The sequence below is a fragment of the Nitratireductor sp. L15S-10 genome, from assembly GCF_045011005.1.
GTDB lineage: Bacteria > Pseudomonadota > Alphaproteobacteria > Rhizobiales > Rhizobiaceae > Nitratireductor.
This window is the reverse complement of sequence record NZ_CP120674.1, coordinates 3320889-3436231: the sequence shown is the minus strand read 5'-3', so window position 1 is coordinate 3436231 and position 115343 is coordinate 3320889. Positions and strand designations below refer to the sequence as shown.

Below are 115343 nucleotides of genomic sequence, written 5' to 3'. Positions count from 1 at the left end.
CGACGATTTCGGCACCATCATCAACCCGATGATCGTGGAGGGGCAGGTTCATGGCGGCATCGCCCAGGGCGTCGGTCAGGCGATGCTTGAAAACGTGGTCTATGACGACGACGGCCAGCTCCTGTCGGCGAGTTACATGGACTACACCATGCCGCGCGCCGACAATGTGCCGAGTTTCGCCATTCACCACCATTCCACCAAGAGCCCGTCAAACCCGCTCGGCATGAAAGGCTGCGGCGAGGCGGGTGCCATTGGCACACCGCCGGCGGTCATCAACGCCATCACGGATGCGATCGGCAACAACGATCTCCAGATGCCGGCCACGCCGCCGCGCGTATGGGCCGCGTTGCAGGCCGCTTCGGCAAAGATCGCGGCAGAATAGGGAGGCCAGCCATGTATGATGTAACCTATCACCGTGCCGCAAGCGTCGACGATGCGGCGGCTAAATTCTCTGCCGCCTCCGACGGGCAGTTGCTTGCCGGCGGTCAGACCCTGCTTCCGACCATGAAGCACCGGCTTGCGGCGCCTTCGGATCTCATCGACCTGCGTGGCATTGCCGATCTTGTCGGGGTGAAGGTCTCGGGCCGCAAGGTCACCATCGGTGCCATGACCACCCATGCGGCGGTTGCCGAAAATGCCGAACTTGCAAAGGTCTGTCCGGCTATCGTCAAGCTGGCCGGCGGCATCGGCGATCCGGCGGTTCGCCATCAGGGAACCATTGGCGGCTCCATCGCCAACAACGATCCGGCGGCAGACTATCCGGCGGGTCTTCTGGCGCTCGCAGCCACGATCCACACAAACCGGCGCGAGATTGCCGCGGGTGATTTCTTCACCGGGCTTTTCTCCACCGCGCTGGATGAGGGCGAGATCATCACCGCTGTCAGCTTCGAGGCACCAGAGGCCTGCGGCTACGCAAAATTCCCCAACCCTGCCTCGCGCTACGCGATGACCGGGGTCTTCGTGGCCAAAGCTGGTGGCGCCGTGCGCGTTGCAGTCACGGGAGCCGGATCGGATGGCGTGTTCCGCCATGAGGGGCTGGAACAGGCGCTGTCGAAGGACTGGTCTGCCGCTGCGGTGGACGGGGTGAAAATCTCGGCTGAGGGACTCATGTCCGACATCCATTGCGATGCTGCCTACCGCGCCAATCTGATCCGGGCGATGGCCAAACGCGCGCTCGCCTGAACAGTGAGCGAGCACATCAAAGCCCGGGCGCAATCCGCCCGGGCTTTGTCCTGGGAAGCAGGGATTGTTGAGCTCGGTTCAGCGCTTCATCAGGTCGATGGCCGCTGCCGCGATGGTCTTCACCGCCGTTGGAATACACGCCTCGTCCAGGTCGAAATCGCTACGATGGAGCATCGTCTTTCGGTCCTTGAGACGCGAGCCGATCCTCAGATGCGCGCTCGGCACACGGGTCGAAAACTCCGCGTAATCCTCACTGCCCATGGAGCCCTGTGGCAGTTCGATCACCTTATCGTCGCCAATCATGCCGCGCGTGGTTTCAAGCACGGGGTGCAGGATGTCGGGATCGTTAACCACAGGTGGAACACCGATCAGGAAAGTCGGCTCGCAGGTCACGCGATGGGTTAGCGCAATGCCTGCACAGACCCGCTCGATGGCGGCTTTCACTGCCTCGCGCACGGCTGGGTTCTGACTGCGTGTCGTGCCTTCAAGCGTCACACTGTCGGGAATCTGGTTGCGCGCCGATCCGCCCTTGATCGAGCCGATGGTCACCACCGCCGCTTCCAGCGGGGCGATCTCCCGGGCAACAATCGTCTGAAGTGAAGAGACGAAATAGCCGGCGGCAACGATGGGGTCGACCGCCAGATGCGGGTGCGCACCATGGCCCGACTGGCCGGTAATGGTGATGTCGAACGGGTCCGTGGAAGCGAAGGCCGTCTTGGGATGATAGCCGATCGTGCCGCCGTCGATCAGCGGCCAGTTGTGGTAGCCGAGCATGATGTCGGGTTCGACCCACTCGAACAGGCCGTCCTCCAGCATGGCGCGCGCGCCGCCCAGCCCTTCCTCCGCCGGCTGAAACACCATCAGAGCCCGGCCCGGCAGAGCATCTGAAAGGCGTGCCAGAACTTCGCTCACACCAAGCGCAATGGCCGTGTGCGCGTCGTGCCCACAGGCGTGCATCTTGCCCGGGTTGCGCGATTTGTATTCAGGCGAAGCGGTTTCCTCAATCGGCAGCGCGTCCATGTCGCCACGAATTCCGATCGTCTTGCCGTTGCCCTGTCCGATGGTGGCTGCAACACCGGTCTTGCCGAAGCCGGAGCGATGATCGACCCCCAGACGCGTCAGTTCCCGCATCACCAGTGCCGAGGTTTCGTATTCCTCAAAGCCGAGCTCCGGGTTGGCATGGAGCTGCCGGCGGATTTCGATCAGGCGCGGTGTGATCTCGGCTGTGATCTCTTCAATGCGCGCGCGCAGGTTTTGCTCTTCACTCATGGCTGGGCAGCAGTCCTCGATAAGTAAAAAATGGCCGGCGCAGCCTGTCAGGGCCACGCCGGCAGTTGTCGTCAGGGGATCGGCTATTCCTTGCCGATTGCGACGATCTGCTTGTAGACGTCTTCGCCCCAGACACCCTTGCCCAGGTTGTCACGCACGGACTGCGTGGCTTCCATGAAAGGCGTCTTGTCGGGATGGGTGACCGTCACGCCGGCCGCTTCCATCTCGGCGATGTACTTCTTGGTCTGGTCCGGCATCAGCTCGTTGATTTTGGCGGTCGAGGCGTCATTGGCCTTCTGGAGAAGTGCCTGGTCTTCCTCCGAAAGTCCCTGCCAGAACTGATCGCTGATGACCACATAAGCGGGCTTGTTGATGTAATCGACCATCGCCACGCCCTTCTGCACCTCGAAGAACTTCTGTGCGTAGATCGTTTCGATCGGGTTTTCCTGCCCGTCCACGATGCCGGTCTGCAGGGCGGTATAAACTTCTGCGAAGGCCATCGGGGTGGGGTTCGCGCCAAGAGCCCGCAGCGATTCCACATAGTAGTCGCGTTCCGGCGCGCGCAGTTTCAGGCCGCTCAGATCGTCCATGGAGTTGATGACCACATTGGCGCTGATCTGGCGCGGGCTGCGGGGCATGAAGCCGAGCATCCGCACCTGACGTTCGGCAGTTAGACGCTCGTTCCATTCCTTGCCGAAATCCGTATCGAGCACTTTCTTGTAGTTGTCGATACCGTTCATCAGATAGGGCAGGGCGAGGTATTCGATTTCCTTGAGACCGGGGTCGCCGCTTGCCAGCATCTGCGTCGAGCCAAGCGCCATTTGTGCGTAAACCTCACGCGGAGTGCCGAGCTGGTCCCCGGGGAAGATCGTCACCGTGTGGTCGGAGTTTTCCTCCACCACACGCTTGAACTCCATGGCGCCTTCATACTGAGCTTCGCCCGGTTGGGCCCAGAGCGCATAGCGGATTTCGTCCGCCTCTGCGCTGGCTGTCGCCAGAAGAACGGCGCTGAGTGCGAGTGCTTTCATCTTCATGCTGCATACTCCCCTTTTGATTTCGCTTTTGTGGATGAAGAAACGGACCGCATGTGCTCGACAAAGTCCGAGCAAAACGTCACCAGGTGATCGACGAAACGGGCGCCCTTGTCAGCCGAAGAGCGAGAGGCGTCACCGCCGGCAATCCCGTTGGAGCAGTGATCGTCCACATTGACCGGCAGGCCGATCTCCGTGCCCTGAAAGCGCACCGCGGCAAGCCCGGCAGTGGGCAGGTCGATCATCTTTCCGAACTGGGCATCGATCTCCACGGCATCCATGCGGGTCAGATCCGGGAAAAGGTGCAGATAGACCGAGGTGATGGGGTCGCCGCCATGGGCAAACGCCTTCTTTCCGAACTCGCCATGCACCTCTTTCCAGAGGGAATCGGGAATCGAACGCCACAGATTGATGCAGGGAACCAGAACGTCATGCTCTCGGCGGACCGCGCGCGTTACCTGATCGATCAGCGGCGCATTACCACTGTGGCCGTTGACGATCACAAGCTTCGTGAGCCCATGGTCGAGAAAATTGTCGAGCATGTCGCGTAGCGTGGCACGGAATGCATCGGCTGAAAGCGCGATGCCGCCCGGTACCGAGCGGAAATACTCCGCATATCCAAAGGGCATGGTGGGTGCCGCAATGGCTCCGCTTTTTTCCGCCACGCGACTGGCGATTTCACGCGTCAGCATGAAGTCGCCCATCGGCACCATCGGCCCCTGGATTTCCTGCGAGCCGAGCGGGATGAGGATCACCGGATCCTCGCCCATACGCTCCTGGAATTCCAGAAAGGTCATGTCCTCCAGGAGGTGCTTGTTCGCGGTACTCATTGATGTATGGACTCCAAAGTCATTGAACGCTCAGTTTCCGAACACGAGGTTGGGAATGAAAAGGCTGATCTGCGGGAACAGGACCAGCAGCACGACCGCGGTGAAAAGCGGGATGTAGAAGGGCAACATCGCCTTCACCATCTGGCCGTGGGAGATCTTCGCGATGTCCTGTGCGATGAACATCAGCACACCCACGGGCGGCGTCGCGCCACCGATGATAAGGCTGAAGACCATCAGCACGCCGAAATGCACCGGATCGATGCCGAACTGCAGGATCACCGGAACGAGGATCGGCGTCAGCACGATCTCGGCGGAGGAGGCGACCATGAGAAGCCCGACGCCGAGAAGCATGGCAACGATCACGAAAAGCGCGATCACCGGGTTCTCCGAGATGGTGGAGATGCCGTCGGCGATGGCCAGCGGCACCTGCTCGCGCACCATGATCCACGAGAAGGCCGAAGCCACGGCGATGATGGAGAGAATGCGTGCCGTTCCAAGCGCCGTGTTCTGAATGGCGCCCCAGATGTCGGCGGCCTTCACATTGCGGTAGAAGAGGCTGAGAAGCAGGCCGTAAAGCACGGCAACTGCCGCCGCCTCGGTAGGCGAGAATATGCCGAACAGAATGCCCGCCACGATGATGACCGGGAAGAGTATGGCCGGTCCGCCGCCCTTGATGGCGGTTGCCAGCTCCGGCAACGTCGCCCGCTCATAACGGGGGAATTCCCGTTTGCGCGCATAAAAATATGTGAACAGCATCTGCGTTCCGATGATCACGAAACCCGGCAGGATTCCGGCGAGAAGCAATCGCCCGATCGAGACATTGGCGAGAGTGCCGTAGATCACGAGTGCGACGCTGGGCGGGATCATCGGCCCGACCATGGAGGAGGCAACGGTCACCGCGGCGGAGAACGGCGCGGGATAGCCTTCCTTCTTCATGGCCGGAATCAGCACGGAGCCGAGCGCTGTCGTGTCGGCGGTTGGAGACCCCGACATTCCCGAAAAGATCAGGCTGGCAAAGATGTTGACCTGGGCAAGGCCGCCATGGATGTGCCCGACCAGCGCCTTCGCCATGGCAATGATGCGGTCGGTCAGCTTGCAGGCATTCATCAGTTCCCCGGCGAGAAAGAAGAACGGGATCGCCAGAATGAGGAAGGAATTGATGGAGGCCGTCATGCGCTGGGTCAGAAGCGCCAGATTGATGTCGGCAAAGAAGAAATACACCATGGAGGATATGCCGATGGAAAACACCAGCGGCAGCCCCATGAACAGAAGGACCAGAAGAAGTCCGATAATCGAGATGGTCAGCATTGTGGGGTCCGCGGATCACATGGGGTCTTCATGGCCATAGGCCGGGTCGGTCTGGCGATGCATCGGCCGGACATAGACGATGCGCCCGATGATCGCCGCGATCATCAACACGGCGCCCACCGTTGCAGCCAGTCGCACCACGCCCGCAGGAAGCGGCAGGGCGGAGAGGTCCTGCATATTCTCAAGGATCACCAGCTTCACGCTGGTCCATCCCAGAATTGCAAGAAAGCCAATGGAGAGGATCGCGTTGATGTAGCGCACGATCGTGCGCAACCCTTTGGGCAACATCAGATAAAACACATCTACATTGAGATGCCGGCCATCCCAGCAAACGGCCGCCGCTCCGATGAACGCGATCCACACGATCAGCAGTTTCGCGAGTTCTTCGCTCCACACGAGTGGTGCGTTGAAGAAATACCGCAGGAAGATCTGAAGCAGCGTCACGCTCACGACGATGATGAGCAGAACGCCAACAGCGATCCTCAGCGGACGCACCAGGTCCATTGGTTTATGGTCTTTCACAGGGGTCCCCATTCTCTTTTTCAGTTACGGAAGCATGGGCAAATATTGGTTGTCCAATATATTTATCGACGCTATTTTTCTGTTTTGAATATTAATCGGGCATTGTGATGCAGTCACTCGGCGCAATCGAGTTTCGCCATCTACGCTATTTCATGCGGGTCGCGCAGGAACTGCATTTCGGCAGAGCAGCCGAAATGCTGGGCGTTTCGCAGGCACCTCTCAGCCAGCAGATTCGCCAACTGGAAGAGCGTCTTGGTGTCAGGCTGTTCGACCGCACCACCCGCAGCGTGACGCTCACACCGGCCGGCCGGGTTCTGTTTGAAAAGGCGCAACAGGTTTTGGTCTCGCTGGAAGAGGGGATCCGCGAAACGCAGGCAGCGGGCGGCCTTTCCTCCGGTCGCCTGCGCATCGCCGCCGTTTATGTAGGCCTCTACAATTTCATGTCGAAAGCGATGCGTGAGTTCAGCCGGCGCAATCCTTCTGTCCTTCTTGACATGCAGATCCACACCACGGAAGAGCAGCTCGCCCTTTTGAAGGACCGCAAAATCGACGTGGCTTTTGTGCGTCCTCCGCGCACGGCCTCCGGCATCGCCTATCGGGAGATTTACCGGGAGGGTTTCGTCGCCGTGCTTCCGGCGGAATCCCACCTTGCCTCCCGCGAGAACCTCGAAGTCGAGGATCTGCGCGACGAGAATTTCATTACCTATTCTTCGATTGTCGGCGTCAGTTATCAGGATGTGGTTCTGCAGCACTGCCGAAAGGCGGGATTCGTACCGAAAGTGGTGCAGGAGGTCAGCCACACCATGACGGTCGTTGCCATGGCGTCAGCCGGCATCGGTGTCGGGATCGTTCCGGCCTGGGTGGTTATGACGCCAATGGAGAATGTGGTTTACCGGGAGCTTCCGAAACTGCCCAGGGCCGTCTCACTCGTCATCGCATGGCGCGAAGACAGCATGAACCCCTTCGTGCGGGATTTCGTGCAATGCACACTTGCCGCCGTGGGTGAAATTGGCCACTGACGTCGCCCGTGCGCTCATATGCCCGGCGCAGGGCTGGATGGAACAGAGCCTGTGTTGTCGACGTATGAAGAAGCTTGCACAGGGTCGGACATGATCCGATTGCGGCCCGCCTGCTTGGCACCATAAAGATGACGATCCGCCCGCATGAGAAGCGTTGCAAGATCGTCGTCGGGATTCTTCAGGGCGATGCCGAAACTTGCCGAAAGCCGGACATCCTGCCGGTGGATCGAATGCACATCGGACGAAAGTGCGCTGCGCAATCGCTCGGCCAGATCTCGCGCGCCGGCGATGTCCGTATGCGGCAGAAGCAGCGCAAACTCCTCGCCGCCGATCCGGCCGACAATGTCGCTTGCGCGCGCGCATTTCCGCAGCATCCCTCCAAACGCCTTGAGGGCTGCATCCCCGACATGATGGCCGAGCGTGTCGTTGATCTGCTTGAAATGATCCAGGTCGCAGACGATGAGGGCAAGCGGCGCCCTGCGCCGTGACTTCACGTGGCAGTCTGCCTGCTCTTCAAAACCGCGGCGGTTCAACACGCCCGTCAGCCCGTCCAAATCCCGGTCCTGCCGCAATTCGTTCATCACGTCGGTCAGGATTGTGGCGAGGACCGTCAGGGCAAGCGCTGCCCCCATGACGGAAAGCGAAAGTTGCAGCGTCTGCCAGAACAGTGAGTCGCCCGGAGCCATGGCCAGCGTAGGCAGAGAGCGTTTTGCCGTCAGCAGCGTTCGCGGAAAGAAATGCAAAGCAAATGCGAGCAGCACCCAAAAGAGAATATGATCGGCTCTTCCGGTGTTGCGGGTTGGCAGGATGCGCAGCGCAACCACGAGGAGAACGGCACCGTAGCTGAAGTTTTGCACATAGATCCGCGCCAGCAGATTGGGCTGAACATAGGCGAAATACCACAACGAAATCATGATTGCGGCGGTCAGGGCGATTCCTGCCACGAACCCGAGCCGCTTGCTGGCGCGGCGTAACATGCCTTCGCTCGCCAGTACCACGGCCAGCGTGTAGAGAAACCCGGAGAAGAGCGCATTCGGCCCGATTCCCGACGGCCATTGCAGAACCTGGGAAAGCATGGCGACACCGAACAGAGCGCAGGCGGCGGCGAGAATGACTGAGTGCAGGTGACGTCTGTCCACCCACCACACCCATATGAAACCGATTGCAAATACGAGCATGATTGTCGGACCGATCAGTCCGCTCATGCTGATCGCGGGGCTATTTTCCATGGGGATATCCAGCATGCTGTGAAGCGCCTCGCCAAGGGCTCTGCGCTTAAAGTCCCTTCACGGTTTCCCTAATGTCAGATTCACAACAAAGGTTGAAGAGCTGTCGGTGACGCACCTCAGTGTTGTTGCCAAGGCGCGCAAACCACCTGCACCAACGGCTGATTTCCTGAGGCCATTGGCCTGTCAGCCCTGTTGGGTTAGTGCAGCTTTGCCAAATACGTCGGGGCAGGAAGTGGCATGGTAGATTATTTGATTCTTGCAGTTGCCGCGTTCTTCGCCGGTACGCTGAACACGGTGGCCGGCGGTGGAACGTTCCTCACTTTCCCGGCACTCGTCTATGCCGGTGTTCCGGTTGTGGCCGCGAATGCCACCAGCGCCGTAGCCGTGTTCCCGGGCTATCTGGGCGGCGCACTCGGGTTTCGATCCGAAATCGCTGCTTTTGAGCGTTCGCGCCTTTTGCGCATCGCAGGGCTAACGGCCCTCGGTGGGCTGGTCGGCTCGCTTCTGCTTCTTGTGTCCTCCAATGAGGCGTTCTCGCTTGTGGTGCCATTCCTGCTGGCAATCGCCACGCTCACCTTCGCCTTCGGCAATAATATTCAAAGCGTCGCCCGCCGTTTCGGCAGCGGAACGGGGGAGGGCCGGTTCAGCGCGATCCTCGTTGCGATCTATGGCGGCTATTTCAATGGCGGTCTGGGCATCGTTCTTCTGGCGCTGTTCTCGCTTTGGGGCATGCGCGATCTAAACACGATGAACGGACTGAAAAACGGTTTGTCCTTCATCCTCTCGGCCATTTCCGTGGCAACATTCGCGCTTGCCGGCATCGTCGCCTGGCCGCAGGCGCTGGTCATGATGGTTGGGGCCACGATCGGCGGCTATGCGGGCGCACCACTTGCCCGCGCGCTGCCGGCCTCCGTGGTCCGCGCGGTGGTCATCATCGTCGGAACGGTGATGAGCCTGATCTTCTTTGCAAGGTTGTTTTAGGGCTTGCAGCAGCGGCCGGTTTATTTATTCAACCAAGCCTTGCTTTTGACGCAATCTGCATCTATATCTTGCTCATCGAAATTGCTGTTGAACTTTGTTTTGCGCTGCCAAGCGCCCCTACGATCTTCCCTCAAATTCGAACTCTCTGGTGCACGGCCGCTGCCGGCATCAATTCCCTATGACGATTTGAAAGGAAAATCGTATGACTATTGGTACCGTAAAGTTCTTCAATGCCACCAAAGGTTTTGGTTTCATTGCTCCTGACAATGGCGACAATGATGTTTTCGTCCATATCTCTGCCGTCGAACGCGCCGGGATGCAGAACATCGTTGAAGGTCAGAAGCTGAGCTTCGACGTTGTGCAGGACCGCAAGTCCGGCAAGAGCGCTGCAGACAATCTGCAGGCAGCATAGTTTTCATCTCTGCGACGTGACCACGGATGTACTGGCACGGCGCATCGAGATGATCAGGAAGGTCGGGTTAGCGCCCGGCCTTTTTTATGTCGGATGCGCGAAAGACATCCATTCAGATCCGGCCCGCTGAGCCGGAGGTGTTTATTTCCTTGCGGTCACCCCAGACCATGTGCCCGCCGCCAATGTCGTACGGGGTATGCCGCGGCGGAACATAGTCCAGCCCATGCACGGGGCTCGGCAGATCCTCGGCCTTTTCCATAAAGGCGCGGCGGGGGCGTGACGGGTCGGCCACCGGCACCGCCGCCATCAGCTTCTTCGTGTAATCATGCTGCGGGTTCTCAAATATCTGCGACCGGCTGCCCATCTCCACAAAGCGCCCCATATACATCACCGCCACACGGTGGCTGATCTGTTCCACCACGGCCATATCGTGCGAGATGAAGAGATAGGACATTCCCGTCTCGTTCTGGATATCCTGCAAAAGATCGAGCACCTGCGCCTGGATCGAAACGTCCAGGGCGGCCACCGATTCATCCGCCACGATCAGTTTTGGCGAGAGGGATAGCGCCCGGGCGATGCAAATGCGCTGGCGCTGACCACCGGAGAATTCATGCGGATAGCGCCGCATCTGATCGGTCGAAAGCCCGACGCGCTTGAAGAGATAGGCAACCCGGTCTTCCAGCTCACTGCCGCTTGCCAGTCCGTGAATTTGCAGCGGTTCAGCCACCAGATCGCCGACGCGCATACGCGGATCGAGCGAGGCATAGGGATCCTGAAAGATCATCTGCACGTCACGCAGCACCGGTCGCATGGCGCGTGGTCCAAGCCCGTACGTCGGTCGGCCACCAACGCGGATATCGCCCTGCCAGGGGATCAGGTTCAAAAGAGCCTTCCCGGTGGTTGACTTGCCGCAGCCCGATTCCCCCACCAGAGAAAGCGTCTCGCCCGGCATGATGTCGAAGGAGACACCCTCCACCGCATGCACGCGCTGCACCGGGCGTTGCAGGATGCCGCCCTTGATATCGAAGCGTACGGTAAGGTCTTTCACGGAAACCAGCGGTTCGGCGACAAGCGGCTTTTCCGGCCCTGTCCCGGGGCGTGCCGCTACGCGCTTCGGCTCTGTGGTGCCGGTCATCTCGCCCAGCCGTGGCACGGCAGCAAGAAGCTCACTTGTATAAGCGTGCTCGGGCTTTGAGAAAATCACACTGGCGGGGCTGTGCTCCACCATGCGCCCATGCTGCATCACCAGCACGTCGTCGGCCATCTCCGCCACCACACCCATATCATGCGTGATCATGATCACTGAGATGCCGAGATCGGCCTGAAGCTTGCGGATCAGTGCCAGTATCTGCGCCTGCACGGTCACGTCCAGCGCCGTGGTTGGTTCGTCGGCAATCAGGATCTGCGGGCTTTGCGCCAGCGCCATGGCGATCACGACGCGCTGGCGCATGCCACCCGAAAGCTCGTGCGGATATTGCTTGAGCCGCCGCTCCGGCTCGGGAATCTGCACCTGGTCGAGCAATTCAAGCGCGCGGGACCGGATGGTACTGTCCGAAAGCCCGCCATGAGCGGAAATCGCTCCCGAAAGTTGCTTTCCGACGGAAAGCACCGGGTTGAGTGAGGTCATCGGCTCCTGAAAGATCATGCCGATATGACGACCGCGCACCTGCCGCATTTCGGCTTCGGAGAGGGCGAGGATGTCGCGCCCTGCCAGACTGGCCGTCCCTGCCGAGACGCGCGCCATGGGCTTTGGCAGAAGCTGCATCAGCGAGAGCGCGGTCATGGATTTGCCCGACCCGCTTTCACCTGCGATACAGAGTGTCTTACCGCTTTCCAGCGTGAAGGACAGGTCGTCGACGACCGTGCGCGCGCCGCTCGGTGTGGCCACCTGCACGGTGAGCCCGCTTACCTCCAGAAGTCCTGTGCCTGCTGTCATGTTCATGGCGCGCGCTTTGGTCATTCGGTCCTTCTCACGAAAAGACAACACGTGGGAAGTAGAACGAGACCACCCAGTTGGGCTGGTCGACGATCTCGCTGATGCGCAGGTCGCCGCAGACCGAACACAGCATGTAAGCGTCTTCGGGCGAGAGCCCGCGCGTGGCGCACAGAAGGTCGATCATGCCGGAAAGGGCGGCCCGCGCCCCCTCCATGAGGTCGGAGCCGATGCCGGTCGTGACCTCATAGCCTTCCGCATCCAGATGCCGCGTCACTGGCCCCGGCGTGGTGAAGCGCGGCATGGCAAGGTTTGCGCCCTTCACCACGTCCAGCTTCACCGCCACGTTCATCTGGCTTTCGATGGCCGTGCCGCACACTTCGCCATCGCCCTGTGCGGCGTGGGTATCGCCGATGGAGAACAGCGCCCCCTCCACCTCGACCGGCAGATAGAGCGTGGTGCCCGCTGCCAGATCGCGAATGTCGAGATTGCCTCCCATGCGCCGGGGCGGCACCACCGAGTGCAGACCCGGCTCCGCCGGTGCCAGCCCGATGGTTCCGGCAAAGGGTTTCAGCGGCACACGGCCATGCTTGCCAAAGGCCGCCGGCTCAAGGCTTGCCGCGTCATAGTTCCACAACGTTAGCGCCGGGTCCTTGAACTGGTCCGCCAGGAGCCCGAAACCCGGAATGTTCGCCGTCCAGCCGAAGCCGGACGGTTTGAACGAGAGGATTTCCACTTTTAGTGCATCGCCCGGCTTGGCCCCTTCCACATAGATGGGGCCGTTGACCGGGTTGACCTTGGAGAAATCCAGCGTGGCGATATCGTCCACGGTGCTGTCGGGCGAAAAGTGGCCGGAGCCGGAATCGAGACACTCGAATTCCAGCGTCGAGCCCGGCGTCACCCTTTCGGCGGGCGGGATCGAATGATCCCACCCAAAATGGTGATGGCGCCCGTGAATGGTGTAGTCGCAGTTACTGCACATCTTTGGCAAAAACCTCGTCATAGTGGACGGGAATGTGCACCGGATCGACGAACAGCTTGTCGTCGCCGCCGATGCGTTCAGAGCGGATAGTGAAGCGCTCTTCGTTGAAGATCGGCGCCCAGGGGGCGTCTTCCATCACCTTCAGATAGATGTCGCGCCACATGGCCTCGCGCTCGCCAGCCTTTTCCGGGTCGACCATGGCATCGGCATCCTTCGCCATGGCATCGAGATCCTCGTTGCAATACCAGGCCCAGTTCCAGCCGCCCGGCACCGCGCCGTCGCAGCCGAGGATTGGACCGTAGAAGTTGGACGGATCAGGGAAGTCGGCAATCCACGCCATGCCGCCCGACCAGATCATCGGGGCCTGGTCTTCTTCGCCGCCAGCGGCAATCACATTGGCCTGCGCCAGAGACTTGATCGAGGCATTGATGCCGATGGCCTTCAGATCCTGCTGGATCGCCTGCGCGATACGCGGCTGCGGGTCGGTGTTCATGACGTAGAGTTCGGTCTCGAACCCGTCGGCAAGCCCGGCCTCGGCCAGAAGCGCCTTTGCCGCTTCCGGATCATAGGCATAGCCCTCATAATCCTTGGCATAGCCCGGCATGGAGGGCGGCAGAGGCTGGTTGGCGGCAACGGCGCGGCCATTGATGATGCGCAGGATGCGGTCCTTGTTGATGGCCATGTTCACGGCCTTGCGCACTTCCGGCTTGTCGAAGGGCTCCATCTTCACATTCATGGTCACATAGCCGGTGTGAAGCTGGCCGCCCTGAATGATCAGATCCTTGAATTTGGGGTCGTTCTTCACCTCGATGAACTTTGCCGGCGGAATGCCGTCGCCCGGCACGTCCACTTCACCGTTCTGCAGGCGCAGGAGGGCCACAACCGGCTCCTGACCCACCTCAAAAATAATCTGGTCGAGCTTCGGCACGCCGGGGTTCCAGTAGTCTTCGAAGCGCTCGAAGACGAGGCGCTGGCCGAGCGTCCATTCCGCCAGCCTGAACGCGCCGGAGCCGACCGGATGCTTGCCGAAGTCCGCACCGTGTTTTTCGACTTCTTCCTTCGGCACCACATGGGCGAAGTTGAGCGCCAGCACATGCAGGAAGGTCGCATCAGGCCGCGAGAGCTCGAACTTGATGGTGTGATCGTCCACCACGGTGATGCCCGATAGCCCGTCCGCATCGCCGCTGGAGGCTTCTTCAAAGCCCTTGATGGAACCGAAGAAGCCGGCACCGGGGCTCTGGGTCTTAGGGTTCACCGTGCGCTCAATGGAGTATTTCACATCCTCGGCGGTCAGGTCGCGGCCATTGTGGAATTTCACGCCGTCACGCAGCTTGAAGGTGAAGACCGTTCCGTCGTCGGAAATCTCATAGGATTCGGCGATCTCCGGGCGCAGCTCGGTGGTGCCGGGCACATAATCCATCAGCCCGTCGAACAGCGATTTGATCATCGACCAGTTCTGCCAGTCATAGCCGATGGCCGGATCGAGCGTGGAGACGTCATCCTTGTAGGTCACGGTCATGGAGCCGCCCTGCTTGATATCCTGCGCAAAAGCAGGGGCCAGCATGGCGGAGGTGGAAAGGGCAGCGGCGGCAACGCCGGCCAGAAGCAGATTTCTCATCTCAAGTGTTCCTTTCTCTGGTGCTGCACATTTTGTTGGTCCTGCATCAGCGCAGCTTGATGCGCGGGTCGATCAACGGAGTGATCAGATCGGCAAGCAGATTGCCGAGCACGATGGCGCAGGCCGAAACCAGCGTGACGCCCATGATGATCGGTATGTCGACGCGCTGGATTGCCTGCCAGGCGAGCTGGCCGATGCCGGGCCAGCCGAACACGCTTTCCACCACCACAATGCCCGACATGAAGAGCCCGATGTCGATGCCGATCATGGCGATGATGGGCAGGATGGCGTTGGGCAGCGCATGGCCGAAAAGAACTCTTGCGCGGGTCAGACCGGTGGCGCGCGCAGTGCGAATATAGTCCTGGCGCAGAACGTCGATCAGCGACGAACGCATCATGCGCGAATACCAGCCGGCCCCCAGAAAGCCGAGCGTGATGGAGGGCAGGATGAGATGTGCGAAGGTGCCGTAGCCGCCGATGGGGAACCAGCCGAGTTTCACCGCAAACACGTAGAGCAGCAGAATGCCGATCACGAATTGCGGGGCCGAAACACCCACGAAAGAGGCGATCATCAGCGTGTCGTCGGTGCGCGAGCCGCGCTTCAGCGCTGCCACCACGCCCATGGTCAGGCCCAGAACGAGTTCGCAGAAGATCGCACCCACCATCAAAAGAAGGCTTGCGGGCAGGCGGGAAGCAATGAGTTCGGAAACTTCTGTCTTTTGCAGATAGGAGCGGCCGAGATCCCCGTTCAAAAGTCCGCCGAGATAGCGCAGATATTGCTCATAAAAGGGGAGGTTCAGCCCAAGCTGTTCGCGGATGTTCTCCACCGTCGCAGCGGTCGCGCTGCGGCCGGCGATCTGGCGCGCGGGGTCGGCTGGCACGAGATAGAGCAGCACGAAGGTCACGAAGCTGATGCCGAGCAGGATCAGCGCGGTCTGGATCAGGCGGCGGGCGACATAGGCAAGCATCAGTGGCGCCCCTGCTGTGTCGGGTCGAGAATGTCGCGCAGCGCGTCACCCACAAGGTTGAAGGCCAGTGCCAGCGCCAGAATGGCAACGCCCGGAATGAAGACGAGCCAGGGCGCGGAGGTGAAATAAGTCTGGTTCTCGAAGATGATGTTGCCCCAGGAGGGAATGGGCGGCTGAACGCCGATGCCGAGGAAGGAAAGCGTTGCCTCCAGAAGCACGGTGGTGGCGATCCCGAGCGTCGCCCACACGATGATCGTGGAGAGCAGGTGCGGCAGGATATGGCGGAACAGGATGCGGCCTGCGCCTGCACCCATAGCGCGTTCGGCCACCACGAAATCGCGTTCGGCGATGGAGCGTGTCTCGGTATAGGTCACGCGTGCGATCTGCACCCAGTTCACCATGGCGATCACCATTGCGACAATCCACAGGCTTGGGCTGAAAATCGCCGCCAGAACGATAGCCAGAAGCAGCGCCGGAAAAGCCATCATAAGGTCGGTGAAACGCATCAGCACCGTGTCGACCCAGCCGCGAAAATAGCCGGCCGATATGCCCACCGCGGAGCCGATCACCACGGCGATGCCATTGGCCACCACGCCGATGATCAGCGATGTCTGCGCGCCATAGATCAGGCGGCTGAAGAGATCGCGTCCCACGAGATCGGTGCCGAACCAGAACTGCGCATTGGGTGGCAGCGGTGCACCCTCGATGGTCAGCCCTTCGAAAAATTGCTCATAGGGATTGTAGGGTGCAAGCCACGGCGCAAAGACTGCGGCCAGAACCACCACCGCGATGATGATGAGCCCTGTCAGCGCCAGAGGCCGGCGCAGGAGACGCATCACTACCGAAGGCGTTTCGGCCCCGGTGTTCTTTTCAGCGAGTGTTTGTGACATTCGTCCGTCCGTCTGTGTCGAAGCCGGCCACCACGCCACCGGCGGCTTTCTCGATCGAACGTCGCTCTGCCATGGCGGTCCTGCGAAGATGGTTGTAGGCGGTTTCGGCATCGCAATTGTGCTTCAGCATCAGTATGGCCGTCGCCTCGGCCACAATCTGCCTTTGGGCGAGCTGCTCCTTCAGTCGGGCAATCTCTTCCGTCTGTGCGGTGCGCCGCAGAAACCCCTGGCTTGCCACCACAAGCGCGCTGTAAAGCCCGGCGCTGCCGATGGGCTTCAAGAGCTGAGCATCCGCGCCCTGGCCAATCGTCCATGCGATGCGGCCCGGGGCTTCGGAGCCGATCAGTGCAATGATCGGCATGGGCGCCAGCCCCGGTGCCCAGGGAAACTGCTCGTCATAACCCATATCGGCATCGATCAGGAGCACATTGAAATCGCGCATCGCCCCGCTCTCTTCCAGCGTCGGCCAGGCCTGTTCGGCCGCGATGCCGATACGGGCGCATTGGGCGGATAGCGCGTCCACATTCTGGTGCGGCCTGTGCAGGATCAGCGCCCGCCAGCCGACGAAATTGGGCGTATGTGCAAGGGCCGGGCTCATCGCACCACCCTTAGCTGCCGCGCATCGGCGGCGGTGCCCGCATAGAGCCGGTCAAGCGGCGTTGCGGTCAGGAACGGGTCGGGCGCAATGGCCTCTGGGCAATAGTGAACGATTTCGAAATCGCCGTCGGTGCGTGTGCGGCCTATATGGGCGAAAAGGCTCACATGATTGGTTGCGCGGTCGACGCGCAAAGACCCCAGCGGTGTTATGGTCTGGTGGTTTCTTGCTGCTTCCAGAACACCCTGTGCGTCGTCGCTGCCTGTCTTGCGGATCGCCTCGGCGATCGTTACCACGGCCGCATAGGCCTGCACGAAAAATGCGTCTGCCACCTGTGTCGGATTTTCGGCCTTCATGCGGGCGGCAAACCGATCATTTTCCTTGCTTGCCAGCGCCCGGAAATAGCTTGAAACCGTATAGTGCCCGGCGGCATCGACTCCCAGCCGCACTGTTTCGTTTTCACACAGATTGCAGCTCACCACGGGGCAGTTTTCCGGCAGGAAAGCCGGATCCTCCTGTCCGAGCGCCCGATAGGCGGCGAGGAAGGCATAGGAGGAATTGCCAATCAGATTGTTGAGAATGAAGTCCGGACGTTTCTCGCGGATTTCATCGATGAGATGTCCAATGTCATCATCGCCAATCGGCACGTAGCGCTCGCCCAATACGCTGCCGCCCGAACGGGTCAGAACGTCACGGGCAATGCGGTTGGTTTCCCATCCCCAGATATAATTCGCGCCTGTCAGGAAGCCGCGACCGCCGAAGCGTGGAACAATGTAATCGAGCAGTGGCACGAGCTGCTGGTTGGCGCAGGCTGCGATGTAGACAAGGTTTTCCGAGACCTCGAAACCCTCATAGACACAAGGGTACCAGAGCAGCGCGTCGAGCTTTTCGACGACGGGGATCACCTCCTTGCGGCTCCATGATGTGGTGCAGCCGACAATGTGCTGCGCGCCCGTCTGACGGATGAGATCGCGGCAAAGCTCCGCGTAGCGGTCAGCATTCCCCTTCGGGTCTGCGTGGTGGGCTTCGAGCTGGAAAGGGTAGGTGTCATCGGCGTTGATGTCGGCCACAGCCGCCAGAGCGCCAAAATAGCCCTGCTCGGCCGGGCGGCTGTAGCCACCGGAACGCGAAAACAGGACGCCGATCGGATAAGTTTTCACACTCGTTCCCCAAAACGCAAAGGGCCCCGACGGGAACAACAATATTCCCGGCGAGGCCCAGATGCCAAAATCTTATTATGGCTCAAGCCTAGCTGGCGAAACGAAACTGTCAAGCCATCCGGCATGATCATTTTATCTCCCGTCATGAACGCGCTCAGAGCGGGACTGCACGGCAGCAAGAACCTATTTCACGCTTCTCAATGATAATTTATTGACAAAATGTCTGGAAATGTTTTCTTTTACTGGCAGGGCCGCTCACGAAAGCGCGGAATTCATGCGACTGCCACCCATCTGGTCTAAAGACTAGGGCCAGGCGCAACCGGGTTCAATGGGTTTTTCGGCCTGTCCTTCAGATGGGAGTATCTATGCCGCAGCTCGGACAGGACACGTTACTGGATATTCGTTCGCTGGCCGTGGCCTTCGGCTCGAACCGCGTTGTCGATGATCTGAGCTTCAGGGTTGCTCCCGGTCGCACGCTTGCCATTGTGGGCGAATCCGGTTCCGGAAAATCGGTCACCTCGCTCTCCATCATGCGGCTGATCGACCACATGAACGGCACCATCGTCAACGGAAAGATCCTGTTCGACGGCGGCAACGGCCCGGTCGATCTTGCGAAGGCCTCGATCGACACCATGCGCCGGGTACGGGGCAAGGACATCGCCATGATTTTCCAGGAGCCGATGACCTCGCTCAACCCGGTTTTCACCATTGGCGATCAGATCGCCGAAGTGTTGATGCTGCACGAGGGCGTTTCGAGGAAAGAGGCGCTGCGGCAGGCGGGTGACCTTCTGGAAATGGTCCGCCTGCCCGATGCTCGCGCGCTTCTGTCGCGTTATCCGCACCAGCTTTCGGGCGGTATGCGCCAGCGCGTGATGATCGCCATGGCGCTCGCCTGCAAGCCCAAACTCCTGATCGCGGACGAGCCCACCACCGCACTCGATGTCACCATTCAGGCGCAGATCCTCTCGATCATCCGCGACCTTCAGGAAAAGCTCGGCATGGCCGTCATCTTCATCACGCACGACATGGGCGTGGTGGCCGAGGTCGCCGATGATGTGGTTGTCATGTGGCGCGGCAACAAGGTCGAGGAAGGCCCGGTCGAGCAGGTATTTGCCAGCCCGCAGCATGCCTATACGCAGACCCTTCTCTCCGCTGTTCCAACACTCGGTTCGATGAAGGGCGAGAAATATCCCAAGCGTCTGCCTGTTGCCGTCATGGATGGCGAAACGCCCCGCCTCGTGGGCGAGGAGCACCTGCAGGATACCGCCCGCTACGACCAGTCCCCGATCCTGAGTCTGAAGAACCTTGAAACCCGCTTCGATATAAAGAGGGGCTTCTTCGGCGGGGTCTCCCACCGCGTCCACGCGGTCGAAAAGGTCAGTCTCGATATCTGGCCCGGCGAGACCCTTTCGCTGGTAGGCGAATCCGGCTCCGGCAAATCCACCATCGGGCGCACCATCCAGCAGCTACAGGCGGCCACTGGCGGTGAAATCTATTTCGAGGGCAGGGCCATTTCCGCCATGTCGTCGGCCGAGCGCCATAGCCTGCGCCAGAAGGTGCAGTATGTCTTTCAGGACCCTTTCGCTTCGCTTGATCCGCGCCGCACTGCCGGCTTTTCAATTGCCGAGCCCATCCTCACGCATGGTTTGATCGACGGTGCCGCGGCGCGTCAGAAGCGCGTTGAGGAACTGCTTGAACGCGTCGGCCTCAGGCCCGAACACGCGCGCCGTTACCCGCATGAGTTCTCCGGCGGCCAGCGCCAGCGCATCTGTATCGCCCGCGCGCTCGCCTCGCGTCCGAAACTCATCATCGCCGATGAGGCGCTTTCGGCGCTCGATGTTTCGGTTCAGGCGCAGATCATCAACCTGATGATGGAGCTTCAGGCCGATGAGGGGCTCTCCTATCTCTTCATCAGCCATGACATGGCGGTGGTGGAAAAGGTCAGCCATCGCGTTGCCGTGCTCTATCTCGGCCAGATCGTCGAAGCGGGCTCGCGCGAGGCCGTTTTCGAGCGCGCCACGCACCCCTACACGAAGAAACTGCTCTCGGCCGTTCCCGTCGCCGACCCGACAAAGCGGCCCGACCGGCCCATGCTCGAAGGCGAAATTCCAAGCCCGGTTCGCCGGGTGGGCGACGAGCCGGAAATCAAACCTCTGGTGGAGATCGCGCCCGACCATCTGGTCGCACGTGACGCCACAGGCTGATCACTGGAACACAAACGCAAAAGAAACGGAGGACTTTTCATGACATTCGGCAAAACACGCGGCGCATTGCTGGCCGCCGTGCTGGCGGCGCTGCCGTTCGGCGCGATGCCGGCGCAGGCCGCAGGCACGCTCACCATTTCTTCCCCGCAGGATCCGGGAAGCTGGGACCCGATCGACACCTTCCTGGTGAACTGGTCGTCCGTCGCCACCAACATCTATGACGGTCTGGTCTATCGCGGTCCCGACACAAAGATCGTGCCTGCACTGGCCACCGAGTGGGACGTGCTCGACGAGGGCAAGCGCATCCGCTTCAAGCTGCGTGAAGGCGTCAAGTTCCACAATGGCGAGGATTTCAACGCCGAGGCCGTGAAATTCACCTTCGACCGCCTGCTTGGCGAAGAAGGCAAGAAGGGCCCGCAGCGCTCCAATTATGCCGTCATCGAAAAGGTCGAGATCGTTGACGATTTCACGGTGGATCTGGTTCTGACCCAGCCCGATCCGGTGCTGATCACCAAGCTCGCTGGCTATGGCGCGATGATCGTGCCGCCGAAATACGTCACCGAGAACGAGGAAGATTTCGTCAACGCCAACCCTGTCGGCACCGGCCCGTTCAAGATGACGTCCTACGAGCCGAAGGTCGGCGTGAAGCTTGAAGCCTTCGCTGATCACTGGGGCGGCGCACCGAAGCTCGACGCCGTCGAGTACCGCTTCATCTCGGAGCCGGCCACCGCCGTTGCCGAGCTGCAGGCCGGCCGTGTCGACATCGTCATCCCGCCGACCATCCCGATCTCCATGGTTCCCACCATCGAGGCTGACGACAAGCTCGAAATCGTTTCCGTCACCAGCCCGACGGTCTATGCCCTGCGCTTCAACACCGGTAACGGCATCACCGCCGATGAGCGCGTGCGCAAGGCGATGATCATGGCGGTCGACCGCAAGGCCATCATCGACGCCGTTCTCGGCGGTCAGGCCAAGCAGATCGCATCCTTCCAGTCGGAACTGTCCTTCGGCTATGACCCGGAAATGGAGCCGCTGCCGTTCGATCAGGCAAAGGCCAGGGAGCTTTTGAAGGAAGCAGGCGTTGCTGCCGGCGCACCGGTCCAGATCGACATTCGCGGCAATGACGCCACCTTCGGCGAAGTCACTCAGGCGGTTGCGAGCTACCTGCAGATGGTTGGTCTCAACGCCACTATCAAGCCGTATGAGACCAACGTCCTGCTCAACGACATCATCCCGCAGGGCAAGACCGGCGAGATGTTCCAGCAGAGCTGGGGCGGCTGGACGCTCGATTACGACAACACCGCTTACCTGATGTACCACACGGGCGAGCGCTGGAACCCGTATGACAGCGACAAGGAGCTCGATGCGCTTCTGGAATCGCAGCGCCCGATGATCGACGCTGAAAAGCGCGAGAAAGTGCTGCAGGAGATCGCCCGTTATGCGGCCGATCGCGCGCTCGAAATGCCGCTCTACAACCTCAATGCGATTTACGGCGTCAACAAGCGGGTGAAGAACTTCATCGCACCGCCGGACAGCCGCATGCGCCTCAACGAGGTTGAAGTCGAATAGTCCTCCCAGGACGTGAATGTCGGGGGCGGCCCGTGCCGCCCCCGAGCCCGTGAACTTTGCGCGAGCGCGCAGAACCTATCCCGGAGGCTCTGGTGGCCAGTTTTCTTCTCAAACGCATCCTGCAGGCGGTGTTCGTCGTTTTCGTCGTCACCCTCACGGTGTCGTTCGCCATCCGGCTGACCGGTGATCCGGCGCTCATGCTCTCCCAGGGTGCGGGCAGCGTCACGGAAGAAGATCTGGCGAATATCCGTCAGGCGCTCGGCCTCAACGAGCCGTTCATCGCTCAGTACTGGGATTTCATCAAAGGTCTGTTCGTCGGCGATTTCGGCCGCAGCTTCCTCGGAGGCACCTCGGTATCCCTGCTCATTTCCAAGGCTTTGCCGGCCACGCTGGCACTGGCCTTTTCCTCCTTGCTGGTGTCCATCGCGATTTCCATCCCGCTCGGCATCCACGCCGCGGTCAACAAGGGCAGGACCGCCGATCAGGTGATCCGCATCCTGTCTCTGGTCGGGCTTTCCTTTCCGAATTTCTGGCTCGCCATCATGCTCGTCCTGGTGTTCTCGATTATGCTGCAATGGCTGCCGCCATCAGGCATGAGCGGGTTTGCCAGCTTCATCATGCCGGCAGTCACCATGGGTGTCATTCTCACCGCCACCAATGTGCGCCTGGTGCGCACGGCCATGCTTGAGACGCTGCGTTCGCAGTATATCCAGGTCGCCCGTGCAAAAGGCCTGAGCGAGAGCAAGGTGCTCTACAAGCATGCGCTCAGAAACTGCGCCATTCCGCTGATCACCTATTTCGGCCTCCAGTTTGGCGGCCTTCTGGGCGGCATTGTCGTCATTGAGCGCGTGTTCAACTGGCCGGGCCTCGGCACGCTCGCCTTCGATGCGGTGGCCGGACGTGACTATCCGGTCCTGCAGGCGGTCATCACCGTGCTTTCGCTGCTCATCATCGGCGTCAACCTTTTGGTCGACATCGCCTATGGGCTGGTCGATCCGCGCATCCGCAACCGATAGGAAAGGACGCAATCATGGCACAGGCTGTTTCGCGTTTGCGTCACTTCAAGAACATCGAGTTTATTCTCGGCATCCTTCTTGCCGGAACGATGACGCTTTTGGTCCTGCTTTCACCGCTGCTCTTTCCGGATGGCGGCGAGCAGATCAACCTGACGGCACGTCTCACAAAACCCTTCACCGACTGGGCGCACATTCTGGGCACCGATCCGCTGGGCCGCGATGTGCTGGCGCGTGTCATAACTGGCGGAAAGATCTCGCTTCTGGTCGGCTTCACCTCCGTTGCCGGCGCCGTGGTGATCGGCGTCGTCATGGGGCTGATCTCGGGCTACTACCGCGGCTTCTGGGACATGCTTGTCATGCGCTTTGCCGATGTGCAGCTGGCGCTCCCCTTCATCCTTCTTGCCATCACCTTCATTGCCATTGTGGGCGGCGGCATCACCAACACGATCATCCTGCTCATCGTGTCGCAGTGGGTGCAGTATGCCCGCCTTGTGCGCGGCTCCGTCCTGTCGCTCAACGACCGTGAGTTCATCCATGCCGCCAAGGCCATCGGCGTGCCGGATTTCAAGATACTGTTCCAGCACCTTCTGCCGAACCTCGCCGGGCCCGTCATCGTTCTGATGACGCTCAACGTCGCCACCAACATTCTTCTGGAAAGCTCGCTAACCTTCCTTGGCCTCGGTGTCGATCCGACGATCCCCAGCTGGGGGGGCATGCTGGCCGATGGCCGCACCTATCTTCAGAACGCATGGTGGGTCAGCGTTTTTCCGGGGCTTGCAATCCTCTTCACCGTGCTCGGCCTGAACCTTCTTGGCGACTGGCTGCGCGATCTTCTCGATCCAACAGGACGCACAGAAACATGACCGCGATCTTCGAAAAGACCTTCGACCGCACGCTCGACCGTCTGCTCGCCGACTACGCCACAGAAGCATGGCGCGGCGCCGAGCTGGAGGCATGGCTTTTCGAGGATGAGGCCGCGCGCCGCGCCGCTGAAAAGCGTTTCGAGGCAGCGGGCGTCACCGCCCGGCTGCACAGCGCCTACAAGCCGCTGGTTCATTTCTTCACCGAGGATGCGGCAGCCGGTGCAGCGCGCATCGCCATCACCTATCCGGTCAGCTCTGCCGCGCCCGCGCAGCGTTTCCTTTTGGAAGCCTATCCGCTGGCCGGCATGGTGGACGAAGCGGAGATCGCTTTCACCCCGGCTCCGGTCGATGGCCCGCACGAATATGGCGTCGAGATCACGGCCGTGGATGGAACCGTTTCCCATCACAAGGTCTTCGCGCCGAACCGGTTTGCCGAAGATCACATTGGCGAAAAGCTTCTCTCGCCCTGTGGCTGGCTGCGCCTGCGCCATCCCGATGGTCGCGTCGTTGACGAGGCGCTCGCAACCGATTTCGAGCGCCTCTTTCACGAAACGATTGCCGCCATCGATGCGTATCCATGGGGTGAGGACGAGCCATTTTTCGACGCGCTTCACATCAGTGTTTCCATGCCGGGTGCGGACCGGCGGTTGCCGGTCGGCGAAGAGGCGATCAGCCTGCACGAAGCGCTGCACGAGGACTTCTATTTCTCGCTGCTTGAACTCTTCCAGATGAAGTCGGGCCGCAAGCTTGGTTCGCGCGGGCTTCAGCCCGGCCAGATCATCCCTGTGATTGCTACTGGCGAAGGCGCGATCACCGTCAAGGTCGAAACCCGGCCGCTCACCACCGAACCCGCCCTTTGGCCGGCGCAGCCGCTGCACCAGGCCGTGGGGCCGTTCTCCGTCTCGATGGTCGCCGAGACGCTTGAAAAGATTGGCGGCGAGGCGTTCGAGGTGGCTTCGCGGTCCGGCCGCGCTGTTCCGGCGCGCCATGTGCGCGGAACCGATCACCCGATCATGCTGAGCGGTGGGCAGCATCCCAACGAGATTTCCGGCGTTGCCGGCGCGCTGCGCGGCGCATCGCTGTTGGCCGAGCGCGAGGAAGCGCATTTCACGGTGTCGCCGCTGGAAAACCCCGACGGCTATGCGCTTCATTATGCGCTGTGTCAGAGCCAGCCGCACCACATGCACCACGCCGCCCGCTACACCGCGCTTGGCGACGATCTGGAGTATCGCGAAGCCGAACCCCTTTATGAGAAAGGCATTCGCCGCGAAGCTTTTTCACGCACGAAGGCGGCGCTCCACGTCAATCTGCACGGCTATCCCTCGCATGAGTGGACACGACCGCTGACGGGCTACATTCCGCGTGGTTTCGAGATGTGGACGGTGCCGAAGGGCTTTTTTCTGGTCGCCCGTCACAAGCCCGGGTGGGCCGAGCGCACGCGTCGACTGATTGAAAAGGTGACGGCTGAACTTGCAAAGGTTCCGGGCCTCGTCGCTTTCAATGAAGCGCAGATGCGGCTCTACGAGATCCACGCCGGTGCACTTCAGTTCGAGGTGTTGAACGGCTTCCCGATCACCATCACGGAGGTCGACCGCCACGACGCGCCGATGACGCTCATCACCGAATATCCGGACGAGACGGTCTATGGTGATGCGTTTCGGCTCGCCCATGAAGCGCAGACCCGGACGGTGCTTGCCGCCTATGACGCGCTTCAGGAAATGATGGCGGAGAGCCTGATGGTTTAGGCCTGATCGGCCTTCTTGGCCGCCGCCTCGCTGTGCCAGGCGTGGTCGATGGAGCCTTCCTCGGCCTTGTGGAAATATTGCGAGCAGACGAGCCAGCCCTTGAGCGGGCGCAAAAGCGCCATGCAGCTCAGGATCGTCAATGGCACGGTCGTGAAAACGTGGACCCAAAGCGGCAGTTCGAATGCCATCTGGAACCACACCCCGAATGCGAGCGCGGGAACGGCGGCTATGGTCATGGCGAAGAAGGCCGGACCGTCGGCCGGATCGGCGAAGGAGTAGTCGAGCCCGCAGACTTCGCAGCTTTTCGCCAGCTGGAGATAGCCTTTGAAGATGTGACCCTTTTGGCATTGCGGGCAGCGACCAAGGGCCCCGGTCAGCATCGGGTTGTCTGTGGGTGTGTACTGGGCGTTCTTCATCGTGGCCTCTCCAATTCGGGGCGCAGTCTCATTGAATGAAGAGCGCATGGCCATGTGACAATTCAGCTTGCGACAAAATTGCCGAAAAGTCCCGGAAATTCCGGAATTTGAGGTAGAACGCTGTCGTTTTCCGGAAAACGGCGCGTTTTTATGTCAAAAGATTCTGCCCGTGAAAATCATCCCTCGCGGCCTCCGCTTCGGTCTTGATGAAGTCCGTCAGCATCCGGATGCGCGGTGTGTGCGCGACGTCCTGATGGGCGATGCACCAGTAGTAGCGTTCGAGATGAATCTCTTTTGGTATGACCGGAACAAGATCGGGGTAGTGCCGCGCCATGAAGTTCGGCATCACGCACAATCCCAGACCCTCGCGCGTGGCGGCAAGCTGCGCGTGAATGCTGGAGCTTTGGTAAAAGGCACGAACGCCCGGCAATATCTCCCGATGGTAATCGAGGCCCGGCGTGAAAATCATGTCTTCGATGTAGCCGATGATGCGGTGGGAGGCCAGATCGGATTTGCGCCGCACCGGCGGGTGCTTTTCCAGATAGTCGCGGGTGCCATACAGAAACAGGCGGTACATGGTGATTTTTTCATAGTGATGTGAGCCCGCCCGATTGGTGGACAGGGTCACCGACATGTCCGCCTCGCGGCGTGACAGTGAGACGATCTGCTGGATGATGAGGAGCTCGATCGACAGGGAGGGCAGGGAGCGCGCCAGATCGGGCAGGCGGTCGGCAAGAAAGAAATTGCCGAACCCTTCCAGCGTGCTGATGCGCACGACACCGCTGACGGAGGTTGCGTCACCGGCAAGCTCGCTCTGCACATAAGACGCCTCGCGCTCGATCACCTCGGCCCGCTCGACCATCTTTTCGCCGGCCGCTGTCAGGAGGTAACCGCGGGGGTTGCGCTCGAAGAGCCGTGTCCCCAGCGCCTGCTCAAGCCTGTCGATGCGACGTGAAACCGTAGCGTGATTGGTTCTGAGCTTGCGCGCCGCCGCAGAAAGCTGGCCCGTCCGCGCGACAGCAAGGAAATATTGGAGGTCGTCCCAGGAAAATGGTCGCATCGATCTGTACGTTTTTGCACCGTGTTTGTGCAAAAATAGAGAGTTGTGTGCGGAAAGGTCAATGCTATGACTATAGGCATGGTCGTGCATGAGGGAAGGGAGGCCCGGTTCGCACCGGCTTCACCATCCAGATTGATCATGCCGATTTTCCTGCAGGGTGGCGTGCGGAGGAGCACGAACGCGCCTTGCGGATCTGGATAGCCGCTGCCACGCGTCTCGTGCTGGCCAGGGTTCACCGTTTTGGGAGGAAAGATCGATTATGAAAATTCTTGCGCTTGCATCCATGGCCCTCATGACGGCCACCGCCATTCCCGCCATGGCCCAGGTTTCCGATGAAAAGGTGAAGATCGGCATCCTGAACGACCAGTCGGGCGTCTATGCCGACTTTGGCGGAAAATGGTCCTACGAGGCCGCGTTGATGGCGGTTGAGGACTTCGGCGGCACCGTTCTCGACAAGCCCATTGAGGTGATCACCGCCGATCATCAGAACAAGCCCGATATCGCCTCCAACATCGCCCGTCAGTGGTATGACACTGAAGAGGTGGACGCGATCATGGAGCTGACCACCTCTTCGGTGGCGCTGGCCGTGCAGGGCATCTCGAAAGAGAAGAAGAAAATCAACATGGTCACCGGCGCGGCGACCACGGAACTGACCGGCGCGCAGTGCTCGCCCTACGGTTTCCACTGGGCCTATGACACGCATGCGCTGGCCGTCGGCACAGGCGGTGCGCTGGTGGAACAGGGTGGTGACACCTGGTTCTTCCTGACCGCGGACTATGCCTTCGGTTACTCTCTGGAAGAGCAGACCGGCAATTTCGCCAAATCCAAGGGCGGTGAAATCCTTGGAGCCGTGCGGCATCCGCTTGCCACCACCGACTTCTCCTCCTTCCTGCTTCAGGCGCAGGCCTCGGGCGCGAAGGTGATCGGTCTGGCCAATGCCGGTCTCGACACGGCAAATGCGATCAAGCAGGCCGCCGAATTCGGCATCGTGGCTGGCGGGCAGCGCCTTGCGGCTCTTCTGTTCACACTGGCTGAAGTTCATGGTCTTGGCCTTGAAGCCGCGCAGGGACTGACGCTGACGGAAGGCTTCTACTGGGATCGCGACGATGAATCGCGCGAGTTCGCCCGCCGTTACTACGAACGCACCGAGCGGATGCCCAACATGATCCAGGCCGGCACTTATTCCGCAGTGATGCAGTATCTTAAGGCCATCAAGGAAGCCGGTACGGACGAGACGGAAGCGGTCGCTGCAAAGCTGCATGAGATGAAGGTCAACGACCTCTTCGCCCGCGACGCGACGGTGGGTGCCAATGGGCGTCTGCTCAACGACATGTATCTGATGGAAGTCAAGGCGCCTGCCGACAGCAAGGAACCGTGGGACTATTACAACGTCCTTGCCACCATTCCTGGCGAGGAAGCCTATATCAAACCCTCTGAAAGCGGCTGCTCTCTGGTCAGCCAGTGACGGGGGCTGTCATGACGAAAGCGCCGGTTTCCGGCGCCGCCAATGATGCAGAGCCGCGGGTGGTGCTTACCGCCCGCGGTCTGCGGCGCGATTTTGCCGGGTTCGTTGCCGTCAAGAATGTCGATCTCGACGTGCACCATGCGAAAATTCATGCGCTGATCGGCCCGAATGGGGCCGGCAAGACGACGGTTTTCAATCTTCTGACCAAGTTTCTGGCACCCAGTGCGGGCCGCATCGAGCTCATGGGGCGCGACATAACCCACACTCCGCCGGCCAAGGTGGCGCGGATGGGGCTGGTGCGGTCGTTCCAGATCTCGGCGATCTTCCCGCATCTGAGTGTGCTCGACAATGTGCGTGTCGCGTTGCAGCGTCCGGGCGGGCTTGGCTATCAGTTCTGGCGCTCGCTGGGCAGCCTCGACCTCCTGACGCCCCGCGCGGAACAATTGCTGGAGACAGTCGGGCTTCAAAACGAACGCAACAGGATGGCGGGCGATCTCTCCTATGGCCGCAAGCGCGTTCTGGAAATCGCCACCACGCTGGCGCTCGACCCGAAAGTGCTTCTGCTCGACGAGCCAATGGCGGGCATGGGCCATGAGGATGTGGAGACGGTCGCCGACATCATTCGCGATGTTGCGAAGGATCGGGCGGTTCTCATGGTCGAGCATAATCTCAAGGTTGTCGCCGATCTATGCGACTGGATCACGGTTCTCCAGCGTGGCGAGATCATCGCTGCCGGCGATTATGCCACGGTGAGCCAGGATGAACAGGTGAAGGTGGCCTATATGGGGACTGCCCATGACGCGTGAGCATGGCAAAAAGCCGCTTCTTTCCGTCCGCGATCTGCATGCCTGGTATGGCGAGAGTCATGCGTTGCACGGCGTGAACCTCGACGTGGCGGAGGGCGAAACCGTTACATTGCTTGGCCGCAACGGCGTCGGCAAGACGACGACGCTGCGCGCGATCATGGGCATTATCCGCAAGCGCAAGGGCATGATCGACTTTGCCGGTCAGGACCTGATGAACACACCGCTTCACCGCACGGCTCATGCGGGGCTCGGCTTCGTGCCTGAGGAGCGCGGCATCTTTGCTACGCTTTCGGTGGACGAGAACCTGCTTCTGCCGCCTGTTGTCTCTGACGGGGGCATGAGCATTGACGAAATCTTCGAGCTCTTCCCCAATCTGAAGGAACGGCGCAACAGCCAGGGCACAAAGCTTTCCGGCGGCGAACAGCAGATGCTGGCCATTGCCCGCATGCTGCGCACCGGCGTGAAGCTGCTTCTGCTCGATGAACCGACCGAAGGCCTCGCACCGGTGATCGTGGAGCGCATCGGCGAGGTGTTGGCAACGCTCAAGGCGCGCGGCATGACGATCCTGCTGGTTGAACAGAATTTCCGTTTTGCCAGCCGCGTTGCCGACCGTTTCTACCTGATGGAACACGGCCAGATAACGGCCGATTTCCCGGCATCCGAGCTGGAACAGCGCATGGAGGAATTGCACGAGGTGATTGGAGTTTGATGACATGACCATGATCTTCGGAATCCCGATCCAGGCCTTTCTCGGCCAATTGCTGGTCGGTCTCATCAACGGCTCGTTCTATGCGATGCTGAGCCTCGGGCTCGCAATTATCTTCGGCCTTTTGCGGGTGATCAATTTTGCCCATGGCGCGCAGTACATGCTGGGTGCCTTTGTCGGCTATCTGCTTCTGGCGCATCTGGGCATCGGCTATTGGCCGGCGCTCATCCTCGTGCCTCTGCTCGTGGGGCTGAGCGGCATGGCAATCGAGAAGGTTGCGCTGTCGCGGCTCTACAATGTGGATCCGCTTTACGGTCTACTCTTCACCTTCGGGCTGGCGCTGGTTCTGGAAGGCGCGTTCCGCTATTTCTATGGCGTTTCGGGGCAATCCTACACACCGCCGCCGCAGCTTTCCGGCGGCACCAATCTTGGCTTCATGTTCCTGCCCAATTATCGCGGCTGGGTGGTGGTGGCGTCGCTCATTATCTGTATCGGCACCTGGCTCCTGATCGAAAAGACCAAGCTTGGCGCCTATCTGCGCGCGGCGACAGAAAACCCGACCCTTGTTCAGGCCTTCGGCGTCAACGTTCCGCTGCTTCTGACGCTGACCTATGGCATTGGCTCGGCACTCGCGGGCCTCGCCGGCATCATGGCCGCGCCGGTCTATCAGGTGAGCCCGCTGATGGGATCAAACCTCATTATCGTGGTGTTTGCCGTTGTGGTGGTGGGCGGCATGGGCTCGATTCTGGGCGCCATCGTGACCGGCTACATGCTCGGGCTCGCCGAAGGGCTCACAAAGGTGTTTTATCCGGAAGCCTCAAACATCGTGATCTTCGTGATCATGGCGATCGTGCTTCTGGTGCGGCCTGCCGGACTGTTCGGGAAGGATGCGTGACATGGCGGACATGACAACCACCGGCATTGATCGGCAGACCCGCGCCCGCACCGAATGGCTTCTTGTGGGGCTGGGGATTGCCGCGCTGATCGCAGCACCCTTCTTCCTCTATCCTGTCTTTCTGATGAAGATGCTGTGCTTTGCGCTCTTTGCGGCAGCCTTCAACCTGCTGCTTGGCTATACGGGCCTGCTTTCCTTTGGCCATGCGGCCTTCTTCGGCGGGGCGGCCTATTTTACTGCCCATGCCGTGAAGGAGTGGGGCTGGACGCCGGAATTCGGCGTGTTGCTCGGCGTGTTTGGCGCGGCGGTACTGGGGCTGATCATCGGCTTTTTCGCCATCCGGCGGCAGGGCATCTATTTTGCCATGATCACGCTGGCGCTGGCGCAGATGTTCTATTTCTTCTGCGTTCAGGCCCCCTTCACCAAGGGCGAAGACGGCATTCAGGGCGTTCCGCGCGGCCATCTCTTCGGCTTCATCGATCTCAGCGTGCCGCTCAACATGTATTTCTTCGTGCTGGGCGGGTTCCTGATCGGCGTGTTTGCCGTCTGGCGCATCGTGCATTCGCCCTTCGGCATGATCCTGAAATCGATCCGCGAGAACGAAAACCGCGCGACCTCGCTCGGCTACAGTGTGGCCCGCTACAAGCTGGCGGCGTTCGTGATGTCGGCAACGCTGGCGGGGCTGGCCGGCGCGATGAAGGCGCTGGTGTTCCAGTTTGCAACGCTGACGGATGTAACCTGGCAGATGTCTGGCGAGGTGATCCTGATGACGCTTCTGGGCGGCATCGGCACTATGCTCGGGCCGATTGTCGGTGCGGGGCTGGTGGTGACGCTTCAGAACTATCTCGCCACGTCGGAGTTTCCGGTGACGGTGATAACCGGCGCGATCTTCATGATCTGCGTGCTTCTGTTCCGTCGCGGCATTGTCGGTGAAATCCTCGCGCGGTTTTCGCGCGGGGAGGACGATGCCCGCTGACCGCCATGACGGAGACATATGACTATATTGTCGTCGGCGCTGGCACGGCGGGGTGCCTTCTGGCCAACCGCCTGTCCGCCGATCCCACGATCTCGGTGCTGCTTCTGGAGGCAGGGGGCAAGGACAATTACGCCTGGGTGCATATTCCGGTCGGCTATCTTTATTGCATTTCCAACCCGCGCACGGACTGGTGTTTCACGACAGAGAACGAACCGGGACTGGGCGGGCGCTCCCTCGCCTATCCGCGCGGAAAGCTGCTGGGCGGCTGCTCCTCCATCAATGGCATGATCTACATGCGGGGGCAGGCGCGTGATTATGACCGCTGGCGGCAAATGGGCTGCACCGGCTGGGCCTGGGACGACGTACTGCCCTTCTTCAAGAAGCCCGAAGACTACTACCGGGGCGCCGACGACATGCATGGCGCCGGCGGCGAGTGGCGTGTGGAAGAGGCGCGCGTGCGCTGGGACATTCTGGATGCGTTTCAGGATGCGGCCGAAGCGCTCGGCATTCCAAAGGTTGACGATTTCAACCGCGGTGACAATGAGGGGTCGTCCTATTTTCGTGTGAACCAGCGCAGCGGCATACGCTGGAATGCCTCGAAAGCCTTTCTCAAGCCAGTGCGGCACCGGCAGAACCTGCGGGTTGAAACAGGTGCACATGTGCGTCGGCTCATCGTTGAGGAGGGGCGTGCCACGGGCGTCGCCTATGAGCAGAACGGCGCGGCGCGCGAGGCGCATTGCCGGGCCGAGGTCGTTCTGTCGGCGGGCGCAATCGGCTCGCCGCACATTCTCGAACTGTCGGGCATCGGGCGCGGGGACGTCTTGCAGGCAGCCGGCATCCCGGTTGTTTTCGAGCAGAGTTCGGTGGGCGAAAACCTGCAGGACCATCTGCAATTGCGGTGCGCCTACAGGGTTTCGGGCATTCGTACGCTCAACGAACAGGCAAGCAGGCTGACCGGCAAGGCAGTGATTGCGCTGGAATATCTGCTGAAACGGTCGGGGCCCATGTCCATGGCGCCAAGTCAGCTTGGCCTTTTCACACGCTCCGACGAGACACGCGAAACGGCCAATCTGCAATATCACGTGCAGCCGCTCTCGCTCGACAAGTTTGGCGATCCGGTTCACCCCTTTCCGGCGTTCACGGCAAGCGTGTGCAACCTGCGGCCCGACAGCCGGGGCTCGGTGCATCTGACCTCGAAGGATTTCCGGAAACAGCCGGCCATCCGGCCCAATTATCTAGCGACCGAGAGCGACAGGCAGGTGGCTGTCGATGCGATCCGTTTGACGCGGCGTATTGTTGCGCAGCCGGCCCTGCAGCGCTATCGGCCCGAAGAGTTCAAGCCGGGTCCAAACTACCAGAGCGAGGAAGAACTCGTGGAGGCGGCGGGCCAGATCGGCACCACGATCTTCCATCCCGTCGGCACCTGCCGGATGGGGGCGGATGAGGAGGCGGTGGTCGATCCACGGCTTCGAATGCGTGGCCTGAGAGGCTTACGGATCGCCGATGCGTCTGTGATGCCTGCCATCGTTTCTGGCAACACGAATTCGCCGACGCTCATGATTGCGGAGAAGGCGGCGTCGATGATCCTTGAGGATGCGGGTAGGCGAAGGTTGTGATCTGGCCAGGACGATTGCCTGTTGACTCGGTGAAAGCTGACGATTATTGAAAATCGTCAGGATTAAAATGATGAAACAGACCGTCCGTACCCGCACCGATCCGGAAGAGACCCGCAGCCGCATTCTGGAAGTGGCCGAGAATTTCTTCCGCAGCATCGGTTATCAGAAGACTTCCGTTGCCGATATCGCGGCGGAAGTGGGCATGAGTCCGGCCAATGTCTACCGGTTCTTTCCCTCAAAAGGTGCGATCAATGAATGCATATGCGGGCGGATCGTCGAGGAAGTGGCGGAAATCGCCTTTTCCATCGCGCGGACCAGTGCACCCGCGCCGGAGAAGCTGTCGCGGCTTCTGACGGCGATCCACGAGCATCACAAGGTGACGCTGATCAAGGAAAAGCGGACGCATGAGATGGTCGCGGTGGCGATGCAGGAAAATTGGGCGATCATCAAGGCGCATATCGAGCGCGTCACCACGATTATCGAGGGAATCATCCGCGAGGGAGTCGAGGTCGGAGAGTTCGAAGTTGAAGACCCGGCAGAGGCGGCGCGCTGTGTGAAGACAGCGTTTGTGCCGTTCTTCCATCCTCTGTTGATCGAACATTGCATACAGCACGGCGAAGACACCGAGCTGGGGCTGCGCGAGCAGTTGCGTTTTATCCTGAAGGCACTGGGCAAGCGTACTTAGGCTGACGTTGCATGGCGAACCACGCTTGCTGCGCGCAAATTGTGATGAATATTGAGAATCATCAGTTAACAATATTTACAAGGTAGGGCGCCATGCCGCTTACGACGATGAATAGGGTTGTTCTTCTGGGCGCGGTGGCGCTCTCGCTCGCAGCCTGTCAGGATCAGGAAGTGGCCGAGCGTCCCGACCCGGTCGTGCGGGTGGCGACGGTGCACCTTTCTCCGCTTGCCGAAACACGCACCTACACGGGCACGATCGTGCCGCGCACAGAAGTGGCCGAGGCCTTTCGTGTCGGCGGCAAGGTGGCGGACCGGCGTGTGGATGTGGGAGACGTGGTGAAGGCCGGCGAGGTTCTGGCGCGGCTCGATCCGCTGGACCTCAACCTGCAACTGGAACAACAACGCGCCGCGCTGACGGCAGCGCGCGCGAGCCTCACAAAGGCCGAGACCGATCTCGAACGGGCGCGCAAACTTTTCAAGCGCGGGCATGTGACCCAGGCGGCGCTCGATGCACAGGCGCTGGCGGTCGACGAAACGCGATCGCGCTTTGAGCAGGCCCAGCGCGCTGTCGCCCTTGCTGAAAACCAGATGGGCTATGCCGAGCTCACCGCATCCGCCGACGGTGTGGTGAGCGCCGTGGGCGTGGAGGCAGGCCAGGTGATCTCACCGGGGCAGATGGTGGTGAGCGTGGCACAGCTCGACGAGAAGGAGGTCGAGGTATCGATCCCCGAAAGCCGGCTTTCCGATCTGGAAGGTTCCACCGCTGAAGTGTCGCTGTGGGCCGGCGGCGGGGTTTATGCCGCAAAGGTGCGCGAGATCGCGCCGGAGGCCAACGGCACGAGCCGGACCTATCCGGTGCGTTTTTCCGTGCCGGAGGCGGACGAGACTGTCCGGCTCGGGATGACCGCCACCGTTTCACTCACCAAAGGAGATCCGTCACCGGTCGCTCGCATACCGATGACGGCGGTTCTCGACGATGGCCGGGGTCCGGTCGTGTTCGTAGTCGATCCCCCCTCGAACGAACTCAAACGCCGCCCGGTCGTCGTCGGGGCCTATCAGTCGCGCAACGCGATCATTGCCGAGGGCCTCGAGGATGGCGAGAAGATCGTCACGCTCGGTGTTCAGAAACTGCAGGAAGGCGAGCGCGTGAGGCTCGCCGAAATCCAGTCTGCCAGCGCCGACTGACCGGGGGCCATCATGCAGCGTTTCAACCTTTCGCAGTGGGCCGTCACCCACCAGACGCTCGTCCTGTTTCTGATAATCGTTCTCTCTCTGGGTGGGGCCTATTCCTATGCGCGGCTTGGTCGCGCGGAGGATCCGAGCTTTACGATCAAGGTCATGGTGGTGAATGCCATCTGGCCGGGCGCAACAGCCGAGGAGGTCCAGCGGCAGGTCGCCGACCCGATCGAGAAGACGCTTCAGGAAGTGCCCTATTTTGACAAGGTGCGCACCTATTCCAAACCCGGCTCCACCTTCATGCAGGTGCAGCTTGAGGATACGACGCCGCCGGGCGAGGTGGAAGAGCTCTGGTACCAGATCCGCAAGCGCGTCGGCGATATTCGAGCCTCCCTGCCGCAGGGCGTGATCGGCCCGTTCTTCAATGACGAGTTCGGTGATGTGGACAGCGCGCTCTACATGCTGACCGGCGATGGCGCGACGATGCGCGATCTGAAGGACGCGGCCGAAGACATCCGCCAGCGGCTTCTACGCGTGCCGGATGTGGAGAAGGTTCGCTTCTACGGCGATCAGGATGAGCGCATCTTTGTCGAATTTTCCCATTCCAAGCTTGCTACGCTGGGCATCGACCCGCAGGTGATCTTTAATTCCATCGCGGCACAGAATGCGGTGACGCCCTCGGGCGAGATCGAGACGGCGTCCGACCGGGTCTTCCTGCGTGTGGAAGGCGCGCTCAAGGGTGTGGAGGCCGTGGCCTCGGTGCCTGTTGCCGTAAACGGCACCGTCTTCCGTCTTGGCGATATCGCCGATGTGCGGCGCGGCTATGAAGACCCGCCGAGCTTTACCGCGCGCCACGAAGGGCAGCAGGCACTCGCCATCGGTGTGGTTATGGCCGAGGGCGCAAACATCCTCACGCTGGGTGAAAATCTCGATCAGGCCATGAGCGGGATCAGGGCCGATCTTCCGGTCGGTCTGGAACTCGACATGATCGCCAACCAGCCGGAGGTGGTTCAGGATTCGGTCGGTGAGTTCATCAAGGTGTTTCTGGAAGCGCTTGCCGTGGTTCTGGCAGTGAGTTTTCTCTCGCTCGGTTGGCGCACCGGTATCGTTGTGGCGTTGGCGGTGCCGCTGGTGCTGGCCATCGTCATGATTGTGCTCGACATTCTGGGCATGAGCCTGGAGCGCATCACACTTGGCGCGCTCATCATCGCGCTCGGTCTCATGGTGGATGACGCGATCATAGCCGTCGAGATGATGGTGGTGAAGATGGAGCAGGGCTATGACCGGCTGAAAGCGGCGACCTTCGCCTGGACCTCCACGGCCTTTCCCATGCTGACAGGAACGCTGGTGACGGCGGCGGGCTTTCTGCCTGTCGGCTTTGCGCAGTCGACAGCGGGCGAATATGCCGGCGGCATCTTCTGGGTTGTCGGCATTGCGCTGGTGGCGTCGTGGTTCGTGGCGGTGATCTTCACGCCCTATATCGGCGTCAAGCTGCTGCCCGACTTCCACAAGCACGGTACTGCGGTGGCCGAGGGTGGGCAACACCATGATATCTATGACACACGCCTCTACAATGGGCTTCGCCGGATCGTGGAATGGTGTGTGTCCTGGCGCTGGGTGGTCATTGCAGCGGTGGTCGGGCTCTTTGCGGTCTCGATCTGGTCTTTCGGATTTGTCCAGCAACAGTTCTTCCCGACCTCGCCACGCCCCGAACTGATGGTGGAAATCCGCCTGCCGGAAGGCGCGCCGATCAAGGCCACCGAAGCCTCTGCCCGCGTGATGGAAGAGGTGATTGCGGCGGACGAGGAAGTGCTGACCTACTCCACCTATACGGGCGCCGGCGCGCCGCGCTGGTTCCTTGCCTCGAACCCGGAGCTGCCAAAGCCGAACTATGCAATCATCGTGATGTACACGGAAGACGCGGCGGCGCGCGACCGGGTCAAGGAACGGCTTCAGATCTATATCGACGAAGGCGGCCTGCCCGAAGCGCGGGTGCGCGTCACGGAACTCGTGTTCGGTCCGCCCGTGGGCTTCCCCGTTCAGTTCCGTGTCATCGGCCCGGACCCACTGGAAGTGCGTCGCATCGCCTACGAGGTGCGCGACGTGATGGCGCAGAACCCCAATGCGCTTGATCCCAATCTGGACTGGAACGAGCAGGCGAAATCCATCCGGCTCGAGGTCGATCAGGATCGTGCGCGGGCTCTTGGCCTGACGCCGCAGGATATCGGCCGCACGCTTCAGACACTGCTTTCAGGCCTGACGGTGACATCGGTTCGCGATGGCATCGAACAGGTGGATGTGGTGGCGCGCGCAGTGGAGAGCGAAAGGCTCGATATCGAGCATCTGGGCGACCTGACGATTGCCACGCGCGGCGGAGCGCCGGTGCCTCTGTCGCAGGTGGCCAGGGTGGTTTATGGGCATGAGGAGCCGATCCTCTGGCGGCAGAACCGTGACATGATGATCACGGTGCGTGCGGATGTGCCTGCCGGGGTGCAGCCGCCGGATGTTTCCTCGCAGATCTGGCCGACCTTGAAGCCGCTGATGGAAAACCTGCCGGTGGGCTACCGCATCGAAATGGGGGGCGCCATCGAGGAGAGCGCCAAGGCCAATGCAGCTCTGTTCGAGGTGTTTCCGGTCATGGTGCTGGCCATGCTTACGATCCTGATGATCCAGTTGCAGAGCTTTTCACGGCTCGCCCTCGTCTTTGCCACGGCACCGCTCGGTCTCATCGGTGCGGCGTTCGGGCTGTTGATTTTTAATCAGCCCTTCGGCTTCGTTGCCCTGCTTGGGCTGATCGCGCTCGCCGGGATGATCATGCGCAATACGGTCATTCTGGTCGACCAGATCAAGGCGGATCTTGAAGACGGGTCGCCAGAATGGACGGCAATCATCGAAGCGACGGTGCGCCGCACCCGCCCGGTGGTTCTGACGGCGTTGGCCGCCATCCTCGCCATGGTGCCGCTTTCGAGCAATGTGTTCTGGGGGCCGATGGCATTTGCCATCATGGGCGGCCTCACGGCTGCAACGGTCCTGACCATCCTGTTCGTGCCGGCGCTTTACGCCGCATTCTACCGGGTGAGGCGACCGGAGGAGGAACAGGATTCCGATATCGGTGCGTCACTTCAGGACACAGAACGACTCGCGCTGCCTCAGGCCGCCGAGTAACGAAAGGCGGCGGAATCCACTGCTCGCGTTCCGCCGCCTTTCGAATTTTCGCTCAGTCTTCGTCCGGCTTCTCACGCCTGCCAGGAGATTTCCGGTTTTTCGCGCCATGCGAAGCGCGTCAGATGATCGTCGATCACGTTCTGGGCGCGGGCCAGCTCTTCGTCCGTTTTGGCGTTGCACTCGATGGTGAGTGCTGCTTCATCTGCACGCATGATGCAGTCACCGAACGGGAAATCCACCTTGCCCCGCGATGTATCAAAGTCGACGCTCACCTTGTGAGCGAAATGCTTGCAAAGCTGCTGCAGATATTTTGACGCATTTTCCGTCGTCACGACGGCTTTGGATTGAAGCATGAGAAATGTCTCCGGAAAAATGTTGCCGAAACTGTCTGGTCGATTGCCCATACAGATAAGTTGATTACGATAATCATATTTGCTAACCGACATGCTGACAAGGGTGTTGTCGACCGGCCAGACGATGGGCGTCAGGCACCTCCTTGCATTTTCTGGGACATTTGGAGCGTGTCGATGATTTCAAACTTACCGTCACTTGCCGGGCGTTTCCTGGCTTCGGCCATCGCGGTTGCGGCCTTCCTGCCGGGTTATGCCAATTCAGGAGAGGTTACTGTTCAACATGCTCAAGGTGAAACCGTTTTGCAGGACACGCCCAGGAAGGTCCTGACATTCGATCTCGCCGCACTGGATACGCTCGATGCGCTGGGCGTAGAGGTGGCGGGCGTTCCAAGCGCGCTGATCCCCGCCTATCTGTCCAGATATGAGGGTGAAGATTACGCAAAGATCGGTTCCCTCTTCGAACCTGACTTCGAGGCGGTGAATGCGGCGAGCCCGGATCTCATCATTGTGGCAGGCCGGTCCGCCCCGCAATACGAGGCGCTGTCGAAGATCGCTCCGACCATCGACCTGACCATCAAGCCCGACAACTTTCTGAAAGGGGCTCAGGAGAATGCACGTAAACTGGGCACGATTTTCGAGAAGGAAGAAGCGGCGGAGGCGCTGATCGGCAAGCTCGACACATCGGTCGCTGCGTTGCAGCAGACCGCAAAAGATGTCGGAAAAGGCCTGATCATTCTTACCAATGGAGGCAAGGTTTCGGCCTATGGCCCCGGCTCGCGTTTCGGCTGGCTGCATGACGATCTCGGTATTGCGCCCGCCGTTGAGGATGTGGAGGCGGCCACGCACGGCGAAGCTGTTTCGTTTGAATTCATCCTCAAGACAAATCCGGACTGGCTTTTCGTGGTCGACCGCGATTCGGCGGTCGGAAATGACGGCCAGTCGGCGAAACAAACGCTCGACAACGAACTCGTTGCCGCAACCACCGCCGCAAAGGAAGGCAATATCTATTACGCCGACGCGGTTCGCTGGTATCTCGTTGGCGGCGGCATGACTGCCCTCCAGGCAGAAGTCGACGCGATCACCAGGGCACTGAGCGCAGCCGACTGACCGGACCATGCAAGCCGCCGCCAGCATGACCGTTCGAGTTCGCCCCGCCGCCGGCCTGATGCTGGCGGTGGGATGCGTTCTTGTTCTGGCAGCCATCAGCCTGTTCGTCGGGGTGGCCGACATGCCGCTCGGTGACCTCATTTCCGGTGATGGCAGCGCGCAGGCCATCCAGCTGCTTCTCGTAAGCCGCATACCCCGCACGGTGGCGCTGGTGCTTTCAGGCATGTCGATGGGCGTCGCCGCACTCATCATGCAGATGCTGTTTCGCAATCGCTTCGTGGAGCCCACGACCACCGGCACGGTTGAAGCTGCAAGTCTTGGCCTTCTGGTGGTGGCGCTGCTCGCGCCGGGCCTGCCAGTATTCTACAAGATGGTTGTGGCTTCGGGCTTTGCGCTGGGCACGACTTTCCTGTTTCTGCGCCTTGTCTCGAAAATCCCGGCTGGTTCCAGTTTGGTCGTGCCGCTTCTGGGATTGATGTTCGGCGGTGTCATCAATGCAGTCACGACCTTTTTTGCCTACCGCTACGACCTGCTTCAATCACTCGCGACATGGACAAATGGCGATTTCTCCGGTGTGCTGCGCGGACGTTATGAACTGCTTTTCATCGCCGGGGGGCTCGCAGTCCTGTCCTATCTGGCGGCAGACCGGTTCACCGTGGCAGGGCTGGGCGAGAGCTTTACCCGCAATCTCGGCCTGAATTACGGGCGCATAGTTGCGTCAGGCCTGGCGATCGTTTCGATGGTATCGGCCGCCGCGGTTGTGACGGCGGGAACCGTACCGTTTCTGGGGCTCATCGTAGCCAATCTCGTCAGCATGGCGGTGGGCGATAATCTGCGCCGCGCCCTGCCATGGGTTGCCGTCTCAGGGGCGGGGTTTCTTCTCGCATGTGACATCATCGGGCGCGTGGTGCGTTTTCCCTATGAAATCCCGGTCGGTACGGTCGCGAGCGTTCTCGGCTCCGGCATTTTCCTGTTCCTCCTCCTTCGCCGGCGGGCGCGCTTTGGCTAAAACTCCCCCATGGCAAAGGCCTCGTCTGGCGCTCGCTCTCCTCGGTTTCACCGCTGCTGCAGCGATGGCAGCCTTCATGACCGTCGGCGCAAAAGGCAACTGGGACTTCGTGCTGCCGTTTCGCGGCGGAAAGCTGCTTGGCCTCGTTCTGGTCGCCTACGCGGTGGCGACGGCGACCGTACTGTTTCAGACCATCACACAGAACCGGATACTGACACCGGCGGTGATGGGGTTCGATTCGCTCTATGTGGCGCTCCAGACAGCACTCGTTTTTTTTCTCGGTACACGGGATCTGGCGATCATAGACATGCGCCTCCGTTTCGTTCTGGAGACGATGCTCATGGTGGCCATGTCGATGGCGCTGTTTCACTGGCTTTTTCTTTCCCGTCGGCGCAGCCTGCATCTTGTGGTGCTGGCGGGTCTGGTGTTCGGCGTGTTCTTCCGCAGCCTCTCACACATGATGCAGCGCATTCTCGATCCCAATGAGTTCATAGCCCTGCAGGACATGTTGTTCGCCAGCTTCAACACGATCGATACGCAGTTGCTGGCGGTCTCTTCGGTGATCGTGCTGGTGACAGCCTGGGTGAGCCGCCGGCTGCTGGCGAAGCTCGATGTTTTGATGCTGGGACGTGATACGGCGGTCAACCTGGGCATCGATTACCAGCGCGTGGTGATGATGCTGTTCGCGGTGATCGCCGTTCTGGTTTCCGTTTCCACTGCGCTGGTCGGGCCGGTTACTTTCTTCGGGCTTCTGGTGGCAAGCCTTGCCTATCAGGCGGTGGGCACGGACCGGCATGAATACACGCTGCCAGCGGCAACGCTGATCGCCATCATCGCGCTGGTGGGCGGGCAAACCGTGATGGAGCGCGTGTTCGGTTTCGACACTGCGCTGAGCGTCATTATCGAGTTTACCGGCGGCATTGCCTTCATGCTGTTGCTCTACCGGAATCTGAACCGATGATCGAAATCCACAATCTCACCAAGTGCTATGATGAAGCGACGGTTGTCGACGATGTCAGCCTGAAGCTGCCGGAGAGCGGCATCACCGCGATTGTCGGCCCGAACGGAGCCGGAAAATCGACGCTTCTGTCCATGATGGCGCGGCTGATCGCGCCCACGGCGGGGCGGGTTCTTGTCGATGGGCTCGACGTGCAGGAAACACCAGGCGCGGTGCTTGCCAAGCGGCTGGCAATCCTCAAGCAGAACAATCAGGTCAACATGCGTCTGACGGTGAGCGAGCTTGTCGCCTTCGGGCGGTTTCCGCATTCAGGTGGCCGCCCGACGGTGGAGGACAAGCGACATATCGACGAGGCGATCGCCTATCTGGGGCTCAATGAGTTGCGAGACCGGTTTCTGGACGAGTTATCGGGGGGGCAGCGCCAGCGCGCCTTCGTGGCCATGGTGCTGGCGCAGGACACGAAATATGTGCTGCTCGACGAACCGCTAAACAGCCTCGACATGAAGCACGCGGCCGCGATGATGAAGCTGCTGCGGCGGACCGCCGACGAGCTCGCGAAATCGATCACCGTGGTGATCCACGACATCAATTTTGCCTCCATCTATGCCGACCATGTGGTGGCGATGCGCGACGGGCGCGTGATGCTTGAGGGCGGGGCGGTCGATCTCATGCAGGAACTGGTTCTCAATGACATTTACGACACGGTCGTGAAGGTGCGAGAGGTCGACGGGCACCGGTTGGGGCTGCACTATCTCTGAGGGAAGCCGCTATCTGGCATTGCTGCCGCGAACGGATTTGCGCCAGGACATGGGCGCTGCCAAACGGATGACGCGCGTTTCGCCATCTCCTTCGTCTTCGGCCAGCCAGTCCACGGCGGAAGAGGCAATTTCCCCTATCGGTTGCCGGAAGGTGGTGAGCTGATAGCTGTCCCAGCTGGACTGCGGAATATCGTCAAAGCCGATCACGGAGAGATCGTCCGGTATCGAAAGAGAAAAGCGGTGACGGGCAGCGTCCATCACTCCGCAGGCGATCAGGTCTGTTGTGCAGAAAATGGCGTCCGGCCTGTCCGGCAGCACGAGCAGGCGTTCGCCCAGTGTCAGACCGCTCTCATATCCGGTCGGGCCGAAACGCTCGCAGGTCACAGACAGTCCGCGTCGGTGTGCTTCAGCGAGAAACCCTTCCTCCCGTGCGACGAGACTGGGTGTGCCGGCATTGGATGTCGCCACCGCCAGCGTTCGGCAGCCGGCTCTGAGAAACGAGGTGAGCGCCAGGCGGGCTGCGTCGGCGTCGTTGAGGCGTATCTGGATAGATCGCGAATGTGCGTCGTCACGGTTGATGAGGACGAGGCGAAGCCCGTTACGATGGCACAGGTCGCTGATGGATTTGTCGGGCATGCCTGACAGAACGATCGCTGCCTCCGCGCGATAGCGGATCGCCTGTTGCAGGGCCATGTCCACGCTTCTGTCCGAGCGATCCGTGTTGATGAGGATGGCGACCCGGCCAACGGCCTGAAGGCGCTCGGTCAGGGCGCGGAGAAGCTCGGAGCGGTAGGGTGTGGCCAGATCCGCCCCCACCACGGCGACGATCCCTGTCTTCTGGCTTATGAGGCCTCTGGCAAGGTGATTGACCTGATACCCGAGCGCCTCGGCGGCAGCGATGACCTTGCTGCGCGTCTCCTCTGAAACGCTCGCACCAGGTGTGAAGGTGCGTGAAACGGCAGCGCGGGAAACCCCGGCCCGGGCCGCAACATCCTTGGCACTGACGGAAGCCTTTCGAACCGGCACGTTTGCTCCTGACGGTGTGTTTGTTGCTCGGATCATAAACGGATTGCACAGCTGTTCAATCAGAACGTTAGTATCAAATTACCTTGCCTTATGAAATTTTTATATCACGACCATTGACAGCTCCTTCAAGTCGGAAGAACATTGCACACGTGTGCAAAATAAATCCGATAAGCACCAAGGGAGGGTTTCATGAAGAAAAACTATCTGGCGACGGTGGCGCTGGCGGCAGGTTCCGTTCTGGCGTCGCAGGCCGTGGCGAATGCGGACGAGTTGAATCTGATCTGCTCGGCTGATGTGGTCATCTGTGAACTGCTCGTCGAAAAGTTCGAGGCCGAGCACGATATCGACGTTTCCATGGTGCGGCTGTCTTCCGGCGAGGCCTATGCGAAAGTGCGCGCGGAAGCGCGCAATCCGAAGACGGATATCTGGTGGGGAGGAACCGGCGATCCGCATCTTCAGGCAGCGGCCGATGGGCTGACCATGGCCTACAAGTCGCCAATGCTGGATGAGCTTCTGCCGTGGGCGGTCAAGCAGGCCGAGAGTGCCGACTACAAGACCGTTGGCGTTTATTCTGGCGCGCTTGGCTGGGGCTACAACAAGGAATTTCTGGCCGACAAGGGCATCGAGCCGCCCAAATGCTGGGCGGATCTGCTGAACCCGGCGCTGAAGGGTGAAATCCAGGTGGCGAACCCGAACTCCTCGGGCACGGCCTACACTGCGCTTGCCACGCTCGTCCAGCTCATGGGCGAAGACGAGGCATTCGAGTTCCTCAAGAAGATGAACGATAATGTGTCGCAATACACCAAGTCGGGCTCTGCGCCGGTGAAGGCGGCTGCTCGCGGCGAAACCGGGATCGGCATCGTCTTCATGCATGATGCGGTCGCCCAGGCGGTCGAGGGCTTTCCCATCGGTGTGGTCGCGCCCTGCGAGGGAACGGGTTACGAGATCGGCTCCATGTCGATCGTCAACCGTGCACGCAACGAAGAGGCTGCCAAGACATGGTATGACTGGGTGCTGAAGGCGGATGTGCAGTCGCTCCTGAAGGATGCCAAGTCGTTCCAGATCCCGTCAAATGCCTCTGCGGAGGTTCCGGAGGAATCGCCGAGCCTCGATGAGGTCAAGCTGATCGACTACGACTTCGTGACCTATGGCAGCTCGGACAAGCGAAAAGCGCTGCTTGAGCGTTGGGATCGCGAGATTGGTGCCATTGCCAACTGATCCGGCGCTCGCAAGCCTCGGGTTTCATCGGGGGTGAAGCCCGAGGCGCCCCTCACGGACAGGACTGCACATGATGACGCGCGAAAACCGTCGGCTCGACGTGACGTTCGGGCTTGGCCTTGCCGCTATTTGTCTTCTGCCATGGTATCGGGTTGAGGGCGGGTTTTTCTCACTGCGGTGGGTGGGGGAGATGGCAGGCGAGCCGGACCTCTATCCCGGCCTGTTGCAACTCTTTATGGGCCGTTCCTGGCTCCTGATCGCTTTCATCCTGTTCGCGGCAGCAATTGCAACACGGATTGCCATGCCCGCCGGAAAGCTGCGCGGCGGGCGACTGGCGCTGATCGGTGCAGTCGGTACCGGATTCATGATCCTGCAGGGGCTTGCCATCACGCTGTGGGGGTGGGCCTGGGGCGTGAGCGAAACGCTGTTCGGGCCCCTTGATCCGGGGCAACCGGCCTTTGGCGCGGGCGCGGTCATTCTCTCGCTGGGCTTTCTGGCCCTCATCGCCTACGGACTGGCCGAACGCGGCGCGATGAAGGGAGACGCCTTCACGGTCGGCTCCATCATCCTGCTGATCGCACTGGTGGGCGTTTTCGTCTTCTATCCGATCATCTCCATGCTTGTCGGCTCCTTCCAGGATTTCGACGGCTCCTTCAACCCGAACGGCTTCATCCGAAACATGCAGGATCCGGCTATCTGGAGCCTTGACTGCGTGGTCGGCGGGGCGCGGTGCGGCGTGGCCTGGCGAACGCTCTTTCTGGCGGTGATGACGGCAACCGCCTCAACAGCGCTTGGCCTTGCCTTCGCGCTGGTGGCAACCCGCACGGGCTTTCCCGCAAAGAAGGGCCTCAGGCTTCTCACGGTTTTGCCCATCATCACGCCGCCCTTCGTCATCGGTCTTGCTCTGACCATGATGCTCGGCCGTTCGGGGCTCGTGACCGGATGGATCGAGGCGTTTACGGGCATCGAGCTGGGTCGCTGGCTTTATGGCCTGACCGGCATCTGGATCGCGCAGGTGCTTTCCTTCACGCCCATTTCCTTCCTCGTTCTCATCGGTGTGGTGGAAGGCGTGAGCCCCTCCATGGAGGAGGCCTCGCAGACATTGCGGGCAGGGCGCTGGCGCACCTTCCGCAAGGTCTCTCTGCCGCTGATGGCGCCGGGGCTCGCCAACGCCTTCCTGATCGGCTTCATCGAGAGCATGGCGGATTTCGGCAATCCGCTGGTGCTGGGCGGAAGCCACGGGGTTCTCTCGACCGAGATATTCTTCGCCGTGGTCGGCGCGCAGACAGATCCGTCGCGCGCGGCGGTGCTCGCGATCATTCTTCTGACCTTCACGCTTTCCGCCTTCCTCTTGCAGAGGGTCTGGCTCGCCGGGCGCAATTTCGCAACGGTGACGGGCAAGGGAGATTCAGGCAAACACGCCGCCTTGCCCGGTCCACTCGTCGCCCTGCTTTATGCAATCGTGGTGCCGTGGATTATCTTCACGCTTGCGGTCTATGGCATGATCATTTTCGGCGGCTTCGTTACCACCTGGGGCCTCGATCACACGCTGACGCTGGAGCATTATGCGCGCGGCTTCTCGGTTGAGTGGCGCGAAGGGGCGCTGGCCTGGACCGGCGTTGCCTGGGACAGTTTCTGGACAACGATGGAAATCGCACTGATCGCCGCGCCTTTGACGGCAGCCGTCGGGCTGCTGACGGCCTATCTCATCGTGCGGCAGAACTTCTTTGGCAGAAACGCCTTCGAGTTCGCGCTGATGATGAGTTTCGCCATTCCCGGAACCGTCATCGGCATCAGCTACATCATGGCGTTTAACCTGCCGCCCATCGAAATGACGGGTACGGCGCTGATCCTGATTGCCTGCTTTGTGTTCCGCAACATGCCCGTGGGCGTGCGCGGCGGCGTGGCGGCGATGAGCCAGCTCGACAAAAGCCTCGATGAGGCCTCGATCACGCTGGGAGCAGGGAGCCCGCGCACGATCCGCCGGGTGATCCTGCCACTGCTCCGCCCGGCGATCATGGCGGCACTGGTTTACTCCTTTGTGCGCGCCATCACCTCGATCAGCGCCGTCATTTTCCTGGTCAGCGCGAAGTACAACATGGCAACGGCCTATATCGTGGGGCTGGTGGAGAATGGTGAATACGGCATCGCCATCGCTTATTCCTCGGTTCTCATCCTTGTCATGATCACCGTGATAGGCGGGTTCCAGCTTCTGGTCGGCGAGCGCCGGCTGAGACGGGAAAACGCTGTCAGTCGCCCGGCCGCGAAGAAGCGCGCCCAATCCAGTCTGGAGGCAAAGGCATGAGCAATTCGCAACGTGGTTCCGTCCGTTTTCGCAATGTGCGCAAAGATTTCGGTTCGTTCACGGCGATTCACGATCTCGATCTGGAGATCGAGCCAGGCACACTGGTAACGCTCCTGGGCCCCTCGGGCTGCGGCAAGACCACCACATTGCGCATGCTGGCCGGGCTGGAAACGCCAAGTGCGGGCACGATCGAGATCGGCGGGCATGATGTCACGCGCCTGCCGGCCAATGAGCGCGATGTGGCCATGGTGTTTCAGTCCTATGCGCTGTTCCCGCATATGAGCGTGCTCGACAATGTGGCCTACGGGCTGGAGGCGGGCGGCCAGTCGAAGGCCGAGGCGCGGGAGAACGCGCATGCGGGGCTGGCGCTGGTCGGCCTCGAAGGATATGGCGCGCGGCTGCCGGCGGAGCTTTCCGGCGGGCAGCAGCAGCGCGTCGCCGTTGCGCGCGCGCTGGTGCTGGAGCCGCAGGTGCTTCTGCTCGACGAGCCCTTGTCCAACCTCGACGCCAGGCTTCGCCGCCGTGTGCGCACCGAAATCCGCGAGCTGCAGCAGCGGCTCGGCTTCACCGCCGTCTATGTGACGCATGATCAGGAAGAGGCGCTGGCCGTTTCCGACCGGATTGTGGTTATGGAGGGCGGGCGCATCGCGCAGGAAGGGCCGCCGCGCGAACTTTATGAGGAGCCGGCCTCCGAGTTCATTGCCGACTTCATGGGCGAGGCCAATGTGCTCGCCTGCGAGGTGCTGGACATTGCAGAGGGGCGCGCAACCGTACAGGTGGGCGGCCTGCGACACACGCTACCGACGCGAAAAACGGCACGCCCCGGCCCGGCAAAACTGGCCGTCAGGGCAAACGCCATCCGCCTTGAGGCGGGCGGGGATGCCAGCCTGCCCGGCCGGATTCAGAGCTCGGCCTATCTCGGCGACCATGTCGAATATGAGGTGGAACTCGCATCCGGAACAATCTTCGTCGTCGACAATGCGACCACCGACCCCTTGCCGCCTGCGACCGAGGTTTCCATCGGCTTTCGCGATCGCGGCATAGCCTTGATAACAGCATGACAACGTCCATTCAGGAGAACCGCGTGTCCCTTTCCGATACCGACCTTGCCGAACGGCTTGGCTTTGCCGAAACCATGGCAAAGGCCGCGGGGGCAGCCGCCCTCGACTACTTCACACGGCGCGATGAGCTGGTCATCGAGACCAAGCGCAACCCGCAGGATCTGGTTTCCGAGGCAGACAAGAAGGTCGAAGAGCTGATCCGCGCCGAGATTGCGAAGCACTTTTCCAGTGATGGCGTGCTTGGCGAGGAGTACGGGCTGACCGAAGGCACAAGCGGCCTGACCTGGGTGATCGATCCGATCGACGGCACGAGCGCCTTCCTGAACGGCATGCCGAACTGGTGTGTTTCGGTCGGTGCCGCGATTGATGGCGAACCGGTGCTCGGCGTCATTGTCGCGCCCTGCTTCGACGAGTGCTACAGCGCCCGCCGTGGCGGTGGGGCGACGCTCAACGGAAAGCCGATCCGTGTTGCGGACCAGCTCAATCTTCGCAACGGCGTGGTGGGGCTTGGCTCCAATGATCGCGTCGAGCCGGCTGCTGCCGCGCGCATTGTGGAAAACCTTTTCGAGATCGGCGGAACGTTCATCCGCAACGGTTCGGGTGCGTTGATGCTTGCCTATGTGGCCGCGGGGCGGCTGGTCGGCTATGCGGAGCCGAGCATGAATGCCTGGGACTGCATGGCAGGTTACTGCCTTGTCAGCGAGGCCGGCGGCACGGTTCTGCCATTTCCGCGCGATGGCTTCCACGCACCGGCGCGCGTGCTCGCGGCCACCGGCGGCAGCTATGCCGAACTGGAGCAGATCTCGGCTATCGCCCAGAGCTGACGCACTTACCAGCCGGCAAAGCGTTCCAGCAATTGCGGGTCCACCTTGCCGGCTTCCACATCGCTCAGAGCCTGATCCAGAATGGCGATCCCGCGCAGGGCTTCATCCTCGCTCAGGTTTAGGGGCGGGGTGAATTCCAGAACGTTGGAATTGAGGCCCACATAGTAGATGACGAGGCCGAGCTGGAAGACGCGGTAGACGGTGAGCGCCGTCTGCTCGATGGCGGGCGTGCGGGCCTTGCGGTCGCTGACAAGCTCGACGCCGATGGCAAGCCCATGGCCGCGCACATTGCCAATGAGGGGGTGTTTTTCCTGCAAAGCGCGCAGGGCGGAAAGCATCGTGTTGCCGACCTTTGCGGCGTTCTTGACCAGATTTTCGCGCTCAATGGTTTCAAGCACGGCAAGGCCCGCTGACGCGCAGACCGGATTGCCATGAAGGGTCTGGAAGGAAAAGGTCGAGGCGTGGTTCATGATGGCTTCGGGGCCGACGACCGCCGAGATGGGCAACCCGCCACCAAGCCCCTTGCCGAACACGACGATGTCGGGCTCGATGCCGCTGTGTTCGAACGCGTGAAGGCGTCCGGTGCGGGCGAGACCCACCTTCACCTCGTCGCAGACGAGCAGAATGCCATGCTTGCGGCAGAGCCTCTCGATTTCCCTGAAATAGCCCGGCGGTGGCACCAGCATTCCGCCATCCGACTGGATAGGCTCGATGAAGAAGGCTGCCACGTCCTGCGGTGAGACGGAGGTGGCGAAGAGCTCTTCGATATGGGCGAGCGCCGCTTTCGATGCGGCTTCGGGGCTGCCCGAAGCATATGAGTCGGGATAGGGGACGAGGCTGAGGCCGGCGGCCTTTTCAATTCCACCCTGTGCGGGGTGGCCGGAAATCGCAACCGAGCCCACCGTTCCGCCGTGATACGCGCCCTTGAAGGAGATGATGCGCGGTCGACCGGTTGCCGCGACAACCGCGCGGGCGACGGTTTCGTTCGCGTCTGAGCCCGAATGGCCGAACCAGACACGGCCTGCGGCGCGCTTCGGCACCAGAGAAAGAAGTTTCTCGGCGAGAAGAACGCTGGGCTCGTTGGCGGTGGAGAGATAGCTGGCTCCGGCCTGGTCGGACAGCGCGCGGTTGACGGCCTCGGCGAGTGCGGGGTGGCCGTGGCCGAGGCTGGCCGCCCCCCAGGAGGCGGCGAAATCGAGAAGGTTGCGTCCATCATCGCCGCGCAGCATCGAGCCCTTGCCGCCCGTCACCGCCTGCGGGAAAAAGCGCAGATGAGCGAGCGTGGAAACGCTGCGGCTTTCGCGTTCGTAGAGACCGGTCATGCGGCTTTCCCCCTGACGCTTGATCAGTAGACGGCTTCGTAGCGGGCGCAGCGTTCCGCCTCGCTGAGGTCGGCGGTTTGTGCGAGCTCTCCGCGCTTGTGCTTCAGATAGACATCAAGCGCCTCCCTGCCGATCCACTCGGCCACGCGCGGGTTTTGTTCGAGGCGATCCAGCGCTTCGCCGAGCGACTGCGGCAGGCGCACGAGACCGCGCTCGGCGAGCTTTGCTGCCGGCAATTCGGAGAGGTCTTCTTCCGTGACCTGCGGTGCGGCAAGGCCTTCTTCGATGCCCTGCGCGCCGGCGTGGGCAAGCGCTGCGAGAACTAGGTAAGGAGAGGCGGTGGCATCGGCTGCGCGATACTCGAAATTATACTGTTTTGCGGCACTTTCCGCGCTGGCGCTCGTCACCGGGCAGATACGCACGGCGGCCTCGCGGTCGTGATAGCCCAGATTGTTGAAGGCCGCACTCCAGCGATGCGGCGTGAGCCGTGTGTAGGAGATGGCGGACGGTGCTGTCAGCGCGACAATGCTGTCCATATATTTCAGGATGCCGGCGATGAAGGAGCCGGTTTTTTGAGCCATGCCCCACGGTGCGTCGGGGTCGTAGGTGGCGGGTTTGCCGTTTTCATCCACGAAGCTCATATGCACATGGACGCCATTGCCGACGCCGGCGGGATCGCGGATGGGCACGAAGGTGACGGGCTCGCCCATGCGCTCGCCGACAAGCCGCGTGACCGCACGCACCTTGACAGCGGTATCCGCGGCGGTGACGCCGAGATCGGGCCCGTTGGTGACCTCGAACTGGTCGGCGCCATATTCTTTCAGGAAGGTGTCCGGCTTTACACCGGCCACTTCAAGGGCAGCCATGACCGTTTCGCCGAAGGCCCGGTGCTTGCCGAAGCTGGCAAGGCCGAAGGCTTCGCCCGGCCCTTGCGCAGGATTGCGGGACTGGAACTCGTGCTCGAAGGCGGCGACAAGACGCAGTCCGGAGACATCTTCGAGCCGCTTCAGCGCGGTTTTCAGAATGGAGCGGGTGCAGCAGCTCCACGGATCGCCGTCGAGATGGAGGATGTCGCCAAGAACGAAACGCTCGACCGGGCCACCGTCTTCGAGATCGAGCGTGACAGCCGTGTCGGCATCCGGCACGAGGATCAGATCGCCAAAGGAGCCGAACGGGCTCTCGGCAATCGTGTCGAAGCAGGTGATCTGCACATTGGTGGGTGTCCAGCCCACGCCCTGACGAAAGCGCTTTTCCATTTCCTTCAAGGGAAAGGCCTTGCCGCGCGTGATGCCGGAAAAATCCGAAGTGGCGGCAAACATCAAGGGATTACTGATCATCGTCGCGTGCTCCATGATCGAAGCGGAGCGAGTCCCAGGCTTCGATGCGTTTGCGGGTTTTGTCCCAGTTGGTTTCGGCAATGCGGGTCAGCATCGCCTCCATCAGCACCATGGCGCCGGAATAGCTGTCCCAGACGGTGCCGCTTTCGATGGGGGTGGCGAAGACCTCATTGGCGTGATTGGCGGCGGGCGACATCCATTTGTCGGTCAGGACAACGATCTGGACGCCGCTCTGCGCCTTGGCGCGGCGGGCAAGCTCGGCCAGATTGCGCTGGTAACGGCGGTAGTCCACCATGAACAGCACGTCTTTTGAACGCATGCGCAGCATGTATTCCGGCCAGATTTCCGGATCCGCCGGCAGGTGGAATACGCCGCTTCTCACCTGGCGCAGATGACGCGAGACATAAAGCGCGATGGCATCGCTGATGCGCCCGCCGATCAGATAGACGTTGCGTTTTTCGTCGCCCAGAAGGTCGCAGACGCGCTCGAACTGAGCGCTTGTGATGGCGGATGCCGAGGCGGAAATGAGATTGAGGGCGCGAGAGACGAAATCTTCCAGATAGTCGCCCTGAATGGGGCGATCGCCCACATGCAGGTCGAGCGGCGAGCGGTTCGACTGGCGTATTTCATCGATCAGATGACGCTGGAAATCCTGATAGCCCTGAAAGCCGAGCTTGGTGACGAAACGCGAGATCGAGGGCGGCGAGGTGCCGGTCTTGTTCGCGAGATCCTGGATCGTGTCCAGGCCCGCATAGGGATAGTCAAGCAACAGCGCGGTGCACAGCTTCCTTTCGGTCGCCGTGAGCTCGCTCGACAGGTTCTCCAGCCTTTGTCTGACTTGCATCGAATTCCCCTCCCGGCAAAACAGACGATTTTGAAAATCATAAGTCAATATGAAAATTTTTGGTTGACTATGAAAAAATAATATCAAAGCTAGATGAGGGGAGCAAAAGGGGAATTCATGTTCACGTCATCGCGCCAGCATTTCATTGCCGCCGCTCTTGCCATTATCGTTCTGGCTGTGGTGGGCGTTGTCGTCGCCGGTTTTTTCGGTGCTGCTGCCGAGCGCGTGCTGACTGTTTTCTTCATCTCGCTCATCGCGGTGACGGGCATTGGTGTCTATAGCGGCAACAGCGGTATCCTGAGCTTCGGCCATGTGGCCTTCATGGGCATCGGTGCTTATGTGTCGGGCCTTTTGACGCTGCCGGCGGGATTGAAGATGGCGACGCTGCGCGGGCTGCCGGACTGGCTTGCTGCAACCGAGCTCTCGCTCATCCCTGCCATCATCGTCGCGGTTCTGGTCACGGCGGTGATTGCGCTTCTGATCGGCATTGCCATCGGCAGGCTGGAAGGGTCGGCGGCGTCCATCGCCACGCTCGGCCTTCTGGTGATTGTGCATGGCGTGATCATCGGCTGGCGCGATGTGACGCGCGGCGCGCAGTCCTTTTTCGGCGTTCCGCGTGACACGACGCTGATCATCGCCGCGGTGGCCTGCGTGATCGCGCTGATCGCGGCGCGCTGGTATCGCGATTCCCTTTCGGGTCTACGCTTGAGGGCGGGCCGTGAGAACGCCATTGCGGCCAAGGCCGTTGGCATCAATGTGCAGCGCGAACGCCTCGTCTCATGGGTTCTGAGTGCCGCCATCATGGCGCTCTCGGGCGCGCTGATCGCCCATTTTCTGGGCGCTTTCAGTCCCAAAAAGTTCTATTTCCACGACACGTTCCTGCTTCTGGCGATGCTGATCGTCGGCGGCATGACCACGGTGACGGGCGCCATCTCCGGCACGATCCTGATCACGGTGATCACCGAAATCCTGCGCCGCTTCGAAAGCGGCATGAGCATTGGCGGGTTGGAGCTGCCGGCTGTGTTTGGTACGACGCAGATCGGCATTGGCCTGCTCATCCTGTTCGCCATGTTCCGCATGTCGGAAGGCGTGATGGGGCTGAAGGAATGGGAAGAGCGCGCTTTCCCGTTCAGGCCGAAGCGAGGTCGGGCCGAAGCGCTCGGCAAACGCACGAGCGACGACCTTCTGAAGGTCGAGCATGTGTCGATGCAGTTTGGCGGTCTGCGAGCGGTGGACGATGTGAGCATCTCCGTCAATCCGGGCGAAATTCTGGGCCTCATCGGCCCCAACGGTTCGGGAAAAACAACGCTTCTGAACATCATCTCCGGCGTGCTGAAGCCGACCGAAGGCGATGTGGTGCTGGGTTCGAAATCGCTCACCGGCGTGGCATCGGAGAAGATTGCCGACGCAGGCATCGCCCGCACATTCCAGAACATTCGCCTGTTCCCGACGCTGACCGTCTATCAGAATGTTCTGGCAGCGGCCCTTTCCACCCATGGCGGAAAGAATGCGGAGGAGCGGGCCGGTGCCGCACTCGCGCGCCTCGGCATCGAGGAACGCGCCGGCGAGGATGCTGGAACACTCTCCTATGGTGAGCAGCGCCGGGTGGAGATTGCGCGCGCACTCGCCTGCGAACCGACGCTGCTTCTGCTCGATGAACCGGCTGCCGGCATGAACCGCGAAGAGACCGACGATCTGATCGAACGGCTGAAGGTGCTATCGGCCGATCTGGGACTGGGCGTCGTGCTTGTCGACCACGATCTGAAGCTGATCAACGAACTGTGCGACCGCATTGTCGTGCTCAACGAAGGAAAGCTCATTGCGGATGGCGCCCCGGCTGCCATTCGGGAGAACCCGGCGGTCATCGAGGCATATCTCGGGCCGGGCAAGGCCGCCTGACAAACGAACAAACAAGAAAGAGGGAACTGACATGAACAAACTGCTCATATCCACACTTCTCGCCAGTGCGATGGCGTTTCCGGCTGCGGCAGAAACGCTGCGCGTCGGTGTCGCAACCGCACAGACCGGCGCACTCGCACCCTTTGATACGCCCGTGATCGACGGCATCCACATCGCCGTCGACGAGATCAACGAAGCCGGCGGCATCGACGGCAAGATCAAGATCGAGCTTCTGGAAAAGGATGTGCGTTCCGACGCGGCGCAGACCTCCATTGCCACTCAGGAACTGGTGGATGAGGGCGTTTCCGTGATCGTGCTGCCTTGCGATGCCGATCCGGCGCTTGCCGCCATCGGCGTTGTGACCGAAGCGCAGATCCCGGCCATTTCCACCTGCGCCTCCTCACCCACCCTGCCGCAGATCGGCGGCGACTACATGTTCGCCAACTTCCCGGGCGACAACGTGCAGGCCACCGTTTCGGCCAAATGGGCCTATGACGAGGGCCACCGCAGCGCCTACATCATCTATTCGCCCGACACGCAGTACACGACGATGCCGCTCTACTTCGCGGAAGTGTTCGAGAAGCTTGGCGGCAAGATGCTGGGCGAGGACACGCACACGATCGGCCAGCAGGATTTCTCGGCCATCGCGACCCGCATCGCTGCGCTCGACCCGCAGCCCGATGTGATCATGACCTCGACCTATGAGCCGGATTTCCCCTCCATGTTGAAGGCGCTGCGTGCGGCGGGCGTGGAAAGCCAGATCATCGGTTCCGACGGCATCGACAGCCCGACCACTTTCTCGCTTGGCGCGGTGGCCGAAGGACTTGTCTTCACCACCGCAGGTCACCCGACCGAGGGCAGCCCGCTCGAAGCTTTCAACAAGAAGTTCGAAGAGGTGAACGGCAAGGCACCAGAAACCGTGTTCAACGCGGTTGGCTACGACCTCATCAAGGTCATCGAGGCGGCGGTGATCGCGGCGGACGGCTCCACCGATGCGCAGACGCTGCGCGATGCGATCGCCAATCTGGAGAACGTCCAGGGCGCGACGAGCACCATCACCTACAAGGGCACGGATGGCATGCCCCTGCGCGAGGTGAGCCTGATCCGCGTGAAGGATGGCGGGCGCGAATTGATCGGCCAGCCGACGCCTGACGCCGCGCTCATCCCCGAACCCCGCGTTCAGTGAGGCAGGACGTGTCTGCGCTACTGACAGTCCAGTCGCTCCAGGTGCAATACGGTGCCGTGCAGGCGGTGCGCGGTATCGATCTGGACGTGCGTGAAGGCGAAATCATCGCGCTTCTGGGCGCCAATGGCGCTGGCAAGTCCTCGACGCTCAATGCGCTGGTCGGTCTGGCGCCGGCCAGCGCAGGCAGGATCACCTTCAGGGGGCAGGATGTGACCGGCAGCGCGCCGGAGCGTTTTGCTTCCCTCGGCATGACGCTGTCGCCCGAAGGCCGGCGCGTCTTCGGCACGCTCAGCGTGCAGGAAAACCTGCTCATGGGCGCCTATTCCATGCGGGACAAGGCCGAGGTGAAAACGGCTTTTGAACGGGTCTTTGACCTGTTTCCGATTCTGCGGGAACGCCGTGAGCAGTTTGCTGGAACGCTTTCGGGCGGCCAGCAGCAGATGCTGGCCGTTGGCCGCGCGTTGATGAGCAATCCGCGTCTTCTACTGCTTGACGAACCGTCGCTGGGGCTCGCGCCGAAGATCGTCGAGCAGGTTTTCGAGCTGATCACCGTGTTGCGCAAGCAGGGGGTGACCATGGTGGTCGTCGAGCAGAATGTCTCGATGGCGCTCGAGGTCGCGGATCGCGGATACGTGATGGCCAGCGGCCGCATCGCAGCTTCCGGCACGGCCGCCGAACTGCGCAATTCCGACACGCTGCAAGCTGCCTATCTGGGGGCCGATTAATGGATCTGTTTCTACAGCAAACCGTCAATGCCTTCGCATTGGGCGGCACCTATGCGCTGCTTGCGCTGGGCCTTGCCATGGTCTTTTCCACCATGGGGCTGATCAACTTCGCCCACGGTGAGCTGATGACCATCGCCGGCTACATTCTGATGGCCTGCGGCCTTGCGGGCGTTCCCTTCGCCTTCTCCATTCTGCTTGCCATTGCGGCTGCTGTGCTTGCCGCCGTGGCCATGGAGCGCATTGCCTTCAGGCCGGTGAGAAACGCTTCCGGCGCGACCATGCTGGTGACGAGTTTTGCAGTGTCGATGATCCTGCAGGTTCTGTTCCAGAACTTCATTTCCGCCCGCTCGCAGGCCGTTCTTGTGCCGGAAATCCTGTCGGAAAGCGTGCGCTTCGGCGGACTGGTGATCGGCGTCAACAAGATCGCGGCCATCGTCACCACCATCGTGATGCTGATCTTCCTCGACCGTTTCATGAAGCATCACCGCATCGGCATCGCCATGCGGGCGGCGGCGGAAGACTTCTCCGTCGCGCGCCTCATGGGCATCCGCGCCAACACGGTGATTGCCGGTGCGTTTGCGCTGTCGGGTTTTCTGGCCGGCGTTGCGGCGGTGCTCTGGGTAAGCCAGCGTGCCTCGGTCGATCCGCTGATGGGCTTCACGCCGGTCCTCAAAGCCTTCATCGCGGCCATCCTTGGCGGTCTCGGCTCGCTGCGTGGCGCCGTGGCTGGCGGCTTCCTGCTCGGTTTCATTGAAATCTATCTGGCCGCCTACCTGCCGGCCAGCATGCAGGAATTCCGCGATCCCATCGCCCTTTGCCTGGTCGTTCTCGTGCTGATCTTCCGCCCGAACGGCCTTATCCCGTCGCCAGCCCTCAAGGCGGAGAAAGTATGAGCCTTCACACATCTGTCGGAGAGAGTGAGCGTCTCCTGTCGCCGCTCGATCCGGATCCGGTCACCATTATCAATCAGGAAAGCAGCTTTCCGGTGCTGCTGGTCTGCGAGCATGCGGGCAAGACGGTGCCGGCAGCCCTGAACGGTCTCGGTCTTCCGGACGATGCGCGCGAGGCGCATATCGGCTGGGACATCGGGGCCGCCGCCGTCACGCGGCTGATGGCCGAACAGCTGGGTGCGCCGGCGGTGTTTCAGAGCTACAGCCGGCTGGTGATCGACTGCAACCGCCCGCCGGAAGCACCCGACGCGATGCCGGAGGTAAGCGATGGCGTGATCGTGCCGGGCAACCGCTCCCTGAGCGACGATGCGCGCGCCCACCGCACGCAGGAGATATTCGAGCCGTTCAATGCGGCGGTGACGATGATGCGCGAAGCGTCGCACTGCCGGGCGATCCTGTCGATCCACAGTTTCAACCCGCAGCTACAGGACGGTGTTCCGCGCCCCTGGGAAATCAGCTTCCTTTATCGCAAGGACACAGCGACCTCCGAGCGGTTGCGACACCTGGTGCTGGAGAATGCGCCAACCCTGACCGTGGGCATGAACGAGCCCTACCAGATCGACGATGAGTCGGACTGGTTCGTGCCGCGTCACGGGGAAGAAAGCGGTTTGCCGCACAGTCTCATTGAAATTCGCAACGATCTCATCTCAGATGCCGCCGGGCAGGCAGAATGGGCAAAGCTCATGACCGCCGTCGTGCATCGCTTTGCAATGGAGTTATAGACATGGAACTCACGCGCAATGTTCCCATCGAGCCGGGCCAGGCGGCGATCCTCTATGTGGATGTGCAGAATTTCAGCGCCAAGAAGAATGGCGCGGAGTTTGCTGATCTCGACGAAAAGACGCTGAACGAGAAATATGGCTGGTATTTCGACCGGCTTGAGGGCGAGGTGATCCCGCGCATGCAGAAGCTGCAGGCGGCCTGCCGCAAGGCGGGCGTGGAGGTGATGTACACCACAATCGAAAGCCTGACGCTTGACGGACGCGACCGCAGCCTCGACTACAAGATCACCGGCTTCAATGTGCCGAAGGGCTCGTGGGACGGCAAGGTGATCGACGAGATCGCGCCGGGCGAAGACGAGATCGTGCTGCCGAAGTCTTCCTCCTCCGTCTTCGTGTCGACCCATATCGACTACATTCTGCGCAATCTGGGTGTGAAGCAGCTCATCATCTGCGGGCTGATCACGGATCAATGCGTGGAAAGCGCCATTCGCGATGCCTGCGACCTTGGTTATCTGGTGACACAGGTGACGGACGCCTGCCTGACCTACAGCCAGGAACGCCACGACAATTCGCTGCGCACCATCAAGGGCTATTGCCGGCAGGTGACGACGGAAGAGCTGATCGCGGAACTTTCCTAGATCGGTTGTTCTCATCGACCCTGAAAGTGGTCTAGATCGCTGCATGAATGAGACCGCCGGAAACGGCACGCGGGAGGGTTCAGCATGACCGCAATTCTCGACACGGTTCCGCGCTTTTCTGAGGAAGAGGCGGCAGGGCTTCTCAAAGATGTCTATGGCATCGAGGGCGCGCTTTCGGCTCTGGCGAGCGAACGGGACCAGAATTTCAGGGTGAAAACGCCGGAAGGCACGTTCATCTTCAAGATTGTCAATGCGGCTGAGCCGGTCGAGGAGAGCGATTTTCAGACCGCACTTCTGCAGCATATCCAGTCTGCTGCGCCTGACCTGCCGGTGCCGCAGCTTCTGCCAACGCTCAAGGGCGAGGCGCTGGGTTCTGTTGAAGGCGCAAACGGTGCGACGCACAGGCTGCGGCTCGTAAGCTGGATCGAGGGCACGCCGCTTGCCGAAGTGCCCCGCAGCGAGGCGGCCATGGAGAGCCTCGGCGAACTGCTTGGCCGGTTCAATCATGCGCTCAACGGGTTCATGCATCCGGGTGCCGTGCGACCGCTCGACTGGGATCTGCGCCTTGCCGGCAACAACCGCGCGCGGCTTGACCATATCCGCGATGCGGACGATCGCGCGCTTGCGAAGCGCTTCATCGACCGTTTCGAGGCGAATGTGATACCACGGCTTTCGCGCCTGCGCGGTGGGGTGATCCACAATGACGCGAACGACTGGAACGTGCTGGTCGATCCGGCGGATCACACGAAGATCTGCGGTCTGATCGATTTCGGCGATGCGCTTTACAGCGCGCTGATCTGCGAGGTGGCGATTGCCGGCGCCTATGGCGCGCTCGACTGCGATGACCCGCTGGGAGCGATCGGTGCGCTGGCGGCCGGGTTCCACGCGCAGTATCCGCTGCTGGAAGAAGAAATCGACCTGCTGTTCGATCTCGTCGCCATGCGGCTTGTCACCTCGGTGACGATCTCGGCCAGCCGCCAGTCGGAAGTGGCAGACAATCCTTATCTTGCTGTGAGCGAGAAGCCGGCCTGGGATCTTCTGCGGCGGCTGGGAGCGATGGACTCGCGCTTTGCCACGGCCATCCTGCGCAACGCCTGCGGCTTCGAGGCGATGCAGGGTGTGCGCGCGGTGAAAAGCTGGCTTGCGAAGAACCGCAGCCGTTTCGCGCCGGTGCTGGCGCGACCGGCTGCGAGCTATCCGACTGCCCATGTGCCGCTTGGCGACCGGGACGATGCAATCGCGATTGCCTCTGCGGAGGAGCGGCCAGACGAGGCACAGGCGCTCTGGGAAGAGGCGGTGGGCGATGCAAGACGTATCCTCGGTATCGGGCCGTGGGGCGAGGATCGCGGCGTCTATACGAGCGAGATTTTCGAATCCCGTCTGATCGCGGGTGAGCGCCGCACGCGGCATCTGGGGCTTGACCTTTTTCTGCCGGCCGGGGCTGCGCTGTATGCGCCGCTGGAGGGAACCGTGCGCGAGGTGAGCATCGAGCCCGCACGGCTTGGCTATGGCGCGGTGATGGTGCTGGAACACAATCCGGAAGGCGGCCCCGCATTCATGTCGCTGTGGGGGCATCTCGCCCATGAGGTGGCGGACCGGCTAAAGGTAGGTGACCGGGTCGAGGCCGGCGCGTTTCTGGCCCATATGGGCGGGCCGAAGGAAAATGGCGGCTGGATGCCGCATCTGCATCTGCAGATCGCCTGCGACACCACAATGAGTGCCGATGACATTCTGGGCGTTGGCGAAACGCGCTATCTGGAAACATGGGGCGAGCTCTTCCCCGATGCGAGCGATTTTGCCGGGCTCGTGGCGGTGGATGCGGGGCGGCTTTCCAAGGCCGAGATCGTGGAAAAACGGCAGTCTCTGCTCCTGCCAAACCTGTCGATTTCCTATGAGGAGCCGATCAAGTTCGTGAAAGGCGAGGGCGTCTGGCTCATCGACGACCGGGGTCGCGCCTATCTCGACTGCTTCAACAATGTCTGCCATCTCGGCCACTGTCACCCGGCGGTTGTGGAGGCGCTGGCTCGGCAGGCGGCGACGCTCAACACCAACACGCGTTATCTGCACGACAACATCGTCGCCTATGCGGAGCGGCTGACGGCGACCATGCCGGAAGAACTTTCCATAGCGGCCTTCGTGAATTCGGGTTCGGAGGCAAACAGCCTGGCGCTGCGCATGATGCGGGCACATACGGGCCGGGAGAACGCCATCGTTCTCGACTGGTCCTATCACGGCACCACGCAGGAACTGGTGGATCTCAGTCCCTACAAGTTTCGCCGCAAGGGCGGGCAGGGACCGAAGCCGCATGTGCATGTGGCCGAACTGCCGGATGCCTACCGCGCACCGTCCGACTGGCCACAGGAGGAACTGGCGAAGCGCTTCGCGGCAAGCGTTGCCGGCCAGATCGACGCCATGGCGGCGAAGGGTGAGGCGCCGGGCTTCTTCATCGCTGAATCCATCCCCAGCGTTGCCGGGCAGGTATTCATGCCCGAAGGCTATCTGGAGGAAGTCTACCGCATGGTGCGGGCGGCAGGCGGCATCTGCATCGCTGATGAGGTGCAGGTGGGCTTTGGCCGCGTCGGCAGCCACTGGTGGGCGTTTGAAACACAGGGCGTGGTGCCCGACATCGTCACGGTGGGCAAGCCCATCGGAAACGGCCATCCCATGGGTGCGCTGGTGGTGCGGCGCGAGATCGCCGAAAGCTTCCACAATGGCATGGAGTATTTCAACACGTTCGGCGGCAATCCTGTCTCCTGCGCGGTGGGTCTTGCAGTGATCGACACGATCGAGCGCGACGGCCTCAGGCAGAATGCGGCGGAAATCGGTGCCTATCTCAAGGCAGGCTTCATTGAGCTTCAGCATCGCTATCCCGTGATCGGCGATGTGCGCGGCATGGGTCTGTTCCTCGGCATCGAGCTTGTCGAGGACCGTGAGACGAAGATGCCGGCCACGGCATCAGCGCGCGCGATCTGCAACGAGGCGCGGGCGCGCGGCGTGTTGATGGGCACGGAAGGCCCCTATGACAACGTGCTGAAGATGCGCCCATCGATGATCTTCTCAAGAGCCAATGCGGACCACCTTCTGGGAGTTCTGGAAGAGAGTTTCGAGGCGGTGGCGAGGGCAGGCTGAGTCCCTCGGACGCCGGGTGAAACGCTGCGTGAACGCAAGGCTGATCCGTGATATGGTCAGGGTGTGCATGTTGACATAAAGATATCTTTATGTGATGCACCCTGTAATTCTATCAAGGATGAAAAGCGTCGCCCATGTCGTCTATCGATGAACTGTTTGGTCCCGTTGGCGAAAAGCCGGATGGATCGGAAATCTTCGCCGCGCTGCACAAGGCTGCGGGCGAGCGCATCCTCATCCTTGACGGTGCGATGGGCACGCAGATCCAGGGGCTGGGCTTCGACGAGGACCACTTCCGCGGTGACCGCTTCATCGGCTGCGCCTGCCACCAGCAGGGCAACAACGACCTGCTCAACCTGACGCAGCCAAAGGCGATCGAGGAAGAACACTTCCGCTATGCGATGGCGGGCGCGGACATTCTTGAAACCAACACATTCTCCTCAACGACCATTGCCCAGGCCGATTACGGCATGGAGGAGATGGTCTATGAGCTCAACCGCGACGGTGCGCGCCTTGCCCGCCGTGCAGCCAGGCGCGCCGAAGAGAAGGACGGTGTGCGCCGCTTCGTGGCAGGCGCACTCGGACCAACCAACCGCACCGCTTCCATCTCGCCGGATGTGAACAATCCCGGCTACCGCGCCGTCACCTTCGATGATCTGCGCACCGCCTATGGCGAACAGCTTCGCGGGTTACTCGATGGCGGCGCGGACATCGTGCTGATCGAGACCATCTTCGACACGCTCAATGCAAAGGCGGCGATCTTTGCCTGTGAGGAAATCTTTGCCGAGCGCGGTGTGCGCCTTCCGGTGATGATCTCCGGCACGATCACCGATCTTTCGGGCCGTACGCTTTCCGGCCAGACGCCGACGGCCTTCTGGCATTCGGTGCGCCACGCCAAGCCGATTACCATTGGTCTGAACTGTGCGCTGGGGGCCGCTGCCATGCGCCCGCATCTGGCAGAGCTTTCGGGCGTGGCCGACACGCTGATCTGCGCATATCCGAATGCTGGCCTCCCAAACGCCTTCGGCCAGTATGACGAAAGCCCGGAGATGATGGCCGAGCAGGTCGCGGAATTCGCGCGCGAAGGGCTGATCAATGTGGTTGGCGGCTGCTGCGGCTCGACGCCCGAGCACATTGCCGCGATCCGCGACGCGGTGGCGAACCATCCGCCGCGCGAAATTCCCGAGCGTGCACCCTTGATGCGCCTTTCGGGGCTGGAGCCCTTCACGCTCACCGACGACATTCCCTTCGTCAATGTGGGTGAGCGCACCAATGTCACGGGTTCGGCGAAATTCCGAAAGCTCATCACTGCCGGTGATTACGCGACCGCGCTCGACGTGGCGCGCAACCAGGTGGAAGGCGGCGCGCAGATTATCGACGTCAACATGGACGAGGGGCTGATCGACTCCACGAAGGCCATGGTCGAGTTCCTGAACCTCGTGGCGGCGGAGCCGGATATTGCGCGTGTTCCGGTGATGATCGACTCCTCCAAATGGGAGGTGATCGAGGCTGGTCTGAAATGCGTGCAGGGCAAGGCCGTGGTCAACTCCATCTCGCTCAAGGAAGGTGAGGAGGCGTTCCTGCATCAGGCCAATCTGTGCCGCATGTATGGTGCGGCGATGGTCGTGATGGCTTTTGATGAAACCGGCCAGGCCGACACCAGGGCCCGCAAGGTGGAGATCTGCACCCGCGCCTACAAGCTCCTGACTGAGAAGGCCGGTGTTGCCCCCGAAGACATCATCTTCGATCCGAACGTGTTCGCGGTCGCCACCGGCATCGAGGAGCACGACAATTACGGCGTCGACTTCATCGAGGCAACGCGGGAGATCACTCAGACCCTGCCGCATGTCCATATCTCGGGCGGCGTGTCGAACCTCTCCTTCTCGTTCCGCGGCAATGAGCCCGTACGCGAGGCGATGCACGCCGTTTTCCTCTATCACGCCATTCAGGCGGGCATGGACATGGGCATCGTCAATGCCGGCCAGCTTGCCGTCTATGACACCATTGATCCAGAGCTGCGCGAGGCCTGTGAGGACGTGGTGCTCAACCGCGAGCCGAAGGCGGGCGGCACGGCGACGGAGCGGATGCTCGATATCGCTGAACGCTATCGTGGCACTGGAGGCCGCGAGGCGAAGGAAAAGGATCTTTCCTGGCGCGAGCTGCCGGTTGATAAGCGGCTGGAACATGCACTGGTAAACGGCATCACCGAGTATATCGACGCGGACACAGAAGAAGCGCGGCAGAAAGCAGAGCGCCCGCTCCATGTGATCGAAGGTCCGCTGATGGCGGGCATGAACGTGGTCGGCGACCTGTTCGGCGCAGGCAAGATGTTCCTGCCGCAGGTTGTGAAGTCCGCGCGGGTGATGAAACAGGCCGTCGCTCTTCTGCTTCCCTATATGGAAGAGGAGAAACGGGCCAATGGCGGGGGCGAGCGCGAGAGCGCCGGCAGGATCCTGATGGCGACGGTGAAGGGCGATGTGCACGACATCGGCAAGAACATCGTCGGCGTCGTTTTGGCCTGCAACAACTACGAGATTATCGATCTGGGCGTGATGGTGCCGGCTGCAAAGATCCTGGAGACCGCACGCGAAGAGAAGGTCGACATCATCGGTCTGTCTGGTCTCATCACCCCGTCGCTCGACGAGATGGTGCATGTGGCGGCCGAAATGGAGCGCCAGGGATTCGATATCCCGCTTCTGATCGGTGGCGCGACGACCAGTCGGGTGCACACGGCGGTGAAGATCCACCCGAGCTATGAGCGCGGGCAGGCGGTTCATGTAAACGATGCGAGCCGTGCGGTGGGCGTCGTCTCAAACCTGCTTTCGGCGGAGACGCGCGACGGTTTTGTTGCAAATCTGCGCGAGGAATATCGCAAGGTGACGGAAGCGCATGAACGCTCCGAGCGTGACAAGCAGCGCCTGCCGATCGACAAGGCCCGCGCCAATCCGCACAGGATCGACTGGGCGGCGTACACGCCGCCGAAGCCGAGCTTCACCGGCACGAAGGTTTTCGAAAACTGGGATCTGGAAGAGCTTGCGCGCTATATCGACTGGACACCCTTCTTCCAGACCTGGGAGATGAAGGGACGGTACCCGAAAATTCTCGAAGACGAGAAGCAGGGTGAGGCCGCGCGGCAGCTCTTTGCCGACGCGCAGGCCATGCTGAAGAAGATCATCGACGAAAAGTGGTTCGTGCCGCGCGCCGTGATCGGGTTCTGGCCGGCCAATGCCGTGGGCGATGATGTGCGCCTCTTCACCGATGAAACGCGGGAAGAGGAGCTTGCTTCTTTCTTCACCTTGCGCCAGCAGCTCACCAAGCGTGGCAACAAGCCGAATGTTGCCTTGTCGGATTTCGTCGCTCCGGTAGACAGCGGGAAGCCTGACTGGATCGGCGGTTTTGTGGTGACGGCGGGCATCGAGGAAGTGGCGATTGCCGAGCGTTTCGAGCGGGCGAATGACGACTACAACTCGATCCTCGTAAAGGCGCTGGCCGACCGGTTCGCGGAAGCCTTTGCCGAACGCATGCATGAGAAAGTGCGCAAGGAGTTCTGGGCTTATGCGGGTGATGAAACCTTCACGCCCGAGGACCTGATCGCCGAACCCTATGCGGGTATTCGCCCGGCACCGGGCTATCCGGCGCAGCCGGATCACACGGAGAAGGTGACGCTCTTCAAGCTTCTCGATGCGGAGAAGAATGCGGGCGTGAAGCTGACCGAAAGCATGGCCATGTGGCCGGGTTCATCTGTTTCGGGGCTCTATTTCTCGCATCCGGAAAGCTATTATTTCGGGGTTGCCAAGGTCGAGCGCGATCAGGTGGAAGACTATGCGGCCCGCAAGGGCATGGAGGTCGCGGAGGTGGAGCGCTGGCTTGGGCCGGTGCTGAATTATCTCCCATCTTCTTATTCGGAAGCTGCCGAATAAACCCGCACTACCGGCATGGGTGCGCAAAAGGGACCACAGAGAGGCACACACACGCTTGTGCGTGGCTGCATTCATTCACGCGGGTGAGTGAGACGGCGCGTTCCCGGCCGGGCATGATTTCCTGCGATCTGCTCTGCTTCTGAAACAAAAGGAGCAGGCGGGGGCTTTTAGCTGGCGGCTGAGCCTCCCGCCTGCCGGGGCAGCCCCTTCCAAAAATATGAGAAGAGGCAAGGTGTAGCGTCTGGCTCGAGAAAATCGCTCAGACGCGTTCAAAGTGATCTGAGGTCGTACGGCCCAACTCTGGAAGCCGTTGCGATCTCAGACCGCATTCTTATGCATTTTGCGGGGATGGTAGATTGATACCACGCTGCGGGGCAGTGGGGGTGTGGCTTCTGTGGCTACGACCTGTCTCAAATCTGAAACAGGTCGGGTCTGAAATTGTCAGTTGCCACGACCTATTCCCAGCCGTGCCATTTTGCGATGCATGGTTGCACGGGATATTCCGAGCTGACGTGCTGCTTCCGAAACATTGCCTCCGGTGCTGAGAAGCGTTCGCTGCAACGCACTCCGCTCCGCGTCCGCCAGGGCAGGAACAGCAGGCCGCTCCGGGGCGTCGTAGAGGTCGCGTGCGAAAATTGGTCTCGAGATGGGGCCGGGCGGCAGGTCGAGCATGGCCCGGGCGGTCCGCGTCGCACCGATAACCAGATCGTGGCGATCAACCGCGATAAGCGCTGTCGTGTCTGCTACGGGCAAAAGCATGATCCGTGCCTGCGGATAGGCCAGCCGAAAGGCTTCTGCCTCGATGCGGCGTGCCGCGTCTCCAACGGCCGTCGCGATCAGATGAAGAACTCCTTCCGTCAAGTCAGCGCGGCACGAAGAGACATCAAGCGCACCCGCAAGTTGTCCTTCATGATCGTAGACAGGCGCCGTGGTGCAGGAGAGGAGCGTATTGCGCGAATGGAAATGCTGGTCGAGGTGTATTGTCAGCGCCCGGCTTTCCGCCAGGCATGTGCCGATGCCGTTGGTTCCCTCGACCTGCTCGCTCCAGACATTGCCTGTCCACAGCCCCCATCGCTGAAACGTGGCATCATCGCCTGCCGCGCTGCGCCGCTCGACGGGAATGCCTTTCTGGTTGGCGAGTAGCACACAATAGCCGGAACTGCCCACGGCGAGAAAGAGCTGATCCAATGAGGCCTGCGCGGACCGGATCAACGGTTCGCATCGAGCGCGGGCCGCAGCAAGTTCGAAATCCGAAATCCGTTCTGGCCCGCGCCTTTGAGCCGGATCTAGCCGGTGTAGGCGAAACGAGCGCTGCCACGAGGCGACCAGAGCAGATTTTGCTGCATGGTCCGAATCCACCGCGGCCAGCACCCGGTCTGCATGAAAAATCACGCCCCGTCCATTCATGGTATTCCTCCCCATGACCCGTCGGCGCCCTCCACGCCATTTCAGTTGCCGGGCCCGCTGCTGATCATGGTTGAAGTTTCGTTGCTGGAGCCGATCTGTCAATACGACCTCTAGAGAATGAGTAAGCGACTTTGTGGAGGCAGCGGATTTAGGGCCGTGCAGCGCGCTCGCCGGTGTTCTCGCCCGCACGCCCGAATGTTTTTTCTTCCGTGCATTTGGTGTGTTGGATGCTTGCGCTGGAGCGACTATTCTGCCTGAGGCATTCCAGTTCCCTGCCCCTCTCAGACAAACGGATCTCCTATGCATGATATCGGACTGAAAATCGCGCTGATCGGCGTGATGGGCATGGGCGCGCAGTGGCTCGCCTGGCGACTACGTCTGCCCGCTATCGTGCTTTTGCTGCTTGCCGGTGTTCTCGCTGGTCCAGCCACCGGATTTGTGAATCCGGCGGAGGATTTCGGCACGATTTACCGCCCGCTCGTCTCGCTCGCCGTCGCAATCATTCTATTCGAGGGCGGGCTCACGCTGAATTTCAAGGAGATCAGCGAAACCTCCACGGCGGTGCGGCGCATCATCATTTTCGGCGGTCCGCTCGTCTGGGTGATGACCGCGCTTTCCGCTCACTATATTGGTGGCCTCTCATGGCCGACGGCTGTGGTGCTCGGTGCCATCCTGGTGGTGACGGGGCCGACCGTTATCACACCGCTCCTGCGCCAGGCGCAGCTTGCTGCGCGACCGGCATCGCTGCTCAAGTGGGAGGCTATCGTCAACGACCCGATCGGAGCTCTTTTCGCGGTTGTTGCTTTTGAGGTCATTCTGGTTCTGATCGGGCAGCATCAGGGCGGTAGCCTCGCCTATGTGGTGGTGGCTGCATTTGCTGTTGCGGTTGTCGGCGGCTATGTGGCGGCGCGGGCCATTCACTGGGCGTTCGTGCGCGGCGTTGTGCCGGAATTCCTGAAAGCGCCCATCCTGCTCGCCACAGTGCTGTTGGCCTATGCGCTGACCAATCTGGTTCTTGAGGAGGCGGGCCTCCTGACGGTGACGGTCATGGGCATCGTGCTCGCGAACACGCGCATTGCCAGCCTTGCCGAAATGCGGCGGTTCAAGGAGACCATCACTGTCTTCCTCGTCTCGGGCATATTTATCCTTCTGACCGCCTCGCTCACGATCGATGACTTCAAAAGTCTCGACTGGCGGGCAGCGATGTTTGTGGCGTCGCTCCTCTTTGTCGTGCGCCCACTGGCAATCATGACCGCTACGACTGGGTCCGGCGCGACACTTGCGGAGCGCACGCTTTCAAGCTGGATTGCGCCGCGCGGTGTGGTGGCTGTCGCCGTGTCTGGCCTGTTCGGCGGGGCACTCGCAGATGCGGGCATTGCCGATGCGAACCGCATGGTGGCATTCACCTTCGCCGTGGTTGTCACCACAATTGTGCTGCATGGTTTCACGCTCGGCCCGTTGGCCTCGCTGCTGAAACTGAAAAGCGCCGAAAAGCCCGGTCTGCTCATCGCCGGCGGACCGAGATGGGCCATTGATCTGGCGCGAAAGCTGCGCGAGATGGACGTGCCGGTCATGATTGCTGATCCCAACTGGAACCATATTGCTGAGGCGCGCCTATCCGAGGTCCCCGTATTCTACGGGGATATCCTGTCGGAAGAAGCGCATCACAGTATTGATCCGAAACGATTTTCCACCCTGATCGCGGTGACCGACAACGATGCTTACAATTCACTCGTCTGCACTGATTTCGCACCGGAACTTGGCCGGTCGCATGTCTATCAGCTCGGGCGCGGGGCAGATCAGTCGAAACGGATGTCGCTCAATTTCACCCTTGGCGGCCGCCCGCTCACAGACGAGGGCGTGGATTTCCGCACCCTGCGTGAGCGGCATTGGCAGGGCTGGACGTTCCAGGCCACGAAGCTGACCGACGAGTTTGATTATGATGCCTATCTGAAAAGCCGAGCGGATGACACGATCGTGCTTCTGTGGGTGAAACCGTCGGGTAAACTCGTTTTTGCCGCCGGTACCACTGGGGCGCCATCGACCGACGATCGTGTGGTCAGTTTCACGCCGGCAAAGGACCGCCGGGCAGGCGGTAACGGCGGAGTGTCCCCTGAGGAAAAAGGGTGAGCACAATGTGGGCGGCACCGCAGTAAAATCGCGTGCCGCATCAGAAAACGGATCAGGCTTCGGGTCTTGAAGCGATCCAGACTGCCACTGCCCCAATAGCCGCTGCAATTGCCAGCGCGAGCAGCGGGCTGGGGCTGTAGAGAAGGACGAACAGTCCAAGACCGATGGCCATGCCGGCTGCAGCGAGGATTTTCGCGCGTCGCGGGATAACGCCCCGGTCGCGCCAGTCGCGCAGAACAGCTCCGAACCTGGGGTGTTCAAGCAATCTGCGTTCGAGTGACGGTGAAGAGCGAGCAAAAAACCATGCGGCAAGAATGAGGAAGATCGTGGTCGGCATGATCGGTACGAACGCGCCGACGAAAGCAAGGCCCAGCATCATGAACCCCAACGCCATCAGGATGATCCGCTTTGCACTCCGGAATGCCGGCGCGATCTTCAAGATTTGAGCTCCATCCAACATCATGATGCGGTTAGTGGTGTTTGTGCCTGCACGGACCGTATTCATTGAAACACGCGCACGGAAACACGCGCACGACAAGAGCCCGCCGCTCTGAAATCTCGTCGTCTCGGGAATGCAGTATGGAATAGAATGCGGCGGTCAACGGATTGATTTGTGAAGAAGTGGTGCCCAGGGGCGGAATCGAACCACCGACACGCGGATTTTCAGTCCGCTGCTCTACCAACTGAGCTACCTGGGCAAACCCTGCTTCACGATGCTGGGGCAGAGATTTCTGCGAGCAGTGGCGGGGTTGGTTCTCCGCCGGAAGCGCGTGGGTTATAGCACGAGATTTTCCGCTGACAAGCGCCCTTCGGTCGATTTGCAGGGACTTTTTTCAAAACCCGCGCGAACCCTCATGTTCGCCAAGAAAGAAGGCGCTTTTCAAGCTTGCCGATCAGCCACGCAATGATAAGGCCGATGACGGAGAGAAGTGCCACGCCGGCAATGAGCTGATCGAGCGCAAAAAGCGCTCCGGCCATCAGGATATAGGCCCCGACGCCGAATTCAGCGCCAATCATCTCTGCCGCCACAAGCAGAACAATGGCGATGGAAGCCGAGATGCGAAAGCCCGACAGGATGGCGGGCATCGCGCCCGGCACGATGATCTTGCGCACGATGGACAGCCACGACATGCCGAAGGACTGGCCCATTCGGATGAGAGTCCGGTCCACATTGTCGACCCCACCATAGGTGGCGATCACGGTGGGGAAGAAGGTGCCGAACAGGATGGTCGCGACCTTGGAACCTTCGCCAATGCCGAACCAGATGATGAAGAGCGGCAGAAGCGCAATCTTTGGAATCGGGAAAAGCGCGGAGACCAGCGGCAGAAGCCCGGCGCGGGCAAGCGAAAAGAGGCCGATGAAAAGGCCGACGGCAATGCCAAGCAGGCTGCCCAGCGTCCAGCCGACGATCAGTCGGTAAAGGCTCGCGCCCAGATGTTTCCACAGCATGCCCGTCTGGAAGAGATCGATCAGCGCACCGAACGCTTCGGATGGAGCCGGCAGCGCAATCGGGCTGATGAAGCCTGAACGCGAGCCGAGTTCCCAGACCGCCAGAATGACGAGGAAAACAATTGGCGCGACGGGGCCGAGCGAGCGATGAACGAAACCGCCGCCCCGGAATGGAACCGGACGCTGACCACCTGTTTCAGGCGCTGCGGCATGGCTGGCAGGCACGTCGCGCGTTGCATCATGCGACATCGGAAATCTCCCGGTCGGCTTCGCGTGCTTCCTCGCGCATGATCTCCCAGACGCGGCGCTGGAGGGTTTCGAGCTCTGCCAGCCGGTCGGCACGTTCAGCGAGCGGCATGTCGATTTCGACCACGTCGCGGATACGCCCCGGCCGACGAGACAGAACGATGATGCGGCGGCCCAGACGCACGGCCTCGTTGAGATTGTGCGTCACATAGCAGGCGGAAAACCGCTCGCGGGTCCACAACGCCACGAGATCGTCCATCAGGAGTTCGCGTGTCTGGCTGTCGAGCGCGGAAAGCGGCTCGTCCATCAGCATGATGGCCGGCTTGACGGCGAGCGCCCGGGCAATGGCCACCCGCTGCTTCATGCCGCCGGAAAGCTGGCGCGGCAGCGCCTTTGCGAAGTCGGAAAGACTGGTGCGCGCGAGCACATCGGCGATTATGGCCTGCCGCTCGGCTGCGGCGATGCCATGATCTTCCAGTACGAGGCTGACATTGCCTTCCACGCTGCGCCAGGGAAGAAGGGCGAAATCCTGAAAGATGTAGGTCAGCGGATTGAGCGAGCCTTCCGGCTCCGGGCCGGAAAGAAGCGCTTCGCCCGCATCCGGCTTTTCCAGCCCACCGGCGATGCGCAGAAGCGTGGACTTGCCGCAGCCCGAGGGACCGACGATGCAGACGATCTCTCCATCATCCACCGTAAGCGAGATGTCGTCGAGGACGGTCCTGCCGCCATAGTGATGGGTAATGTTCCTGAGAAGAAGCTGCATCGGCTCAAAGAATGCCGCCCCGGGCGGGCCGGGGCGGTTTCGCTGTTAGCGGGTTTCCACGAAGCTGGTGTCAACCAGCTTTTCCACCGTCACGCCTTCGGGCACGAGGCCTTCGGACTTGAACCACTCAAGCTGATCCTCGACGCTGGCGACGCTGAGGGCTGCCCCTTCATTGATGCGCATCGCGCCCGCACGAATGCGCGGATCGGCCTTTTCGAGCGGCTGGTCGGAATAGACGTATTTGTGGATCATCGCGACGATGGCAGCCGTGTCTTCCTCGCTCATGGTCTTGTCGACGAGGGCGGCGTTATAGTCGCTGATCCCCTCGGAAAGGCCGGCGAGGAAGCGCTCGACCAGATCCTTCTTTTCGGTCGCATTTTTTGTCGAGGTGAAGACCGTGGTGACCTGATAATTGTCGATGTAATCAGACACTTTGCCGATCTCCACCACTTCCGGCCCCTTGGTGAGTGCGCCGGCGATGTTGGGAACGATGGACCATGCATCGATCTGGCCGCTCTTGAGTGACGCGATGATGGCCGGCACTTTCTGCAGCGGCTTCACTTGGATTTCCGCACGGTCAAAGCCTTCCTTGTCGGCGATCTTGTGCGCCATGTAGTGGAAGGAGGAGCCGGTGGTGGTGATGCCGTAGGTGCGGCCCTTCAGATCGGCGGGCGTCTTCACGCCGGCGTCATATGCGGCCCTGGAAGCGAGGATCTTCTGGCCTTCGACATCCGGCGTTTCCTGCAAGGCACCGCCGATGACCTTGATTACGCCCTTGTCGGCAAGGCTGATCAGGCCACCGGAAATGGCTGTCATGCCGAAATCGACATCGCCTGAAGCGATGGCAACAGCCATGGGCTGCGCGGCCTGGAAGGACACGAACTCGACATCGAGATCCTGCGCTTCGAAATAGCCTTTCGCCTCGGCAATGATGCTGGGGGAATGGGATGTGAGCGAAAGAATGCCGACATTGATCTTGTCTGCCGCCTGCGACGGCAGCGCAAATCCGGCAATTGCGGTGGAAAGGGCAAGTGCGCCGAGCGCACGGCGGGTGATGGCAGTCATGGGGACCTCTCGGAATGTCTTCGACCAATGCTATTTGCACAGGCGGCGGACCGGAGCAAGCAAATGGGACGACAAGAAGGTCAAAAGATTTTGTGAAATTGTTTTATATCAGAGCCTTACGAGGGGTTGGCGCAGAGTGAGGGGCCGGACGCAAAGCGCGTTTCACGAGCGTTTGCACCGCACTCCCTCTGGTTGACATGCAAGGTGCCCGTCCTCTCCCTCGTGATCCTATGGCTTGACCATAGGATCCATGCCGTGGCTGTGGCGGCGGCAAAGGCGTGGAAAATGAAGCGCTTCTTTTTGAGAGGCTGCGATTTAACCTTGGCGTTTTGGCATGGATCCTCGGGTCGGGCCCGAGGACAACGAAGGAGCGGGGAGGGAGGGGGGATTATCGGGCTGTGCCTAAAGACGCGCATCCATCTCTGCGCGGATGCGCTTTGCGGCTTCCTCTTTCACCGGGCCGTAGCCGCGGATCTGCATCGGCAATGCGAGGGTCTCGGCGAGTTCTGCCGCATTGCCGGCGTCGAGTTTTGAAAGCGCATTTTCCACATGCGCCTCGTACCAGTCGATCAGCTCGCGCTCCATGCGTCGCTCGGCGGTGTAGCCGAACGGATCGAAGGCTGTGCCGCGCAGGCGTTTCATGCGGGCGAGGATGCGGAAAGGCAGACGCACCCAGGGGCCGAATTCGCGCTTGAGCGGCCGTCCGCGCGCGTCATTGCCGGAAGCAAGAAAAGGCGGGGCGAGATGGTGAACGATGCGATAGTCGCCTTCGAACTCGTCTGCGATGCGGGCAGAAAACCCCGTTTCCGTGTGCAGGCGCGCGACCTCGTATTCATCCTTGTAGGCCATCAGCTTGAAGAGAGAGCGGGCGACGGCCCGGCTGACGGCATCGCTGCCCAGCGGAGCCTCGACATTGCGCACGCGATCCACGAAACGGCGGTAGCGCGTGGCATAGGCGACATCCTGATAGTCAGTCAGGAAGGCCTCGCGGCGGGTGATGATCTCATCGAGCGTTCCGTCAGTCTGCGGCTTGGGGTCGAGTAGCTCCTTCAGCGCGTCCGGCCTGTCGGCGGCGAGCCGACCGATGAAGAAGGCGCGGTGGTTTTTCTCGATGGCGACGCCGTTGAGCACGATGGCCTGGGTGAGCGCATTGAGCGAGACCGGCACGAGGCCCTTCTGCCAGGCGAAGCCAAGCATCATCACATTGGCGAACACCGTGTCGCCCATGAGCTTTTCTGACAGGCGGTTGGCGTCCATGGCAGCGAGCGCACCCTTGCCTGTCACGCCTTCGATGGCGGCGAGCCGCTGGTCGACGCGAAGGCTTGCATCGCGCTTGCGCACGATGTCGCCGGTGGGCATTTCGGCAAGGTTCACCACCGCGCGCATGCCGGGACGGTAGCTGGCCGATGCCTTGGGGGAGGACGACACGACAATGTCGCAGCCGATCAGGGCGTCGGCAGCGCCACGGTCGATGCGCACCTGATGAATGGCGTCGGGTGATGACGCCAGCCGGACATAGGAGAGCACCGGCCCGAATTTTTGCGCAAAGCCGGTGAAATCAAGCACGCTGGAACCGCGTCCTTCCAGATGCGCAGCCATGGTGATGAGCGCGCCGACGGTGACGACACCGGTGCCGCCAACACCGGTGATCATCAGGTCGAAGGGAGTGTCGAGTGCCGGAAGTTCCGGATCGGGGAGGTCGGCGGCAAGCCGTGTCAGGTCGATCTCCATGCCGGAGCGCTTTTTGCGGGTAGCACCCTCGACGGTGACGAAGCTCGGGCAGAAGCCGTTCACGCAGGAGAAGTCCTTGTTGCAGGACGACTGGTTGATCTTGCGCTTGGTGCCGAACTCGGTTTCGAGCGGTTCGACGGAGAGGCAGTTGGATTCCACCGAACAGTCGCCGCAACCCTCGCAGACGAGGTCGTTGATGACGACGAATTTTTTCGGGTCTTCCATCTGGCCGCGCTTGCGGCGGCGGCGCTTTTCGGTTGCGCAGGTCTGCTCATAGATGAGGACCGAGACGCCCTTCACCTGGCGCAGCTCACGCTGGACGGCGTCCATCTCGCGGCGGTGATGGATGGTGGTGCCGGCGGGCAACTCGCCGGGCTGGAACTTTTCCGGCGTGTCGGAGACGAGCGCGATGCGCTCCACACCTTCGGCGCGTGAGGAATGCGCGATGGCCTGCACGCTGACGGGACCGTCGACCGGCTGACCGCCGGTCATGGCAACGGCGTCGTTGTAGAGGATCTTGAAGGTAATGTTGGCCTTTGCTGCAATCGCCTGCCTGACGGCCATCGAACCCGAATGATACCACGTGCCTTCGCCGAGATTCTGGAAGACGTGGTTCTTGCCGGTAAAGAGCGAGGAAGCCGCCCAGTTCACGCCCTCGCCACCCATCTGGATCAGCGAGGTGGTTTCGCGGTCCATCCAGCTTGCCATGAAATGACAGCCGATGCCGGCCAGCGCCTGTGAACCCTCTGGCACCTTGGTCGAGGTGTTGTGCGGGCAGCCGGAGCAGAAATAGGGGGTGCGGGTCGCACCTTCCACCTGAAGCGAGATGGCCGGTGTGGCGAGGATCTTTTCGGCGCGGGCGATGAAGCCGCTGCCGGGGAAGATGCCTTCGAGCCGCCTTGCGACGATAGGCAGAAGCAGGCGCGGCGAGAGCTCGCCGGTCCATGGCACGAGCCGTTCGCCATTCTCATCGCGCTTGCCCACCATGGCGTGCGGCTTGTGGCCGGGCCAGTCGTAGAAATATTCCTTGAACTGGCTTTCGACGATGCCGCGCTTTTCCTCGATGACGAGGACTTCCTGCTTGTCTTTCACGAAGTCGAGTGCTGCGCGGCGGGCGAGCGGCCACACCATGCCGACCTTGTAAATGTCGATGCCGAGCTGCCGGCATTCGCCCTCGCCGATGCCCAGAAGGCGTAGCGCCTCCATCAGGTCGAGATGCGCCTTGCCGGTGGTGACGATGCCGAAGCGGGCATCCTTTACGTCGTATATGTGGCGGTCGATGGGATTGGCTTCGGCAAACGCCAGAACGGCGTGCTTCTTCGCCTCCATGCGCTCCTCGATCTGCGGCCCGGGAAGGTCCGGCCAGCGATAGTGGAGCCCGCCGGGCGGCGGGGTAAAATCGGGTGTGGCAAATACGCGAGGGGTGGGAATGTCGACGGAGGCTGCCGATTCCACGGTTTCCGAAATGGCCTTGAAACCGACCCACATGCCCGAGAAGCGCGACAGCGCGTAGCCATATTCGGCAAAGGCCAGATATTCCGAAACGTTCGCCGGATTGAGCGTGGGCATGAACCATGCCATGAAAGCCACGTCTGACTGGTGCGGCATGGAGGAGGAAACGCAGCCATGATCGTCGCCGGCAACCACCAGCACGCCGCCATGGGGCGAGGAGCCATAGGCGTTGCCGTGCTTCAGCGCATCGCCCGAGCGGTCGACGCCCGGGCCTTTGCCATACCAGAGACCGAAAACGCCTTCGACCTCGCGCTTCGGATTGGTCTCCACCTGCTGGCTGCCGAGCACGGCGGTGGCGGCGAGATCCTCGTTGACGGCGGGGAGGAATTCGATGCGGGCGGCGTCGAGCCGGTCCTTCGCCTTCCATAACTCAAGGTCGAGCGCGCCCAGCGGCGAGCCGCGATAGCCGGAGATGAAACCTGCCGTGTTGAGGCCGCTCGCGCGGTCGCGGCGTGCCTGATCGAGCACGGCGCGCACGAGCGCCTGCGTGCCGGTCATGAAGACGCGGCCCTTTTCCTGGGTATAGCGGTCCTCGAGCTGATAGCGCGCGAGTTCGCCGGCCTTGGGTTGGACGGTCATGCAATTCCTCCGGTGCAGACTGGAAGAATTCTAAACCGGGGGCGCTGGAAAATTGTGCCAGATTTGGCGTTTGAAATATGGTTTCTGGTGGAATTATCCGATAACGTCGGATTCAACGAATAATTATTCGGGATTTCAGATAATGGCTGAAAAGCTGACCGAGCAGGACAAGCGGCTTCTGGACGCCCTGCAGGAGAACTGCCGGCTCTCCAACCAGGAGCTCGCGGAACGGGCGGGCATGTCGGCTTCTGCCTGCTGGCGGCGGGTGAAGGCGCTGGAGGAGGCGGGGCTGGTCTCGCAATATGCAGCTCTGCTCGACATCGAGAAGGCGGGGCTCGGGTTTCAGGCCATCGTGCATGTCTCGCTGACGCGGCATGACCACCGGCATGTGGATACGTTCATCGCCGAAACGCGGCGGCGGCCCGAGGTGCTTGACTGTTATTCCACCACGGGTGAGGCGGATTATCATCTGCGCGTCGTGTGCCGCGACCTGGCTGCCTACAATCGCTTCCTGGAGGATTTTCTGTTTCGCCTGCCGGGCATCGCCAATGTACGGACCAATCTGATCCTGAAGGACATCAAGAAGAACAGTCCTGTTCCGGTGCAGCTTAAGGCCAATTGACAATCGACGTTCGGTCACCTCCTTTTCGGTCGCCAAACGAGGAGGACATCGGATGACGAATGTGGCGCTTACCGGGCTTGCGCGCGATCTGGAACAGCGGGCGGAGGACGGTCGGCCAGTGCGTATCGGCCTGATCGGCTGCGGCGAGATGGGCACCGACATCGTCACGCAGGTGGCGCGCATGAAGGGCATCGAGGTGGCGGCAATCGCCGACACGCGGCCTGAACGCGCGGCAAGGGCCATCGAGATTGCCGGACGTGCTGCCGAAAGCGCTGTCGAGGCGACGACGTCTGGCGCGATCGCCGACGCGATCCGGGCGGGAAAGACGGCGCTTTGCGGCGATTCGCTGATGGTGGCGCAGAACGATCTGGTGGACGTGGTGATCGACGCCACCGGCAAGCCGGCGGTGGGCGCGGAGATCGGGCTTTCGGCGATGGAGGCCGGCAAGCATCTCGTCATGATGAATGTCGAGGCCGACGTGACCATCGGCGCCTATCTTAAGCGTGAGGCGGCGCGGCTGGGCGTGACCTATTCGCTGGGCGCGGGCGACGAGCCGTCTTCCTGCATGGAGCTGATCGAGTTCGTCTCGGCCATGGGGCACGACATCGTTGCCGCCGGCAAGGGCAAGAACAACCCGCTCAATGTGGATGCCGTGCCGGAAGACTATGCCGAGGAAGCGGAACGGCGCAACATGAATGTGCGCATGCTGGTCGAGTTCGTCGACGGTTCCAAGACGATGGTGGAGATGGCGGCCATCGCCAACGCCACGGGTCTTGTGCCGGACAGGCCGGGCATGCATGGCCCGGCGGCAAGCCGCGAGGAGCTTTCAAGCGTTCTCTGCCCGATTGCCGATGGCGGCGTGCTCTCGAAAAAGGGCTGTGTCGACTTCACGGTTGGCAAGGGTGTCGCGCCGGGCGTGTTCGTGGTGGCGGAGATGGATCATCCGCGCCTGCGCGAGCGCATGAACGATCTGAAGCTGGGCGCAGGGCCGTATTACACCTTTTTCCGGCCCTATCATCTGACCTCGCTGGAAGTGCCGCTCACCTGCGCCCGCGCCGTGCTCTACAACAAGGCGGACATGGTGCCGCTCGACAGGCCGGTTGCGGAAGTCTGTGCCGTGGCGAAGAAGGATCTCGCCCCGGGCGACCGGCTCGACGCGATCGGCGAATACAGCTACCGGGCGTGGATCATGAGGACCGATGAAGCGCGCGCGGCAAAGGCGGTGCCCTGTGGGCTGCTTGAGGGCGGCACGGTGACCGCCCCGGTGAAGAAGGGCGCGCTTTTGTCCTACGCGAATGTCGCGCCCGACGCGGCTTCGCGGCTGGTGGCGCTCAGGGCGCGGCAGGATGCGATGGTGTTCGGCGAAGGGTGATGCGTGGCGAGCGCCAGAGCCTGCGTCGATCCTCTACTTCCCCAGTTCGATTGAGCGCTTTTTCGCAGCGTCGACGGCGTTGCTCACAAGATCAAGCAGCCGGTTTTCATCCATGAAAACGGAGAGCGCGGCGGCGGTGGTGCCGTTGGGGCTCGTCACCTGCTCGCGCAATTTGCCGGGCTCATCGTCGCTTTCCTTCGCAAGCGAGGCCGCACCATAGACGGTCTGCATGGCGAGAAGCTTCGCGGTCTCCTTCGGCAGGCCGGCCTTCTCACCGGCGGCAGTCAGGCATTCGATGAAGTGGAAGATGTAAGCCGGGCCGGAGCCGGAAACGGCGGTGACGGCGTCCATCAGCTCTTCATTGTCGATGGTGGTGACCGCGCCGCTGGTTGCAAGCAGTTCCTCGGCGAAGGTTTTCGCCTCGGCGGTCACATTGCGGTTGGAGAAGAGCACCATCATGCCCTTGCCGATGGCGGCGGGCGTGTTGGGCATGCAGCGCATGATTGCGGCGTGGCGGCCGAGAATTTCCTCGAACGTGGCTGTTCCCGTGCCGGCAAGAACGCTGACGAATGTGGCCTTGTCGGCAAAGCGGGCATAGGCCGGAGCGACATCGCGGATGACCTGCGGCTTGACGGCAAAGACGATCATGTCGGCACCTGCGTCAAGCTCTTCCACGCTTTCTGCGACCGTGACACCCAGCGCCGCGGCGCGGGCGCGCAGTCCCTCGTTCGGCTCTATGACGGTGGCGTCTTTCGAGGCCAGCTTGCCCGCAGCGATCCAGCCCTTCAGCATGGCATAACCCATATTGCCGCAGCCGACGAGGATGACCGATTTGCCCATGAAACTTCTCCCTTGATGACGGCAAAGGAATGCCGCGTGAAGGCAGGGAATGCAATGGGGAAGCGTGCCTAGGTGCCGAACCTGCGGCCTGCGTCCAGCGCGAGACCGCGTCCGACGGAGCCGAACATGTCGCCTTCGACAACGGACGCAGCGGGCAGCATGCGCAGGACATTCTCGCGCAGGAGCGGGATGGCCGAGGAACCGCCGGTGAGGAAGAGGGCGGTGATCTGTTCGGACGCGATGCCGGCATGGACAAGGGTTTCCGAAACCGCTTTCTGAACCCGGTCGACGGTGGTGGAGATGGCGTCGTTCAACTGGTCGCGGGTGACCGGCAGGTCGAGTGTCTCGTCGGTCAGTTGCAGGTTGATGGCGCTTTCGGTTTCGTCCGTGAGCGCAATCTTTGCCCGTTCCACCGCGCCGACCGCTGCATGGCCCTGCCGGTTGGCGACCACGTCGATCATCCGCTCGACCAGATCGGGCCGCGCCGCCTCATAGCGGATCTGCTTCAGATCGGTCATGGACCTGTTGGTGTAGAGCATGTGAATGCGTTGCCAGGTGGCGAGATCGTTGAAATAGCCCGCGGGCAGAAAGCGTTTGCCGTCTTTTGTCTGCGTGCGATAGCCGAATTCCGGCATCAGGCGGGCGAGGCTTAAAAGCCGGTCGAAATCCGTACCGCCGATATGAACGCCATGGTTTGCGAGAATATCATCCTTGCGGTCGGCCCGTTTCGCACGGTCGGAGGAGACGCGAACGATGGAAAAGTCGGACGTGCCACCGCCGATATCGACGATCAGCGCCAGTTCCTCGCCCGTAACCTGCTGCTCATAGTCGAGGGCAGCGGCAATAGGCTCGAACTGAAACTCGATATGGGCGAAGCCGCGGCGCTGCGCGGCCTTTTCCAGTTCGTCCTGCGCGCGGCGGTCGGCTTCCGGATTGTCATCGACAAACTGAACCGGGCGCCCGAGCACGATGTTGTCCACCGGTCCGCCGAGATGGTTTTCCAGATTGTCTTTCAGGAAATGCAGAAACGAGCCGATAATGTCGGAAAAGGCGATGGAATGGGCCTTTATGCGCGTTTTCTCGTGAATGAGGGATGAGCCCAGAACGCTCTTGAGCGCGCGCAGGAGGCGGCCTTCCACGTTCTCCGTATAGCGGCTGACGGCGCCGCGCCCGAAATAGGTGCGGTCGTCCTCGAAACTGAAGAATACCGCGCTCGGCATAGTGACCTCGCCCGCTTCGAGCGCGACGAGGCGGGGTTCGCCGTTCTCCATGAAACCGACTGTGGAATTCGACGTGCCGAAGTCGATGCCGCCGCTGAGCGCTCGCATGGGACTATCCTTGCCGGAATGTGGATCGATTGGGGGAGGGGAGCGATACACAATCGGCGGCGGGAAGTCGACCGTCTGATGCGTTAATTCTTCTCCGGTTCGCGATACTGCTCATTGGCATAGCCGAATTCGGCCATCACGCGGCCGAGCCCCACATAGACGGGGTACATGGCGGTCGAGACGGAGCCTGTTGCAGCAAGGCGAAGCGCGCCGCGAAATGGTGCGGCGGCAAGCAGCGCGAGGCTCTTTGCAAAGACGCGCAGCTTTCCGAACACCTGGTCCCTCCGCTTCTTTTTCTCTACCAGGGTGGAGATGACGCCGTTTCTCAGGGCCCGGGCGCGGATCCAGTCCCGCTCAACGCGGCGTTCGGGCACGATCTCCTGTGTCTCGGCCTCGGCAGACCAGGCAAGGCGGAAGCCTTTCTGGCGCGCTCGGCTGAGAAAATCCGAATCCCCGCCACCCATGAAATTGAACCGAAGATCGAGAAAGGGCCGCGGCATCGCCTCCAGAACCCGTCGCGACACGAGCAGATTGCCGGATGAGAAAAGCGCCGGAACGGGGCCAGTCTCATCATAGGGTGGGGCGAAGACCGGGTGAGTCGCCCAGCGTTCATGCGCGGGCTTTGCGAAGACGGGCACCTGAGGGCCGCCGACGACGTCCGCCTCGAAGCGCTCGGCGGTAGAACAGAGATTTTCCAGCCAGTGCGGAGAGGCCAGTTCGTCATCGTCGATGACGGCGAGATGACGGAAATTCGGGAACTCGGTCAGAGCCGTTTCCCAGCCGGCATTGTAGGCACAGCAATTGCCACGTTCATGTGCGATGATCACGAGGCCATTGAAGGTTCCATCGGCAAAAAACGGTGTCGCGGCCTCGGCGCCGGCTCGTTCCTCTGCCTCATTCTCCATGACAATCACGGCAAACGGGCGCTCCGTTGCCTGCGAGGCCAGCGAGTGGAGCGTGTTCAGAAGCTGGTCCGGCCGCTTGAAGGTGGGAACTGTGACGACGCACGCTATGGATTGCGCGTCAAGCGAGGGCGTACGCGCCACGATTGAAACCGCTCTGCCTGTTTTTTCCTGCGCCACAATCCCGCCACGCGCTGCTGATTCGTGCTCTATAAGCGGTGGAGGCAATTAAGGCGGCGTTAAATACGGCGGGTTTTTGCGGTGGGGAACTGTTGATTTGCCAGCGAAAATCGACTGGCGATGCCATTCCTTAATCAAGAGTTCATTGCTCTTTGAAAAAAACGTCCCAAACAGGAATAGTGCATGCATCTGGTCTTTGCGACATCCATCGTTCCCGACGGGACACCGAAAAGTGGATATGAGATTGCCAACGCGGCCATTCTCGATGCACTCGCGCGCGCAGGTTGCCGGATGTCGGTGATGGGATTTGCCTGGAAGGGACGTGCGGGGCAGACCACGACCGAAGAGACATCGGTGCTTGGAGAACTGGACCCGCGCACGGAAGCGGCCAGTGGAATGACCAAGCTCGGCTGGCTCATCAAAGCGATGATGAAAGGCATGACATTTTCATCCGCCAAGATGCTGCTCGTCTCACCCGGAGAGGTCCGCGCAGCATTGGACAAGCTTGGGCCGGTCGATGGCGTGATCTTCAACTCCGTACAGTTTGCCGGAGCGTTTCGCCAGGTCTTTGGCGATTTGCCGTCCATTTATGTGGCGCACAATGTGGAGCATCTCTCCGCACAGCAAAGTGCGGCCGCCGCGCGGGGCTTCGTTGGAGGCTTCATGTTTCGCCGTGAGGCACGCCTTCTCAAAACGCTGGAAGCGGAATTGTGCGCACAGGCGCGTTTCGTCTATACGCTGTCGGAAGAGGACCGCCAGCTTCTGGGAGTGGCCGACGAGAATCGCTCGGCAGTGCTGCCGCTGGTGGCCCATGAGCCGGCGGCTTTTTCCGCGGGTCCACGCCAGACGAGCTATGATGCTGCCTTGATCGGCACCTGGAGCTGGGCGCCGAACCGGATCGGTCTCGACTGGTTCCTGGAAGAGGTGGTGCCGCATCTTCCCGAGAGCTTTCGCATCGCCGTCGCGGGCGATGCACCGGCAGAGCTCGCGCAGAGACACCAGCGGGTGACGTTTGTCGGGCGTGTCCCCGACGCGGTGGAATTCGTACGCAGCGGCAAGGTGGTGCCTTTGATCAGCCGCGCCGGCACGGGGGTCCAGCTCAAGACCATCGAGACGTTCGAGCTCGGCCTGCCAAGCGTGGCGACGCAGAGTGCGCTGCGGGGTATCTCCCATAAACCTCAGAACTGCATTGTGGCCGATGATCCCCGCACCTTCGCGGAAGCGCTGGTGCGCGCGGTAGGCGACCCGGTCGATCTTGACGGGGGAAGATTTCATGACGCACAGCGCAAGGCACTGGACACGGCCATTCTTCGTGGGCTTGATGAAGCTGGCTTCAACCGGCGGGATGCAGCCGCATGAATGTGGCGACGACGAAAACCGTGCACGCAACCCATTCGCGGCGCGATATACTGGGTACGGAAGTGGCAGTCATCGGCCGTGAAGGCGCGATGGCTTTGCTGTCGGAAAAGATCGCGACCCGTCAATTTATGCCCGTCACCTTTCTCAACGCACACAATGCGAATGTGACCATCGCGGATGCGGGCTTTCGTGCGATCCTGCCGAGGTTTCTCGTGCTGGCGGATGGCATCGGTGTCGATCTGGCCTCGAGAATTCTTTTCGGTGAGCCGTTCCCCGACAATCTTAACGGCACCGATTTCGTTCCTGCGTTTTTCCGCAGTCACAAGGACAGGCTCAAGATCGCCCTGCTCGGTGCGCGACGTGAAAACGCGCTCGCGGCTGTCGGGAAACTGGCTGAACAGGCGCCACAGCACGATTTCGTCTTCCTGCATGATGGCTACTTCAACGCCCAGCAGGAAGAGGCCATTCTTGCCCAACTCGAAGAGATGCGCCCGGACGTGCTGCTTGTGGCCATGGGCGTGCCGCGCCAGGAGTTGTGGATCGCCGGTCATATCCGGCCAGAACACTGCACGGTGCCGATTGCCGTCGGTGCATTGTTCGATTTTCTGAGCGGAGCCGTGCCGCGCGCGCCGCTCTGGATGCGGCGACTGAGGCTGGAATGGCTCTTTCGTCTCGGGCTGGAGCCGCGCCGTCTGTGGCGCCGCTACGTGGTGGGCAACCCCATCTTTCTTCTAAGGGTCTTCCGACAGAAGTTCCGGAGCAAGCGGGGCGGAGCATAACCATGGCCGGTGGGCGCAGCGCGGCGATCGTGACGCCAAGTTATGCAGGCGACTTCGATCGTTGTCGGCTTCTCTGCGAATCGATGGATCGGTTTGTTACCGGATATGACCGCCACTATCTGCTTGTGGCGGGACACGATGTCAGGCGTTTTCGAGCGTTGGAATCGGAACGGCGGGTGGTGGTGGACGAGCGCGATCTCCTGCCTCCCTGGCTTCACGCGGTGCGCGACCCCACGGTGCTCTTCAAGCGTCATATATGGCTGAGCACACGGCTGGCGCCCCTTCGTGGCTGGCACGTGCAGCAATTGCGGCGGATCGCCTTTGCCGAAAAAGCGGAACAAGAGGTGCTGGTTTACTGCGATTCCGATGTCGTGTTCCTCAAACCTTTCGATTGCAGCACGTTCTGGCAGGGTGAACAGGTGCGGCTTTACCGTCGCGACGGCGGGATGAACGCGCTGGTCGATCTTGGCCATCGCCAATGGTCGGCAAATGCGGGGCAGGCGCTCGGTTTGCCTGCGGGTCAAAAGACAGAGCACGACTACATCACAACGCTGATCTCGTGGCGACGTGACAGTGTTGTGAGCATGCTGCGCCATATCGAAACCCTGCATGGCAAGCCCTGGATCCGTGCGGTGGCTGCGGATCGGCGCTTCTCCGAATGCATTCTCTACGGTCGCTATGTAGACGAGGTGCTTGCAGGCAGCGGGCATTTTCACGACGACCGCGCGCTGTGTCATGTGCTCTGGTTCGGGCGTGAACTCGACACTGGTGGCCTGGAGGATCTTGTCGCCGAGATGAAGTCCTATCAGGTAGCGATCGGCATTCAGTCTTTCATCGAGACCGATCTCGAGCCACTGCGCCGGATGATCGGCTGAAGCCAATCAGACACGCTTGGCCGGCCTTGCCAGTGCGCGATAGGTCAGCACCATCGACAACAGATAGAGAACGGCAAAAACCGCGTTCAGCGACAGGATGATGTCGCCGGTTTCGGAGAACGACTTCAGCACCATCGAGAGCAGGGCGGCCTTGGCAGCTGCCAACACGCCGAGATTGACCGCGCGAAGGAAAGTCTGTCCGCGGGCGAAAAGAAGATCGGCCTGATATTCGGTCAGGTTTCGCAGGCCCGGAACCGCGAGCGCCAGGATGACAAGAGGCGCGGCCTCAGCCACATTGTTGCCGAGCAGGGTCGGGTAGAATGCGAGGATCGTCGCCATCGTCGCGAGGGCAAGGACCGATACCGCGAAGACGCCACCCTCTATGCCCAGACGCAACCTCCAGCTCCTCAGCATCTCCGGGGACCGCATCATGCGCTGCACGAGCAGCATGGAGAAGGAGCGGACCGGGATTGCAGTGAGATCGACCAGTCGCATGATGATCGCATAAATGCCCGCAAGCGTTGGGTTGCCCAGCGCCAGAACGAGGAGCTTGTCGAGTTCCATCTGAAGATAGAAAAGCACCTCCGCTCCGGCGACATAAAGCGCGTCGGGAAGTCGGCGCAGATAGAGCGCGGTTTGCAGCCGCAGACGTTGCCGGGGGCAGTAGAACAGCAAGGCAAAGACGAGTGCGGCGCCGTTGGCGGCCAGATAGAACACGGTCCAGCTCAACAGGTCGTGGCTTGCATGAAATGTGAACAGAAAGGCGGCAAGCGCGCGAATGGCGATGCTGACAATGAGGATCGTTGCGGCGCGGCCGAAGCGGTTGAGACCATTGTTGACGACGATCACGGTCTCCGTCAGTCGCCAGGCGACGGCCTCGGAGACGATGACCAGTGCGAAGGGAAGTACCCGCAGGTCGCCGGCGAAGAACACCAGATACAGTGCCGTGCTGGCGAGCCCGATGAGCGGCAGCGATGCAAGCGCCAGCACAAGGAAACCTGCGGCGTAGGTTCCCAGAAGCCGAGGCTTCACGGTGGCGATGCGATAAAGCGTGGCGGTGAAGCCCAGTGCAAGGATCCGCCCCACCATCACACCGGCAGCGGATGCCGTGGCGAAGAGGCCGAAATCGGCAATCGTCAGACTGTTTGCCAGAATGACAAAATAGGCGAGAGAAAAGACCAACCGCCCCGCCGACCCGCTGATCGCCGCAAGATAGTCGCGCAGAACCTGTCGCTGGCTGGATATGATGTTACGGAATGAAATGAGAGGACCCCGGATCGCCTGGTTTCGACATGCGGTTTTCGGCGACACTATCCAACAAAACTTAATGCGCTATTCCGTGGTTTCCCACGCCGGCAAAAAACCTGTTTCGAAATGCTTACCGTTAACTCTTTGTTACCCGTGCCTCTTTAGCTTGGGTTAACATAATCGCGGGCTTATGCGCCCGCTCCCCGTTCATGAGCGAGAGCTGCGCGTACAATGTTCGACGCCGACAATCCAAGCAAGAAAAGGCCTCGGAGCGGTGGGCAGGTGCGTTCGCTGCTGTCGATACAGGCTCCGGAGGATGAGCCGGTGGAACCGAAGCGGCAGAAGCAGATTTCGGCGCGCAGGGATCGCGGCGGCGGATCGCTCCTCTCTCGCTCACAGGAGCCGCATGATGCTCAGGAGACACGGCGGGAAAGAGCAGCTTCAGCGGACGCGTATCTGCGCCGGGCTGAAGCACACAGACACGCCACGGACCCTGAGGCGCGCGCGGAAGTAAAACGGCAGCCTGAGGCGCGTACTGAAGCAGCGCAGCCGCGAAAGCCATCCCTGCGCAAGCGGCTGCTCGACCGGTTTTTCCCACTGCCTGAGGTGGAGCCTTCTCCGCCAGAGCGCCCACGGGCCGAGAGCAGGCGCCATCCGCTGTCAGGACCGGCGACACGAAGCTTCACGCCCGGGAATGAGGAGCCTCTCCGCGCGCAGGAGCACCGCCGGCGGGCACCCCGAGCGCATCGCCGTCCATCAGATGAACAGGTGTGGCGGCCATTGATCGATCCCGTGCAGGTGATCGGCGGGATCCTGCGCGCCAAATGGCTGATCCTCCTGACCACGATCATCGGCGCGGTGATTGGTGTGATGATCGCCCTTTCAACGCCGAAAATGTACTATGCGGCCACGCAGCTTCTGCTCGACCCGCGCGATCTGCAGATCGTTGAGCGCGAACTCACGCGCGGAGGTCTACCCTCCGATGCAACACTGGCGCTCATCGAAAACCAGGTCGCAGTCATTACCTCCGGCAATGTTCTTTCCAGGGTGGTGGATGAGCTCGACCTGGCTGATGATCCGGAATTCAACGGCGCGGGCAGTGGCAGTGTTCTGAGCCTGTTGTTGAGCCCGCGCGCGCTGATCTCGGCACTGATCAACGGCAACGATGATGATGGAGGGTCGGCGCGGCATACGATTGCAGTCGAAAATCTCTTCGAGGCTCTTGATGTTGGCCGCAACGCAAAAACATTCATCATCACCATCGGCGCGACCACAAAGGACGCCGAAAAATCTGCGTTGATCGCATCGACCACGCGGGATGTTTTCCTCTCCACCTATGGCGAATTGCAGTCGGCTACGGCAGGCCGCGCCAACCGCGATATTACCGATCAGCTCCAGTCATTGCGCAGGGAAGTCGAACAAGCCGAGCGCGAAGTCGCAGAATTCAAGGCCAAGAACGACATAGTTGATGCGCAGGGGCGTCTGATCACCGATGAAGAGATCCTGCGTCTCAACGAGCAACTCTCGGCCGCGCGGGCGCGTACATCCGAGTTGAATGCGCGTGCCGCGGCTGCCCGGTCGCTGGATGTGGAGACGGTGCTCGGCGGCGCTCTGCCGGAGCAGGTGGCCTCGCCGGTGATGACGGAACTGCTTGCCCAGTACGCGAGCCTGAAGCAACAGGCGGGTCGGCTGGCGGTGCGGTTCGGTCCCCGCCATCCCGACCGGCAGGCCGTCGACGCGGAACTGGCCGGCGCACGCGATGAGATCGCACGCGAGCTGCGCCGTGTGGTGGCCTCCAATCAGGTGGAATTGCAGCGTGCGGTCCAGCTCGAACAGGATCTCTCCGGTCAGTTGGCGCGGCTCAAGGTGCAGAAGGGAAACCTGGAATCAGAGCGGGTGACGCTTCGCGAACTCGAACGCGAGGCGAATGCCAAGCGATCAGTTTACGAAGCCCTGCTGTTGAGAGCGCGTGAGACCGGCCAGCAGGAGCGCCTGAACACGGCGAATGTGAGCGTGATTTCGCAGGCCGTTCCGCCGCTCGACCCGACCGGTCCCTCCCGTTCCTCGATCGCGATGGCAGGCATGATCCTGGGTTTCATGTTCGGCGTCGGGCTTGGCGCGATGGGAGGCGCAATTCGCAGCCTGCGTGAGAACATGGCTGAGAGGCAGGCATATGATCATGGCGGCTGGAGCGGCAACCAGGATGTCGACGAAGGCGATCCTGAGCCTGACCCCAATCCGCCGGGAGGTGGCACACGCCGGCGCGATATTGAGGAACGCAGCCGTCAAAACACCGCCTCACAGGAAAATCCGCAGGATTGGCGCCCGCGTTCGAACGAACGCTATGCGAAGGCGCAGGCGAGCCATGATTGGGAGGACGACGAGGCGTTCGTTGACGCGTTCGATACCGATGACGGCGAGAAACTCGTCGAGCGGATGAAGGACCGGTCGCGGAAGCGTGCTCAGCCCGAGCCCGAGCCCGAGCCCGAGCCCCAGTCCGAGCCAGCGTCGAAAGTTCAGACCGTGGCCGCATCTGCTTTCCATCCCGCATGGCCGGCAGCGCAGATGGCCATGCACCCCGGCATGATGGTCCCCGGGCCGATGCCGATGATGCAGCCGATGCAGCAGATGCCGCAGGTGGTGGGAATGCCGATGATGCAGCCCTATCCGATGTGGCATCAGGCTCCTGTTCCGTTTCATCCCGGCTTCGGGCTCATGCCTCAGCAAGCGCCGGAACGGGTCAACGACGAGGATGAAGGCAGTGAGCGCTTCGATGAAATCCACGACCGTCTCAAGGCTGTACGCCGCGAAGTGGATGCGCTGACAGCACGGCGGTCAAACAGGCATCGTTACTGACCTGAAAACACCGCCTTTCCCAATAACGTCAGGGAACGGCGCTGTGACGGGATTGCGGTTCTGTCTTTTCCCCATTATGCGGGCTCATATGCGTTCCTCGTCGCTTGATGAGGCAAACCGTATCCCTTGAAATCTGCACCGGGGAATGACATGGCCGAAATCATCGACGGAAAAGCCCTCGCAGAAGATGTGGTGGCGAAGGTCAAGACCGAGACCGCCAGGCTCGCTGAGACCGGGGTGAAGCCGGGGCTCGCCGTGGTGATCGTCGGTGAGGATCCGGCCAGCCAGGTCTATGTCGCCTCCAAATCGCGCCGCGCGAAGGAATGCGGGTTTCATTCGGTACAGCATTCGCTGCCGGAAGAGACCAGCGAGGAAGAGCTGGTGGCGCTGGTCGAGGCGCTCAATGCCGATCCTGCGATCCATGGCATTCTGGTGCAGCTCCCCCTGCCGAAGCATATCGATGAGGGTCGCATCATCCAGACCATCGACCCCGATAAGGATGTTGATGGCTTCCATTTCATCAATGTGGGTCGCCTTGGCACGGGCGCGCTCGGCAGCGCCTTTGTGCCCTGCACACCGGCCGGCGCGATGCTGATGCTGGAACGGGTCCGTGGCCGGGATCTTTCCGGGCTGTCGGCGGTGGTGATCGGACGCTCCAACATTGTTGGCAAGCCGATGGCGAACCTGCTTCTGGCCGCCAACGCCACGGTGACGATTGCCCACAGTCGAACGAAGGACCTTCCCGCGCTTGCAAGGACCGCCGACATTCTGGTGGCAGCGGTCGGACGCCCTGAAATGGTCAGGGGGGACTGGGTGAAACCCGGCGCCACGGTGATCGACGTGGGCATCAACCGCATCCCCGCTCCGGACAAGGGCGAGGGGAAGACCCGGCTGGTGGGCGATGTTGCCTTTGCCGAGGCGAAGGAAAATGCCGGCACCATAACGCCGGTGCCCGGTGGCGTCGGTCCGATGACAATCGCCATGCTGATGGCCAACACGCTGACCTCGGCATTTCGCGCTGCGGGGCTTGAGCCTCCTGCTTTCTAGGGTCGGGACCCAAATCTGGATCATCAGCCATGTCTTTCCTGCCGGACCAGCCTGCTTTACAACAAGTGCTCATGGGTGAGGCGCGGCAGGATACCCGGCAGTTTGCCTTTCTGCTGGTGGACAGGTTTTCGATGTTTTCGCTGGCGGCGGCCATCGACACGGTCCGCTCGGCCAATCGTCTCCTGGGACGCGATGTCTATAGCTGGGTCACCGTTTCCGCTGACGGCGAAGCGGTGATGGCCTCCAACGGACTTCCCATCAAGATCGACTATGCGATCGCCGACCTGCCACCGGTCGACATTCTCTTCGTCTGCGTGGGCCTGACGACCGAGTTTCCCGGCAAGAGCACGGTTTTGGCGGGCTTGCGGGCGCTCGGGCGCCGGGGCGCGGCGCTTGGGGCACTGGCAGCCGGCTCCTATCTTCTGGCAGAGGCAGGCCAGCTTGAGGGGCATCGCTGCACGATCCACTGGGAAAACCGGGCTTCCTTCATGGAGCGGTTTCCGGAGATCGAATGCACCGGAAATGTCTACGAGATCGATCGCAAACGCTATACCTGTGCCGGGGTGACGACATCGATCGACCTGATGCTGGAAATCGTTCGCAACGATCTGGGTGTGGAACTGGCCAACGAGGTGGCCAACCAGTTTCAGCACGAGCGCATCCGCTCGCCGGGCGATCGCCAGCGGACCGGACCGGAGCGCGACCTCACCGGCAAGTCGGAAAAGCTGAAGAAGATTGTCGAACTGATGGCCGACAATCTGGACGAGCCTTATTCTGCGGTTCAGCTCGCAAGAGCTGCCAGCCTTTCGGTGCGGCAGGTGGAACGGCTTTTTCTGCGGCATCTGGGCATGACGCCGGGTCGCTATTACATGCGGCTGAGGCTGGAGCGGGCGCGCGAACTTCTGCGCCAGACCAACATGGCGATCCTCGACGTGGCGATTGCCACGGGTTTCACCTCGCACTCCTATTTTGCGCAAAGCTACCGCCAGCAGTTCGGGCGACCGCCCTCCGAAGAGCGGCGCACCACCTATTGAGTGCGTTTGGCGGCTGGATTTGATGATTGTGCCTGGCGCTCGGTGCCTTCGATCAAGCCGGCTGCCAACTTTCGCAGAGCTACAATGTCGGGCTCGTGCGAACCTTCAGAACCGGCGCGGGCCATGAAATCTTCCGCAAGGGCTGCCGCGGGTGTTGCGAAAACGTCCGGAGCGATGCTGGCAAGCGAGGCAAGGCCTCGCAGCAATGCCTGTTGAACATCAGGTGCTGCAGTAGCCGCTTCGTAGGAAATCGGCCGAAAGGCCTCGTCCAGCAAATGCTCCGGGCCGACCGATACAAAGCGAATGCGCGGATAGGGGGGATCCGTCCTTTCCTTCCCTCTCTCCTTCAGCGCCCAGTCGGCCAGAAGGCGGGTCTGCACGGTGAGGACATGGTTGGCGGTGGAGGGATCGTTGACCCCGGGCGAAAGGGCTCGCCGCGCCACATCGGCCAGAACGAGAAAGCCGAAACCGGGATCGGAATCGAACGTGCGCTCCTCACCGATGATGAAATCGCCACGGATGGCTTTCAGCACTGCCTCATCCCCTTCACCGACGACCACGGCAATGACTGCAGCATGGTCGACATAGTCTCCGGGCCGGACACGCACATGGATGACAAGACCCCTGTCTTCCGCCAGATCCTGAAGCGCATGGGGATCGAAATGCTGCACGAAACCGACACCCCCCGCTCGAACCTCATGCCCGACGGGTGAGCCTTCGCCCTCACTGCAGCCATAGAGCCCATCCCGCCCAAGTCGATTGAGAGCCTGGCGGGTGGCATCTTCGAGACGGCTCGTCATTTCCACCACGCGGCCCACGACCGAGATTTCGCGCACCCAGCGGATCAGCGCCCAGACAACGGCGAAGACGACAAGGAGGGTGGCGATGAACAGGATCAGGCGCCCGCCCAGCGTGTAGATGCCGCTCGACAGGCCGATAATGCCGATGATGGAGAAGAGAAAAGCGCCGATGAACACGGAAATCGTGGTGCGCGCGGCGCGGTTGCCCGAGAAAAGGGGGACGGCGCGCGGCGAGCCGGTCTGCGCGGCGCTTGTCAGCAGATTGACCAGCGTGGACAGCGCAAACACGGCCACCGTGAGCATGCTCGACGCGACGATGCCGAGAATGTTGCGCAGGGCATCGGCCGAAACGGTGATCGGGATCGCGCTTTCTTCAAGGCCATCAGGGAAGAAACCGGCGGAAAGATAGGCGAGTGCAACCACGATCAATGCCGTCACGCAAAAAAGTGCCGGCAGGAACCACAGGGCCCGCGAAAATCGTCTGAATAGAAACCAGTATCCGTTCACCGCCCCCTCCGATCAAAGAGAAAATGCACGGCCATAGCGGTTGGTTCCAGATCAGAAAACCGCGGCCCCCTGATCGGCGCGCCCTGCAAGCTGGCGGAAGCCGGCGAAAAGCTCGCGCCCCATGCCGAACCCGTTGGCCGAAAGGTCCGGGTTGGCACTTTCGCGCGCGGCGAGTTCGTCCGCGTCGATAAGCACTTCGATTGTGCCTTTCTCGGCGTCAAGGCGCATCGGATCGCCGTCACGCAGCTTGCCGATCATGCCGCCGTCGAGCGCTTCGGGCGTCACGTGGATGGCTGCCGGTACCTTGCCGGAGGCGCCGGACATGCGCCCGTCAGTCACAAGCGCGATGCGCCGGCCACGATCCTGCAACACGCCAAGGGCCGGTGTGAGCTTGTGGAGCTCGGGCATGCCATTGGCCTTGGGTCCCTGGAAGCGGATCACGGCGATGAAGTCCCGGTCGAGCTTGCCGGCCTTGAACGCCTCCTGCATCTCGTCCTGCGAATGGAAGATGATGGCCGGCGCCTCGATCAGGCGATGCTCGGGCTTGACGGCGGAAATCTTGATGATGGATTTGCCCAGATTACCCGACAGGACACGAATGCCACCGGTCTGCTGGAAAGGTTTGGCCGCAGTGGTGAGCACCTTTTCGTTGCCGCTGGTGGCGGGTGCGGGCAGGCGCGCGACAGTGCCATCATCGGCAAGCTTCGCTTCGACCGTGTAGGGTCGCAGCCCTTCGCCCCAGATGGTGCGCACATCTTCATGCAGATAGCCGTCGTCGAGCAGCTCGCGGATCAGGAAGCCCATGCCGCCGGCGGCGTTGAAATGGTTCACGTCGGCCAGCCCATTGGGATAGACGCGCGCAAGAAGCGGCACGTGGTCGGAGATTTCGGCGATGTCGTCCCAGGTGAGCCTGATGCCGGCTGCCGCCGCCATGGCGACCAGATGCATGGTGTGGTTGGTGGAGCCGCCGGTGGCATTGAGCCCCACCACGCCATTGACGATGGAGCGCTCGTCGATCATGCGGCCAACGGGGGTGAATTCGTTTCCGAGCGCGGTGATGGCAAGCGCGCGTTTGGCCGCTTCCTTCGTCAGGGCGTCGCGCAGGGGCGTGTTGGGGTTGATGAAGGAGGAGCCGGGCGTGTGCAGGCCCATGATCTCCATCAGCATCTGGTTGGAATTGGCGGTGCCGTAGAAGGTGCAGGTGCCGGGACCGTGATAGGATTTGGATTCCGCTTCGAGCAGCGCCGCGCGGTCCACCTTGCCTTCCGCATAGAGCTGGCGGATGCGGGCCTTTTCGTCATTGGGCAGGCCGGATGTCATTGGCCCGGCAGGGATGAAAACGGCGGGCAGATGGCCGAAGGTGAGGGCGGCAATCACAAGACCTGGCACGATCTTGTCGCAGACGCCGAGATAGACGGCGGCATCGAACATGTTGTGAGACAGGCCGACGGCGGCAGCCATGGCGATGACATCGCGCGAAAAGAGCGAGAGCTCCATGCCGGGCTGACCCTGCGTGACGCCGTCGCACATGGCGGGCACGCCGCCAGCCACCTGCGCCACACCGCCGGCGGCCCGCGCGGCTTCCTTGATCATGTTGGGATAGGGCTCGAAAGGCTGATGGGCCGAGAGCATGTCGTTATAGGCGGTGATGATGCCGAGATTGGGGACCCGGTCGCCGGAAAGCGCCGCCTTGTCGGTCGGGCCGCAGGCCGCGAACCCATGGGCGAGGTTTCCGCAGGAGAGAACGGAGCGATGAACTGCCTGTTCGCTCGCCTGGTCCAGACGCTCCAGATAGGCTTCGCGGCTGGCGCGCGAACGCTCGCGGATGCGGGCTGTGACGGCTTCGATTTCGGGTCTGGCGGTCATGGCGTTGCGTCCTGTTCTTGAAGTGGTTCCGCGCCTCAGCTCTGGCTGGCGGGCGCCCAGAAAATCCGGGCAGGGTGTTTTGCAGCAGCGAGCACCGCGCTGATGGGTGAAGCCGGGCCGGGTTGCATTGCGAGCGCTCCTTCAAGCGTCTCGCGCTTGTCGTCACCCTCGATATGGAGAGCAACGAAACGCGCACCGGCAATGCGATTCATGGAGAGGGTCAGGCGCGGCTCCCCGGCACTTTCGGAGGAGACGGGGAGCACATCCGCCCCTTCCGCCGGTTTGAGCAGTGTCTCAATGGTGGTGGCATCAGGGAAGAATGACGCAGTGTGCCGGTCATTGCCCATGCCGAGCACCACGACATCAAGCGGTGCCGGAATTTCCCCGATCGCGCCTGCCGCTTTCTCTGCCGCCGCGGCAATGCTCTCTGCCTCATGGTAGAGGCCAATAAAGGCGGCGCGAGCGGCCTTGTTCTGCAAAAGATGCTGGGCGACCAGCCGGGCATTGGAACGCGGCGAATCCGCTGGAACGAAGCGTTCGTCCACGAGGGTGACTGTGACCTTGTCCCACGGTATGTCGTGCCGCGACAGATGATCGAAGAAGAGGGCCGGTGTGCGGCCGCCGGAGACGGCGATCGTAGCGTGACCCCGCTCCCTGACGGCGGCGGAAAGCTTTTCGGCCACGTTTGCCGAAAGATCTTCCGCCAGCGCTTCGGGCGAGGCGAATTCATGCCATTTGCAGTCCACCATGGTCAGGTGCTCTCATGCCAGGTGCGGCCATCGCGCTCGATCAGCGCAATGGAGGAGGACGGTCCCCATGTGCCTGCCGTGTATCCCTGCGCGGGCTGCTCGTTGTCTTCCCATGCGGCGATGATCGGGTCGATCCAGCGCCATGCCGCTTCCACCTCGTCGCGGCGCATGAACAGGGTCTGGTTGCCACGGATCACATCCATGATGAGCCGCTCATAGGCATCCGGATTCCGCACGCTGAAGGATTCGGCAAAGCTCATGTCGAGTGGCACATGGCGCAGGCGCATGCCGCCGGGACCGGGATCCTTGATCATGATCCACTGCTTTACGCCCTCATCGGGTTGCAACCGGATCACAAGCTGGTTGGCAAAGACCTTGCCGGCGCCATCCTCGAAGATGGAGTGCGGAATTGGCTTGAACTCGATGACGATTTCCGAAACGCGGGTGGCGAGCCGCTTGCCGGTGCGCAGATAGAAAGGCACGCCCGCCCAGCGCCAGTTCTCGATCTCGGCCTTGATGGCGACGAAGGTTTCGGTGTTGCTCTCACCGCTCTCAAGCTCTTCCGTATAGCCTTTTACCGCGCCGCCATTCGAAGCCCCGGCGCGATACTGTCCTCGCACGGTCGCCTTTTCCGCGCTTGCGGTGGTGATGGGCTTCAGCGCCCGCAGCACTTTCAGCTTTTCGTCGCGCACCGTATCGGCGTCCATCGAGGCGGGGGCTTCCATGGCGACGAGGCAGAGAAGCTGGAGGATGTGGTTCTGCACCATGTCGCGCAGCGCGCCGGCCTTGTCGTAATAGCCCGCGCGGCCTTCGAGGCCGACGGATTCGGCCACCGTGATCTGCACATGGTCGATATGGGCGGAGTTCCAGAGCGGTTCGTAGAGCGCATTCGCAAAGCGCAGCGCCATCAGGTTCTGCACCGTCTCCTTGCCGAGATAATGGTCGATGCGGAAGACGTTCTGCTCGTCGAAGACGCGGGCGATGGCGTCGTTCAGTTCGTGCGCGGAGGCGAGCGAGCGGCCGATCGGCTTTTCAACGATCACGCGAGCCGTGTCTGTCGACAGGCCATGCTTGTCCACCTGTCCGACAATGTCGTCAAAAAGGCTTGGCGCGACAGCCATGTAGAAGGCGCGCACGCTCTTGCTGTCACCGACTTCGGTTTTGAGGTCGGCAAAGCCTTCTCCCGATTTCGCATCCGCCGGCACATAGGAAAGCCGAGCCAGAAAATGCTTGAGCTCCTTCGGCTCGATATCGTCCTTGGCGACATGCTCGCGGATCGCCTTTTCGGCAAAGGTGCGAAACTCTTCATCGGAGAGTCTGGTGCGCGAGGAACCGATGATGCGGGTCGGATCGGTGAACTGTCCCGCCCGCTGGCGCTGATAGAGCGCCGGCAGCAGCTTGCGTTCGGAGAGGTCGCCCGTGGCGCCGAACACCACGAGATCGAAAGGCTCGACCGGAATTGTCTGGCTGGTCATGGTTTCTCCGTCTGCGTCCGAACAGGTTGCCGTTGCTATAGTCTAATCGATTTAAGAAAGCCAGATGGGATTCCGTCGCACGCGCGTATCGAGGTTGAGCCAAGCCTGCATAACCATTTGTGCCTTGACATGTCTTCGCATGGCGGGTTTCCCATGGTTCCCTTCGCGAGCATAGGCTTGCACATAGACATTACAAACCGGAGCGGCAGGGATGGGAACCCATTTTTCGCGCAGCGTGGCTGAGGGCCGCGCTTTCATGCAGTTCATCGACGGGCGCTCCGTCGATTCGCTCTCGGGCGAACGGATTGACGTTCGCTGCCCGTCCGACGGCAAGGTTTTCGCATCCATTCCCGCATCGAATGAGGCGGATGTCGATCTTGCGGTGAAAGCGGCCCGCAAGGCCTTTGACGAGGGGCCATGGAGCCGCATGCCGGCGGTGGAGCGCGGGCGCTGCCTGACACGGCTTTTCCATCTGGTTGAGAAGCACGGCGAGGAACTGGCAGCACTCGAATCGCGCGACACCGGCAAGCCGATCCGCCAGGGCAAGGCCGATGTGACGGCCACCATGCGCTATTACGAGTTTTACGGCGGCGCGGCCGACAAGGTTCATGGCGACACGATCCCTTTTCTCGACGGCTACACGGCGCTGACCCTGCGCGAGCCGCATGGCGTGGTGGTGGGCATCACGCCGTGGAACTACCCGATGCAGATTCTCGCCCGCGTTGTGGGCGCGGCCCTTGCCATGGGCAATACGCTGGTGGTGAAGCCCGCCGAGGATGCCTCGCTGACCACGATCCGCATTGCCGAGCTGGCGCATGAGGCGGGCATTCCCGAAGGCGTGTTCAACGTCATCACCGGCTACGGCCGCAGCGCTGGTGCCGCCCTTTCCGCGCATCCGCTGGTGGACTATGTGACCTTCACCGGCTCGCCGATGACCGGTACGGCAATCCAGCAGGCAGCCGCCGTGAACAATCGCGGCGTGACCATGGAACTCGGCGGCAAATCTCCGCAGATCGTGTTCGCGGATGCAGATATCGAGGCGGCGCTTCCGGTGCTCGTCAACGCCATTATCCAGAATGGCGGGCAGACCTGCTCGGCCGGCAGTCGCGTGCTGATCGAAAAGCCGGTCTATGAGAAGGTTGCTTCGGCACTGGCCGAGCGCTTCTCAAAGCTGGTCGCCGGCCCGCATGATGCTGATCTCGACATCGGCCCGCTGGTTAACCCGGCGCAGCGCGACAAGGTTTCCGGTTTCATCGCGGCAGCAAAGGAAGCCGGCATCCCGCTTCTGGCAGAGGGCACGGTGCATCCCGACGCTCCTGAAGGCGGCTATTATCAGGCGCCGGCGCTTTTCGGTGCGGTCGACCCCAGGGCGGCACTCGCACAGGAAGAGGTGTTCGGCCCGGTTCTTTCGCTCTTCCCGTTCGAGGACGAGGCGGAAGCGATCCGCCTTGCCAACGACACGGAATTCGGCCTCGTGGCCGGCGTATGGACCCGCGACGGCGCGCGCCAGCACCGCGTGGCCAAGCGCGTGCGCGCCGGGCAGGTCTTCGTCAATGGCTATGGCGCGGGCGGTGGCATCGAGCTGCCCTTTGGCGGGTTCAAGAAATCCGGCCATGGACGCGAGAAGGGTTTTGAAGCCCTGTTCGACATGTCCGCCACAAAGACAATCGTTTTCAACCACGGCTAACACTGACAGGAAATTTTGAAATGGCTCGACTTGAAGGCAAGGTCGCCGTCATCACCGGCGCGGCGTCCGGTTTTGGCGCTGGAATGGCAAAGCGTTTCGCCGAAGAAGGCGCGAAGGTCATCGTTGCCGATCTGAACGCGAAGGGCGCTGAGAAAATCGCCAGCGAGATTGGCGACGCTGCGCTGCCGGTTACCGCCGATGTTTCCATGAAGGCCGATGTGGACGCGATGGTGGATGCCGCCATGCAGGCCCATGGCCGACTCGACATCATGGTCAACAATGCGGGCTACACCCATCGCAATGGCCCCATGCTCGAGGTCGACGAGGAAACCTTCGATCTCATCACCGCTGTCAACATGAAGGCGATCTATCACGCCGCACAGGCCGTGGTGCCGATCATGGACAGGCAGGGCGGCGGCTCGATCATCACCACCGCTTCGACGGCGGGGCTGCGCCCGCGTCCGGGTCTCACCTGGTACAATGCCTCGAAGGGCTGGGCAATCACCGCGACCAAGTCGATGGCCGTGGAGCTCGCTCCGCAGAACATCCGTGTGAACTGCCTTTGCCCGGTTGCGGGCGAAACCGGGATGCTCGATCAGTTCATGGGTGAAGACACGCCGGAAAAGCGTGCGCAGTTCCGTGCATCCATTCCGCTTGGCCGGCTTTCCACACCGCTCGACATCGCCAATGCTGCACTATGGCTTGCTTCCGATGAAGCGGAATTCATCACCGGTGTTGCGCTGGAAGTGGATGGCGGGCGCTGCATCTGAACATGCGGGCCTGAAAAGGGATTCCGCAAACTGGGGAACCAGATCTCTCATTCGGAATTCCTTATTGTCGGTTCATTCAACGGGGCGCGATTGAGATGTTCAGCGTCCGCAGGCAGGGGGCACATGCATGACCTATGAGCAGATTTTTCTTTTCAGTCTGCTGGGTGTCGTCTTTGCATTCCTTGTCTGGGGTCGCATTCGCTATGATCTGGTTGCCTTCGCGGCGCTGATCATTGCGGTTGTGGCGGGTGTTGTGGATGCGCATGACGCATTCATAGGCTTCGGTCACGAGGCGGTGGTGATCATCGCGCTGGTGCTGATCGTCTCGCGCGCGATGATGAACGCGGGCGCCGTGGAGCTGATCGCCCGCTTCGTGCTGTCATCAGGGCGTTCCCTTTCGACGCATATCGGCTTCATGTCGGTCATCGGCGCGGGGCTTTCGGCCGTCATCAACAATGTGGCCGCGCTGGTCATGCTGATGACGCTCGACATAGAGGCGGCGAAAAAGGCAAAGCGCCCGGTTTCGCAATCGCTCATGCCACTTTCATTTGCGACGATCCTCGGCGGCATGATCACGCTGATCGGCACACCGCCCAACATCGTCATTGCGGAGTTTCGCGGGCGGGCGCTGGGCGAATCCTTTTCCATGTTCGATTTTTCGCCAGTGGGGCTGGTTTGCGCCATAGTCGGGATTGCGTTCGTGACAACGGTCGGGTGGCGGCTGATTCCTGATACGGGGCAGGCTGCCGTTGGAGAAGACGGTGCGGCAGGGCTTTTCGTCGCCGAAGCGGGGGTCAAGGAAAAGTCGAACTTTATCGGCAAGGCGGTCAGCGAACTTTATCCGCTTGCCGACGAGCATGATGTGACGGTTCTGGGTCTGGTGCGGCGCGGCAAGCGTCTGCCGGGATTCGCTGCGGGCGAGGAATTGCGCAAAAGCGATCACGTCATTCTCGAAGGCGATCCGAAATCCATAGAAGCCTTCATCGGCGCTGCCGGCCTCGATGCGCCGGGTTCTGAAGAACATGGTGGAATTCGCGGCAAGTCTCTGGTGCTGGTGGAAGCCATCGTTCCCGACAACGCCCATATGGTGGGGCGCACCGCGAACGATCTGCGGCTGCTTTATCGCCGTGGCGTGACGCTGCTGGGTGTCTCGCGTCAGGGGCGTCGGTTTCGCGAACGAGTGCGCAAGCTCGTCATCAAGCCGGGCGACGTGGTGCTTCTTCTGGGGCCTGAAAGCCGGGTCAATGACGCAGCCGACTGGCTGGGTGTGCTTCCGCTGGCTGAAAAGAGCCACACGGTAATCCAGCGCGGCAAGGCGCTGTTTGCCGTGGGCGTTTTTGCGGCGGCGGTGGCGACTTCGGTCATGGGCTTCGTGCCGCTTGCCGTGGCGCTTGCCGGTGCCGTTGCCATCTATGCGCTGTTCAATGTGGTCGGCGCGCGCGAAGTCTATGAATCGGTGGAATGGCCGGTGATCGTGCTTCTGGCATCGCTCATTCCGCTTGGGCTGGCGCTCGAGGATTCCGGCGGTACCAAGCTGATTGCCGATTCCATTCTTTCGCTGACTGGCGCACTGCCCGCCTGGGCGATCCTTGCGATCCTGATGATCGTGACGATGACGCTTTCGGATTTTTTGAACAATGTGGCGACGGCGCTGATTGCTGCTCCCGTGGGGCTTTCCATCGCGCAGGGGCTGGACGTTTCGCCGGACCCGTTTCTGATGGGGGTCGCCGTGGCCGCGTCCTGCGCGTTCCTCACGCCCATCGGACACAAGAACAACACGATCATCATGGGGCCGGGCGGCTATCGCTTCGGTGACTACTGGCGCATGGGCCTGCCGCTGGAAGTGCTGATCATTGCGGTGTCGGTACCGGCGATCCTGTTCTTCTGGCCGTTGTAGCGCGGTGAGCAGCGGTGTCCGTTGTGCGTGGTTCGACAAGCTCACCATGAGGGAGGGTAGAGACCTGCTGATAGCATCGCGCAGCACGTCATTCTTGCAAGCGCCCACATCCCTCATGGTGAGCTTGTCGAACCACGCACAGCATCAATGCAACGGGGAGCGTTGAGCCTAAAGCCGATCGCGCAGGGCGTACCAGTTGAGGGCCAGGAACATCAGGATCGGGCGCAGGCGCCGTCCGCCGGGGAAGGCCGGTATCCTGAGGTCCTCGAAGAGGCGCAGCCGGTCGCGGTTTCCGCACACGGTTTCGGCATAGAGCCTGCCGACGAAGTTCGAGAGCATGACGCCATGGCCCGAATAACCGCCAGCGGAGATCACGTTGGGCATGACCTCGCGCACATAGGGTTTTCTGGGCATGGTGATGCCCACATAACCACCCCATGCATGGGTGAGCTCCACATCGCTCAGGGCCGGATAAAGCTCTGCGATCTGGCGGCGGATGTGCTGGTGGATCGCCTTGTCTTCACCGGGAGCATAGATCTCGCGCCCACCGAAGAGCAGCCGGCCATCGGAAGATCGCCGGAAATAGCGCACCACAAAACGGGAATCGTCCACCGCCTCGCCTCCCGGCAGGACCGGGCTGTCATCGCCGAGCGGGGGTGTCGCACCGATGAAGGAGCCGATGGGCATGACATGCGCCGCGCTTTTCGGTTCCAGGTCGCCGCCATAGGCGTTGGTGGCGATCAGGCATTTCTCCGCAGTGATCGTGCCGCTGGGAGTCTCGATGCGAACACCGCCTGCATCTGAGGAAATCCGCGTGGCTGGTGTTTTCTCGAAGAGCTGTGCGCCAGCCTCTGCCGCCACGCGCGCTGTGCCGACCACCAGTTTGAGTGGGTGGATGTGGCCTGTGCCGGTGTCGCGGGTTCCGCCGAAATAGCGTGTGGAGCCAAGGCGTCGGGCGGTCTCGGCCTCGTCCATATAGGTGATGTGCGGATAGCCGAAGCGGTCGCGCATGATATCTGCGTGCCGACGGTATTCCTCAAGATAGCGCTTCTTGTGAACCACCGACAGCTGGCCGGGCCGATAGTCGATCTCAATGGCGTTGGCAGAAGCGAAGTCGAGCAGATGCGCCTTGGCCTCTTCGGCGAGATCAAACAGGGCTTTTGCGCGGGTCAAGCCGAGTTCTGCTTCCAGCTCCTCGGCCCAGGCGCGCTGGCCGGTGCCGAGCTGTCCGCCATTGCGGCCTGATGCGCCGTCACCGAAACGGTGCGCCTCGATCAGAGCAACATTGACGCCCGCCTTGGCGAGATGCGCCGCAGCCGAAAGGCCGGTGAAGCCGCCACCGATGATGGCAACATCGACGCGGAGGTCGCCATCAAGTGCCGGATATTCGGGACGCACGCCAACGGTCGCTTCATACCACGAGAGGCCGGGCGATATGGGCGACTGGTAGGCCATCGGTTCGCCTAAACGTTGAGCAGCAGGTATTCGCGCTCCCACGGGCTGATGACCTTCATGAAGGTCTCGAACTCGGCCCGCTTGATCGCCGCGAAGGTGGAGACGAAGGGCGCACCGAGCATCTCCCTCAGGCTTTCGTCATCCTCAAACAGGGCAACGGCTTCCAGAAGGCCGCGTGGTAGTTCGATCTCGTCCTGATTAACTGCGGTGCCGGCGGGGGCATCGGGCTTGTTCTTTTCCAGAATGCCGACAAGGCCGCAGGCAAGCGAAGCCGCCAGTGCCAGATAGGGGTTGGCGTCCGAGGAGGGGATACGGTTTTCCACGCGCCTGGCGGCGGGGTCCGAGCGCGGCACGCGGAAGGCGGTGGTGCGGTTGTCATAACCCCAGCGCGTGTTGACCGGAACCGCGGTGCCCTGGGTGAGGCGACGATAGGAGTTGACATAGGGCGCGAGCATGATGAGCGCGTTGGGGATATGTCTTTGCAACCCGCCGATGAAATGGCGGAACGTGTCCGTCTCTTCGCCCTTTTCGTCGGAAAAGACATTCTGGCCGGTATCGAGCGACACCACCGACTGGTGGATGTGCATGGCAGAACCCGGCTGGTTCTGGATCGGCTTTGCCATAAAGGTGGCGTAGGTATCGTGTTTCAACGCCGCCTCACGAATGGTGCGCTTGAACATGAAGACCTGATCGGCAAGCTCTATCGGGTCGCCATGGCGCAGATTGATCTCGAGCTGGCCGGCACCTTCCTCATGGATCAGCGTATCGATCTCCAGACCCTGACCCTCGGAGAAGTGATAGATGTCGTCGATCAGCTCGTCGAATTCGTTGACGCCGGCGATCGAATAGCCCTGACCGCCACCGATGGGCCGGCCGGAGCGCCCGACCGGAGGCGTGAGCGGATAGTCGGGATCAGGGTTCTTGTCGACCAGGTAGAACTCGATTTCGGGGGCGACGATGGGCTTCAGGCCGTGCCTGGCATACTCGGCCACCACGCGTTTCAACACATTGCGCGGGCTGAAGGCAACATCGCGCCCGTCCTGGTGCACGAGGTCGCAGATGACCTGCGCGGTGGGGTCGGTTTCCCATGGCACACAGGAGAGGGTGGAAAGATCCGGTACGAGTTTCAGGTCGCCGTCATCTTCTGGATAGACAAAGTCACCGCTGTTTTCCGGGTATTCGCCGGATATCGTGGTCATGAAGACTGCCGAAGGCAGCGCAAGCGACGTATTGGATGTGAATTTCTTGGACGGCATCATCTTGCCGCGGGCAACGCCGGCCTGATCGGGGGTGATGCACTCGATGTCCTCGATGCCGCGCGATTCCAGCCAGGCCGTGGCCTGCTTCCAGTCCTTCACACCGCGAAGGTTCTTCAGAAATGCGGGCGCGCGTACGGATTCACCTCGACCGGCGCGGCGGGCTAGCTTCTTCCTGTCAGGCATCAATCACCAGGGATTATTGTTTGGATGCCGGAGTATAGACTTGGGTCTGAAGGAAAGGGAAGGGCCCAGTCTCACGGTTGAACAGCGGTCAACAGGCGCTGAATGACTGGTTGCAGCGCCTCTTGTGTCACCGGTCGGACAACCTGCGCATCTACATGATCAGCCCGCGGAGACGCGTCGAGGCGGGACGGGATGATGGTGATGACAAGAGGAAGCCGGCGCGGCGAGACGCTCCTGTGCCGTTGCAGATGCAGGAACAGCGTGTCCGTCATCTGCAGCTGCGCATCAATGTCGACGATCACGAGACCCGGACGGGAAAGCGGCGATGCTGCTGACAAAATGCGGCGCGCTTCCACCGGCTCCATTGCCTGAACCTTCAGATAGGCGCGCTGGGCAATCCGCGAAAGAACGATCCGATTGACTGGAGAAGCAGCGACCACCAGAGCCTGCGTCGGGTCGGCAACACAGGTCCCTGCCGCTGCGCCTTCCGTGTCGGCTGAGAGCCGGTCGATTGCCTCTTTCTCTGCCATTAGACGTTCGCCCGTCAAGTGGAATGCGGAATTCAATGCCCGGTTGAGTAGTGGGGGAGATAATTATTACTGTAGTTGCTAAGTCAAGTTAAAAATACGTCAGGATTAACATGTTCTTGTTTCGTCGTTTGGAACCGCACGACCATCGGTTAAGCAGCGAAATCCATATCAAAATTGAAGCATTATATTGTTTGATCATGGCGGGCGGACATCGTCCGTCAGAATAAAAAGCGCCCGCGCAGGAGACCTTGCGCGGGCGCTCGACTGGAGGTCGTCAGGCCGGTGTCAGGAGCCGGCCAGACGATTGGTGACGATGACCGGCACCAAAAGGTCGCCCCAGTTTCCCTCCCCGCCATGATGGCGTGCTGAGCGGACCAGTTCCACGGACACACCGGAATCGACCGCTTTCATGACCGACTGGTTGAGCCTGTGCAGATCGTTCGCCACCATGCGGATCAAAGCCTGCTGGTCGGATGACATGGCGCTCGCCTGTTCCTCTGCTCGTTCCTTGACGCGGGTGTTCGGTGTCATTTCCGTTCTCCTTTCCCGGCCCTTTCGGCCGTTGGGTTATTCCGCCGCCGGGCGGAATTGGGCAGTTTCGGTGGATTCCTGCATGGCGGTCGTCGAAGACTGGCCGCCGGTGATGGCCATGGACACGGCATCGAAATAGCCGGTGCCCACTTCGCGCTGGTGCTTGGTGGCGGTGTAGCCATTGGCTTCCGCCGCGAACTCTGCTTCCTGCAGCTCCGAGTAGGCCGCCATCTGGCGTTCCTTGTAGCCGCGCGCCAGCTCGAACATGCCGAAGTTGAGCTGGTGGAAGCCCGCCAGCGTGATGAACTGAAACTTGTAGCCCATGGCTCCCAGCTCACGCTGGAACCTTGCAATGGTTGCGTCGTCCAGATTCTTCTTCCAGTTGAAGGATGGCGAGCAATTGTAGGCAAGCAGCTTGCCCGGATAGGCCCTGTGCACGCCCTCGGCAAATTTGCGCGCCTGCTCCAGATCCGGCTTCGAGGTTTCGCACCAGATCAGATCCGTGTGCGGCGCATAGGCGATGGCGCGGGCGATGCAGGCATCGAGCCCGTTCTTCACGCGATAGAAGCCTTCGACCGTGCGGCCGGCCTCGTAATCGACGAAAGGCTGGTCGCGCTCGTCGATGTCGGAGGTCAGAAGCTTTGCCGCCTCGGCATCGGTGCGGGCGATGACCAGGCTCGGCACGCCCATGACGTCGGCTGCCAGCCGCGCGGCATCCAGATTGCGGATGTGCTGGGCCGTCGGGATCAGAACCTTGCCGCCCAGATGGCCGCACTTCTTTTCGGAGGCAAGCTGGTCCTCGAAGTGGACGCCCGCCGCACCTGCCTCGATATAGGCCTTCATCAGTTCGAAGGCGTTGAGCGGACCGCCGAAGCCGGCTTCGGCATCGGCAACGATCGGCGCGAACCATGTGTCGACCGACAGGCCCTTGCCTTCCGCCGTCTCGATCTGGTCGGCGCGCTGAAGTGTGCGGTTGATGCGCTTGGCAAGCTCCGGACCCGCATTGGCGGGGTAAAGCGACTGGTCCGGATACATGGCCGAGGCGGTGTTGGCATCGGCTGCCACCTGCCAGCCGGAGAGGTAGATCGCCTTCAGGCCGGCGCGGACCATTTGCATCGCCTGATTTCCTGAGAGCGCGCCCAGCGCGTTGACGAAGTCCTCTTCGTGGATGAGCTTCCAGAGACGCTTCGCGCCTTCCTCGGCGAGCGTGTGACGGATGGCGACAGAGCCGCGCAGGCGCTGCACATCCTGCGGCGTGTAGGGGCGCTCGATGCCGTCGAAGCGGCCTTCCGCTGCGCCAGGAACAAGGTTGTAAAAATCCGTCATTATTGCCTCCGTACAGGATCTGTTTCGCTGGCGGAGCTTCTTGGCAGGGTGCCTTGGGGCTCCGATTTCGTTACAGGATTTACATTGCGGCGCAGCGAAAGCGGAGAGAAAACCGGATTTTTGCCGAAATTTTCGTGTCAGCATGTCTGGAATTTGACAAAGCGGGCGTGTAAATTTGTAAATTATGTAAGGACGGGGTTGTGCAGAAGTTTTGTAAAGACGTGTAAAGCGGTGTCCGTTCCAGCATGGACCCTCGGGCTTGACACGAGGGTCCATGCCGGAACGGTCGCGTGTCGCCGGGGACGCGGAGAACAACGGGATTCGATCATGGCCAACCAGAAGATATTCGCCGGGCCGCGCATCAGGCGCATTCGCACAGCAAAGGGGTTGACCCAGACGGCCATGGCCGAAGGTCTGGGCATCTCGCCGTCTTATCTGAACCTGATCGAGCGCAACCAGCGGCCGCTCACGGTCTCGCTCATCTTGAAACTCGCATCCGTCTACAAGGTCGATCCCGATGAATTACAGGGCGGGGCGGGTCTGTCGCTGGCCGCGCTGCGCGAGGTGTTCTCCGATCCGCTTCTGGCCGGCGAACTGCCTGGCGAGCAGGAACTGGTGGATGTATCCGAGGCTGCACCCAATGCAGCGGCCGCGCTTGTAAAACTCTACCGCGCCTACCGCGAGCAGGCGGATCGCATGTCGGATCTTTCAGAGATGCTGGCGCGCGAAGGACGCACCACGGCAATCTCTGCGACACGTCTGCCGATTGACGAGGTGCGCGAGACCTTCGAGCGGCACGCAAACCATTTTGCCTCAATAGAAGAAGAGGCCGAGAGCTTTCACAAGTTGATCGCGCCGGCCGACGATCTTTCCGGCGCGATCCGGCGCTGGCTGAAACAGGAGCACGGCATCGTGGTGCGGCTTCTGCCGGTTGCGACCATGCCGAACTGGCGCCGGCGCTACGACCGGCACTCGCAGCGGCTCTTCATCTCTGAACGCCTTTCGCCGGCTGATCAGCTTCGCGAGATTGCCATGGAAGCATGCCTTCTGCGTATGTCGGTCGCGATCGCCGCGGAGATCGAGGGGTTAAAGCTGTCAAGCAATGAAGCAAGGCGTCTGGCGCGCTTCGAGCTCGGTCGCTATGCCGCGCATGCACTGATGATGCCGTATCACGCGTTCCTGTCGGCTGCGGAACGCGCACGCTACGACGTGGATGTGTTGAAATCGCGCTTCGGCGTGTCATTCGAGCAGGCGGCCAACCGGCTTACGACGCTCGCGCGGCCGGGTGCTTCGGGCGTACCCTTCTTCATGCTTGAGGTCGACCATGCGGGCAACCGTTTTCGCAAGGCGGGCGCGCTGGGCTTTCCGCAGGCGCGCTTCGGCGGCGGGTGCCCGAAACTTGCCGTTCATGCAGCATTCGCGCAGCCGGGGCAGGTGCTGGTCGAGGCGGTGGAAATGCCCGATGGCGCCGAATTCCTGACGGTCGCACGCACGCTGGAGGGGCCGCAGGGCGCTTTTGCCGAACGCCCGCGCCGGACGGCGCTTCTGCTGGGGTGCGATCTCGGATTTCGTGAGAGTGTGGTTTATGGCGATGCGCTGCCGGGTGCGCCGGGCAAGGCGGGAAGCGCGCCGACCCATGCGCTCACGCCGGTTGGGCCGGCCTGCCGTCTGTGCGAACGGGCGGGCTGCCTTGCCCGTGCCGAGCCGCCGGTGACAAGGCCGCTCGGGCTCGACGAAATGGTGACGGGTCTGAGCGCCTTCGATTTTCAGTGACGCGGTCAGGCGATGTCGAGCACGACATTGCCGACAACGTCGCCGCGTTCCACGGCTTCATGCGCCTTGACGATGTCGCGCAGGGCGAAGCGCTCGCCGATCGAATGTTTGAGCGCGTTTTTCTCAAGCATGGCTGTGAGTTGGCCGATCGCGGTCTCTCGCTCCCGCGCGAGCAGTTCATAGACCACAAAGACCTGCAGCGTCAGGCTGTTCCACAGCAATGTGGGAAACGAGACGGGTATGTCTCCGGCAAGGCTGGAACCATAGCAGACGATCTTGCCGTGGGGCGCCAGCGCGCCATTCGAGATGATCGCGGTGGTGGAATAGAGGTCCATATCAATGAGACCGTCCACACCCTTGCCTGTGGTAAGCCCTTTCACCGTGGCGGCCACGTCCTTGGCCTTGTAGTCGATCACGAAATCCGCGCCCGCGGCGCGGGCGTGGGCGGCACGACCGGGCGAGGCGGTGGCGATAACCCGCGCGCCGCGGGCTTTGGCGACCTGGGTGGCATAATGCCCCACCGAAGAGCCGGCGCCGGTGACGAGAATTGTCTTGGCCTTGACGGTCTCGAAGAGATTGACGGCATGCATGGCTGTCAGCGCGGGTATGCCAAGACAGGCGCCTGTCGCGTAGTCGACATTCGCGGGCAGAGGGACCGCCTGCGCTTCCGGCAGCACGATCGCCTCGGCAGCCGTGCCGAAGGGGCGTCGCCACTGGCCGTTCCAAACCCAGACACGCTGGCCGACGCGACCGTGATCCACGCCAGGCCCGACGGCGTCGATATCGCCTGCACCATCGCTGTGCGGAATGACGCGCTCGGCATTCAGAGGCCGGCCACGTCGCGCTTTTACATCGGACGGGTTGACGCCCGAGGTAACAAGCCGGACACGCACCTCGCCGGGCCCGGGCGCGGGAAGGGGCATGTCGCCTAGTTCCAGAACATCGCGCGCCGCGCCGTTGCGCTCATACCATGCTGCTCTCACTGCTCGCTCCCGCCCTGACACCTGCCGCGGGTCCGCCCGCTCCAGCCATTGACAAGGTTCGAAATTCCGGCGCAGGCTTTGTCATCCGCAACCATGACACAGGCCAGTCTTGAACCGCCCCGAAACGAATATCGATACAGACGTTAAGCCCAGTCCTGCCGTTTCGCCAGAAGCTCGCGACGAAATTTCAACAGAAGTTGACCCTGCCTGTGGAGATTTCATCTCCGCCGATCATGAGGCCGAATACCGCGCCTTTGTCGAGGAGCATCCGGATCTGGAGGCGGTTGAGTTTCTGATTGTCGATCCCAACGGGATCATCCGCGGCAAATGGGCGCCCGGCGACAGCCTCAAAAAGGCGTTTCAGGAAGGGGTGAACTTTCCCATGTCGCTGCACGGCCTCGATGTGTGGGGGCGCGAGGTGGAGGAAACAGGGCTCCACATCGAAACCGGAGACAAGGACGGCTATTGCCGGGCAACGCGTGGGTCGCTTGCGATCGTCCCGTGGGCCAGGCGCAAGACAGCGCAGGTTCTGCTCCAGACCTTCACGCCGGAGGGGGAGCCCTTCATGGCGGATTCACGCCAGGTGCTGAAGCACAAGGTGGCGGAAGCAAATGCGAAGGGGTTCTTTCCGGTCGCGGCGTTTGAGCTGGAATTCTATCTGCTCGATCCGGAAAAGCAGGATCCCGCCGGCATGCCCACCCCCCTTGGCGCTGGCGAGGGGCCAGACCGGCTGCGCATGTACGGGCTCGACGATCTGGCGGAAAACGCAGCACTCTTCGACATGATACGCGACGCCGCCGACGCTCAGAACCTGCCGATCGACACGATCATCAAGGAGGCAGCACCCGGCCAGTTCGAGGTCAATCTGAAGCACCGGGCGGACCCTTTGCGAGCGGCGGATGATGTCATCCTTCTGCGTCGCATCGTGATGGGCTGCGCGCGCGAGCACGGACTGACCGCCACCTTCATGGCCAAACCCTTCATCGATCATGCGGGCAACGGCATGCATGTGCATACATCTATGCTCGATGCAGACGGGCAGAATGTGTTTGCCGGCGAGACGGGCCGTGAACGATTACTGTCGGCGGTGGCCGGTCTGATCGACAGCATGCCCGAATCGCTCATTCTCTACATCAATACCTGGAACGGGTTCCGGCGCATCACGCCGGGATCCTATGCACCCACCCATGCGGTCTGGGCGGAAAACAACCGCTCGGTGGCCTTGCGGATTCCAGTTTCGACCGAGGAAAACAGACGCGTCGAGCACAGAATTTCCGGTGCGGATGCCAATCCGTATCTTGTCATGGCGGCGATTATCCAGGGCATGATTGAGGGGATCGAAGCGGGCGCGCAGCCGCCACCGCCGGTGGAAGGCAGCGCCTATGACGAAAGGGCGGATATCGGGAGAGAACTGCCCGACGACATGGATGACGCGCTGCAGCTTGCTCTGAAAAGCCGCTTCATCGATCGGGCGCTCGGTCCGCTTCTGGCGAAAGTCTATCGCGATCTGAAACGCGCTGAAATCGTCGCCTTCTGGAGTGAGATCACACCGCTGGAGCGCACCACTTATCTCTGAGCGCAAACAGAAATTTGCCGCTTGTCGCATCCCTGAAACGACAATAGGGTTGATGAAAACATGCGGGTGTCGGCGGCGATTTGTGTGCCGGCAAAAACAGTCCCTTGGGGAGAATTTCCATGCTGCGTAAAACCCTTCTAGCCTCCTGCGTTTCCCTTGCCGCGCTCTCTGTTTCGATGACGGCGAATGCGCAGGATCGTGTCGTCAATGTCTACAACTGGTCGGACTATATCGATGATTCCATCCTCGAGGATTTTACCGAGGAAACGGGCATCAAGGTTGTCTATGACGTCTACGATTCCAACGAGATCCTGGAAACCAAACTGCTCGCGGGCGGTTCGGGCTATGACGTCGTCGTGCCGTCGGGCGAGTTTCTCGGCCGGCAGATCAGCGCAGGCGTTTTCCAGAAGCTCGACAAGGACAAGCTCCCTAACCTTTCCAACATGTGGGACATGATCAACGACCGCGTGGCGGTCTATGATCCGGGCAACGAATATTCCATTAACTATATGTGGGGCACGACAGGCGTCGGCTACAATGTCGGCAAGGCCGAAGAGATCCTCGGCACCTCCAAGGTCGATACCTGGGATGTGATGTTCACGCCGGAACTGGCGGCGAAGTTCAAGGATTGCGGCATCTATATGCTGGATTCAGCCAGTGAGGTGGTGCGCTCGGCACTCATCTATCTCGGCCTCGACCCCAATGCGCCATCTTCGGACGACCTTGCGAAGGCGGAAGAACTGCTTCTTTCGGTTCGCCCCTTTGTGCGCAAGTTCCATTCCTCCGAATATATCAATGGTCTCGCCAATGGCGACATCTGCCTGGCGCTCGGCTATTCGGGTGACATTTTCCAGGCCCGCGACCGTGCGGCGGAAGCCGATCAGGGCGTAACCGTGGGCTATGCGATCCCCAAGGAAGGTGCTCTTCTCTGGTTTGACCAGATGGCCATTCCGGCCGACGCAAAGAACGTGGAAGAGGCGCACGAGTTCCTCAACTACATCATGCGTCCCGATGTGATCGCCAAGGCGTCGAACTATGTCGTCTATGCCAATGGCAACAAGGCCGCGCAGGCAGAGATGGACGAAGAAGTCGTGGGCGACCCGGCTGTCTATCCCGACGAGGCGACCATGGAGAAGCTGCAGGCGCCGCTCCCCTATGACATGCGCACTCAGCGGCAGGTGACGCGTATGTGGACCAAGGTGGTGACCGGCCAGTAGGCGGTTTCAGGGCAGGGGACGCCGATGAAGTCGCTCGGCAGCACACGTCGCAGCTTTGCACCCTGGGCCGATCCCCAGGCGAAGCCGTATATTTCCTTCGAGAGTGTCACCAAGACGTTCGGCGATTTCACGGCGGTCGATGACCTGTCCCTCAGCATCTACGAGCGCGAGTTCTTCGCGCTCCTGGGCGCTTCGGGCTGCGGAAAGACCACGCTGCTGCGCATGCTGGCGGGTTTCGAGCAGCCCACCTCCGGCCGCATCTTTCTCGACGGGCAGGATCTGTCGGGCATTCCGCCGCACAGGCGGCCGGTCAACATGATGTTTCAGTCCTATGCGCTTTTTCCGCATATGACGGTGGAAAAGAACATCGCCTTTGGCCTGAAGCAGGATCGCATGCCGGCCGACGAGATCGCCGACCGGGTTGCTGCCATGCTGAAACTGGTGAAGCTTGAGTCCTTTGCCAAGCGCAAGCCGCATCAGCTATCGGGCGGTCAGCGTCAGCGTGTGGCGCTCGCCCGATCGCTCGCCAAACGGCCCAAGCTCTTACTTCTGGACGAGCCCCTTGGGGCGCTCGACAAGAAGCTGCGCGAGGAGACGCAGTTCGAACTGGTCGATCTGCAATATGATCTTGGCCTCACCTTCATGGTCGTTACCCACGATCAGGAAGAGGCCATGACGATGGCTGACCGCATTGCCGTGATGGACAGGGGCAAGGTCATTCAGGTGGCCACCCCAGCGGAGATCTACGAGGCACCGAACTCGCGCTTCGTTGCTGATTTCGTCGGCTCCATCAACATGTTCGAGGGAACCGTCACTGCATCCGACAGCGAGAGTGCGCGCATAGCCGACGCATCGGGGTTCGAGCTTTCGGTGCTCAATGGCGCGGGCGCCGAGAAGGGTGCGAATGTGTGGTTCGCCGTCCGGCCCGAGAAGATCGATATTTCCCGCAACCGACCGGAAGGTGCGATCAACGCGGTTGAGGGAGAGGTCTGGGACATCGCCTATCTCGGCGACATGACCATTCACCACGTCAAGCTGGATGACGGCCGTATCGTAAAGGCAAGCAGCATCAACCGAAGTCGTGCGGTGGATGATGTGCTGACATGGCATGACCGCGCCTGGATCTCCTTTCCGGCCGATGCCGGCGTCGTGCTGACGCGGTAGCTCACGATGGCGCGTTTCATCTCAGCAATCGCCGCCCGTTTCGTTATCGCGCTGCCCTATCTGTGGCTGCTTGTCTTCTTCCTTGCGCCCTTTCTGATCGTCTTCAAGATTTCGCTTTCGGAACCGGCACTCGCCATGCCGCCTTATCAGCCGGTTTTCGACCTTTTCGCCGGATTTTCGGCGTTTTTCGAGAAACTCCGCGCGCTTTCGTTCAGCAATTATCTTTGGCTGTTCGATGATCCGCTTTATGTGAATGCCTATCTTTCGAGCATCTGGATCGCCACGGTTTCGACCCTGATCACGCTGGCCGTGGGTTATCCCATCGCCTATGGCATGGCGCGTGCACCGGCCTCGATCAGGCCGACGCTCCTCATGCTGGTGATCCTGCCTTTCTGGACCAGCTTCCTGATCCGCGTTTATGCGTGGATCGGCATCCTGAAACCGGAGGGGCTTCTCAATCAGTTCCTGATGTTCCTGGGGCTGATCGACGAGCCGCTCGTCATACTCAACACCACGACGGCCATCTATATCGGCATTGTCTATTCCTATCTGCCCTTCATGGTGCTGCCGCTCTATTCGACGCTGGAAAAAATGGACGGATCGCTGATCGAGGCAGCGCGTGACCTCGGTTGCCCGCCCATGGCCGCGTTCTGGAAAGTGACGTTCCCCATGTCGCTGCCCGGCGTGGTGGCCGGCTGCATGCTTGTGTTTATCCCGGCGGTGGGCGAATTCGTCATTCCCGATCTGCTCGGCGGATCGCGGACCCTGATGATCGGCAAGACACTCTGGACCGAGTTCTTCAACAATCGCGACTGGCCGGTATCCTCTGCCGTCGCGGTGATCCTGCTTTTGATCCTGATCGTGCCGATCATGCTCTTCCAGCGCTCACAGGCGCGCTCACGCGAGGCGGGGAATTAGCCATGGCCGGAAGCTGGGGACGTTTCAACATCGTGTCGCTGGTGCTGGGCTTTGCCTTTCTGTACCTGCCGATCCTTCTTCTGGTGATCTATTCCTTCAACGAGTCGCGTCTCGTCACGGTGTGGGCTGGCTTCTCGACGAAATGGTATGTGGAGCTTTTCTCAAATCGGGGCCTGATGGACGCCGCCTGGGTGACGGCGCGGGTCGCCTTCCTGTCGGCCACGGTGGCAACCGTGCTCGGCACGATGGCGGCCATTGCCCTGACGCGCTATACGCGGTTTCGAGGGCGGCTTCTTTTCTCCGGCATGGTGTTTGCACCGCTCGTCATGCCGGAAGTAATCACCGGCCTGTCGCTTCTGCTTCTGTTCGTGGCGATCAATTTCGACCGTGGGTTTTTCACGGTCACAATCGCGCATATCACTTTTTCCATGTGCTTTGTTGCGGTGGTGGTTCAATCCCGCCTGATGAGCTTTGATCAGTCCTTGGAAGAGGCCGCGCTCGATCTTGGTGCAACGCCGGCGAAAGCGTTTTTCCAGGTCACACTGCCTGTAATTCTGCCGGCGGTGATTTCGGGCTGGATGCTGGCTTTCACTTTGTCACTTGATGATCTTGTGATTGCGAGCTTCACATCCGGCCCTGGTGCAACGACGCTGCCTATGAAGATTTACAGCCAGGTACGGCTCGGCGTTACACCGGAGATCAATGCGGTCTGTACCATTTTGATCGGGATTGTGGCGATGGGCGTCATCGCCGCCTCGATTGTCACCAAGCGGCAGGAAGTTCAGCGGCGCCGCGACGAGCAGGCGGCCATAAGAGTGGCTGGCTGAGCCAGGCGCAGGCCGGCTATTCGATCAGAAACGGTGCGATGAAGGGTGCGTTCCAGGAGCCGCCGACGAAGAAGGTTTCGCGCGGTCCCTGATCCGGAGTGTCTTCTTCTGCGGCAGTCTCCCCGCTGGAAGGAGTTTCTCGCGGCATAATGCTTCCGGAAAGGGCAATGCCCCGGCCTGCAAACGGAACCAGCCCGCCAAGCGTGATCTTTTCTCCGGTGGTCAGGCGCGCTTCCGCAGTGTCGATCCACGCAATGCCACCTGCCAGAGTGGCCTTCAAATCCGCACCCTCGATGGCTAGTTCGCCATCGGCGATATCCTGCAAGGGGAAAAAGCTGCCCTTGTCATTGTGCTCCCGAAAGGTCTCGAGATTGAGGCCGACAATGCTGCCCTTACCGAAGCTCGCCGATATGGAGCCGTCGGATGTCTCCAGAACCTCATTGAGCGTTTCGCCATGTCCTTTGAGGAAAACCGAGAACGAACCCTTGCCTTTCGGCATGAACGCCGTGAAATGAAGCTTCTCCCCCATCAGCCCGCCGTCGATGTTCTCGGCCGCAATGCGAAGCTCGGCATGATCTCGGCCCTCAACATTGTCGAGGCGGACACCGAGCTGAAGCATGCCTCCGAAAGCCGTGGCGTCGGAAATATCGAGGCTCACCAGTCCGTCGCGAACCTGCGCGGTCGCGGCCACATCGCTCATCGATACGGATCCGGCGGATGCCTGCGTAGCCGACAGGCGAAGATCAAAATTGAGATCATGGGCCCAGGAAGCCGCAACAGCCTGCGCCGGTGCGTCGGGTTCGGGCGCAAGGGTTTTCAAAAGCGTGCCGAGATCAAGTGCGTTGAAGGCAAGCGTACCGGAAATGGTCGGGCGCGGATCATTGAACGCCACATCGAAAACACCGGTCGCGTTGCTGTCCCCCAGGCTGAACTCGGTGGTTTCGAACT

The 115343-nt window shown here is 61.3% G+C and carries 94 protein-coding genes and 1 tRNA gene (2 of these 95 cut by a window edge); 53 read left to right on the top strand and 42 right to left on the bottom strand.

The features are described 5' to 3' along the window. Both P2W41_RS16395 and P2W41_RS16390 read left to right on the top strand, forming a co-directional pair. Window positions 1-382 carry the 3' portion of a xanthine dehydrogenase family protein molybdopterin-binding subunit gene (locus tag P2W41_RS16395; protein ID WP_404933785.1) on the top strand. 1982 nt of this gene lie to the left of the window's left edge, so only the last 382 of its 2364 coding nucleotides appear in the window; its start codon lies off the left edge, out of view; the stop codon is at window positions 380-382. An 11-nt stretch (window positions 383-393) separates the two neighbouring features. Next, window positions 394-1182 carry an FAD binding domain-containing protein gene (locus P2W41_RS16390; protein WP_404933784.1) on the top strand — a complete coding sequence of 263 codons (789 nt, stop codon included), beginning with the start codon at window positions 394-396 and terminating at the stop codon, window positions 1180-1182. A 78-nt stretch (window positions 1183-1260) separates the two neighbouring features. Here P2W41_RS16390 and P2W41_RS16385 read toward each other — a convergent pair whose 3' ends face one another. From P2W41_RS16385 to P2W41_RS16365, 5 genes are all read right to left on the bottom strand, one after another. Further along, entirely contained in the window at window positions 1261-2451 is a 1191-nt protein-coding gene (locus tag P2W41_RS16385; protein ID WP_292899065.1) for a M20 family metallopeptidase, read from the bottom strand. Window positions 2452-2534: 83 nt separating this feature from the next. Next, on the bottom strand, window positions 2535-3485 hold the full coding sequence (locus P2W41_RS16380; RefSeq protein WP_292899067.1) for a TRAP transporter substrate-binding protein: 951 nt from the start codon (window positions 3483-3485) through the stop codon (window positions 2535-2537). Further along, a complete protein-coding gene (locus P2W41_RS16375) occupies window positions 3482-4312 on the bottom strand; it encodes a creatininase family protein (RefSeq protein WP_292899069.1) in 831 nt (276 codons plus the stop codon). The genes P2W41_RS16380 and P2W41_RS16375 overlap by 4 nt, the downstream gene beginning before the upstream one ends. Before the next feature lie 30 nt (window positions 4313-4342). Then, a complete protein-coding gene (locus tag P2W41_RS16370; RefSeq protein ID WP_292899071.1) occupies window positions 4343-5620 on the bottom strand; it encodes a TRAP transporter large permease in 1278 nt (425 codons plus the stop codon). Between the two features lie 15 nt (window positions 5621-5635). Then, window positions 5636-6124 carry a TRAP transporter small permease gene (locus tag P2W41_RS16365; RefSeq protein ID WP_404933783.1) on the bottom strand — a complete coding sequence of 163 codons (489 nt, stop codon included), beginning with the start codon at window positions 6122-6124 and terminating at the stop codon, window positions 5636-5638. 125 nt (window positions 6125-6249) lie between these two features. Here P2W41_RS16365 and P2W41_RS16360 point away from each other — a divergent pair, with 125 nt between their 5' ends. Next, complete coding sequence (locus P2W41_RS16360; RefSeq protein WP_404933782.1) at window positions 6250-7161, top strand: LysR family transcriptional regulator; 912 nt, start codon at window positions 6250-6252, stop codon at window positions 7159-7161. Between the two features lie 14 nt (window positions 7162-7175). Here P2W41_RS16360 and P2W41_RS16355 read toward each other — a convergent pair whose 3' ends face one another. Then, the gene (locus P2W41_RS16355) at window positions 7176-8390 is read right to left on the bottom strand and encodes a GGDEF domain-containing protein (RefSeq protein WP_404933781.1); all 1215 of its coding nucleotides are present in this window, start codon (window positions 8388-8390) and stop codon (window positions 7176-7178) included. 237 nt (window positions 8391-8627) lie between these two features. On the opposite strand from P2W41_RS16355, the gene P2W41_RS16350 reads away from it, so the two are divergent. Together P2W41_RS16350 and P2W41_RS16345 are read left to right on the top strand one after the other, a co-directional pair. Continuing rightward, window positions 8628-9371 carry a sulfite exporter TauE/SafE family protein gene (locus tag P2W41_RS16350; RefSeq protein WP_292899079.1) on the top strand — a complete coding sequence of 248 codons (744 nt, stop codon included), beginning with the start codon at window positions 8628-8630 and terminating at the stop codon, window positions 9369-9371. Between the two features lie 202 nt (window positions 9372-9573). Next, the gene (locus tag P2W41_RS16345) at window positions 9574-9783 is read left to right on the top strand and encodes a cold-shock protein (RefSeq protein WP_292899080.1); all 210 of its coding nucleotides are present in this window, start codon (window positions 9574-9576) and stop codon (window positions 9781-9783) included. A 112-nt stretch (window positions 9784-9895) separates the two neighbouring features. On the opposite strand, the gene P2W41_RS16340 is transcribed toward P2W41_RS16345, so the two are convergent. Genes P2W41_RS16340 through P2W41_RS16310 form a run of 7 tightly spaced genes read right to left on the bottom strand, consistent with a single transcriptional unit; the run spans window position 9896 to window position 17928 of the window. Then, window positions 9896-11743 carry an ABC transporter ATP-binding protein gene (locus P2W41_RS16340; protein WP_404933780.1) on the bottom strand — a complete coding sequence of 616 codons (1848 nt, stop codon included), beginning with the start codon at window positions 11741-11743 and terminating at the stop codon, window positions 9896-9898. 10 nt (window positions 11744-11753) lie between these two features. Continuing rightward, complete coding sequence (locus P2W41_RS16335) at window positions 11754-12698, bottom strand: acetamidase/formamidase family protein (RefSeq protein WP_292899081.1); 945 nt, start codon at window positions 12696-12698, stop codon at window positions 11754-11756. Next, the gene (locus P2W41_RS16330; protein WP_292899083.1) at window positions 12688-14316 is read right to left on the bottom strand and encodes an ABC transporter substrate-binding protein; all 1629 of its coding nucleotides are present in this window, start codon (window positions 14314-14316) and stop codon (window positions 12688-12690) included. Before P2W41_RS16330 ends, P2W41_RS16335 begins: the two co-directional genes overlap by 11 nt. A 46-nt stretch (window positions 14317-14362) precedes the next feature. After that, window positions 14363-15283 carry an ABC transporter permease gene (locus P2W41_RS16325; RefSeq protein ID WP_292899085.1) on the bottom strand — a complete coding sequence of 307 codons (921 nt, stop codon included), beginning with the start codon at window positions 15281-15283 and terminating at the stop codon, window positions 14363-14365. Continuing rightward, window positions 15283-16173 carry an ABC transporter permease gene (locus tag P2W41_RS16320; protein ID WP_292899087.1) on the bottom strand — a complete coding sequence of 297 codons (891 nt, stop codon included), beginning with the start codon at window positions 16171-16173 and terminating at the stop codon, window positions 15283-15285. The genes P2W41_RS16325 and P2W41_RS16320 overlap by 1 nt, the downstream gene beginning before the upstream one ends. After that, complete coding sequence (locus P2W41_RS16315; RefSeq protein ID WP_404933779.1) at window positions 16154-16771, bottom strand: ANTAR domain-containing response regulator; 618 nt, start codon at window positions 16769-16771, stop codon at window positions 16154-16156. The genes P2W41_RS16320 and P2W41_RS16315 overlap by 20 nt, the downstream gene beginning before the upstream one ends. Then, window positions 16768-17928 carry a transporter substrate-binding domain-containing protein gene (locus P2W41_RS16310; protein ID WP_404933778.1) on the bottom strand — a complete coding sequence of 387 codons (1161 nt, stop codon included), beginning with the start codon at window positions 17926-17928 and terminating at the stop codon, window positions 16768-16770. The genes P2W41_RS16315 and P2W41_RS16310 overlap by 4 nt, the downstream gene beginning before the upstream one ends. 365 nt (window positions 17929-18293) lie before the next feature. On the opposite strand from P2W41_RS16310, the gene P2W41_RS16305 reads away from it, so the two are divergent. The 5 genes from P2W41_RS16305 (at window position 18294) to P2W41_RS16285 (ending at window position 25325) form a co-directional block, all read left to right on the top strand. After that, window positions 18294-20132: a dipeptide ABC transporter ATP-binding protein gene (locus tag P2W41_RS16305; protein ID WP_404933777.1), complete on the top strand. Its 1839-nt coding sequence runs from the start codon at window positions 18294-18296 to the stop codon at window positions 20130-20132. Between the two features lie 39 nt (window positions 20133-20171). Beyond that, window positions 20172-21701, top strand: coding sequence for an ABC transporter substrate-binding protein (locus tag P2W41_RS16300; protein WP_292899093.1), 1530 nt, complete (start codon window positions 20172-20174; stop codon window positions 21699-21701). A gap of 92 nt (window positions 21702-21793) precedes the next feature. Then, the gene (locus tag P2W41_RS16295) at window positions 21794-22717 is read left to right on the top strand and encodes an ABC transporter permease (protein ID WP_292899095.1); all 924 of its coding nucleotides are present in this window, start codon (window positions 21794-21796) and stop codon (window positions 22715-22717) included. A gap of 14 nt (window positions 22718-22731) precedes the next feature. Continuing rightward, on the top strand, window positions 22732-23580 hold the full coding sequence (locus tag P2W41_RS16290; RefSeq protein WP_292899097.1) for an ABC transporter permease: 849 nt from the start codon (window positions 22732-22734) through the stop codon (window positions 23578-23580). Beyond that, window positions 23577-25325 carry a peptidase M14 gene (locus P2W41_RS16285; protein WP_404933776.1) on the top strand — a complete coding sequence of 583 codons (1749 nt, stop codon included), beginning with the start codon at window positions 23577-23579 and terminating at the stop codon, window positions 25323-25325. Before P2W41_RS16290 ends, P2W41_RS16285 begins: the two co-directional genes overlap by 4 nt. Here the strand turns inward: P2W41_RS16285 and P2W41_RS16280 are convergent. Together P2W41_RS16280 and P2W41_RS16275 are read right to left on the bottom strand one after the other, a co-directional pair. Continuing rightward, window positions 25322-25741: a DUF983 domain-containing protein gene (locus P2W41_RS16280; protein WP_404933775.1), complete on the bottom strand. Its 420-nt coding sequence runs from the start codon at window positions 25739-25741 to the stop codon at window positions 25322-25324. The two genes, P2W41_RS16285 and P2W41_RS16280, sit on opposite strands and share 4 nt — an antisense overlap. A 148-nt stretch (window positions 25742-25889) precedes the next feature. Then, on the bottom strand, window positions 25890-26801 hold the full coding sequence (locus tag P2W41_RS16275; protein WP_404933774.1) for a LysR family transcriptional regulator: 912 nt from the start codon (window positions 26799-26801) through the stop codon (window positions 25890-25892). Window positions 26802-27060: 259 nt separating this feature from the next. Here P2W41_RS16275 and P2W41_RS16270 point away from each other — a divergent pair, with 259 nt between their 5' ends. The 9 genes from P2W41_RS16270 (at window position 27061) to P2W41_RS16230 (ending at window position 38290) form a co-directional block, all read left to right on the top strand. Next, entirely contained in the window at window positions 27061-28266 is a 1206-nt protein-coding gene (locus P2W41_RS16270; protein WP_292899105.1) for an ABC transporter substrate-binding protein, read from the top strand. An 11-nt stretch (window positions 28267-28277) separates the two neighbouring features. Further along, a complete protein-coding gene (locus P2W41_RS16265; protein ID WP_292899107.1) occupies window positions 28278-29072 on the top strand; it encodes an ABC transporter ATP-binding protein in 795 nt (264 codons plus the stop codon). Then, complete coding sequence (locus P2W41_RS16260) at window positions 29062-29781, top strand: ABC transporter ATP-binding protein (protein WP_404933773.1); 720 nt, start codon at window positions 29062-29064, stop codon at window positions 29779-29781. Before P2W41_RS16265 ends, P2W41_RS16260 begins: the two co-directional genes overlap by 11 nt. A gap of 4 nt (window positions 29782-29785) precedes the next feature. Further along, window positions 29786-30673 (top strand): branched-chain amino acid ABC transporter permease, encoded by an 888-nt coding sequence (locus P2W41_RS16255; RefSeq protein ID WP_229447981.1) that lies wholly within the window; start codon window positions 29786-29788, stop codon window positions 30671-30673. 1 nt (window position 30674) lies between these two features. Continuing rightward, window positions 30675-31649 (top strand): branched-chain amino acid ABC transporter permease, encoded by a 975-nt coding sequence (locus tag P2W41_RS16250; protein ID WP_404933772.1) that lies wholly within the window; start codon window positions 30675-30677, stop codon window positions 31647-31649. A 5-nt stretch (window positions 31650-31654) separates the two neighbouring features. Beyond that, the gene (locus P2W41_RS16245; protein ID WP_404933771.1) at window positions 31655-33265 is read left to right on the top strand and encodes a GMC family oxidoreductase; all 1611 of its coding nucleotides are present in this window, start codon (window positions 31655-31657) and stop codon (window positions 33263-33265) included. A gap of 70 nt (window positions 33266-33335) precedes the next feature. Continuing rightward, the gene (locus P2W41_RS16240) at window positions 33336-33950 is read left to right on the top strand and encodes a TetR family transcriptional regulator (protein ID WP_404933770.1); all 615 of its coding nucleotides are present in this window, start codon (window positions 33336-33338) and stop codon (window positions 33948-33950) included. A gap of 92 nt (window positions 33951-34042) precedes the next feature. Next, window positions 34043-35134 carry an efflux RND transporter periplasmic adaptor subunit gene (locus P2W41_RS16235; RefSeq protein ID WP_404933769.1) on the top strand — a complete coding sequence of 364 codons (1092 nt, stop codon included), beginning with the start codon at window positions 34043-34045 and terminating at the stop codon, window positions 35132-35134. Between the two features lie 12 nt (window positions 35135-35146). Beyond that, a complete protein-coding gene (locus P2W41_RS16230; RefSeq protein WP_404933768.1) occupies window positions 35147-38290 on the top strand; it encodes an efflux RND transporter permease subunit in 3144 nt (1047 codons plus the stop codon). 71 nt (window positions 38291-38361) lie between these two features. Here P2W41_RS16230 and P2W41_RS16225 read toward each other — a convergent pair whose 3' ends face one another. After that, window positions 38362-38643 (bottom strand): DUF2218 domain-containing protein, encoded by a 282-nt coding sequence (locus P2W41_RS16225; RefSeq protein WP_292899118.1) that lies wholly within the window; start codon window positions 38641-38643, stop codon window positions 38362-38364. Window positions 38644-38817: 174 nt separating this feature from the next. Here P2W41_RS16225 and P2W41_RS16220 point away from each other — a divergent pair, with 174 nt between their 5' ends. From P2W41_RS16220 to P2W41_RS16205, 4 genes are read left to right on the top strand one after another with little or no spacing between them, the layout of a single operon-like run. Continuing rightward, window positions 38818-39750: a siderophore ABC transporter substrate-binding protein gene (locus P2W41_RS16220; RefSeq protein WP_404933767.1), complete on the top strand. Its 933-nt coding sequence runs from the start codon at window positions 38818-38820 to the stop codon at window positions 39748-39750. A 25-nt stretch (window positions 39751-39775) separates the two neighbouring features. Then, window positions 39776-40759: an ABC transporter permease gene (locus P2W41_RS16215; protein WP_404933766.1), complete on the top strand. Its 984-nt coding sequence runs from the start codon at window positions 39776-39778 to the stop codon at window positions 40757-40759. Continuing rightward, a complete protein-coding gene (locus P2W41_RS16210) occupies window positions 40752-41720 on the top strand; it encodes an iron chelate uptake ABC transporter family permease subunit (protein ID WP_404933765.1) in 969 nt (322 codons plus the stop codon). The genes P2W41_RS16215 and P2W41_RS16210 overlap by 8 nt, the downstream gene beginning before the upstream one ends. Further along, window positions 41717-42475, top strand: a complete 759-nt coding sequence (locus P2W41_RS16205; RefSeq protein WP_404933764.1) for an ABC transporter ATP-binding protein — start codon at window positions 41717-41719, stop codon at window positions 42473-42475. Before P2W41_RS16210 ends, P2W41_RS16205 begins: the two co-directional genes overlap by 4 nt. A 9-nt stretch (window positions 42476-42484) precedes the next feature. Here the strand turns inward: P2W41_RS16205 and P2W41_RS16200 are convergent, their stop codons facing one another. Continuing rightward, entirely contained in the window at window positions 42485-43537 is a 1053-nt protein-coding gene (locus P2W41_RS16200; protein ID WP_404933763.1) for a LacI family DNA-binding transcriptional regulator, read from the bottom strand. 153 nt (window positions 43538-43690) lie between these two features. On the opposite strand from P2W41_RS16200, the gene P2W41_RS16195 reads away from it, so the two are divergent. The 4 genes from P2W41_RS16195 (at window position 43691) to P2W41_RS16180 (ending at window position 48909) form a co-directional block, all read left to right on the top strand. Continuing rightward, window positions 43691-44719: an ABC transporter substrate-binding protein gene (locus P2W41_RS16195; protein WP_292899130.1), complete on the top strand. Its 1029-nt coding sequence runs from the start codon at window positions 43691-43693 to the stop codon at window positions 44717-44719. 73 nt (window positions 44720-44792) lie between these two features. After that, window positions 44793-47024 carry an ABC transporter permease gene (locus P2W41_RS16190; RefSeq protein WP_404933762.1) on the top strand — a complete coding sequence of 744 codons (2232 nt, stop codon included), beginning with the start codon at window positions 44793-44795 and terminating at the stop codon, window positions 47022-47024. Further along, a complete protein-coding gene (locus P2W41_RS16185; RefSeq protein WP_404933761.1) occupies window positions 47021-48085 on the top strand; it encodes an ABC transporter ATP-binding protein in 1065 nt (354 codons plus the stop codon). Before P2W41_RS16190 ends, P2W41_RS16185 begins: the two co-directional genes overlap by 4 nt. Next, a complete protein-coding gene (locus tag P2W41_RS16180) occupies window positions 48082-48909 on the top strand; it encodes an inositol monophosphatase family protein (protein ID WP_404933760.1) in 828 nt (275 codons plus the stop codon). Before P2W41_RS16185 ends, P2W41_RS16180 begins: the two co-directional genes overlap by 4 nt. Before the next feature lie 5 nt (window positions 48910-48914). Here P2W41_RS16180 and P2W41_RS16175 read toward each other — a convergent pair whose 3' ends face one another. Genes P2W41_RS16175 through P2W41_RS16165 form a run of 3 tightly spaced genes read right to left on the bottom strand, consistent with a single transcriptional unit; the run spans window position 48915 to window position 52412 of the window. Further along, window positions 48915-50231 carry an aspartate aminotransferase family protein gene (locus P2W41_RS16175; RefSeq protein WP_404933759.1) on the bottom strand — a complete coding sequence of 439 codons (1317 nt, stop codon included), beginning with the start codon at window positions 50229-50231 and terminating at the stop codon, window positions 48915-48917. A 23-nt stretch (window positions 50232-50254) separates the two neighbouring features. Next, window positions 50255-51568 (bottom strand): glutamine synthetase family protein, encoded by a 1314-nt coding sequence (locus P2W41_RS16170; RefSeq protein ID WP_404933758.1) that lies wholly within the window; start codon window positions 51566-51568, stop codon window positions 50255-50257. Further along, window positions 51558-52412 (bottom strand): MurR/RpiR family transcriptional regulator, encoded by an 855-nt coding sequence (locus P2W41_RS16165; RefSeq protein WP_404933757.1) that lies wholly within the window; start codon window positions 52410-52412, stop codon window positions 51558-51560. The genes P2W41_RS16170 and P2W41_RS16165 overlap by 11 nt, the downstream gene beginning before the upstream one ends. A gap of 117 nt (window positions 52413-52529) precedes the next feature. On the opposite strand from P2W41_RS16165, the gene P2W41_RS16160 reads away from it, so the two are divergent. The 8 genes from P2W41_RS16160 (at window position 52530) to metH (ending at window position 65578) form a co-directional block, all read left to right on the top strand. Then, a complete protein-coding gene (locus tag P2W41_RS16160) occupies window positions 52530-54311 on the top strand; it encodes an ATP-binding cassette domain-containing protein (protein ID WP_404933756.1) in 1782 nt (593 codons plus the stop codon). 31 nt (window positions 54312-54342) lie between these two features. Beyond that, window positions 54343-55497: an ABC transporter substrate-binding protein gene (locus P2W41_RS16155; RefSeq protein WP_404933755.1), complete on the top strand. Its 1155-nt coding sequence runs from the start codon at window positions 54343-54345 to the stop codon at window positions 55495-55497. Window positions 55498-55505: 8 nt separating this feature from the next. After that, the gene (locus tag P2W41_RS16150) at window positions 55506-56222 is read left to right on the top strand and encodes an ABC transporter ATP-binding protein (RefSeq protein WP_404933754.1); all 717 of its coding nucleotides are present in this window, start codon (window positions 55506-55508) and stop codon (window positions 56220-56222) included. Beyond that, window positions 56222-57115: a branched-chain amino acid ABC transporter permease gene (locus P2W41_RS16145; RefSeq protein WP_404933753.1), complete on the top strand. Its 894-nt coding sequence runs from the start codon at window positions 56222-56224 to the stop codon at window positions 57113-57115. The genes P2W41_RS16150 and P2W41_RS16145 overlap by 1 nt, the downstream gene beginning before the upstream one ends. Next, window positions 57112-57894 carry an N-formylglutamate amidohydrolase gene (locus P2W41_RS16140; RefSeq protein ID WP_404933752.1) on the top strand — a complete coding sequence of 261 codons (783 nt, stop codon included), beginning with the start codon at window positions 57112-57114 and terminating at the stop codon, window positions 57892-57894. Before P2W41_RS16145 ends, P2W41_RS16140 begins: the two co-directional genes overlap by 4 nt. Window positions 57895-57896: 2 nt before the next feature. Beyond that, complete coding sequence (locus P2W41_RS16135; RefSeq protein WP_404933751.1) at window positions 57897-58532, top strand: isochorismatase family cysteine hydrolase; 636 nt, start codon at window positions 57897-57899, stop codon at window positions 58530-58532. 84 nt (window positions 58533-58616) lie between these two features. Further along, complete coding sequence (locus tag P2W41_RS16130) at window positions 58617-61661, top strand: aminotransferase class III-fold pyridoxal phosphate-dependent enzyme (RefSeq protein ID WP_404933750.1); 3045 nt, start codon at window positions 58617-58619, stop codon at window positions 61659-61661. A 134-nt stretch (window positions 61662-61795) separates the two neighbouring features. Next, window positions 61796-65578, top strand: a complete 3783-nt coding sequence (metH, locus tag P2W41_RS16125) for a methionine synthase (RefSeq protein ID WP_404933749.1) — start codon at window positions 61796-61798, stop codon at window positions 65576-65578. 441 nt (window positions 65579-66019) lie between these two features. On the opposite strand, the gene P2W41_RS16120 is transcribed toward metH, so the two are convergent. Further along, window positions 66020-66985 carry a helix-turn-helix domain-containing protein gene (locus P2W41_RS16120; RefSeq protein ID WP_404933748.1) on the bottom strand — a complete coding sequence of 322 codons (966 nt, stop codon included), beginning with the start codon at window positions 66983-66985 and terminating at the stop codon, window positions 66020-66022. Between the two features lie 300 nt (window positions 66986-67285). On the opposite strand from P2W41_RS16120, the gene P2W41_RS16115 reads away from it, so the two are divergent. Continuing rightward, entirely contained in the window at window positions 67286-69115 is a 1830-nt protein-coding gene (locus P2W41_RS16115; protein ID WP_292899154.1) for a sodium:proton antiporter, read from the top strand. A gap of 52 nt (window positions 69116-69167) precedes the next feature. Here P2W41_RS16115 and P2W41_RS16110 read toward each other — a convergent pair whose 3' ends face one another. The 6 genes from P2W41_RS16110 to P2W41_RS16085 form a co-directional block, all read right to left on the bottom strand. Beyond that, window positions 69168-69578: a YbaN family protein gene (locus tag P2W41_RS16110; protein ID WP_404933747.1), complete on the bottom strand. Its 411-nt coding sequence runs from the start codon at window positions 69576-69578 to the stop codon at window positions 69168-69170. 159 nt (window positions 69579-69737) lie between these two features. Continuing rightward, window positions 69738-69813 (bottom strand) — tRNA-Phe (locus P2W41_RS16105). Between the two features lie 154 nt (window positions 69814-69967). Further along, complete coding sequence (locus P2W41_RS16100; protein WP_292899156.1) at window positions 69968-70813, bottom strand: ABC transporter permease; 846 nt, start codon at window positions 70811-70813, stop codon at window positions 69968-69970. After that, window positions 70803-71573, bottom strand: a complete 771-nt coding sequence (locus P2W41_RS16095) for an ABC transporter ATP-binding protein (protein ID WP_292899157.1) — start codon at window positions 71571-71573, stop codon at window positions 70803-70805. The genes P2W41_RS16100 and P2W41_RS16095 overlap by 11 nt, the downstream gene beginning before the upstream one ends. A gap of 45 nt (window positions 71574-71618) precedes the next feature. Next, complete coding sequence (locus tag P2W41_RS16090; protein WP_404933746.1) at window positions 71619-72638, bottom strand: ABC transporter substrate-binding protein; 1020 nt, start codon at window positions 72636-72638, stop codon at window positions 71619-71621. 402 nt (window positions 72639-73040) lie between these two features. Beyond that, window positions 73041-76460 (bottom strand): indolepyruvate ferredoxin oxidoreductase family protein, encoded by a 3420-nt coding sequence (locus P2W41_RS16085; RefSeq protein WP_404933745.1) that lies wholly within the window; start codon window positions 76458-76460, stop codon window positions 73041-73043. Window positions 76461-76602: 142 nt separating this feature from the next. On the opposite strand from P2W41_RS16085, the gene P2W41_RS16080 reads away from it, so the two are divergent. Next, a complete protein-coding gene (locus tag P2W41_RS16080; protein WP_292899161.1) occupies window positions 76603-77082 on the top strand; it encodes an Lrp/AsnC family transcriptional regulator in 480 nt (159 codons plus the stop codon). Between the two features lie 52 nt (window positions 77083-77134). Continuing rightward, the gene (locus P2W41_RS16075) at window positions 77135-78454 is read left to right on the top strand and encodes an NAD(P)H-dependent oxidoreductase (protein WP_404933744.1); all 1320 of its coding nucleotides are present in this window, start codon (window positions 77135-77137) and stop codon (window positions 78452-78454) included. Between the two features lie 33 nt (window positions 78455-78487). On the opposite strand, the gene proC is transcribed toward P2W41_RS16075, so the two are convergent. The 3 genes from proC to P2W41_RS16060 all read right to left on the bottom strand — a co-directional run bounded on the left by proC (window position 78488) and on the right by P2W41_RS16060 (window position 81671). Beyond that, the gene (gene proC, locus P2W41_RS16070) at window positions 78488-79294 is read right to left on the bottom strand and encodes a pyrroline-5-carboxylate reductase (protein WP_404933743.1); all 807 of its coding nucleotides are present in this window, start codon (window positions 79292-79294) and stop codon (window positions 78488-78490) included. A 68-nt stretch (window positions 79295-79362) separates the two neighbouring features. Continuing rightward, on the bottom strand, window positions 79363-80622 hold the full coding sequence (locus P2W41_RS16065) for an Hsp70 family protein (RefSeq protein WP_404933742.1): 1260 nt from the start codon (window positions 80620-80622) through the stop codon (window positions 79363-79365). Between the two features lie 83 nt (window positions 80623-80705). Beyond that, window positions 80706-81671 (bottom strand): glycosyltransferase family 2 protein, encoded by a 966-nt coding sequence (locus P2W41_RS16060; RefSeq protein WP_404935005.1) that lies wholly within the window; start codon window positions 81669-81671, stop codon window positions 80706-80708. A 216-nt stretch (window positions 81672-81887) separates the two neighbouring features. Here P2W41_RS16060 and P2W41_RS16055 point away from each other — a divergent pair, with 216 nt between their 5' ends. From P2W41_RS16055 to P2W41_RS16045, 3 genes are read left to right on the top strand one after another with little or no spacing between them, the layout of a single operon-like run. Next, complete coding sequence (locus P2W41_RS16055) at window positions 81888-83063, top strand: glycosyltransferase family 4 protein (protein ID WP_292899167.1); 1176 nt, start codon at window positions 81888-81890, stop codon at window positions 83061-83063. Beyond that, entirely contained in the window at window positions 83060-83842 is a 783-nt protein-coding gene (locus P2W41_RS16050) for a WecB/TagA/CpsF family glycosyltransferase (RefSeq protein WP_292899169.1), read from the top strand. Before P2W41_RS16055 ends, P2W41_RS16050 begins: the two co-directional genes overlap by 4 nt. Before the next feature lie 2 nt (window positions 83843-83844). Then, window positions 83845-84717, top strand: a complete 873-nt coding sequence (locus P2W41_RS16045; protein WP_404933741.1) for a DUF6492 family protein — start codon at window positions 83845-83847, stop codon at window positions 84715-84717. A 6-nt stretch (window positions 84718-84723) separates the two neighbouring features. Here the strand turns inward: P2W41_RS16045 and P2W41_RS16040 are convergent, their stop codons facing one another. Next, entirely contained in the window at window positions 84724-85962 is a 1239-nt protein-coding gene (locus tag P2W41_RS16040) for a lipopolysaccharide biosynthesis protein (RefSeq protein WP_404935004.1), read from the bottom strand. A 234-nt stretch (window positions 85963-86196) separates the two neighbouring features. Here P2W41_RS16040 and P2W41_RS16035 point away from each other — a divergent pair, with 234 nt between their 5' ends. The 3 genes from P2W41_RS16035 (at window position 86197) to P2W41_RS16025 (ending at window position 90902) form a co-directional block, all read left to right on the top strand. Further along, window positions 86197-88821, top strand: coding sequence for a GumC family protein (locus tag P2W41_RS16035; RefSeq protein ID WP_404933740.1), 2625 nt, complete (start codon window positions 86197-86199; stop codon window positions 88819-88821). 150 nt (window positions 88822-88971) lie between these two features. After that, entirely contained in the window at window positions 88972-89868 is an 897-nt protein-coding gene (gene folD / locus P2W41_RS16030; RefSeq protein WP_404933739.1) for a bifunctional methylenetetrahydrofolate dehydrogenase/methenyltetrahydrofolate cyclohydrolase FolD, read from the top strand. Window positions 89869-89939: 71 nt separating this feature from the next. Continuing rightward, window positions 89940-90902 carry a GlxA family transcriptional regulator gene (locus P2W41_RS16025; protein WP_404935003.1) on the top strand — a complete coding sequence of 321 codons (963 nt, stop codon included), beginning with the start codon at window positions 89940-89942 and terminating at the stop codon, window positions 90900-90902. Here the strand turns inward: P2W41_RS16025 and P2W41_RS16020 are convergent. Genes P2W41_RS16020 through zwf form a run of 4 tightly spaced genes read right to left on the bottom strand, consistent with a single transcriptional unit; the run spans window position 90896 to window position 96299 of the window. Beyond that, window positions 90896-92209 (bottom strand): DUF2254 domain-containing protein, encoded by a 1314-nt coding sequence (locus P2W41_RS16020; protein ID WP_404933738.1) that lies wholly within the window; start codon window positions 92207-92209, stop codon window positions 90896-90898. The two genes, P2W41_RS16025 and P2W41_RS16020, sit on opposite strands and share 7 nt — an antisense overlap. 51 nt (window positions 92210-92260) lie before the next feature. Then, window positions 92261-94075, bottom strand: coding sequence for a phosphogluconate dehydratase (edd, locus tag P2W41_RS16015; RefSeq protein WP_404933737.1), 1815 nt, complete (start codon window positions 94073-94075; stop codon window positions 92261-92263). A 35-nt stretch (window positions 94076-94110) separates the two neighbouring features. Further along, window positions 94111-94824: a 6-phosphogluconolactonase gene (gene pgl / locus P2W41_RS16010; RefSeq protein WP_404933736.1), complete on the bottom strand. Its 714-nt coding sequence runs from the start codon at window positions 94822-94824 to the stop codon at window positions 94111-94113. A 2-nt stretch (window positions 94825-94826) separates the two neighbouring features. Next, complete coding sequence (gene zwf / locus P2W41_RS16005; RefSeq protein WP_292899182.1) at window positions 94827-96299, bottom strand: glucose-6-phosphate dehydrogenase; 1473 nt, start codon at window positions 96297-96299, stop codon at window positions 94827-94829. A gap of 211 nt (window positions 96300-96510) precedes the next feature. On the opposite strand from zwf, the gene P2W41_RS16000 reads away from it, so the two are divergent. The 3 genes from P2W41_RS16000 to P2W41_RS15990 all read left to right on the top strand — a co-directional run bounded on the left by P2W41_RS16000 (window position 96511) and on the right by P2W41_RS15990 (window position 100653). Further along, window positions 96511-97986 carry an aldehyde dehydrogenase family protein gene (locus P2W41_RS16000; protein ID WP_404933735.1) on the top strand — a complete coding sequence of 492 codons (1476 nt, stop codon included), beginning with the start codon at window positions 96511-96513 and terminating at the stop codon, window positions 97984-97986. Between the two features lie 20 nt (window positions 97987-98006). After that, window positions 98007-98756 carry an SDR family oxidoreductase gene (locus P2W41_RS15995; protein ID WP_292899186.1) on the top strand — a complete coding sequence of 250 codons (750 nt, stop codon included), beginning with the start codon at window positions 98007-98009 and terminating at the stop codon, window positions 98754-98756. A 127-nt stretch (window positions 98757-98883) separates the two neighbouring features. Continuing rightward, window positions 98884-100653, top strand: a complete 1770-nt coding sequence (locus tag P2W41_RS15990; protein WP_404933734.1) for an SLC13 family permease — start codon at window positions 98884-98886, stop codon at window positions 100651-100653. Window positions 100654-100821: 168 nt separating this feature from the next. On the opposite strand, the gene P2W41_RS15985 is transcribed toward P2W41_RS15990, so the two are convergent. From P2W41_RS15985 to aceA, 5 genes are all read right to left on the bottom strand, one after another. Continuing rightward, window positions 100822-102108: an NAD(P)/FAD-dependent oxidoreductase gene (locus P2W41_RS15985; protein WP_404933733.1), complete on the bottom strand. Its 1287-nt coding sequence runs from the start codon at window positions 102106-102108 to the stop codon at window positions 100822-100824. An 8-nt stretch (window positions 102109-102116) separates the two neighbouring features. Next, entirely contained in the window at window positions 102117-103550 is a 1434-nt protein-coding gene (locus P2W41_RS15980) for a glutamine synthetase family protein (RefSeq protein WP_292899192.1), read from the bottom strand. 71 nt (window positions 103551-103621) lie between these two features. Continuing rightward, on the bottom strand, window positions 103622-104080 hold the full coding sequence (locus P2W41_RS15975; RefSeq protein WP_404933732.1) for a response regulator: 459 nt from the start codon (window positions 104078-104080) through the stop codon (window positions 103622-103624). A 285-nt stretch (window positions 104081-104365) separates the two neighbouring features. Further along, window positions 104366-104611, bottom strand: coding sequence for a hypothetical protein (locus tag P2W41_RS15970; RefSeq protein ID WP_292899196.1), 246 nt, complete (start codon window positions 104609-104611; stop codon window positions 104366-104368). A gap of 36 nt (window positions 104612-104647) precedes the next feature. Then, entirely contained in the window at window positions 104648-105937 is a 1290-nt protein-coding gene (gene aceA, locus P2W41_RS15965) for an isocitrate lyase (RefSeq protein ID WP_292899198.1), read from the bottom strand. Window positions 105938-106264: 327 nt separating this feature from the next. On the opposite strand from aceA, the gene P2W41_RS15960 reads away from it, so the two are divergent. Then, the gene (locus tag P2W41_RS15960) at window positions 106265-107710 is read left to right on the top strand and encodes a short-chain fatty acyl-CoA regulator family protein (protein ID WP_404933731.1); all 1446 of its coding nucleotides are present in this window, start codon (window positions 106265-106267) and stop codon (window positions 107708-107710) included. A 5-nt stretch (window positions 107711-107715) separates the two neighbouring features. On the opposite strand, the gene P2W41_RS15955 is transcribed toward P2W41_RS15960, so the two are convergent. Further along, on the bottom strand, window positions 107716-108693 hold the full coding sequence (locus P2W41_RS15955) for an NADPH:quinone reductase (RefSeq protein WP_292899201.1): 978 nt from the start codon (window positions 108691-108693) through the stop codon (window positions 107716-107718). Window positions 108694-108802: 109 nt separating this feature from the next. Here P2W41_RS15955 and P2W41_RS15950 point away from each other — a divergent pair, with 109 nt between their 5' ends. From P2W41_RS15950 to P2W41_RS15930, 5 genes are all read left to right on the top strand, one after another. Next, complete coding sequence (locus P2W41_RS15950; protein WP_404933730.1) at window positions 108803-110269, top strand: glutamine synthetase family protein; 1467 nt, start codon at window positions 108803-108805, stop codon at window positions 110267-110269. A gap of 119 nt (window positions 110270-110388) precedes the next feature. Then, window positions 110389-111486: a polyamine ABC transporter substrate-binding protein gene (locus P2W41_RS15945; protein WP_292899205.1), complete on the top strand. Its 1098-nt coding sequence runs from the start codon at window positions 110389-110391 to the stop codon at window positions 111484-111486. Between the two features lie 24 nt (window positions 111487-111510). Then, window positions 111511-112650: an ABC transporter ATP-binding protein gene (locus P2W41_RS15940; RefSeq protein ID WP_404933729.1), complete on the top strand. Its 1140-nt coding sequence runs from the start codon at window positions 111511-111513 to the stop codon at window positions 112648-112650. Between the two features lie 6 nt (window positions 112651-112656). Next, window positions 112657-113568, top strand: a complete 912-nt coding sequence (locus P2W41_RS15935; RefSeq protein WP_404933728.1) for an ABC transporter permease subunit — start codon at window positions 112657-112659, stop codon at window positions 113566-113568. A 2-nt stretch (window positions 113569-113570) separates the two neighbouring features. Continuing rightward, entirely contained in the window at window positions 113571-114395 is an 825-nt protein-coding gene (locus tag P2W41_RS15930; protein ID WP_404933727.1) for an ABC transporter permease, read from the top strand. A gap of 16 nt (window positions 114396-114411) precedes the next feature. Here P2W41_RS15930 and P2W41_RS15925 read toward each other — a convergent pair whose 3' ends face one another. Further along, window positions 114412-115343, bottom strand: the 3' portion of a protein-coding gene (locus tag P2W41_RS15925; protein WP_404933726.1) for an AsmA family protein. The gene runs 916 nt beyond the window's last position; the window shows 932 of its 1848 coding nt (coding positions 917-1848); the start codon falls outside the window, past its right edge — the gene reads right to left on this strand; it ends in the stop codon at window positions 114412-114414.

What these genes read in the sequence shown, in the direction of transcription:
- zwf (WP_292899182.1), bottom strand. Translation starts at nt 96,299, where the DNA reads ATGACCAGCCAGACAATTCCGGTCGAGCCTTTCGATCTCGTGGTGTTC.
- P2W41_RS16370 (WP_292899071.1), bottom strand. Translation starts at nt 5,620, where the DNA reads ATGCTGACCATCTCGATTATCGGACTTCTTCTGGTCCTTCTGTTCATG.
- edd (WP_404933737.1), bottom strand. Translation starts at nt 94,075, where the DNA reads ATGACCGCCAGACCCGAAATCGAAGCCGTCACAGCCCGCATCCGCGAG.
- P2W41_RS16035 (WP_404933740.1), top strand. Translation starts at nt 86,197, where the DNA reads ATGTTCGACGCCGACAATCCAAGCAAGAAAAGGCCTCGGAGCGGTGGG.
- P2W41_RS15990 (WP_404933734.1), top strand. Translation starts at nt 98,884, where the DNA reads ATGACCTATGAGCAGATTTTTCTTTTCAGTCTGCTGGGTGTCGTCTTT.
- P2W41_RS16365 (WP_404933783.1), bottom strand. Translation starts at nt 6,124, where the DNA reads ATGGACCTGGTGCGTCCGCTGAGGATCGCTGTTGGCGTTCTGCTCATC.
- P2W41_RS16115 (WP_292899154.1), top strand. Translation starts at nt 67,286, where the DNA reads ATGCATGATATCGGACTGAAAATCGCGCTGATCGGCGTGATGGGCATG.
- P2W41_RS16245 (WP_404933771.1), top strand. Translation starts at nt 31,655, where the DNA reads ATGACGGAGACATATGACTATATTGTCGTCGGCGCTGGCACGGCGGGG.
- P2W41_RS16375 (WP_292899069.1), bottom strand. Translation starts at nt 4,312, where the DNA reads ATGAGTACCGCGAACAAGCACCTCCTGGAGGACATGACCTTTCTGGAA.
- P2W41_RS16230 (WP_404933768.1), top strand. Translation starts at nt 35,147, where the DNA reads ATGCAGCGTTTCAACCTTTCGCAGTGGGCCGTCACCCACCAGACGCTC.
- P2W41_RS16065 (WP_404933742.1), bottom strand. Translation starts at nt 80,622, where the DNA reads ATGCGAGCGCTCAGCGGCGGCATCGACTTCGGCACGTCGAATTCCACA.
- P2W41_RS16380 (WP_292899067.1), bottom strand. Translation starts at nt 3,485, where the DNA reads ATGAAGATGAAAGCACTCGCACTCAGCGCCGTTCTTCTGGCGACAGCC.
- P2W41_RS16095 (WP_292899157.1), bottom strand. Translation starts at nt 71,573, where the DNA reads ATGCAGCTTCTTCTCAGGAACATTACCCATCACTATGGCGGCAGGACC.
- P2W41_RS16000 (WP_404933735.1), top strand. Translation starts at nt 96,511, where the DNA reads ATGGGAACCCATTTTTCGCGCAGCGTGGCTGAGGGCCGCGCTTTCATG.
- P2W41_RS16025 (WP_404935003.1), top strand. Translation starts at nt 89,940, where the DNA reads ATGGGTGAGGCGCGGCAGGATACCCGGCAGTTTGCCTTTCTGCTGGTG.
- P2W41_RS16350 (WP_292899079.1), top strand. Translation starts at nt 8,628, where the DNA reads ATGGTAGATTATTTGATTCTTGCAGTTGCCGCGTTCTTCGCCGGTACG.
- P2W41_RS15945 (WP_292899205.1), top strand. Translation starts at nt 110,389, where the DNA reads ATGCTGCGTAAAACCCTTCTAGCCTCCTGCGTTTCCCTTGCCGCGCTC.
- P2W41_RS16205 (WP_404933764.1), top strand. Translation starts at nt 41,717, where the DNA reads ATGATCGAAATCCACAATCTCACCAAGTGCTATGATGAAGCGACGGTT.
- P2W41_RS16280 (WP_404933775.1), bottom strand. Translation starts at nt 25,741, where the DNA reads ATGAAGAACGCCCAGTACACACCCACAGACAACCCGATGCTGACCGGG.
- P2W41_RS16160 (WP_404933756.1), top strand. Translation starts at nt 52,530, where the DNA reads ATGTTCACGTCATCGCGCCAGCATTTCATTGCCGCCGCTCTTGCCATT.
- P2W41_RS16325 (WP_292899085.1), bottom strand. Translation starts at nt 15,283, where the DNA reads ATGCTTGCCTATGTCGCCCGCCGCCTGATCCAGACCGCGCTGATCCTG.
- P2W41_RS15975 (WP_404933732.1), bottom strand. Translation starts at nt 104,080, where the DNA reads ATGGCAGAGAAAGAGGCAATCGACCGGCTCTCAGCCGACACGGAAGGC.
- P2W41_RS16190 (WP_404933762.1), top strand. Translation starts at nt 44,793, where the DNA reads ATGACGCGCGAAAACCGTCGGCTCGACGTGACGTTCGGGCTTGGCCTT.
- P2W41_RS15930 (WP_404933727.1), top strand. Translation starts at nt 113,571, where the DNA reads ATGGCCGGAAGCTGGGGACGTTTCAACATCGTGTCGCTGGTGCTGGGC.
- P2W41_RS16100 (WP_292899156.1), bottom strand. Translation starts at nt 70,813, where the DNA reads ATGTCGCATGATGCAACGCGCGACGTGCCTGCCAGCCATGCCGCAGCG.
- P2W41_RS16165 (WP_404933757.1), bottom strand. Translation starts at nt 52,412, where the DNA reads ATGCAAGTCAGACAAAGGCTGGAGAACCTGTCGAGCGAGCTCACGGCG.
- P2W41_RS16345 (WP_292899080.1), top strand. Translation starts at nt 9,574, where the DNA reads ATGACTATTGGTACCGTAAAGTTCTTCAATGCCACCAAAGGTTTTGGT.
- P2W41_RS16110 (WP_404933747.1), bottom strand. Translation starts at nt 69,578, where the DNA reads ATGATGTTGGATGGAGCTCAAATCTTGAAGATCGCGCCGGCATTCCGG.
- P2W41_RS15940 (WP_404933729.1), top strand. Translation starts at nt 111,511, where the DNA reads ATGAAGTCGCTCGGCAGCACACGTCGCAGCTTTGCACCCTGGGCCGAT.
- P2W41_RS16140 (WP_404933752.1), top strand. Translation starts at nt 57,112, where the DNA reads ATGAGCCTTCACACATCTGTCGGAGAGAGTGAGCGTCTCCTGTCGCCG.
- P2W41_RS16390 (WP_404933784.1), top strand. Translation starts at nt 394, where the DNA reads ATGTATGATGTAACCTATCACCGTGCCGCAAGCGTCGACGATGCGGCG.
- metH (WP_404933749.1), top strand. Translation starts at nt 61,796, where the DNA reads ATGTCGTCTATCGATGAACTGTTTGGTCCCGTTGGCGAAAAGCCGGAT.
- P2W41_RS16170 (WP_404933758.1), bottom strand. Translation starts at nt 51,568, where the DNA reads ATGATCAGTAATCCCTTGATGTTTGCCGCCACTTCGGATTTTTCCGGC.
- P2W41_RS16360 (WP_404933782.1), top strand. Translation starts at nt 6,250, where the DNA reads ATGCAGTCACTCGGCGCAATCGAGTTTCGCCATCTACGCTATTTCATG.
- P2W41_RS16285 (WP_404933776.1), top strand. Translation starts at nt 23,577, where the DNA reads ATGACCGCGATCTTCGAAAAGACCTTCGACCGCACGCTCGACCGTCTG.
- P2W41_RS16135 (WP_404933751.1), top strand. Translation starts at nt 57,897, where the DNA reads ATGGAACTCACGCGCAATGTTCCCATCGAGCCGGGCCAGGCGGCGATC.
- P2W41_RS16385 (WP_292899065.1), bottom strand. Translation starts at nt 2,451, where the DNA reads ATGAGTGAAGAGCAAAACCTGCGCGCGCGCATTGAAGAGATCACAGCC.
- P2W41_RS16270 (WP_292899105.1), top strand. Translation starts at nt 27,061, where the DNA reads ATGAAAATTCTTGCGCTTGCATCCATGGCCCTCATGACGGCCACCGCC.
- P2W41_RS16075 (WP_404933744.1), top strand. Translation starts at nt 77,135, where the DNA reads ATGACGAATGTGGCGCTTACCGGGCTTGCGCGCGATCTGGAACAGCGG.
- P2W41_RS16240 (WP_404933770.1), top strand. Translation starts at nt 33,336, where the DNA reads ATGAAACAGACCGTCCGTACCCGCACCGATCCGGAAGAGACCCGCAGC.
- P2W41_RS16130 (WP_404933750.1), top strand. Translation starts at nt 58,617, where the DNA reads ATGACCGCAATTCTCGACACGGTTCCGCGCTTTTCTGAGGAAGAGGCG.
- P2W41_RS15970 (WP_292899196.1), bottom strand. Translation starts at nt 104,611, where the DNA reads ATGACACCGAACACCCGCGTCAAGGAACGAGCAGAGGAACAGGCGAGC.
- P2W41_RS16305 (WP_404933777.1), top strand. Translation starts at nt 18,294, where the DNA reads ATGCCGCAGCTCGGACAGGACACGTTACTGGATATTCGTTCGCTGGCC.
- P2W41_RS16320 (WP_292899087.1), bottom strand. Translation starts at nt 16,173, where the DNA reads ATGTCACAAACACTCGCTGAAAAGAACACCGGGGCCGAAACGCCTTCG.
- P2W41_RS16085 (WP_404933745.1), bottom strand. Translation starts at nt 76,460, where the DNA reads ATGACCGTCCAACCCAAGGCCGGCGAACTCGCGCGCTATCAGCTCGAG.
- P2W41_RS16340 (WP_404933780.1), bottom strand. Translation starts at nt 11,743, where the DNA reads ATGACCAAAGCGCGCGCCATGAACATGACAGCAGGCACAGGACTTCTG.
- P2W41_RS16090 (WP_404933746.1), bottom strand. Translation starts at nt 72,638, where the DNA reads ATGACTGCCATCACCCGCCGTGCGCTCGGCGCACTTGCCCTTTCCACC.
- P2W41_RS16145 (WP_404933753.1), top strand. Translation starts at nt 56,222, where the DNA reads ATGGATCTGTTTCTACAGCAAACCGTCAATGCCTTCGCATTGGGCGGC.
- P2W41_RS16045 (WP_404933741.1), top strand. Translation starts at nt 83,845, where the DNA reads ATGGCCGGTGGGCGCAGCGCGGCGATCGTGACGCCAAGTTATGCAGGC.
- P2W41_RS16155 (WP_404933755.1), top strand. Translation starts at nt 54,343, where the DNA reads ATGAACAAACTGCTCATATCCACACTTCTCGCCAGTGCGATGGCGTTT.
- P2W41_RS16235 (WP_404933769.1), top strand. Translation starts at nt 34,043, where the DNA reads ATGCCGCTTACGACGATGAATAGGGTTGTTCTTCTGGGCGCGGTGGCG.
- P2W41_RS16180 (WP_404933760.1), top strand. Translation starts at nt 48,082, where the DNA reads ATGACAACGTCCATTCAGGAGAACCGCGTGTCCCTTTCCGATACCGAC.
- P2W41_RS15980 (WP_292899192.1), bottom strand. Translation starts at nt 103,550, where the DNA reads ATGCCTGACAGGAAGAAGCTAGCCCGCCGCGCCGGTCGAGGTGAATCC.
- P2W41_RS16335 (WP_292899081.1), bottom strand. Translation starts at nt 12,698, where the DNA reads ATGTGCAGTAACTGCGACTACACCATTCACGGGCGCCATCACCATTTT.
- P2W41_RS16260 (WP_404933773.1), top strand. Translation starts at nt 29,062, where the DNA reads ATGACGCGTGAGCATGGCAAAAAGCCGCTTCTTTCCGTCCGCGATCTG.
- P2W41_RS16175 (WP_404933759.1), bottom strand. Translation starts at nt 50,231, where the DNA reads ATGACCGGTCTCTACGAACGCGAAAGCCGCAGCGTTTCCACGCTCGCT.
- P2W41_RS16290 (WP_292899097.1), top strand. Translation starts at nt 22,732, where the DNA reads ATGGCACAGGCTGTTTCGCGTTTGCGTCACTTCAAGAACATCGAGTTT.
- P2W41_RS16275 (WP_404933774.1), bottom strand. Translation starts at nt 26,801, where the DNA reads ATGCGACCATTTTCCTGGGACGACCTCCAATATTTCCTTGCTGTCGCG.
- P2W41_RS16220 (WP_404933767.1), top strand. Translation starts at nt 38,818, where the DNA reads ATGATTTCAAACTTACCGTCACTTGCCGGGCGTTTCCTGGCTTCGGCC.
- P2W41_RS16225 (WP_292899118.1), bottom strand. Translation starts at nt 38,643, where the DNA reads ATGCTTCAATCCAAAGCCGTCGTGACGACGGAAAATGCGTCAAAATAT.
- P2W41_RS16200 (WP_404933763.1), bottom strand. Translation starts at nt 43,537, where the DNA reads ATGATCCGAGCAACAAACACACCGTCAGGAGCAAACGTGCCGGTTCGA.
- P2W41_RS16255 (WP_229447981.1), top strand. Translation starts at nt 29,786, where the DNA reads ATGACCATGATCTTCGGAATCCCGATCCAGGCCTTTCTCGGCCAATTG.
- P2W41_RS16300 (WP_292899093.1), top strand. Translation starts at nt 20,172, where the DNA reads ATGACATTCGGCAAAACACGCGGCGCATTGCTGGCCGCCGTGCTGGCG.
- P2W41_RS16195 (WP_292899130.1), top strand. Translation starts at nt 43,691, where the DNA reads ATGAAGAAAAACTATCTGGCGACGGTGGCGCTGGCGGCAGGTTCCGTT.
- P2W41_RS15995 (WP_292899186.1), top strand. Translation starts at nt 98,007, where the DNA reads ATGGCTCGACTTGAAGGCAAGGTCGCCGTCATCACCGGCGCGGCGTCC.
- P2W41_RS16055 (WP_292899167.1), top strand. Translation starts at nt 81,888, where the DNA reads ATGCATCTGGTCTTTGCGACATCCATCGTTCCCGACGGGACACCGAAA.
- P2W41_RS16315 (WP_404933779.1), bottom strand. Translation starts at nt 16,771, where the DNA reads ATGAGCCCGGCCCTTGCACATACGCCCAATTTCGTCGGCTGGCGGGCG.
- folD (WP_404933739.1), top strand. Translation starts at nt 88,972, where the DNA reads ATGGCCGAAATCATCGACGGAAAAGCCCTCGCAGAAGATGTGGTGGCG.
- P2W41_RS16330 (WP_292899083.1), bottom strand. Translation starts at nt 14,316, where the DNA reads ATGAGAAATCTGCTTCTGGCCGGCGTTGCCGCCGCTGCCCTTTCCACC.
- P2W41_RS16050 (WP_292899169.1), top strand. Translation starts at nt 83,060, where the DNA reads ATGAATGTGGCGACGACGAAAACCGTGCACGCAACCCATTCGCGGCGC.
- P2W41_RS15985 (WP_404933733.1), bottom strand. Translation starts at nt 102,108, where the DNA reads ATGGCCTACCAGTCGCCCATATCGCCCGGCCTCTCGTGGTATGAAGCG.
- aceA (WP_292899198.1), bottom strand. Translation starts at nt 105,937, where the DNA reads ATGACGGATTTTTACAACCTTGTTCCTGGCGCAGCGGAAGGCCGCTTC.
- P2W41_RS15960 (WP_404933731.1), top strand. Translation starts at nt 106,265, where the DNA reads ATGGCCAACCAGAAGATATTCGCCGGGCCGCGCATCAGGCGCATTCGC.
- P2W41_RS16215 (WP_404933766.1), top strand. Translation starts at nt 39,776, where the DNA reads ATGACCGTTCGAGTTCGCCCCGCCGCCGGCCTGATGCTGGCGGTGGGA.
- pgl (WP_404933736.1), bottom strand. Translation starts at nt 94,824, where the DNA reads ATGGTGGACTGCAAATGGCATGAATTCGCCTCGCCCGAAGCGCTGGCG.
- P2W41_RS16250 (WP_404933772.1), top strand. Translation starts at nt 30,675, where the DNA reads ATGGCGGACATGACAACCACCGGCATTGATCGGCAGACCCGCGCCCGC.
- P2W41_RS16265 (WP_292899107.1), top strand. Translation starts at nt 28,278, where the DNA reads ATGACGAAAGCGCCGGTTTCCGGCGCCGCCAATGATGCAGAGCCGCGG.
- P2W41_RS16080 (WP_292899161.1), top strand. Translation starts at nt 76,603, where the DNA reads ATGGCTGAAAAGCTGACCGAGCAGGACAAGCGGCTTCTGGACGCCCTG.
- P2W41_RS16185 (WP_404933761.1), top strand. Translation starts at nt 47,021, where the DNA reads ATGAGCAATTCGCAACGTGGTTCCGTCCGTTTTCGCAATGTGCGCAAA.
- proC (WP_404933743.1), bottom strand. Translation starts at nt 79,294, where the DNA reads ATGGGCAAATCGGTCATCCTCGTCGGCTGCGGCAATATGGGTTATGCC.
- P2W41_RS16120 (WP_404933748.1), bottom strand. Translation starts at nt 66,985, where the DNA reads ATGAATGGACGGGGCGTGATTTTTCATGCAGACCGGGTGCTGGCCGCG.
- P2W41_RS15935 (WP_404933728.1), top strand. Translation starts at nt 112,657, where the DNA reads ATGGCGCGTTTCATCTCAGCAATCGCCGCCCGTTTCGTTATCGCGCTG.
- P2W41_RS16355 (WP_404933781.1), bottom strand. Translation starts at nt 8,390, where the DNA reads ATGGAAAATAGCCCCGCGATCAGCATGAGCGGACTGATCGGTCCGACA.